This is a genomic window from Idiomarina sp. H2, assembly GCF_004364275.1.
Taxonomy (GTDB): domain Bacteria; phylum Pseudomonadota; class Gammaproteobacteria; order Enterobacterales; family Alteromonadaceae; genus Idiomarina; species Idiomarina loihiensis.
The window spans coordinates 1-105,068 of the sequence record NZ_SNZY01000010.1; the positions used below are offsets into that span (position 1 = coordinate 1).

Annotated in this window: 98 protein-coding genes and 1 other RNA gene; 41 read left to right on the top strand and 58 right to left on the bottom strand. The window is 47.3% G+C overall.

Annotated features, from left to right (window positions below; all coding sequences use genetic code 11):
• Window positions 1–272 (bottom strand): DUF4062 domain-containing protein (locus tag DET62_RS12380; protein ID WP_133566300.1); only part of this gene is annotated, 272 nt, incomplete at its 3' end.
• Window positions 273–608: 336 nt separating this feature from the next.
• Here DET62_RS12380 and DET62_RS12385 point away from each other — a divergent pair.
• Window positions 609–956, top strand: a complete 348-nt coding sequence (locus DET62_RS12385) for a VOC family protein (protein WP_011235302.1) — start codon at window positions 609–611, stop codon at window positions 954–956.
• Here DET62_RS12385 and DET62_RS12390 read toward each other — a convergent pair.
• Entirely contained in the window at window positions 922–2,502 is a 1,581-nt protein-coding gene (locus tag DET62_RS12390; RefSeq protein WP_011235303.1) for an ATP-binding cassette domain-containing protein, read from the bottom strand. The two genes, DET62_RS12385 and DET62_RS12390, sit on opposite strands and share 35 nt — an antisense overlap.
• Before the next feature lie 348 nt (window positions 2,503–2,850).
• On the opposite strand from DET62_RS12390, the gene DET62_RS12395 reads away from it, so the two are divergent.
• From DET62_RS12395 to DET62_RS12425, 7 genes are all read left to right on the top strand, one after another.
• Entirely contained in the window at window positions 2,851–3,489 is a 639-nt protein-coding gene (locus DET62_RS12395) for a cyclic nucleotide-binding domain-containing protein (protein WP_110014088.1), read from the top strand.
• Between the two features lie 93 nt (window positions 3,490–3,582).
• Entirely contained in the window at window positions 3,583–4,209 is a 627-nt protein-coding gene (locus DET62_RS12400) for a nitroreductase family protein (protein WP_110014089.1), read from the top strand.
• A complete protein-coding gene (locus DET62_RS12405; protein WP_110014090.1) occupies window positions 4,206–4,658 on the top strand; it encodes a DMT family transporter in 453 nt (150 codons plus the stop codon). Before DET62_RS12400 ends, DET62_RS12405 begins: the two co-directional genes overlap by 4 nt.
• Window positions 4,655–5,398 (top strand): GNAT family N-acetyltransferase, encoded by a 744-nt coding sequence (locus DET62_RS12410; protein ID WP_110014091.1) that lies wholly within the window; start codon window positions 4,655–4,657, stop codon window positions 5,396–5,398. The genes DET62_RS12405 and DET62_RS12410 overlap by 4 nt, the downstream gene beginning before the upstream one ends.
• A 47-nt stretch (window positions 5,399–5,445) precedes the next feature.
• Entirely contained in the window at window positions 5,446–5,661 is a 216-nt protein-coding gene (locus DET62_RS12415) for a DUF4177 domain-containing protein (RefSeq protein WP_011235308.1), read from the top strand.
• Window positions 5,662–5,669: 8 nt separating this feature from the next.
• Complete coding sequence (gene yidD / locus DET62_RS12420) at window positions 5,670–5,894, top strand: membrane protein insertion efficiency factor YidD (protein WP_110014092.1); 225 nt, start codon at window positions 5,670–5,672, stop codon at window positions 5,892–5,894.
• Window positions 5,895–5,920: 26 nt separating this feature from the next.
• Window positions 5,921–6,304, top strand: coding sequence for a hypothetical protein (locus DET62_RS12425; protein WP_110014150.1), 384 nt, complete (start codon window positions 5,921–5,923; stop codon window positions 6,302–6,304).
• 7 nt (window positions 6,305–6,311) lie between these two features.
• On the opposite strand, the gene DET62_RS12430 is transcribed toward DET62_RS12425, so the two are convergent.
• The 6 genes from DET62_RS12430 to DET62_RS12455 form a co-directional block, all read right to left on the bottom strand.
• Window positions 6,312–7,637 carry a type II toxin-antitoxin system HipA family toxin gene (locus DET62_RS12430; protein WP_110014093.1) on the bottom strand — a complete coding sequence of 442 codons (1,326 nt, stop codon included), beginning with the start codon at window positions 7,635–7,637 and terminating at the stop codon, window positions 6,312–6,314.
• Entirely contained in the window at window positions 7,634–7,954 is a 321-nt protein-coding gene (locus tag DET62_RS12435; RefSeq protein WP_110014094.1) for a helix-turn-helix domain-containing protein, read from the bottom strand. The genes DET62_RS12430 and DET62_RS12435 overlap by 4 nt, the downstream gene beginning before the upstream one ends.
• Before the next feature lie 279 nt (window positions 7,955–8,233).
• Window positions 8,234–10,402 (bottom strand): AAA family ATPase, encoded by a 2,169-nt coding sequence (locus tag DET62_RS12440; RefSeq protein ID WP_166635836.1) that lies wholly within the window; start codon window positions 10,400–10,402, stop codon window positions 8,234–8,236.
• Window positions 10,403–10,585: 183 nt separating this feature from the next.
• Window positions 10,586–10,987, bottom strand: a complete 402-nt coding sequence (locus tag DET62_RS12445) for a hypothetical protein (protein ID WP_133566298.1) — start codon at window positions 10,985–10,987, stop codon at window positions 10,586–10,588.
• Window positions 10,984–11,916 carry a zinc dependent phospholipase C family protein gene (locus DET62_RS12450; RefSeq protein ID WP_110014097.1) on the bottom strand — a complete coding sequence of 311 codons (933 nt, stop codon included), beginning with the start codon at window positions 11,914–11,916 and terminating at the stop codon, window positions 10,984–10,986. Before DET62_RS12450 ends, DET62_RS12445 begins: the two co-directional genes overlap by 4 nt.
• Before the next feature lie 112 nt (window positions 11,917–12,028).
• Window positions 12,029–12,460, bottom strand: a complete 432-nt coding sequence (locus DET62_RS12455; protein WP_233399210.1) for a nuclear transport factor 2 family protein — start codon at window positions 12,458–12,460, stop codon at window positions 12,029–12,031.
• Window positions 12,461–13,176: 716 nt separating this feature from the next.
• Here DET62_RS12455 and DET62_RS12460 point away from each other — a divergent pair.
• On the top strand, window positions 13,177–14,076 hold the full coding sequence (locus tag DET62_RS12460; RefSeq protein WP_110014098.1) for a hypothetical protein: 900 nt from the start codon (window positions 13,177–13,179) through the stop codon (window positions 14,074–14,076).
• 170 nt (window positions 14,077–14,246) lie between these two features.
• On the opposite strand, the gene DET62_RS12465 is transcribed toward DET62_RS12460, so the two are convergent.
• From DET62_RS12465 to gcvT, 4 genes are all read right to left on the bottom strand, one after another.
• Window positions 14,247–14,858, bottom strand: coding sequence for a tyrosine-type recombinase/integrase (locus tag DET62_RS12465; RefSeq protein WP_088767559.1), 612 nt, complete (start codon window positions 14,856–14,858; stop codon window positions 14,247–14,249).
• A gap of 134 nt (window positions 14,859–14,992) precedes the next feature.
• Complete coding sequence (gene gcvP / locus DET62_RS12470) at window positions 14,993–17,881, bottom strand: aminomethyl-transferring glycine dehydrogenase (RefSeq protein ID WP_110014099.1); 2,889 nt, start codon at window positions 17,879–17,881, stop codon at window positions 14,993–14,995.
• 125 nt (window positions 17,882–18,006) lie between these two features.
• Complete coding sequence (gene gcvH / locus DET62_RS12475) at window positions 18,007–18,396, bottom strand: glycine cleavage system protein GcvH (RefSeq protein ID WP_011235321.1); 390 nt, start codon at window positions 18,394–18,396, stop codon at window positions 18,007–18,009.
• Between the two features lie 50 nt (window positions 18,397–18,446).
• Window positions 18,447–19,526 (bottom strand): glycine cleavage system aminomethyltransferase GcvT, encoded by a 1,080-nt coding sequence (gcvT, locus tag DET62_RS12480; protein WP_110014100.1) that lies wholly within the window; start codon window positions 19,524–19,526, stop codon window positions 18,447–18,449.
• A gap of 141 nt (window positions 19,527–19,667) precedes the next feature.
• On the opposite strand from gcvT, the gene DET62_RS12485 reads away from it, so the two are divergent.
• Window positions 19,668–20,510: a LysR family transcriptional regulator gene (locus DET62_RS12485; protein ID WP_110014101.1), complete on the top strand. Its 843-nt coding sequence runs from the start codon at window positions 19,668–19,670 to the stop codon at window positions 20,508–20,510.
• 174 nt (window positions 20,511–20,684) lie between these two features.
• Here the strand turns inward: DET62_RS12485 and DET62_RS12490 are convergent, their stop codons facing one another.
• Genes DET62_RS12490 through DET62_RS12505 form a run of 4 tightly spaced genes read right to left on the bottom strand, consistent with a single transcriptional unit; the run spans window position 20,685 to window position 24,921 of the window.
• On the bottom strand, window positions 20,685–21,863 hold the full coding sequence (locus tag DET62_RS12490) for an FAD-dependent oxidoreductase (protein ID WP_110014102.1): 1,179 nt from the start codon (window positions 21,861–21,863) through the stop codon (window positions 20,685–20,687).
• Window positions 21,860–23,026 carry a 2-octaprenyl-6-methoxyphenyl hydroxylase gene (ubiH, locus tag DET62_RS12495; protein ID WP_110014103.1) on the bottom strand — a complete coding sequence of 389 codons (1,167 nt, stop codon included), beginning with the start codon at window positions 23,024–23,026 and terminating at the stop codon, window positions 21,860–21,862. The genes DET62_RS12490 and ubiH overlap by 4 nt, the downstream gene beginning before the upstream one ends.
• A complete protein-coding gene (pepP, locus tag DET62_RS12500; protein ID WP_110014104.1) occupies window positions 23,008–24,330 on the bottom strand; it encodes a Xaa-Pro aminopeptidase in 1,323 nt (440 codons plus the stop codon). Before pepP ends, ubiH begins: the two co-directional genes overlap by 19 nt.
• Before the next feature lie 24 nt (window positions 24,331–24,354).
• The gene (locus tag DET62_RS12505) at window positions 24,355–24,921 is read right to left on the bottom strand and encodes a UPF0149 family protein (RefSeq protein ID WP_011235327.1); all 567 of its coding nucleotides are present in this window, start codon (window positions 24,919–24,921) and stop codon (window positions 24,355–24,357) included.
• A gap of 133 nt (window positions 24,922–25,054) precedes the next feature.
• Between DET62_RS12505 and zapA the strand changes: the two genes are divergently transcribed.
• Together zapA and ssrS are read left to right on the top strand one after the other, a co-directional pair.
• On the top strand, window positions 25,055–25,366 hold the full coding sequence (gene zapA / locus DET62_RS12510; protein ID WP_011235328.1) for a cell division protein ZapA: 312 nt from the start codon (window positions 25,055–25,057) through the stop codon (window positions 25,364–25,366).
• A gap of 35 nt (window positions 25,367–25,401) precedes the next feature.
• Window positions 25,402–25,586, top strand: a non-coding RNA gene (ssrS, locus tag DET62_RS12515) — 6S RNA.
• A gap of 3 nt (window positions 25,587–25,589) precedes the next feature.
• Here ssrS and DET62_RS12520 read toward each other — a convergent pair.
• Window positions 25,590–27,161 carry an amidohydrolase family protein gene (locus tag DET62_RS12520; RefSeq protein ID WP_110014105.1) on the bottom strand — a complete coding sequence of 524 codons (1,572 nt, stop codon included), beginning with the start codon at window positions 27,159–27,161 and terminating at the stop codon, window positions 25,590–25,592.
• Between the two features lie 50 nt (window positions 27,162–27,211).
• Here DET62_RS12520 and DET62_RS12525 point away from each other — a divergent pair, with 50 nt between their 5' ends.
• From DET62_RS12525 to serA, 3 genes are all read left to right on the top strand, one after another.
• Window positions 27,212–27,799: a 5-formyltetrahydrofolate cyclo-ligase gene (locus DET62_RS12525; RefSeq protein WP_034822288.1), complete on the top strand. Its 588-nt coding sequence runs from the start codon at window positions 27,212–27,214 to the stop codon at window positions 27,797–27,799.
• A 74-nt stretch (window positions 27,800–27,873) separates the two neighbouring features.
• Complete coding sequence (rpiA, locus tag DET62_RS12530; protein ID WP_110014106.1) at window positions 27,874–28,545, top strand: ribose-5-phosphate isomerase RpiA; 672 nt, start codon at window positions 27,874–27,876, stop codon at window positions 28,543–28,545.
• Window positions 28,545–29,771: a phosphoglycerate dehydrogenase gene (gene serA / locus DET62_RS12535; RefSeq protein ID WP_110014107.1), complete on the top strand. Its 1,227-nt coding sequence runs from the start codon at window positions 28,545–28,547 to the stop codon at window positions 29,769–29,771. Before rpiA ends, serA begins: the two co-directional genes overlap by 1 nt.
• Here serA and phoU read toward each other — a convergent pair.
• From phoU to DET62_RS12610, 15 genes are all read right to left on the bottom strand, one after another.
• On the bottom strand, window positions 29,768–30,487 hold the full coding sequence (gene phoU, locus DET62_RS12540) for a phosphate signaling complex protein PhoU (protein ID WP_110014108.1): 720 nt from the start codon (window positions 30,485–30,487) through the stop codon (window positions 29,768–29,770). The two genes, serA and phoU, sit on opposite strands and share 4 nt — an antisense overlap.
• Before the next feature lie 10 nt (window positions 30,488–30,497).
• A complete protein-coding gene (gene pstB, locus DET62_RS12545; protein WP_034822279.1) occupies window positions 30,498–31,316 on the bottom strand; it encodes a phosphate ABC transporter ATP-binding protein PstB in 819 nt (272 codons plus the stop codon).
• A 46-nt stretch (window positions 31,317–31,362) separates the two neighbouring features.
• Window positions 31,363–33,018, bottom strand: a complete 1,656-nt coding sequence (pstA, locus tag DET62_RS12550) for a phosphate ABC transporter permease PstA (protein WP_011235335.1) — start codon at window positions 33,016–33,018, stop codon at window positions 31,363–31,365.
• 23 nt (window positions 33,019–33,041) lie between these two features.
• The gene (locus DET62_RS12555) at window positions 33,042–35,306 is read right to left on the bottom strand and encodes an ABC transporter permease subunit (protein WP_110014109.1); all 2,265 of its coding nucleotides are present in this window, start codon (window positions 35,304–35,306) and stop codon (window positions 33,042–33,044) included.
• Window positions 35,307–35,468: 162 nt separating this feature from the next.
• Window positions 35,469–36,446, bottom strand: coding sequence for a phosphate ABC transporter substrate-binding protein (locus DET62_RS12560; RefSeq protein ID WP_011235337.1), 978 nt, complete (start codon window positions 36,444–36,446; stop codon window positions 35,469–35,471).
• 97 nt (window positions 36,447–36,543) lie between these two features.
• Window positions 36,544–37,839: a phosphate regulon sensor histidine kinase PhoR gene (phoR, locus tag DET62_RS12565; protein ID WP_110014110.1), complete on the bottom strand. Its 1,296-nt coding sequence runs from the start codon at window positions 37,837–37,839 to the stop codon at window positions 36,544–36,546.
• Between the two features lie 17 nt (window positions 37,840–37,856).
• On the bottom strand, window positions 37,857–38,543 hold the full coding sequence (phoB, locus tag DET62_RS12570; RefSeq protein WP_011235339.1) for a phosphate regulon transcriptional regulator PhoB: 687 nt from the start codon (window positions 38,541–38,543) through the stop codon (window positions 37,857–37,859).
• A 94-nt stretch (window positions 38,544–38,637) separates the two neighbouring features.
• Window positions 38,638–39,555, bottom strand: coding sequence for an AEC family transporter (locus tag DET62_RS12575; RefSeq protein ID WP_110014111.1), 918 nt, complete (start codon window positions 39,553–39,555; stop codon window positions 38,638–38,640).
• Window positions 39,556–39,644: 89 nt separating this feature from the next.
• A complete protein-coding gene (locus DET62_RS12580; protein ID WP_243735024.1) occupies window positions 39,645–40,619 on the bottom strand; it encodes a porin in 975 nt (324 codons plus the stop codon).
• Window positions 40,620–40,752: 133 nt separating this feature from the next.
• Window positions 40,753–42,009 (bottom strand): tetratricopeptide repeat protein, encoded by a 1,257-nt coding sequence (locus DET62_RS12585; protein WP_110014113.1) that lies wholly within the window; start codon window positions 42,007–42,009, stop codon window positions 40,753–40,755.
• An 11-nt stretch (window positions 42,010–42,020) separates the two neighbouring features.
• Entirely contained in the window at window positions 42,021–42,626 is a 606-nt protein-coding gene (locus tag DET62_RS12590; protein WP_181396975.1) for an energy transducer TonB, read from the bottom strand.
• A gap of 3 nt (window positions 42,627–42,629) precedes the next feature.
• Window positions 42,630–43,037, bottom strand: a complete 408-nt coding sequence (locus DET62_RS12595) for a biopolymer transporter ExbD (protein WP_110014115.1) — start codon at window positions 43,035–43,037, stop codon at window positions 42,630–42,632.
• Between the two features lie 21 nt (window positions 43,038–43,058).
• Entirely contained in the window at window positions 43,059–43,589 is a 531-nt protein-coding gene (locus DET62_RS12600) for a MotA/TolQ/ExbB proton channel family protein (protein ID WP_110014116.1), read from the bottom strand.
• Between the two features lie 2 nt (window positions 43,590–43,591).
• On the bottom strand, window positions 43,592–44,971 hold the full coding sequence (locus tag DET62_RS12605) for a MotA/TolQ/ExbB proton channel family protein (protein ID WP_110014117.1): 1,380 nt from the start codon (window positions 44,969–44,971) through the stop codon (window positions 43,592–43,594).
• Window positions 44,972–44,983: 12 nt separating this feature from the next.
• Window positions 44,984–45,778: a DUF3450 domain-containing protein gene (locus tag DET62_RS12610; protein WP_110014118.1), complete on the bottom strand. Its 795-nt coding sequence runs from the start codon at window positions 45,776–45,778 to the stop codon at window positions 44,984–44,986.
• A gap of 176 nt (window positions 45,779–45,954) precedes the next feature.
• On the opposite strand from DET62_RS12610, the gene DET62_RS12615 reads away from it, so the two are divergent.
• Window positions 45,955–47,688 (top strand): ATP-binding protein, encoded by a 1,734-nt coding sequence (locus DET62_RS12615; protein WP_110014119.1) that lies wholly within the window; start codon window positions 45,955–45,957, stop codon window positions 47,686–47,688.
• A gap of 73 nt (window positions 47,689–47,761) precedes the next feature.
• Window positions 47,762–48,652: a recombination-associated protein RdgC gene (rdgC, locus tag DET62_RS12620; RefSeq protein ID WP_110014120.1), complete on the top strand. Its 891-nt coding sequence runs from the start codon at window positions 47,762–47,764 to the stop codon at window positions 48,650–48,652.
• On the opposite strand, the gene DET62_RS12625 is transcribed toward rdgC, so the two are convergent.
• The gene (locus DET62_RS12625) at window positions 48,649–49,497 is read right to left on the bottom strand and encodes an HDOD domain-containing protein (RefSeq protein ID WP_011235350.1); all 849 of its coding nucleotides are present in this window, start codon (window positions 49,495–49,497) and stop codon (window positions 48,649–48,651) included. The genes rdgC and DET62_RS12625 overlap by 4 nt on opposite strands.
• A gap of 97 nt (window positions 49,498–49,594) precedes the next feature.
• On the opposite strand from DET62_RS12625, the gene DET62_RS12630 reads away from it, so the two are divergent.
• The 7 genes from DET62_RS12630 to srmB all read left to right on the top strand — a co-directional run bounded on the left by DET62_RS12630 (window position 49,595) and on the right by srmB (window position 58,913).
• On the top strand, window positions 49,595–51,259 hold the full coding sequence (locus tag DET62_RS12630) for a Zn-dependent hydrolase (RefSeq protein WP_110014121.1): 1,665 nt from the start codon (window positions 49,595–49,597) through the stop codon (window positions 51,257–51,259).
• A gap of 417 nt (window positions 51,260–51,676) precedes the next feature.
• The gene (locus tag DET62_RS12635; protein WP_243735022.1) at window positions 51,677–52,408 is read left to right on the top strand and encodes a metalloregulator ArsR/SmtB family transcription factor; all 732 of its coding nucleotides are present in this window, start codon (window positions 51,677–51,679) and stop codon (window positions 52,406–52,408) included.
• A gap of 397 nt (window positions 52,409–52,805) precedes the next feature.
• A complete protein-coding gene (locus DET62_RS12640; RefSeq protein ID WP_110014122.1) occupies window positions 52,806–53,801 on the top strand; it encodes an ArsJ-associated glyceraldehyde-3-phosphate dehydrogenase in 996 nt (331 codons plus the stop codon).
• Window positions 53,801–55,012 carry an organoarsenical effux MFS transporter ArsJ gene (gene arsJ, locus DET62_RS12645; protein WP_110014123.1) on the top strand — a complete coding sequence of 404 codons (1,212 nt, stop codon included), beginning with the start codon at window positions 53,801–53,803 and terminating at the stop codon, window positions 55,010–55,012. Before DET62_RS12640 ends, arsJ begins: the two co-directional genes overlap by 1 nt.
• A gap of 280 nt (window positions 55,013–55,292) precedes the next feature.
• Window positions 55,293–56,783 carry a SulP family inorganic anion transporter gene (locus tag DET62_RS12650; RefSeq protein ID WP_110014124.1) on the top strand — a complete coding sequence of 497 codons (1,491 nt, stop codon included), beginning with the start codon at window positions 55,293–55,295 and terminating at the stop codon, window positions 56,781–56,783.
• Between the two features lie 17 nt (window positions 56,784–56,800).
• Entirely contained in the window at window positions 56,801–57,649 is an 849-nt protein-coding gene (locus DET62_RS12655; protein ID WP_110014125.1) for a universal stress protein, read from the top strand.
• Window positions 57,650–57,683: 34 nt separating this feature from the next.
• Entirely contained in the window at window positions 57,684–58,913 is a 1,230-nt protein-coding gene (gene srmB / locus DET62_RS12660; RefSeq protein WP_011235359.1) for an ATP-dependent RNA helicase SrmB, read from the top strand.
• Here the strand turns inward: srmB and DET62_RS12665 are convergent.
• The 4 genes from DET62_RS12665 to pomA form a co-directional block, all read right to left on the bottom strand.
• Window positions 58,910–59,242, bottom strand: coding sequence for a VanZ family protein (locus tag DET62_RS12665; RefSeq protein ID WP_011235360.1), 333 nt, complete (start codon window positions 59,240–59,242; stop codon window positions 58,910–58,912). The two genes, srmB and DET62_RS12665, sit on opposite strands and share 4 nt — an antisense overlap.
• An 18-nt stretch (window positions 59,243–59,260) precedes the next feature.
• Window positions 59,261–60,712, bottom strand: coding sequence for a tRNA uracil 4-sulfurtransferase ThiI (thiI, locus tag DET62_RS12670; RefSeq protein ID WP_110014126.1), 1,452 nt, complete (start codon window positions 60,710–60,712; stop codon window positions 59,261–59,263).
• Window positions 60,713–60,778: 66 nt separating this feature from the next.
• On the bottom strand, window positions 60,779–61,717 hold the full coding sequence (locus tag DET62_RS12675; RefSeq protein ID WP_110014127.1) for a flagellar motor protein MotB: 939 nt from the start codon (window positions 61,715–61,717) through the stop codon (window positions 60,779–60,781).
• A gap of 2 nt (window positions 61,718–61,719) precedes the next feature.
• Complete coding sequence (gene pomA / locus DET62_RS12680; protein WP_110014128.1) at window positions 61,720–62,487, bottom strand: flagellar motor protein PomA; 768 nt, start codon at window positions 62,485–62,487, stop codon at window positions 61,720–61,722.
• 202 nt (window positions 62,488–62,689) lie between these two features.
• On the opposite strand from pomA, the gene DET62_RS12685 reads away from it, so the two are divergent.
• Genes DET62_RS12685 through dxs form a run of 3 tightly spaced genes read left to right on the top strand, consistent with a single transcriptional unit; the run spans window position 62,690 to window position 65,671 of the window.
• Window positions 62,690–62,926, top strand: coding sequence for an exodeoxyribonuclease VII small subunit (locus tag DET62_RS12685; RefSeq protein WP_011235364.1), 237 nt, complete (start codon window positions 62,690–62,692; stop codon window positions 62,924–62,926).
• Complete coding sequence (locus DET62_RS12690; RefSeq protein WP_110014129.1) at window positions 62,923–63,810, top strand: farnesyl diphosphate synthase; 888 nt, start codon at window positions 62,923–62,925, stop codon at window positions 63,808–63,810. Before DET62_RS12685 ends, DET62_RS12690 begins: the two co-directional genes overlap by 4 nt.
• A gap of 4 nt (window positions 63,811–63,814) precedes the next feature.
• Window positions 63,815–65,671 (top strand): 1-deoxy-D-xylulose-5-phosphate synthase, encoded by a 1,857-nt coding sequence (gene dxs, locus DET62_RS12695; RefSeq protein ID WP_110014130.1) that lies wholly within the window; start codon window positions 63,815–63,817, stop codon window positions 65,669–65,671.
• Window positions 65,672–65,694: 23 nt separating this feature from the next.
• On the opposite strand, the gene DET62_RS12700 is transcribed toward dxs, so the two are convergent.
• The 12 genes from DET62_RS12700 to DET62_RS12755 form a co-directional block, all read right to left on the bottom strand.
• Window positions 65,695–66,177 (bottom strand): phosphatidylglycerophosphatase A, encoded by a 483-nt coding sequence (locus tag DET62_RS12700; protein ID WP_110014131.1) that lies wholly within the window; start codon window positions 66,175–66,177, stop codon window positions 65,695–65,697.
• Window positions 66,178–66,200: 23 nt separating this feature from the next.
• Window positions 66,201–67,196, bottom strand: a complete 996-nt coding sequence (thiL, locus tag DET62_RS12705; RefSeq protein ID WP_110014132.1) for a thiamine-phosphate kinase — start codon at window positions 67,194–67,196, stop codon at window positions 66,201–66,203.
• A gap of 3 nt (window positions 67,197–67,199) precedes the next feature.
• Entirely contained in the window at window positions 67,200–67,619 is a 420-nt protein-coding gene (nusB, locus tag DET62_RS12710; RefSeq protein ID WP_011235369.1) for a transcription antitermination factor NusB, read from the bottom strand.
• Window positions 67,620–67,629: 10 nt separating this feature from the next.
• A complete protein-coding gene (gene ribE / locus DET62_RS12715; protein WP_011235370.1) occupies window positions 67,630–68,094 on the bottom strand; it encodes a 6,7-dimethyl-8-ribityllumazine synthase in 465 nt (154 codons plus the stop codon).
• Between the two features lie 55 nt (window positions 68,095–68,149).
• The gene (locus tag DET62_RS12720) at window positions 68,150–68,800 is read right to left on the bottom strand and encodes a GNAT family N-acetyltransferase (RefSeq protein WP_243735013.1); all 651 of its coding nucleotides are present in this window, start codon (window positions 68,798–68,800) and stop codon (window positions 68,150–68,152) included.
• Window positions 68,794–69,396: a 1-acyl-sn-glycerol-3-phosphate acyltransferase gene (locus tag DET62_RS12725; RefSeq protein ID WP_011235372.1), complete on the bottom strand. Its 603-nt coding sequence runs from the start codon at window positions 69,394–69,396 to the stop codon at window positions 68,794–68,796. The genes DET62_RS12720 and DET62_RS12725 overlap by 7 nt, the downstream gene beginning before the upstream one ends.
• Before the next feature lie 4 nt (window positions 69,397–69,400).
• Window positions 69,401–70,285, bottom strand: a complete 885-nt coding sequence (locus DET62_RS12730) for a DUF3014 domain-containing protein (RefSeq protein ID WP_110014134.1) — start codon at window positions 70,283–70,285, stop codon at window positions 69,401–69,403.
• Between the two features lie 11 nt (window positions 70,286–70,296).
• Window positions 70,297–71,073 carry a peroxide stress protein YaaA gene (yaaA, locus tag DET62_RS12735; protein ID WP_110014135.1) on the bottom strand — a complete coding sequence of 259 codons (777 nt, stop codon included), beginning with the start codon at window positions 71,071–71,073 and terminating at the stop codon, window positions 70,297–70,299.
• Between the two features lie 33 nt (window positions 71,074–71,106).
• Window positions 71,107–72,054: a protein translocase subunit SecF gene (gene secF / locus DET62_RS12740; RefSeq protein ID WP_110014136.1), complete on the bottom strand. Its 948-nt coding sequence runs from the start codon at window positions 72,052–72,054 to the stop codon at window positions 71,107–71,109.
• A gap of 8 nt (window positions 72,055–72,062) precedes the next feature.
• Window positions 72,063–73,907, bottom strand: coding sequence for a protein translocase subunit SecD (secD, locus tag DET62_RS12745; protein ID WP_110014137.1), 1,845 nt, complete (start codon window positions 73,905–73,907; stop codon window positions 72,063–72,065).
• A 28-nt stretch (window positions 73,908–73,935) separates the two neighbouring features.
• Window positions 73,936–74,271 carry a preprotein translocase subunit YajC gene (gene yajC, locus DET62_RS12750; RefSeq protein ID WP_011235377.1) on the bottom strand — a complete coding sequence of 112 codons (336 nt, stop codon included), beginning with the start codon at window positions 74,269–74,271 and terminating at the stop codon, window positions 73,936–73,938.
• Between the two features lie 138 nt (window positions 74,272–74,409).
• On the bottom strand, window positions 74,410–75,921 hold the full coding sequence (locus DET62_RS12755; RefSeq protein ID WP_110014138.1) for a sigma 54-interacting transcriptional regulator: 1,512 nt from the start codon (window positions 75,919–75,921) through the stop codon (window positions 74,410–74,412).
• A gap of 143 nt (window positions 75,922–76,064) precedes the next feature.
• Here DET62_RS12755 and DET62_RS12760 point away from each other — a divergent pair, with 143 nt between their 5' ends.
• Window positions 76,065–76,679: a trimeric intracellular cation channel family protein gene (locus tag DET62_RS12760; RefSeq protein ID WP_011235379.1), complete on the top strand. Its 615-nt coding sequence runs from the start codon at window positions 76,065–76,067 to the stop codon at window positions 76,677–76,679.
• Window positions 76,680–76,722: 43 nt separating this feature from the next.
• Complete coding sequence (locus DET62_RS12765; RefSeq protein ID WP_034822225.1) at window positions 76,723–78,015, top strand: SLC13 family permease; 1,293 nt, start codon at window positions 76,723–76,725, stop codon at window positions 78,013–78,015.
• A gap of 9 nt (window positions 78,016–78,024) precedes the next feature.
• On the opposite strand, the gene DET62_RS12770 is transcribed toward DET62_RS12765, so the two are convergent.
• Together DET62_RS12770 and DET62_RS12775 are read right to left on the bottom strand one after the other, a co-directional pair.
• On the bottom strand, window positions 78,025–79,776 hold the full coding sequence (locus DET62_RS12770; RefSeq protein WP_110014139.1) for a TIGR03545 family protein: 1,752 nt from the start codon (window positions 79,774–79,776) through the stop codon (window positions 78,025–78,027).
• Between the two features lie 2 nt (window positions 79,777–79,778).
• Window positions 79,779–80,285, bottom strand: coding sequence for a DUF2062 domain-containing protein (locus DET62_RS12775; protein WP_110014140.1), 507 nt, complete (start codon window positions 80,283–80,285; stop codon window positions 79,779–79,781).
• 143 nt (window positions 80,286–80,428) lie between these two features.
• On the opposite strand from DET62_RS12775, the gene DET62_RS12780 reads away from it, so the two are divergent.
• Both DET62_RS12780 and DET62_RS12785 read left to right on the top strand, forming a co-directional pair.
• Complete coding sequence (locus DET62_RS12780; RefSeq protein ID WP_034822220.1) at window positions 80,429–81,889, top strand: RimK family protein; 1,461 nt, start codon at window positions 80,429–80,431, stop codon at window positions 81,887–81,889.
• Entirely contained in the window at window positions 81,879–82,346 is a 468-nt protein-coding gene (locus DET62_RS12785; protein ID WP_110014141.1) for an N-acetyltransferase, read from the top strand. The genes DET62_RS12780 and DET62_RS12785 overlap by 11 nt, the downstream gene beginning before the upstream one ends.
• Here DET62_RS12785 and glpQ read toward each other — a convergent pair.
• The gene (gene glpQ, locus DET62_RS12790) at window positions 82,321–83,340 is read right to left on the bottom strand and encodes a glycerophosphodiester phosphodiesterase (protein ID WP_011235390.1); all 1,020 of its coding nucleotides are present in this window, start codon (window positions 83,338–83,340) and stop codon (window positions 82,321–82,323) included. The two genes, DET62_RS12785 and glpQ, sit on opposite strands and share 26 nt — an antisense overlap.
• On the bottom strand, window positions 83,333–84,385 hold the full coding sequence (locus tag DET62_RS12795; protein ID WP_011235391.1) for a cysteine synthase A: 1,053 nt from the start codon (window positions 84,383–84,385) through the stop codon (window positions 83,333–83,335). Before DET62_RS12795 ends, glpQ begins: the two co-directional genes overlap by 8 nt.
• A 221-nt stretch (window positions 84,386–84,606) precedes the next feature.
• Here DET62_RS12795 and DET62_RS12800 point away from each other — a divergent pair, with 221 nt between their 5' ends.
• The 3 genes from DET62_RS12800 (at window position 84,607) to cfa (ending at window position 87,328) form a co-directional block, all read left to right on the top strand.
• Complete coding sequence (locus tag DET62_RS12800; RefSeq protein WP_011235392.1) at window positions 84,607–84,945, top strand: P-II family nitrogen regulator; 339 nt, start codon at window positions 84,607–84,609, stop codon at window positions 84,943–84,945.
• Between the two features lie 10 nt (window positions 84,946–84,955).
• Entirely contained in the window at window positions 84,956–86,137 is a 1,182-nt protein-coding gene (locus DET62_RS12805) for an ammonium transporter (protein WP_110014142.1), read from the top strand.
• Window positions 86,138–86,212: 75 nt separating this feature from the next.
• Window positions 86,213–87,328, top strand: coding sequence for a cyclopropane fatty acyl phospholipid synthase (cfa, locus tag DET62_RS12810; protein WP_110014143.1), 1,116 nt, complete (start codon window positions 86,213–86,215; stop codon window positions 87,326–87,328).
• Here the strand turns inward: cfa and DET62_RS12815 are convergent.
• A complete protein-coding gene (locus tag DET62_RS12815; protein WP_011235395.1) occupies window positions 87,325–88,371 on the bottom strand; it encodes an AI-2E family transporter in 1,047 nt (348 codons plus the stop codon). The genes cfa and DET62_RS12815 overlap by 4 nt on opposite strands.
• A gap of 111 nt (window positions 88,372–88,482) precedes the next feature.
• On the opposite strand from DET62_RS12815, the gene DET62_RS12820 reads away from it, so the two are divergent.
• Both DET62_RS12820 and DET62_RS12825 read left to right on the top strand, forming a co-directional pair.
• Complete coding sequence (locus DET62_RS12820) at window positions 88,483–90,171, top strand: EAL domain-containing protein (RefSeq protein WP_110014144.1); 1,689 nt, start codon at window positions 88,483–88,485, stop codon at window positions 90,169–90,171.
• Window positions 90,171–92,435: an EAL domain-containing protein gene (locus DET62_RS12825; RefSeq protein ID WP_034822209.1), complete on the top strand. Its 2,265-nt coding sequence runs from the start codon at window positions 90,171–90,173 to the stop codon at window positions 92,433–92,435. Before DET62_RS12820 ends, DET62_RS12825 begins: the two co-directional genes overlap by 1 nt.
• Here the strand turns inward: DET62_RS12825 and DET62_RS12830 are convergent.
• The 3 genes from DET62_RS12830 to DET62_RS12840 all read right to left on the bottom strand — a co-directional run bounded on the left by DET62_RS12830 (window position 92,428) and on the right by DET62_RS12840 (window position 96,702).
• A complete protein-coding gene (locus tag DET62_RS12830) occupies window positions 92,428–92,997 on the bottom strand; it encodes a gamma-glutamylcyclotransferase (protein ID WP_034822207.1) in 570 nt (189 codons plus the stop codon). The two genes, DET62_RS12825 and DET62_RS12830, sit on opposite strands and share 8 nt — an antisense overlap.
• A gap of 85 nt (window positions 92,998–93,082) precedes the next feature.
• Entirely contained in the window at window positions 93,083–94,636 is a 1,554-nt protein-coding gene (locus tag DET62_RS12835; protein WP_110014145.1) for a methyl-accepting chemotaxis protein, read from the bottom strand.
• A gap of 146 nt (window positions 94,637–94,782) precedes the next feature.
• A complete protein-coding gene (locus DET62_RS12840) occupies window positions 94,783–96,702 on the bottom strand; it encodes a hypothetical protein (RefSeq protein ID WP_110014146.1) in 1,920 nt (639 codons plus the stop codon).
• 166 nt (window positions 96,703–96,868) lie between these two features.
• Between DET62_RS12840 and DET62_RS12845 the strand changes: the two genes are divergently transcribed.
• The 3 genes from DET62_RS12845 (at window position 96,869) to DET62_RS12855 (ending at window position 100,411) form a co-directional block, all read left to right on the top strand.
• Window positions 96,869–97,357, top strand: a complete 489-nt coding sequence (locus DET62_RS12845; protein ID WP_034822170.1) for an Mpo1-like protein — start codon at window positions 96,869–96,871, stop codon at window positions 97,355–97,357.
• Window positions 97,354–98,625, top strand: coding sequence for a mechanosensitive ion channel family protein (locus DET62_RS12850; protein WP_011235402.1), 1,272 nt, complete (start codon window positions 97,354–97,356; stop codon window positions 98,623–98,625). The genes DET62_RS12845 and DET62_RS12850 overlap by 4 nt, the downstream gene beginning before the upstream one ends.
• A gap of 91 nt (window positions 98,626–98,716) precedes the next feature.
• A complete protein-coding gene (locus tag DET62_RS12855) occupies window positions 98,717–100,411 on the top strand; it encodes an alkaline phosphatase D family protein (protein ID WP_110014147.1) in 1,695 nt (564 codons plus the stop codon).
• Window positions 100,412–100,477: 66 nt separating this feature from the next.
• Here DET62_RS12855 and DET62_RS12860 read toward each other — a convergent pair whose 3' ends face one another.
• Window positions 100,478–102,835 carry a TonB-dependent receptor gene (locus tag DET62_RS12860; protein ID WP_110014148.1) on the bottom strand — a complete coding sequence of 786 codons (2,358 nt, stop codon included), beginning with the start codon at window positions 102,833–102,835 and terminating at the stop codon, window positions 100,478–100,480.
• Window positions 102,836–103,025: 190 nt separating this feature from the next.
• Here DET62_RS12860 and DET62_RS12865 point away from each other — a divergent pair, with 190 nt between their 5' ends.
• Together DET62_RS12865 and kynU are read left to right on the top strand one after the other, a co-directional pair.
• The gene (locus DET62_RS12865; RefSeq protein WP_110014149.1) at window positions 103,026–103,865 is read left to right on the top strand and encodes an alpha/beta hydrolase; all 840 of its coding nucleotides are present in this window, start codon (window positions 103,026–103,028) and stop codon (window positions 103,863–103,865) included.
• Window positions 103,862–105,068: kynureninase (kynU, locus tag DET62_RS12870; protein WP_133566295.1), on the top strand; the 1,207-nt coding region annotated here is incomplete at its 3' end. The genes DET62_RS12865 and kynU, both read left to right, overlap by 4 nt.

A 105,068-nucleotide genomic window follows, 5' to 3' on the forward strand; every position in this document is an offset into this window, starting at 1 on the left:
CCTAAAGAGGAAGCATAATCATATTCTTTTTCAGTATAGCTAATGCCATCTTCAGTCTCAGAACCGTATCTGTGCCCAACAATTATTACGTAATAATCTGTTTGTTCTATTTGTCTAGCGATAAGCTTCCATTGTTCTTCATCTCCAGCACTAAACATTTCCATTCCAACAGGAATATGCCCCATTTCGAGTACCGCTTTAATGACCTGCTCTCGTTCTTCTTTCAAATCATCGTAAGTTGAGCTAATAAATACTTGATATTTTTTATTCATTGTTCCCTCAGTTCGAACAGGAAGTTAACCTTTGTATATTGTGCATGCGCACTTTGTAACTCACTCAATTTCTAATTCTCAGTCTTTAAGCTACTGATACAGAAAATATTTTCATCAAGTAACCAACTAAAAAACGAAAGCAATTTAAGCATGCTCATTTCTACTCTAACGGGTGCACAATACCCAACGTTGAATTTCAATTATGTATCTGACATTAAACGAGTTAATTAGCCGATACAACAATAAATGAGCAATAATACTGATAAAAATGAGCGTTAGGTTAAACTAGAACTAAAGGTAAAATCGTTTCTCAAAAAGCCCTATGCGAGGCACACCATGAACTCAACTAAGATTAATTACATTGAACTTCCGGCGCGGAGCCTTGAAGCAACCAAGCGCTTCTTTCAACAAGCTTTTGGCTGGGAGTTTGTAGACTATGGTCCAGAATACGCGGCTATTCAAAATGCCGGAATTGACGGCGGCTTTTACCAATCAGACTTAGTTGCTCAAACGTCGAGCGGCAGTGCGCTGGTGGTGTTATACAGCAAAAACCTTGAGCAAAGCCTGAAAAGCGTTGAGGACGCAGGGGGTAAAATCATTAAGCCTATATTTGATTTTCCCGGTGGCCGGCGTTTTCAATTTACTTGCCCTAGCGGCAACGAGTATGCGGTATGGTCAGAGTAGTCAGTCCACACCTTTTTACAAAGCTCTCATCATGGCTCACCAGAATAAGTGCGCCATCGTAATTGAGCAGAGCGTCGGAAAGCATGTCTTTGGAATCGATATCAAGATGGTTGTCGGGCTCATCAAGCAGTAATAGCGGCTGTTGCGGCTGGTTACTCGCAATCAGCATCGCTAGCTTCATTTTCTCTCCCCCACTTAATCGGTTTACCAGTTGGTGAACTTTATCTTTCCTAAGGCCTATACCCGCCAATAGCGTTCTGGCCTTAGTTTCATTCATTCCCCGACATAAATTCAGTATATTATCGAGTACCGAAAAGTGAGCTTGCAGCACATTAAAGTGCTGGTCTAAATAAAACACGGCAGTGTTAATACGAACCTCACCGGCTTTAAGTGCCAGGTCGCCGCGAAGCACTTGCAGTAGCGTAGACTTACCACTGCCATTGGGTCCGACTAAATGCAGTTTGCTATTTCCCTTTACGGTTAAGTTAATGGACTTCATTGAACCATAAGGAAGTTCCGCATTAGTTAACGAAACCAGAGTCTGGTTACCCTTAGCTTCAGAACTTAATTTTAACTTTTGTGCTTTTAACTGCTCCTGCCTTGACTCAAGTTGCCGCGACTTTTGTTGTAATTGTTGCTGCCGATGCGCTTCATTCTTCGCTCGTCCCGAGGCTGAAGCGGAAGCACGGTTACTCATGGCATCCATTAAGATCTTTGCCTGACTTCCTTCTTTACGCAGCTTTTTGCCCGCCGCCGCTCGCTGCTCAGCTCGTTCTTTGTTCTTTTGCGTCTGCTTATCCAAATGCTTCTGCTGTTGCTTTACACTGCTTAATTGGCGTGCCACCGCATCTGACTCTTTGCGCTTTTCTTCTGTGTAAAAATCGTAGTTCCCTCCGTACTGCGTCAAACCTAAACTACTCAGCTCCCATATTTGCTCAACCTCCCGCAGCAATAAGCGGTCATGGCTAATAAGCAAAATATGACCTGAAAAGCTCTTAATCTGCTCTATAAGCCATTGTTTGCCATTGCTGTCCAAATGGTTAGAGGGTTCGTCCAGCACAAGTAAACCAGCGCCGCTGTTAAACAGTTTCCACAACTGAAGTCTCGAAAGCTGACCTCCGCTTAACTGTTTACACTCCAGGTTTATAGAGTCAGGCAACTGTAATTGCTGCAAAAGGTAGGATAGTTCGGCCCTCAAATCCCAGCGGTCACCAACAAACTCAAACCATTTAGGGTCGCAGTCACCCTGCTCTATTTGTTCAATAGCATAAAGCGTGTCTTTCACGTCCAGAAAGTCTGCTACGGTTTGCTGCAACATATGTTCTTGGTTGATTTGCTGATACATGGCTACAGAAGTATTTAATTGCACACTTCCACCCGTAGGTTCTAATTGTTTTGTAAGCAATGAAGCTAAAACAGACTTACCCACGCCATTGCGCCCGACAAGTCCAACACGCTTTTGCGTCATTGACACAGAAAGGTTTCTGAACAGCGTTTCGCCATTTTCAAATTGATAATGCAGATTAATTGCTTGTAAAACTGGCATGTATTGCCTCCCGAAAGCAGGGGCATTAAACGCAGTGAACCCGATAAACGGCTGGTGTTTTTACAAAACTGATATGAGACTTGAACAAGCCAATAGCACTACGCCTACTAACCCTGCGGATCCAAATTAAAGAAATGAAGATGGATGACAGGTATTAGTTGTTCATTTTGGCGTAGACTCCTTCGGGGGTAATGAGATTAATTTAGAGTAATTGAAAATGAACCAACTTTCCACTATTCGGCTCTCGAATGAAGTTGCCCCGGCTACTTCTATCTTTACACCTAAAGCGGCAAAAGTTACTTTAAACTTAAGTTGCCAAAAGGCCGCTAAACCAAAAGACTAAAAAGCATGACCATCCAGAACACCATAGTCGGCAATATAACTTCAGCCATACCAAACGATGCCCTCAAGCACCTGCGTGCCCGCATGGACAGCTATCATGTCATTACGGAAAGCTGTTGGCAGAAATTTCAGAGCCTTCTGAGTTATCGCGAATACGCTCGTGGTGACTTAATTTATTCTGTCGGTGAGCATCCCGACAGCTTTAGTTTTATCCATAAAGGCTTGGCGCGGGTGTTTCATTTGGATGAAAACGGTCAGGAGTACAATAAGCGGTTCTTTAGTGAGGCCGAGTTTCCCGCCTGCATGAGCTCGCTATTAACGACTACGCCTTCGGCATTAAGTGTTGAGTGCTTAGAAAACTCGGCTGTGCTGAAAATTGACTTTCGTGGTTATCGGCAGTTGCTGGAGCAAAGCCCTGACTTAATGCGTTATCACATCCTCTATTTAGAAAAAAACTGGCTGCTGGAAAAAGACGAGCGCGACAATGCCTTTGGTCAAACAACAGCTGGCCAGCGTTACCAAACTTTTGTAGAACAACTTCCACATCTTGTTAGCCGGGTGCCTCAATACCACATTGCCTCTCACCTGGGTATAACGCCGGTGCAACTGTCACGATTACGCAAGCAGTTACAAAACCCTAAGTAATTTTCCACTTATTAAACTATGTTAATGCGGCCCTGCCCGGGCATCTGAATAATAGAGCTCACTTGCAGCAATGGAAGCTAACAGGAGCTCTAAATGTACTTGGAAAAATTACAACAATGGCGTTACGCCACCGCTGACTTCTCTGGCGCCGACATCACTGACGACGTTCTCGATAAACTCTTAAACACCACCCGTTTAACGGCCTCGTCTTATGGTTTACAACCCTACTGCACACTAGTTATTCGCAACAAAGGCCTACGTGAGCAGCTAGTTAATCACTCTTTTGGGCAACAGAAAGTCGCGGACAGCTCAGCGCTGGTCATATTTGCGGCAAAAACAGGGGCGGTTGCAGACATTGTCGACCCTTATATTTCGGAATTAAGCCAGCAGCGCCAGCTCACCAACGAAGAGGCGGAGAATACCCGCAACTATTTCACGCAAAAGCTACAGGCAATGTCGGCCGCAACGCGTAAAGAGTGGGCAGTGCGTCAGGCCTATATTGGCTTGGGTACGTTTTTGCTGGCCGCCGCTGAACTCGAGGTCGACAGCTGTCCAATGGAAGGCATTGAGCATGACGCCTATGACAATATCCTCTCACTGAAAGAACTCGGCCTTAGCACCGTATTCGCTTGCCCTGTGGGCTATCGCAGCGAGGCAGATACCACCCAGTTTCAGAAAAAAGTCCGTCAGCCACTATCGAAATTTAAGGTTGTTTTATGACCCAGACAATACTTGTGGTATTGGCTATTGCGGCGGGCATGTCAATATCCATTCAGGCCAGTATTAACGCTATGATGGGACAATTGGCGCACAATACGTTCTTGTCGCTGACCATAGCCTTTACTATTAGCGCGCTGTTCTCGGCACTGGCTCTGTGGGGCTTTAGCGAACGCACCAGCATTACTTTTTTTAGCCTGCCCTGGTACTTCTGGTTAATTGCCGCAATTTTTACCTGCTTTGGCGTCGGCACCATGTACTTTCTAATACCAAAGCTGGGCGTGGGACAAGTCATGGCTTACGCCCTCGCAGGCCAGCTCATTGGTGCCATGATCATCAATCATTTTGGCTTTTTAGGGAACACCGCAATTGCACTTAACAGCTACCGCCTAATTGGCGCTTGTTTTCTTATCGCCGGGGTATTTTTAATTAATATGGGGGCACGGCAATGACAACCGAGCAACAACAAAACCTTTATAACTTACATCAGCTTTGGCACATGCAGCCTTATCAGGAATTTACCACCAACCCTAGCGCTACAATTTACAAGCTAGAGCAATGGCCGCGCAGAATATGGTGCGAACCGGGCAATTATTCAGAAGCGGAAAAAGAGCAACTGGTGGCAAAGCTAAGTGCAAAAGCCTCTGACTCTCATATCTTATCCATGCCCGAAATGCTGTTACCAAAGGCCGGAACGGGGTTACTCCTGCTGCCGTCGGAGTTAACACCCAGTTTTAGTCAGCAGATGATGGTGAAAACTCTGAGTGCGTCGGCACTTTCAGACCCCGCCCCCAGGCTAACGTTAGAGCCAATAGAACATAACCAGGCTCAACAATGGGCGAATACCACCGGCGCATGTTTTGGTTATGAGGTTGAGTCGTCATCCGTTCAAAACCTGTTACTTGGTGGCGCCTGCTTGTACTTTATAAAATATCAGGGGCAAGTAGCCGGCACCGCCATGACCTTCACCCAAGAGCAACAAATGGGCATTCATCAGGTGGGTGTACTGGACGACCACCGGGGCAAAGGATTAGCCAGAGACGCCATGCTGTTACTTGAGCAATACGCACTGGACGCTGGCATCAATACCCTACAACTGCAGGCATCGGCTATGGGAGAGCCACTTTATCAATCTCTGGGCTATCGCTCATTAGGTGCCATTCACAATTTCATAAAAATTGACGCTACATAGCTTTTTACGTAAGTTACTTACAACTTAATTGAAACAAGGAAGAAAGCATGTCTAAGTTTACGGAATACAAAGTCATTCATATTGCGGAAGGTGGCTGTGGCACTTTGCTTCTGGGCTCAAGTGGTCTGCCGTTAAAGAAAATTGAATCGACTTTGAACCAGGAAGCTGCCGACGGCTGGCAAATGGTGTTTCAGGTACTTGAGCAAAAACGCTTTTGGCTGTTCTGGACACGTGAAGCGGCCATTGTCACTCTGGGTCGATAAAACCGAGCATGATAAAGCGGCTCATTTTAGCTTCAATTCGTTGGTATCAGCGTCGTGGCGGTTCGCGCCACTTCTTTAATACCGAATGCAATTTTGAGCCGTCTTGTTCGCACTATACTTATCAGGCCATCAGCCAATACGGTACCTGGCACGGTATAAAGCTTGGTGTAGCGCGCATGAGGCGTTGTAACGACCCTGACTGCGTTCATAAAAAACATGACCCAGTTCCCTAAATAAGGTAGCCCTTATGTCTTACGAAATGTCTTCCGAGCAGTTACGTGATGAAGAAGAAGCCCTGCGTAACCAAATACGTGAGCTAACGCCTGAGCAGCGAAAAGAATACTACCGCCTTGAAGGTCAGAAAATTAAAGACCCGGACACCTACGCGGTACTGAACTGGTTCATTATGGCCGGTCTGCATCATTTTTATTTAGGTAACACACCACGTGGCCTTATCAACCTTTGCGTCATGCTGTTAGGTTTGGTTCTATTGCCTTTCTTTCCTATCGTCGGAATTATCGTTCTGCTCGGCATTGTTATTGTCGAGCTGCCGCAATTGTTTAAGTCACAACAAATTGTTCATGCTTACAACAATAACGTTATGCGCGAGCTCATTCATAAAGTTAAGTCAGATAACGCCTAAGCGTCTCTCAGGCAAAATCTTTAAGCCTGAGATGACCCTCTATTGAGTCGGCAAGCGCTTTGGGCACCTCATTTTCAGTGGCTAACTCCCGCCACTGAGACACCGCGTTTATCACCTCATCAATAATGGCATCAATTTCTTTGCGCTCTACCTTTGGTAACTGAACGTCCGCCAGTGCGTAAAAATCGGCGCGGGTATGGCCGCTGCGCTTGCCATTTAAAGACATCCAATGCTGCTCTACCCAGGGGTTTCCGGGTTTGTAGCTAAAGGCAACGTCGTAAGCCGGGCTCAACCGCCATTGCTTGTCCTCCAGCATAAAGCCAAAGTTCTTGGAGTGATCATCATGGTTGGTGGCTACGTGGTTAAAGACCGTACGGCGAAACAAGTCTATAGCGTCCGCCCGTGGCAGCCGTAGCTGGCGGGCAACCTGAAACAGCTCCTCATAAGAAAACGCGCCAATGTCGTGATAGTTCACGTGCTTAATAGCGGTAAGCGTTTGAATGTGCTTTTTCTCATTGCCTATTCTGTCAAAGCGTTTGGTCACAAAATGGCGTCTGTTGCCTTCATCCAGCAGGTGGCATGGCATCATATCAATGCCGGCTTGCGTGGCCATTAAGTAATACACATACTCCATGGCACCGTAACCGAGCGGATCGCCAAAAGTTTGCTGAGATGGGTCGCGCTCCTTTACCCCGTCAAACTTCAGCAGATAATGCTCAAACCCTTCGGGCACAAGCCCCTGCCCTGAACGCACCTGGCTGAAATCCTTATTAAACGCCAGAACCGCTTTTGGCCTTGCGCCACCGGCGCTGGTACCAACCGCTAATAAGGCCTGCATCATTTCTTTGTCCGCCGCGTCATCAAAGTGCGTGCGCTGACGAAAGCCCTTTCGTGCATCCAGCACTTCCTGCGCTAATTTCATTAAGCTCTCAAGCTCAATGTCTTTGTTTTTGGCATTGGTTTGGTTCTTACGCGCGGGGTGATACTCAAGAGCGCCCATACCCCTCTCACCGGTATACTGAAGCCGCTCAAGCGGGCTCAGAGGCTCGGTGCGATCAGGCTGTTGCGCAACCCATTGGTTCAGTACCGCATTACCAAAGTCGTCGGGCAAAGAGTCGGCCAGCATTCCCGGCAGACCTCTGAAGGTATCCCAATTTAACCCCGGAAAAGAGTAAATTCGTCCTTTCTCGGCAGGCATGGTTAAAGGCGCCAGCGGAATGTTTTTTTCGACAAATTCAGATAAGTACTCGAACCGTGCAGCTGTGTCGCCTTTGTTATAACTTAAGGCACCGACAGGCTCACCTTTGTAGCGAACTTCAATGGTATTAATCACCAGTCCAGCTCCTCTTTGTCAGCAGGTTTCACACGCGTTTTCCCGCTCGCTCGTTTCTTCTGTTTGGTGCTACTTTTGAGTAGTTGCACAGGAGAAACGCCCTCGTCCGGGAATGCAGCCAATAAATTGTCGATATGCCCTAACGCCTGAAGAATTGCGACATAGGTGGGTAAGGTGCTTTTACCATTCTCGGCGGATTTAACCGCATTAAGGGAGACATTCGCTAAGGTCGCTACGTCCTCCTGAGTTAAATCCTGGTTCAGCCGATACTGCCTGACTCGCTGACCAATGATGGTTGAAACGCGTTCTGAATTCATATAACGAACCTTAAATAGGCTTTAAACTGATAAATAGAGTGTAGCAGACTGTTTAAGGCACGCAATTATATTTACATAAAAGCCCTTATATGGACTATAAAGTGTTTAATTCAAACTAAAATACTTTATAAGGGCTATAAAAATTTCAAATAGGGTTGTTAATAACACTTGATTTGAGTATGAATTGATAGTCCGCTTCGTGCCAAGAGCGGACATTAACGTCCGCATTTGCCGCTTGTTTGGAGCGAAATGAAAAAACATTTCGACAAACTGCTCTCGTTACATGCGTTGTTCCAAGGTTGTAATGTATTGATCACACTCTTCGACAATATACTGAGGTACCGTTTGATACTTTGCAGGATTTAGCTGATAAATGTAGTCATTTTCAATATGAAAAGCTTGATTAATAAACTTTTGCACTACGTCCGCCTGATCGGCATCACTATTTTTCTCCGATAAAATTCTGTATAGATGTAATTTTTCATAATTATTTGTACAAGATTTATACAGTTTGACCATGGCAGAATTATCACAAATCAACTCAATAAAGTCCGAATAGTCAAAACCTTGAATTTTCAGCTGGATCTCGGCTTCGGCCTCTTGTATTTCTTCCACGGACATCTTGCGGGATGTTCCATCCTCAAATACTAGTGGAACCGATCTTCCATGGAGGGCATTTGATATGAGTTGGTACGCCACTTCTCTTGAGCTCAAAATCTCATATGTTCTACGCAGATAGACAAGCTTCGTTACCAAGCTAGTGTCGCTTGTAATATTTGAAGAATTAACGTCTACAAATGTCATAATATCGTCTTTATCAATTCCTATCTCGATTAGTTGACCACTGTCATTCTGTAGAAAAGAGGCACTGGGCTTTTCAAATCTGTCCGTATGGTGATAAAGCATATCGACAATTGGCTCGAAATCATGACTAAGCAACAAGACAGTCTTCCCTCGAAAGGAATTCTCCTTTCTAAAAAGCATTTCCACAATTGCATATTTTTTATTCTTGTCAAAAGAAGAAATTGGATCATCTAGCACGATTAGATCGGGAGAATTTTTGACTGCATCGTACATAAATAATACCAATGCAAACGCATTCCTTTCACCGTAACTGAGCACATCTCTAACACCAGACACCTCTCCTGACTTAAGGTCAGCGTGAAGAAGTTTCAGCTTGTGTTTCCCTGATTCGTCTTCAACTAGATCGACAGTATATCTATAGCCAGCATTATGAAGAAACGAATTCATAGCTTCCTTGTTTTCTTTCACTACCTTCTCAATATGTCGTTTCTGAACGGCAACTCTTCCCTGTAGCTGGCCGGCTTTTGCAATTAGCCCGTCAATTGAATCATTAACTTTTTCTATTTTTGAGAGAGTTTCGTCTGATTGTAGATGTGCATATAGACTTTGATCTATTTTGTATTTTTGTAGCTCTTCGATTACTTTATCGACGTCTTTAAAAGTAAAAAAGTCAATATTCTTTAGATGTTTAAACATACTGTTAAGCCGGTCTACTTGGGCTTTTACCTCAAGAAGATAACCAGTCTGTTCTTCTGTGTACCCATCAACACTTGAGATAAACTCACTTATTATTTCTTTTGTTTTTTCAGAAAAGTATTTATCAAGTCGCTGAAATATTTTTACGAGATTATTTAAATTTTGAATTGATTTTGGATCGTAAACATCTCCAACGCGTTTTATCGTGTCTTTTACGTCTTTCACATCACTGACACAGTAAGGGCAATCATCAGACTCTTCTAGAAACTGTGCTCCATCTAGTTGCCACTTGATCCATTTAACATTTTCTTGTCCTTGAATAAAATTCTGATATATTTCAAGACCTTCTGGGATATTAACTACTTTATTCCCTCCCTTGAGAGCTTTAGCTACTGTGCTCGATCCATGTACACCGCTCTTAGTGGGCTTGCCAAAGCTACTACTCAACTCGTCAAAGTCAGCTATTAGAGTTTCTATCTCATCATCTTCCTGAAAGTGGTTCTTTATTTCAGATACAAGCTCTTCTATCTCAGCCATAACTGAGTCGTACTGCTCATCTCTGATGAGGATATCAAAGCTGCCCTTAAGCAATTCGTCTGGTTGAAAAGCAAATTCGTTAATATAAGACTCGTCGAACACTTTGATGCTGTTGACTGCTTCGCACCCCACAACAGATGGACTGACCGAGTCATCTTCTAATGCTTTGAAAGGTGTGAGCTCTATGAGGTCATTGGTCCCATTGAGCCTTGATGAAACTGACTTTTGAATTGACTTCGAGACAGTGCTTTTACCTGTACCATTGATTGCGTATTTAATATTTAGTACGCCCTCTGCAATTGTTACTATCCCGCTTTCAATGTTATTGCAGTTACTAATTTCAATTTCCATATCACACTCCTTTGTTTTGGCTAGCATGGCATCTAACAGCATATTAATAAGATCATGCATGGTCATGTTCCTTACGAGCCACTCTAGCTTGCATGGTCAAAAAGTCCAATGTCTGCTCGTCGCTCAAAGCAGACTAAAATTTGACGCCAGACATACTTAACTAAAGTCTACATAATTAGAAAGAGTTGAGGGCAATAGTCATATCATTTTGATGACTTCAAAAGTGCTGTTAATGAGCTCATCTCAATTACAAACTTTAAAAGCATTGGTAGATAAAGCACATGCTGGACGTTCTCCGCACTCAAAAACTTTTTCAACTTTTGCTGTACACCCAGCGTCCTCAATAATCAGCGAATCCCCTTCGCACATCAACATCACCACATTGTCGTCTTCAAAGTATGATTTAACGTTAAAATTATTGAGAATAGCGCGGTAATCTTCGTCTGTACGTGCAACCTGTTCAATAATTTGTTCGTTGTTCAGACCTTCAATGTCCTCAAGTGCATATTTAAAATTCACTTTTTGCACAAAATCAGAAAAATGAGACGCTGCTTCATAACGGTCCTCCGTATCGCATAAAGCCTGATTTTCAGCTGCGCAAGCATTAGTCATTAATAAAGCTATGATAATCAGTAATAGTTTCATGGTATGTTCTCCCATAAAGTCTGCTTGCCCGAGTCTCTATCGACACCGTTATCTAAATTCCAGTGTTTGAACATACTGGTATCTCCATCATCAAATACCGCAGCGGCCAAAAACTCCCAATACGTCCGGACATTATCAACTGCCAGGTCAAAGATTTCGTCGTAATCTTTATTGCTAACTGGGGTTTCCAAATTGTGGATATAAGTAAAGTCGACTTCTTCGCGCAAGGGGTAGCCACTGCCGGAGTCCACTGCAACATGCCGAGCCCACTCAAAAAGTTTGTGCGTTTCTTCAGCTGTACCGGTAATATTTCTAAAGCCATCGTGCCAACTTTCAATATTCGGCGGCGATTGTTCGAACTCTTCTGGGTATACGTCTCTGAGTGCAGCCAACCAAACTTTTTGAATAGTGGGATTAAATTTTTCATCGACGTCGTACTTGGTTAAATTCTCAGAAATACGCTCACAGTAACCAGGTTCACCCAGCCCCGTTCTTTCAAACCATATGTAGGTATCTTGATTCATTTCGCAAATTCGATGTGCTTTTTCATTACCCTCGTAAGGGCCAACCCGACATTCAACGACTGGGTGAATCGTTACATCAGCAATAACATGCGAAATGTATCCGGCTAACCACGGAAAAACGAACAACTTATTCTCGTCACTTAGCGCCTTTGTTTTTTCAATAAGAGCTTTAACAATTCGTTTTGTCTCACCGAGATGCATGTAGTCAGCCCATTCAGTTTGCTTATTACGGCCAAACAGCTTTAATGTCAGATATGGATAATCCGGACTGACGGAGCCCAGTTCAATGAGTTCTAGATGACTTCCTAGTTGCGCTTTAACTTTTGAATCAATATTTAAATTTTTGAGCCCTTTAAGTTCTCTTGCAACATTAGCAACACTTAAGTGAGCGAATGCACCTGGCATAACTGCCTCCTGTTGTCGTTTTCTCTAACTCCGGCATTTTTCATCTCGCTCTGTAATGCAGATAAACTCTCACCTGAGATATTTTTCATTTGAGATGCCATTTAATTGCTCGTTAGAAGTAGTGCCTAATAAGTTTTATTTTGTCGTTTTCGAATTCGAATAAAGTAACCAGTTTTTGTTTACTATCTTCAGGTTCAGAGTTTCCGTTTTTATCAGTGCAAGGATGTAAATATTCGACGGTGACAGCATTAAGTCCTTCAATGACATTTTTTACCTGGATATTGCATTCACCATATTTTCCTAAATAGGCAAGCAGGCCTTTTCTGTATTCGTCTTTTGATTGCACGGCATTAAACTTGGGATGCTCAAATGTTGCATCTTCGGTGAGCAGTGCCAGTAAGTTACTAACATCGTTTTTTGTTGAGTTTTTATGCTCCACTGCTTCTTGCGCTTCGAAATACTGGCTTACTTTAGCGGTCAAGTCACTTGCGAACGCAACGTTAGAGAGCAGTAGCAAAGCAAACATTACACGACAATATTTCATTTTTCTTCCTTGAAGACTTGTTAATTATCAACCAACTAAACTACTCCTATGCAACAATAAAGCAACCCTAGAATAAAACATCTATCTTTGGCGGGAGCGTCTACAGTCGGCCAGGCTTAAATAAAATAATATACAAGTATCAGATAACGCGGTGCCCTAGTATGTAAGCGCATTTAGTAACGAAAAAATTACATTTACCGATTGAACTTATGGCTCTCAGATATCGGTCCGCTTTGAGCGACGAGCGGACATCCATCTAGACCTCCCAGCTTTCACTAGAACAGTTGGTAGATTCTCAAGGTACGCCTTTTCAAAGTTCGCAGAGGATACTTCGCCTGTATAAGAATGACGCTTTTTGGGGGTGTAAAGCGTCTCGATAGAGGTAAATATCTCTGTCTTAGCTTCGTTCCGGCTCGGACTGAATATATACTAAGTCTAGAGGTGTAGCTTTGTAGTATCTCGGATACCCGTTTTGGAAGTCATAAGATAAGTTCTATTCGAAACCCTTAACCATTTAGTGATTCCGAGTAATGTTTCATTCCTATAACTAGCGCTTATTAGAGTAAGAGCCATGGGGTAAAGAGGCTTTTGTCGAGGAATGATATGGTAATAGTGGTTATATTAAAAAGTTGAATGACAATAATTCTGGTAATACTTAGAATTCAAAGAAAATTACAATTAATTATTTTATATTAACCTAACAGGGACTTAAGATTATGAAAAGGCTTTCATTTATTTTACTCATTCTAGCTACTGGAGTAGCCTCAGCTCAAGACATGCCAAAAAACGCGCACTCCAATCAATTCGCGCCACAAGGTTGGTCATGTAATAGTGGCTATAAGCAACAAGGCAACCAATGTAACAAAGTAAAAGTACCTCAAAATGCGAAAATTAATGACTACTCTCCACAAGGCTGGTCATGTAATAGCGGCTATAAGCGACAAGGCAACCAATGTAACAAAGTAAAAGTACCTCAAAATGCGAAGATTAATGACTACTCTCCACAAGGCTGGTCATGTAATAGCGGCTATAAGCGACAAGGCAACCAATGTAACGAAGTAAAAGTACCTCAAAATGCGAGGATTAATGAGTACTCCCCACAAGGCTGGACATGCAATAGCGGCTTCAAAGCATCGGGTAGTAATTGCATTAAAATGACAGATGGTGAGCTACAAAAAGAAGCTGAATTGAAAAGAAAGCTTGTTGAGTACCAACAACGCCAAAAGGAGAAAGGGCACTGCGAGATCGAATACAAGACCGGTGCCGAAGTTTGTGTAGCCGTATTAGATGGAGAGCTTGACTGCGATGAAAATTACTCTGGGAATTACTATAACAGCTGTGAAGTAAACTTAACTTATAAAGTTGAAACTAACTACTCTGGCAATGCTTATATTGATGCATCCGTAAAGTGTGAAGTTGAAATAGAGTACGAAGGAAAAAATAATTATTACACCGACGATGACTCAGAGACCGAAAGTCGTTCACATTCTCTGTATGCAAATGAGAGCAGTAGACGAACATTTGAATTCGACTTTGACTTTAGCTCTTACGAGGAAATTAATAGTGTAAAAATATCTGGTGCTGGATGCAAAATAAAAGATGTCTATATGTATTAGTTTGAGCCTTAATATTTGTTTTTTAAATTTAAATCCTTGTGGATGAGAAATGTGAAAAAAGAAAATTACCCCTGTAATGAATGAAAGCTATGTAAAATAATCTGCCTCAGACTAACAATTATATCTACTTCGGCTTTTGGCACGGGGCTGCCGTAGCAGCCCACTAACAGTTAGACCTCAATTGACTCAGAAATATCAAGCGCGTCATCCACTTCAATTCCGAGGTAGCGTACAGTGCTTTCCAACTTTTTGTGGCCTAATAAAAGTTGGATAACTCTGAGGTTCTTAGTTTTCTTATAGATAAGATATGGCTTGGTCCTTCGCATTGAATGAGTGCTGTACAGCGAACTGTCCAATCCTAGTTTCTCGATCCAGCCATGAAATATCCGGTTGTACTGGCGGGTCGAGATATGTTCTGCATCAGTAACTCTCGATCTAAATAAATAATCTGATTCTGATAGATTCGCTTGCCTGATCCAAGCGGATAGCGAATCTCTAGTTCCTTGAGTTATCTCGAACTGTACTGGACAACCTGTCTTCTGCTGCACAACGTGAGTTCTGGTAAGCAGCGAACGGCCACACGAAACATCCGATACTTTCAGTTTTACTAAATCACAACCCCTAAGCTTGCTATCTAACCCTAGATTGAAAAGAGCCAAATCTCTTGCTTTCCCTTCAAGTTCAAGGCGTATGCGAATGCCCCAGATATGGGATATCTGGAGTGGCTTTTTCTGTCCTATAATTCGATTTTTATTCCACGGATATGCTTGTTGAACTGCCATGATTAATCTCCAGTTAGTACTGAGACTTAAGTATGGCCGTTAAAAAGAGTAAAAAGCCCGCTAAAAAGCGGGCTCCATATTCACCTCGGTGAGACATCCCACCTGACGTGGAACGTCAGGCTACATCACAAAGCTTACCGATACTCTTCAATGCTCGGGCATGAGCACATCAGGTTACGGTCACCAAATACGTCGTCAATACGGTTTACGGTTGGCCAGAACTTATCGTAACCAACGGCTTCAACCGGGTAGGTTGCCGTTTTGCGATCGTATGGGCGGTCCCATTCTGCATCGGTAATGTCGGCCAGTGTATGCGGTGCATTTACCAGTGGGTTGTTGTCTTTTGGCCATTCACCGGCGGCTACTTTCTCGGCTTCGGCTTTAATGCTGACCAAAGCTTCAATAAAGCGGTCCAGCTCGGCTTTAGACTCAGACTCTGTCGGCTCAACCATAATAGTACCCGCAACCGGGAAGCTCATAGTGGGCGAGTGGAAGCCGTAGTCTTGCAAACGCTTAGCCACATCAATTTCAGCAATGCCGGCGACGTCTTTCATTGGGCGCAGGTCGATAATGCACTCGTGCGCGACACGGTTGTTGCGGCCACGATACAGAATTTTGAAGTGCTTGCTTAGCTTCTCAGCCAGGTAGTTGGCGTTCAAAATAGCGGTTTCTGAGGCTTCACGTAAGCCGCGTCCGCCCATCATGGCAATGTACATCCATGAAATGGTCAGAATGCTGGCACTGCCAAACTGAGCAGCAGACACTGCGCCGTTACCGGCTTTAGGCCCGTCGATATTCACAATGGAGTGATTTGGCAGGAATTCAGCCAGGTGCTGCTTCACGCCAATAGGACCCATGCCAGGGCCACCGCCACCGTGAGGAATACAGAAGGTTTTGTGCAGGTTCAGGTGCGATACGTCAGAGCCAATGTAACCCGGTGAGGTTACGCCAACCTGTGCGTTCATGTTGGCACCATCCATGTAAACCTGACCACCGTAGCTGTGAACCAGGTCACAAATGTCTTTAATGCCTTCTTCGTAAACACCGTGCGTAGACGGATAAGTCACCATAATGCACGACAGGTTCTCGCCCGCTTCTTCAGCTTTGGCTTTTAAGTCGTCCATATCCACGTTGCCGTGCTTGTCACAGTCAACCACTACCACTTTCATGTTGATCATTTGCGCTGAAGCCGGGTTGGTGCCGTGAGCAGAACTTGGAATAAGGCAAATGTCGCGGTGTCCGTCGCCGCGACTTTCATGATACTTCTGAATAGCCAGCAGACCAGCGTACTCGCCCTGCGCACCAGAGTTTGGCTGCATCGACATGTTGTCGTAACCGGTTACGTCAATTAACCATTCAGACAAGGTTTCAACCAGCTCGTAATAGCCTTGCGCCTGCTCTGCCGGGCAGAACGGATGCAACTGACCAAACTCAGGCCAGGTCACCGGAATCATCTCGGCGGTGGCGTTCAGCTTCATGGTGCACGAGCCCAGAGAAATCATGGAATGGTTCAGGGCTAAATCTTTATTTTCCAGCTTTTTAATGTAACGCAGCATTTCGGTTTCTGAGTGATACTCATTAAATACCGGGTGCTGCAAGTACTGAGAAGTACGCACTAAGTCAGTTGGAATAGATTCAACGTCACCGCCAGCAACACGGCTGTCCAGTACGTCGATGTCTAAACCGTGGTTGTCGCCAAACAGAGCGGCAAATAAGTTTTCAACGTCGTCACGCGTTTTGGCTTCGTCCAGGCTGATACCAAACACGCCTTCGCCGTCAACGCGTAGGTTAAGACCCAGCGCTTTACTGCGCGCTAACACGTCTGCAGCGTTTTCTTTCATTTCAAAGGTTAAGGTGTCAAACCAGTGGCTGTTCACCAGCTTCACGCCTTTGTCCTGCATGCCTAAGGCAACAATGTCGGTTAAGCGGTGAATGCGGTTGGCAATACGACGCAAGCCTTCAGGGCCATGATACACAGCGTAAAACGACGCCATGTTCGCCAGCAGAACCTGCGCGGTACAAATGTTCGAGTTCGCTTTTTCGCGGCGTATATGCTGCTCACGGGTCTGCATGGCCATACGCAATGCAGGGCGCCCGCGCGAGTCTTTAGAAACCCCGATAATACGACCCGGCAATGAACGCTTAAACTTGTCACGGGTAGCGAAGAACGCGGCGTGAGGACCGCCGTAGCCCATTGGTACACCAAAACGCTGAGCGTTACCGAACACCATGTCGGCACCCATTTCGCCCGGTGACTTCACCATTAACAGGCTCATTAAGTCAGAAGCAACGGCGACAATGGCCTTTTTCTCCTGCAACTCACCAATTAACTGTTCAATGTTGTGCAGCTGGCCTTGCTTGTCCGGGTACTGCAACAACGCACCAAACACGTCATGATCAGAGGCTTCACGCGCCGGTCCGACAATAATGTCAAAGCCAAAGTATTCGGCACGGGTTTTAACCACGTCAATCGTTTGTGTGTAAACATTGTCAGCAATGAAAAACGCGTTGGATTTTTTGTTTTTAGAAACACGCTTCGCCATAGCCATAGCTTCGGCAGCAGCTGTGGCTTCGTCCAGCAACGAGGCGCTGGCTAAATCCAGGCCGGTTAAATCCATGGTCATTTGCTGGAAGTTAAGCAGAGCTTCTAAACGGCCCTGCGCAATTTCCGGCTGATACGGCGTGTACGCTGTATACCAACCCGGGTTTTCCAGCACGTTACGCAAAATAACGTTAGGCACTACGGTGTCGTAGTAACCCATACCAATGTACGAGGTACAAATTTGGTTCTTTTTCGCGATGTTTTTAAGACGAGCCAGAGCTTCGCGTTCAGTTTGCGGCTCCCCTGTTTGCAGGAACGGTTCACGCAGAATCGCACCAGGCACAGTGTCTTTGGTTAATGCTTCTAAAGAATCTACACCCAGCTCAGCCAGCATGGCTTTTTGCTCATCAGCACTTGGGCCAATATGGCGGCTAATGAATTCATCGTGGTGCTCTAATTGCGTCAGGGTAGTACTGCTCATTTGACTCAGCCTCGTACATTTATCGGAAATTTATCGAACAATTATCGAAAACAAAAAACAATGAACCCCGGCTAATTTCCGGGGCTCAGGACGCTCTGTGTCATTGGTGCTATGCGCCAATGGCCTCAGTCTTCGTCGATTGAAGCCTCGTAAGTATTTGCGTCCAGCAAGTTGTCCAGCTCGCTGCTGTCATCTGCTTTTATACGGAATAACCAGCCGTCACCGTAAGGGTCGTTGTTAACGGTTTCAGGGGCATCTTCCAGGTCTTCGTTAATCGCAACCACTTCACCGGTCATTGGTGCGTAGATGTCTGACGCTGCTTTTACAGATTCAGCGACAGCAATGTCGTCGCCTGTTGCCACTTTGTCACCTACGTCAGGTAACTCAACAAACACCATATCGCCAAGAAGTTCCTGCGCGTGCTCAGAGATACCTACTGTAAAGGTACCGTCGCCCTCGTCACGAACCCACTCGTGAGTTGATGCGTATTTCAAATCTGCTGGAATATTGCTCATTTTACTTTCCTTCTAACCGGCGTACCCGGAATGTATTGAATCTTGTTCGATTATAAAACAGATTGACCGTTTCTGACGAAACCTGGCTTAACTACCTTCACCGGCATTTGTTTTTTACGCATTTCCACTTCCGCTGTATCACCAACACTTGATGGAACGCGAGCCATTGCAACTGAGAAACCAAGTGTAGGCGAGAATGTACCAGAAGTGATGATACCTTCGCCACCCTCAACGGTTACTTTTTGACCGTGACGCAGTACGCCTTTCTCTTCCATCACAAGGCCGACTAACTTGTCGTGGCCTTCAGCTTTTTTCTGCTCTAGTGCTTTACGACCAATGAAGTCGCGGTCAGCCGGTTCAAACGCTACGCTCCAGCCCATGTTGGCTTCCAGCGGCGTGATGTTTTCATCCATGTCCTGACCATACAGGTTCATGCCAGCTTCTAAACGCAGTGTATCACGAGCACCCAGTCCACATGGAGCAACATCAGCTTTTAGTAAGTCATTCCATAAGGCTTCAAGCTGCTCGGCCGGAACCACAATTTCGTAGCCCTTTTCGCCGGTGTAACCTGTGGTCGCAATAAAGTAATCGCCAACGTCTTTGCCGACAAAAGGCTTCATGCCGTCAATGTCTGCGTACTGCTCTGCGGTTAATACGTTTTGGATTTTGTCAGCGGCTTTAGGGCCCTGCAAAGCCAGCATACCCATGTCGTCACGCTCTTTGGTGGTGACATCAAAATCGGCAGCAACTTTTTCAATCCATGCCAGGTCGCGGTCACGGGTGGCTGAGTTAACAACCATGCGATAAGCAGTTTCTGAGAAGAAATACACAATAAGGTCGTCAATAACACCGCCGTTTTCATTCAACATGCTGGTGTATTGTGCTTTGCCTTCGGTTTTCAGCTTGGCAACGTCGTTCGCCAGCAGGTAACGCAAAAACGCCTGAGCCTGTGGGCCTTCTACGTCAACAATGGTCATGTGCGACACATCGAAAACACCGCAGTCACGGCGTACAGCATGGTGCTCTTCAATTTGTGAGCCATAGTTCAGCGGCATGTCCCAGCCGTGAAAATCAACCATCTTTGCACCCGCTTTTACGTGTGCTTCGTACAGTGGCGTTCTGCTACCCATACCGTGTTCCTTTTCTGTTCACTTTATGTGCGTGTGTATGGGCGCAAATTATAGGCGTGATTCGTTTAAACTTAAAATCAATAATGCTTATAATGGTATTAATTTTTCAAATACACAGTAATGACTTTATAAAGCGAACCAATGAAACATTTATCCTTAGAAGCCTTACGCAGTTTTAGTGCGGTGATTGAGCTGGGCAGTATGACACTCGCCGGCGAACGCATGGGGCGTTCTCAGCCTGCTATTAGTCTGCAGCTTAAAAAGCTGGAGCAGCAACTGGGCGTTGCACTGCTAACCCGGCAGGGCAGCGGCTTTGCCCTTACCGCCGATGGGGACGTTCTGTTTGACTACGCCCAGCGAATGTTGGCGCTGAATGACCAGGCCTGGGCGCAGTTCGAACCGCAACAGGTTAGCGGTAAAGTGCGGCTGGGTATTACCAGTGAATTCGCGTCCAGTCTGCTGCCTAAAGTGCTGGGTCAGTTTGCTCAGGTTTACCCGCAGGTGACACTGCAGGTGACTTCAGCGTTGAGTAAAGACTTACTGTCCGGACTAGGACAACAGTTCGATATTATTCTGGCACTGCGCGAACAGACCAATAAAAGCGATGTTTTGATTCAGCGCGAAGAGCTGGTTTGGGTGGGCTTACCCGGCTTATTAGAGCAACCCGGCTGGCCTATGGTGGTTGCTCCTGAAGGCTGTATTTATCGGCGCAGGGCAGAACAAAGTTTACAAAGAGCGCATCAGCCTTATCGTATCACTTATACCAATACAGACTTCTCGGGACTGACTGCAGCATTGAACAGCGGACTAGGCATTACCGTTCTGGCTAAAAGTACGGTACCGAAGGATATTCCCATATTGGAAAGTTTTTCTGATAACAAACCCTTACCCAACCCCGGTTCAGTCAACGTGATTATGCGCCTGGCCGGCGGTGCCTCAAGCGCTGCCTCTCAATTAGCCGACTACCTGAAAGCGCGGATTTGAACATCTCACCTGACGTGAACGTCAGGCTACGAGAGCTGAGCTACGGAATAGGTGGCGCCTATGGTTGGTACGTACTGGTCAGGGAGTGTGCGGCGCCATGGATGGCGACGCCCAAGCCCTACAGGGACGTATTTACGGGCGTCTCCCGGACCAGTACGTAGCAACCACCGCCACCTAGCCCAGAGCCACTTCGGCTAGCTTGCGTTTTAAAAAGGTGAGTTTGTTTGGCAGTGCGAAGGCCAGGGCTCGTAGGCCTTTTACTACTGGGTTTGCTGTGCCGAAACCGCGTTTGAACGTTTCCATTGCCGCTATCATGAGCTGAGCGTCGGCTTTGCGCTCGCGTTGGTATGCACTCAATGAACGCTGCAGTTGCGATAGCGAGGATAAATCCGCACCCTCAAGTTTCTCGGTTAAGGCTTTCACGTCACCAAAGCCTAAGTTTGCGCCCTGCCCGGCCAGCGGATGAATAGTGTGTGCCGCGTCACCAGCCAAACCAATACGATGCTGATACCATTGGCGGGCATACTGCATTCTAAGCGGAAAGGCTTTTATATCAGACACACACTCGCAGCCGCCTAATACTCGCCCTGACTCTGTTTCCACCTGTTTTGCAAAGCGTTCAGCGGGCTCATTAAGCATATTTCTGGCAAGCTCCTCATCGGCAGACCAAACAATAGAAACGGTATGAGGGTCAGGCGTTGGCAAAAGCGCCAGCGGCCCTGTGGGTAAAAACACCTGACGAGCCACGCCATTATGCGGCTGCTCCGTGCGAATGTTCGCCACAATGCCTTGCTGTCCGTAGTCCCAGAAAGAAATTGGTAATTCAGCATACTGACGCACTTTCGAACGGCCACCGTCGGCACCAATTATAAGATCAGCTGACAGTAACCACTCACCAACCTCTATTTCCGCAGGATGAGACTCATCGCCAGCGTGAACCATTGTCCACTGCTGCGTCTGTAAAATCTCAACACCGGCCTGTTCAGCACATTGCCACAAGAAGTGCTCCACCACGTTGTTTTCAACTATAGCGCCTAAATCTGCGGCGTTAATTTCCTTTGCGGAAAACTCAATGTGCGCCGGGCTGTCTTTGTCCCACACTTGCATGCTCTGGTAGGGGCCGCTTCGGTGTTCCTGCACTAAAGGCCAGGCTCCGCAGTCTTTTAATACGCTGCGACTGCGATCATTCAACGCGCTCACCCGTAAAGCCAGCTCGTCAGAAAGTTCAGGCTGCGAATGTCTTTCCAGCACCATCACTCGCCGGTTCTGCTGAGCCAGACGTATCGCCAGGCTCAGGCCAATCATGCCGCCACCAACAATCACAACATCTAACTTTTTGCGTTTCATGGTCATGGTTTCATCCCCATGGTTAAGCGTGCAAAGGCGGATTTCAGCGGCGAACAATGCTGCAGTAACATCAGCGCACTGTTGCGACCCACAACGGTGGGTAAATAATGGTTGGAGAAACCACGCACAAGGCCGTCGGTCAGCTTAATAATGGCCTGATAGTCGCGTTCGCGGTTCTGCTCGTAGCCTTGTAAAACGCGGAAATGACCGGGGTCATCGGTTGTTGCCAGTACTTCACATAAAACTTCGGTATCCCGCAAGCCCAGATTAAACCCCTGCCCGGCTATGGGGTGTAACGCATGCGAGGCGTTACCAATAATAACACTGCGGTGATGGGTTGAGCGTTTAGCCCGGCGTAAAATGAGCGGATAAAAAACCCGCTTCGAGACCCCGGTAAATAAGCCTGCACGGTAGCCAAAGGCCTGCTGACAACGGTGTAGAAACTCGGTATCTGACCATTGTTCGGCGGCTTCACGCTGCTTTTCGGTAAAGCTCCACACCAATGAGGCCTGCGAATTCTGCATGGGCAACAAAGCAATGGGTCCGGCTTCGGTAAAACGCTCAAAAGCCCAGCCATCTAAGGGCTGCTTCATGTCCAAGGTAGCAATGCAGCCAAACTGACCGTAGTCGTAGGTATCGGATTTTAATTCCAGCTGTTCGCGCACCAGCGAGTTCTGGCCATCGGCGCCAATCAGCAACTTAGTCTGTAATTTCTGGGTGTTATCCAGAGTGAGTTCAACCTGATCCTGCTGCTGTTCCAGTAACTCCAGTCGCACACCGGACAACCAGTTTAAATTAGGCTGTTTCTGGCAACTCAGGTATAGGTTATTCACCAGCTCTGAGGCCGAAACCACGCGCCCCAGCGCTTCAACTTTTTCATGTTCCGCGTGTAATTCGGCTGCGCCGGCAAAACCACGATCAGAAATATGAATGTGTTTTATTGGGGTAGTGTCAATGCCATCGAGCGCGCCAAGGCTTTGTAACCGCTTTGCTGAGGCAGCTGCCAGCGCAATAATGCGTTTGTCGGCGGGCGGGCCTTCGGCTCGTGGTTCACACACCACAATACGCCAGTCCGGCCGCTGCTGTGCCAACATTAAGCCGGTCAAGGCACCCACTAAGCTGCCTCCGGCTATAACCACATCAGCCTGAGTTACTGGCTTTTCATCCATTCTTCAATCTCTTCAATGGTTTTTGGTACGCCGGCGGTCATGTTGTCAAAGCCATCGGCTGTTACTACCAGGTCATCTTCAATGCGAATGCCGATGCCGCGCCACTTTTCATCAACCTCGGCGTCTTCCGGAATATAAATGCCCGGCTCCACCGTCAGCACCATGCCGGGTTTAAAGGAAATCGGCTCGCCTTCACTGTTGCGATAACGACCCACATCGTGAACGTCCAGACCCAGCCAGTGGCCTAATCCGTGAATAAAATAGGTTTTCCAGCGCTGCTCTTTGAAATTCTCTTCTGCGTCACCGGTTAAAATACCAAGCTCCGTCAGACCGTCGCTAATGACCCGCGCTGCGGCTTCGCTCGCATTAACCAGGTTACTGCCGGGTTTTATTTCAGCAAAGCCGGCCTGCTGGGCTTCCAGCACTAAATTGTAAAGTATGCTCTGTGGCTCATTAAACTTGCCATTCACCGGGAAGGTGCGGGTAATATCGGCGGCATAGCCCTGATATTCAGCGCCGGCATCCACCAGCAGTAAATCGCCGTTGCGCAGAACGTCTCGGTTGTCGGTGTAATGCAAAATGCAGGCGTTTGCTCCGCCGCCGCTAATAATGCCATACGCCGGATGCAAAGCGCCGTTCATAGCAAACTCATGATGCAACTCCGCCGCTACCTGATACTCGTGCTTACCGTCTTCAACAAAACGCATAATGCGACGAAACGCTCCCGAACTTATACGTGCCGCTTCTTTCATTACCGCTATTTCTGCGGCTGACTTAATTAAACGCATGGCGTCCAGGTCAGGCCGTAAATCAGACAAGCTTTGAGGTGCCAGTTTGCCGCTTCGTCTGGCTTTAACACTTACTTCGTCACGAGCTTCGCTGACGAGCTCCGCCAATATTGAATCTTCGCCCATGGGGTAAAAAACCGATTCAATGCCCTGCAACAATTCAGGTAAGCGCTCGGGCAAGGTATCTAGGTCTTCTGCGCTATCAACAGCTAAGGCTTCAACGGCATTTTCATAACCCAGACGCAACCCGTGCCAAACTTCGTGCTTTGGATCTTTGTCCTGACAGAATAAAACACTGCGTGGGTTGCTGTCGTTGATCAGCAGCAACACAGCGTCCGGTTCGTTAAAACCGGTTAAATAGAAAAAGTCGCTGTTTTGCCGAAACGGAAACTCGGTATCGTTGCTACGGGTAACTTCACTGCTGGCTGCAACCAGTGCCAGTGAATTTGGCGGCAACAATTGCAGTAACTGCTGCCGGCGCTGGTTAAATTCGTCCTGCGGAATAACGTCTTTCATCAACGACCTCAACTCCGTCAGTAATTAATGTAAAGTTTTAGGCGGCTGGTTCGCGGGTTGTTCTTTTCGGCCTAACTCGGTGTAGCACATCATGGCTGAAATACGCAGATACTCGACAATTTCGGTGTAGGCTCGTTCTTCTTCCTCATCACCGTCGTCGGTAAATTCTATTTTTGCCAGCTCGACCATGTCTTCAATGGCTTCTTTTAAGTCACCACTTAAGTTGGTCATATTTTCCTGATTCACACCATAGCCCACTAAAAAGGCGTTAACCCAGCCAGCCAGTGCGCTTAAGCGGTCAGACAACGGCGTGGTGTCTTCAGGTAACAACAAGCGGTAGCCTAAATCTTCATCGCCCAGCGAGTGTTCAATTTCTTCGGCCTGCTGTTGCAGCAAGTTCTCCAGCTCGACGGGCAAGCCCTGGCCGTCGTATGCCAGGTCTGACATTAATATCATTAATTCATTGCTTTTGGCGTCACTACCGGTGGCTATTAGCCCGGTTAACATGCCCTGCACTTCCGACGCACTTGGCGTCATATCGTATTGTGCGTAAAGCTCAACTAAACGGTCATAATTAAAACGAGTCGACATTCACATTCTGCCTTTGGTTAATCTTGCCCTAATCCTAACACTGGCTTTACGTAATCGCTAGCTGACAAACACCGGTAGCTCATGCCATAATGCCGTTATCAACGCTGTTGAGTCAGTTGCAAGGAGTCTTTGAATGACCGCAAAAACCATGGATATAAAATTGCTGGAACGTAATTACAAGGTCGCTTGTCCCATTGGGCAGGAGAGTGCGTTACAGCAAGCGGCGGATGCGCTTAATGAAAGGCTTGAAGAAACCAAGGAACGGACCCAACTGACCAATGTGGAACAGATAGCAGTAATGACAGCCCTGAATTTGTGTCATGAATGGATTCAGGATCAAAATGAACAGTCTGCAAAAACTGCTAAACTGGAAGAGAAAATTCAGTTGCTTCAGGCAACCATTGAACAGGCTATGAGTGAGCAACGCTCACAACGTAATCGTTAACGGTTAACCTAAAGCAACGTTGTAAACCCTTTTGCGGTTTCCTGGGGTGTTTGCCAGCAGGCTTATGTCCCTGAGCCGATGCTTGTATTAAAAGGGGATCACTGGCCTGCCATGAGCAAGCCCGGCTTGAACCGGGAAGCCTACGGCAGATACCATTTGCTCCCCGCCTTGAACCAATGGGTTCAAGGGCTACAGCCAGCAGCGGCACCTTGGGAAGCCACCCTTATTTTTGGCGATCCGCCTTTTCCTCAGCAACAATGGCTTTAACGTCCTGCAACAGTTGCTGAGCATCGAAAATAATACCGTCTTTAATGGTGTACTGAATGCCTTCAGTGCGCATTGGCTGGTTATTATCATCTAGTTTGAAATGCCCGGTGCCATACAGTACTTTAAAGTTATCCATCGGGTTTTCGTTCACAATGACCATATCGGCTTTTTTACCAATGGCCACTGAGCCAATGTCGTCTTCCATATTCAGCGCTTCGGCACCTGCCAGGCTGGCAGCATGAATAACCTCCAACGCGTTTAGACCCGCTTCACGCAATAACTCCAGCTCGCGAATATAACCAAAGCCGTAAATTTTGTAGATGTAGCCTGAATCCGAGCCAGTGGTAATACGGCCACCGTTTTCATGGAAGTCCTTCAAAAACGCCATCCATTTCTGATAGTTCTTTTTCCAGGCAATTTCGTTGTCCGTGGTCCAGTCAAACCAATACGAACCATGCGCATAGCGGCTGGGTTCAAAAAAGTCCCACAACCGTGGCAGAGTATATTCGTCATGCCAAATAGCCTGACGCTCACGCATTAAGTCACGCGAGGCTTCGTAAATGGTTAAGGTGGGGTTAATGGTGAAGTCCAGTTCAATGAGTTCGTCACGCACCGCATTCCATTTTTCAGAGCCCGGCTCTGCCGCCTGCTTCCATAAACGCCCGGCTTCTTCAAAACGGTTTTGCTCGTTGTTGTAGTTATAATCTGCCGGGTAGTCCTGCACGCGCTGCTCTTCAAACAAAGCCTCCGGCAAACCATACCAATGCTCCATTGAGGTTAAGCCTGAACGTGCTGAATCTAATGCGTTCATTGACATCACATTAAGTTGCGCGTGGTGCATCATAGTGCCTAAGCCCTGCTTGTTGGCTTCGTCCAGCGCCGCTTCCATTACTTTACGCGAGGCACCAAAGAACTTAATACCTTTTGCTCCCTCGCCTTTAATATAACGAACCCACTCGCGTGCCTGTTCCGCGTTGTAAATAGGCTCATCTCGGCCCTGACCAAAGCCTACGTAAGGAACAATTCGGGGTGACGTAATGCGGTTGTCCGCAGCGCGTTTCTCATGCCACTGAACCCAGTCCAGGCCATTAAAACTGCCCGGCTCTCGAATGGTGGTAATACCATGTCCTAACCATAGCTTCAGCACGTATTCCGCCGGAATGCCTTTTGCCGAGCCGCCAATGTGCCCGTGCATATCAACAAAGCCGGGCAGAACGTATTTGCCGCTCACATCCAGTTCTTTGTCGTTAGCGCCCGCTTCAGGCCGCCCTTCCGGCTTAATTGGCACGCCGGGGTTGCCCACACTGACAATATCGACAATGCGGTCATTCTCAATAACGATGTCTACCGGCCCAAAGGGCGGCGCGCCTTCACCGTTAACCAAGGTTCCGCCACGTAAAATAAGGCGTTCGTAAGGGCCTTCGCCACGGTCACGTTCCGGGGCTTTAGGTGGCGCTTGCACAGCATAAGCTGCAACCGTAAAGGCCATGGCGACCATGGCTAAAGCTATCGTTTTTATTGTTTTCATCGGTTATCCTCAGGATATTCTTCAGCGTTTTTCTAAAAGCAGACTCTAGCATGACCCGACAGAACCTTAGACGCAAGTTACAGCAGATTCGCCGCAATTTACCTGCCGAACAACAACAGGCAGCAGCGCGCGAGGTTGCCAATAAACTGCAGCTTCGTTTAAGTCATCTGCAACCAGAGCAAACCACAGTGGCCGTATATAAGAGTTTTGACGGTGAACTGCCAACCGCTCCGGTTATTGAAAAGCTATGGCAACTGGGTTTTAACACCGTTTTGCCGGTACTTCACCCGTTTGCTAAAGGTCATTTGCTGTTTTTACGCTATACTCCTGATACCCCAATGACGCTCAACAAGTACGGTATTCAGGAACCCGAATTAAACGTACAGAATGTGGTGCCGCTATCGGACATTCAGATACTGCTTATGCCTCTTGTCGGATTCGATCAAAACGGTAACCGGCTGGGTATGGGCGGCGGCTATTATGATCGCACTTTGGCTCAATGGCATAGCGGTTATCAACCCAACTTATCACCCATAGGGTTAAGCTATAACGAACAACAGCTTGAAAGCATTCCCGTCGAAAGCTGGGACATTCCATTACCGGAAGTGATAACACCGGCAAAGCACTGGCGTTTCTGAAGTAAAGAAACGTCGATAAAAACCAACAAATTCCTTATACTCGCGTATAGAAGATCAAACGGAGAAAAACGCTCATGTCAGGCAACGCTGATGCACTCAAAAAAGCGGCAGCAGAAGCTGCTATGCAATACATTGAAGACGGCACTGTGGTCGGAGTCGGAACGGGCTCAACGGTAAACTTTTTTATTGATGCTCTGGCCGAACGAAAGCATGACATAGAAGGCGCAGTATCCAGTTCTGAAGCCTCAACCGAGCGTCTGAAATCGCACGGCATTGAAGTGTTTGAGCTTAACTCTGTTGTGGATGTGCCCGTTTACGTCGACGGTGCTGACGAAATTACTGAGCACGGTCAAATGATTAAAGGCGGCGGTGGCGCATTAACCCGCGAGAAAATTATTGCCGCAGTAGCGAAAAAGTTTGTTTGCGTTGCAGATGAAAGCAAAATGGTTGGCCGCCTGGGGCAATTCCCGGTGCCGGTTGAAGTTATTCCTATGGCGCGTTCGTACGTGGCCCGTGAAATTGTGAAATTGGGCGGCGACCCGGTCTGGCGTCAGGGTTTTACCACCGACAACGGCAACTGGATCCTCGACGTGCATAACTTCGATATTATGGAGCCAATGAAGCTTGAAGCTGAGCTGAATAATATTGTCGGCGTGGTCACTAACGGACTGTTTGCCCAGCGTGGCGCTGATATCGCTTTAATTGCTCGTGAAGACGGAGTCCAAACCCTGAAGGTAAGTGGCTAATGCAGATATCCCTGGCAAAAGACAAAATCAAAGTTTTACTGCTGGAAGGCGTTCATGAAAGCGCCATTCAGCTGTTTCGGCATCATGGCTACCATAATCTGGAAATACTGCAGACTTCGCTGAGCGAAGACGAGCTGTGCGACAAAATTAAAGACGCTCATATTCTGGGTATACGCTCACGCAGCCAGCTGAACGACCGTGTGTTTGCCGCTGCCGAAAAGCTCATTGCCGTAGGTTGTTTCTGTATTGGCACCAACCAGGTTGATTTAGATGCAGCGAAGAAGCACGGTGTTATCGTTTTTAACGCGCCATTTTCAAATACCCGCAGTGTTGCTGAACTGGTTTTAGCCGAAATAATTATGTTGTTGCGTGGCATTCCGGAAAAAAATGCCGTAGCCCACGAAGGCGGTTGGCTGAAGTCAGCTAAGCAGTCTTATGAGGCACGCGGAAAGATACTGGGCATAGTCGGCTATGGCCACATAGGCAGTCAGCTCAGCGTATTGGCCGAGCAGCTGGGCATGCACATTCGTTACTTTGACGTGGAAGACAAACTCCCCATGGGCAACGCTCAGTCCGTTCCCACGTTGGACGACTTACTGGCACAGGCCGACATCATCACTCTGCATGTGCCGGAAACCGAGCAAACTCAGTGGATGATAGGTCGTCGCCAAATTGAGCGGATGAAGGCAGGCAGCCTGCTGATTAATGCTTCGCGCGGAACGGTTGTGGATATCGACGCTCTTGCCGAAGCCTTGTCGTCACGGCACCTGGCCGGCGCTGCTATTGATGTGTTTCCGGTTGAGCCCAAAGGCAACAGCGATGAGTTTCTGTCGCCTTTACGCGGCCTGAAAAACTGCCTGTTAACGCCACACATTGGCGGCTCAACCTTAGAAGCTCAGGAAAACATTGGCGTTGAAGTAGCCGGAAAACTGGTGCGTTATTCCGATAACGGCTCTACCCTGTCTGCGGTGAACTTCCCCGAGGTTAGCCTGCCGACGCACGCAACAGCGCAGCGCCTGCTGCATATTCATAAAAACCAACCGGGTATGCTAAACGCCATTAACCGCATTATCAGTGACAACGAGATTAACGTGGTAGGTCAGTACTTACAAACGGATGAGAACGTTGGTTACGTAGTGATGGATATCGACAGTGATAACGGTGCCGATGTACTACAACAACTGAAAGACATTCCGGGCACGATTCGCGCCCGGCGCTTATTCTAGTCTTTTCTACCCATAACCGTGCGTTCCATGCTCTCTGGTGAGACATGGCGCACGTCTTTGCCTTTCACAAAGAAGATAATGTACTCGGCAATGTTCTGACAACGGTCGCCAATACGCTCTAAAGAACGAGCAGACCACAGAACATTCATGATTTTTGGAATAGAACGAGAGTCTTCCATCATGTACGTCATAAGCTGACGTGTCAGCGCTTCATATTGACGATCAGCCTGTTCGTCCTGCTGATGCACGTCGTAAGCCGATTCAAGATCCATGCGCGCGAAAGCATCCAGAACTTTATGCAACATGCTTAATACTTGCTGCCCAAGGTTTTCCAGACTCACCAACAGCTGCTGCTGGTCGTTATTGAAGCTTTCCTTCGCTACTTTGGCAATACGCTCGGCTTCATCACCAATACGCTCTAAATCGGCAATGGTTTTGATAATAGCGATAACCAGACGCAAGTCACTGGCAGCGGGCTGACGTTTAGCAATAATATGTACGCACTCTTCGTCAATCTGCACTTCCAGCTTATTGACTTTATGGTCACTGGTCAGAACTTTTTCGGCCAGTTCAGCATCGCCTTTTTGAATAGCCTGAAGTGCATCCTGCAGTTGTTTCTCAACTAAGCCACCCATGCTCAATACACGGTTACGCACAGCCTCAAGTTCTTCGTTGAACTTGCCGGAAATGTGCTTGTTCATATTCATCTTATCCATGACACTCTCCTTAACCGTAACGACCGGTAATATAATCTTCTGTTTGCTTCTCAGACGGGGTCGTAAACAGAGTATCAGTATCGGCATACTCAATCAGTTTACCCATATACAAAAATGCGGTCTGGTCTGAGACGCGCGCGGCCTGCTGCATGTTGTGCGTGACAATAACCACGGTATATTTGTCTTTCAAATCGGTGATCAGCTCTTCAATGGTCAAAGTCGAAATAGGATCCAAAGCAGACGTTGGTTCGTCCAGCAACAGAATTTCCGGCTCAATGGCAATAGAACGCGCAATAACCAGACGTTGCTGCTGACCACCCGACAAACTGAACGCACTGGCGTTTAGGCGGTCTTTTACTTCATCCCATAAGGCTGCGCCACGCAATGACGTTTCTACCGCTTCGTCCAGCACACGTTTGTCTTTTACACCCTGTAAGCGTAGACCATAAACCACGTTCTCATAAATAGACTTAGGAAACGGGTTCGGGCGCTGAAACACCATACCAACACGACGACGCAGCGCCGCTACATCAACGTTCTTGTCGTAAATATTGTGGCCGTGCATATCAATCTGGCCTTCAATACGACAAATTTCAACCAAGTCGTTCATGCGGTTAATGCAGCGCAGAAGCGTTGACTTACCACAGCCCGATGGTCCGATAAACGCCGTTACGCGGTTGTTCGGAATGCGCATAGAAATATCATACAACGCCTGATCTTCACCGTAATAAAGATCCAGGTTTTTAATATCTAAAGCAGTCTGTTCTGCTGGCAAGTTGTGTAAGTCCAGCTTTTCTAAGTTGCTTGTACTCGGATTTACCGAAATCATAAGTTCAGACCTTTTCGCTAATTCATCAAAACTTTCGTGCTCAACTTTAATGCTCAAGTGAGCGGTATTTTTCACGTAAGTGGTTACGTACGCCAATGGCTGTTAAGTTCAAACCGACAATAACGGTTATCAACAAGAAAGACGTAGCGTAAACCAGCGGCCGGGCAGCCTCGACGTTCGGGCTCTGGAAGCCTACGTCGTAAATATGAAAGCCCAGATGCATAAATTTTCTGTCCAGATGGAAGTAAGGAAAGTTTCCGTCCAGCGGCAACATAGGCGCCGACTTAACCACACCCACCAGCATCAATGGTGCAACTTCACCTGCAGCACGGGCAACGGCCAGGATCAAACCGGTCATAATAGCCGGTGACGCCATAGGCAGAACAATGCGCCAAATGGTTTCCCACTTAGTGGCACCTAAAGACAAACTGCCTTCGCGCAACGAGGGTGGAATACGAGACAAACCTTCTTCGGTCGATACAATCACCACCGGTAGAGTCAGAATAGCCAGAGTTACCGCAGACCACAGAACGCCTGGCGTACCAAAGGTCGGGCTGGGCAAGGCTTCCGGATAAAACACCTGGTCGAGACTACCGCCTACCATGTAGACAAAGAAACCTAAACCAAACACACCATAAACAATAGATGGCACACCCGCGAGGTTGATAACCGCTATACGAATCAGCTTGGTCACGGCGTTTTTACCCGCGTACTCGTGCAAGTAAACAGCCGCAATAACACCAAAGGGCGTCACAATAATCGACATTAACAGCACCATAAAAACGGTACCGAAAATTGCCGGGAATACACCGCCCTCGGTATTGGCTTCACGCGGAGGTTCAGATACAAACTTACCAATTTGCTGGAAGAAATGCCCTATTTTTGAGAAAAAACCCATGTCGTTAGGGAAGTTCACATCCAGCACCTGATACATAGGTACTTTTATTTCCTCACCACGCATGTCGCGCATAATCAGTGAATCGCGACCCGCTTTATCGCGCAGTGCAAACAGCTCTTTTTCATATTCAAGATACTCGTTATGCAGTTCTTCGCGACGACGTTCAATGTCGTCCATGGCTTCCTGAGTTAAGTTCCCCTCAAGCTCAAGACTGCGGCTCTCAAGATTGAGCTGGTTTAGTTTGTAATTAACCGCACCTATTTCGCCTTCCTGCAGCGCCATGGCTTCTTCATTAAGCTCTACCGCTCGTTCCATGCGTTGAAACAGCTCTTCACGCAAGTTGCCTTGTGTCGCAACTCGCTCCCCCTGCTGCTCAATCGCAACTGGATAACCATAAAAGTTACCATCTTTGGTTCGTTCAATAACGGCCAGATCAGCTGGCGTTTCGTCCGCACGAATCGCAGGCCCTAACACCCAGGCAAAATCGAGAGGCACATACTCACGGTTACCAATTTTCATTAGGTAACGAGTCACTTCCTCTTCTTCATAGCCGTCCATGATAGTGCCTGCGTCACTCACTCGTGACGTTGGCACCGACTCGCTTTCATAAATTTCGCCAATTAACGTGCGCGTTGAACCGTCAGCCTGTTCAATAGACATCTCGTGAATAGCTGAAGGCCAGAAAAAAGACAGCCCGCGCCAGCCAATCATAAGCACCAGTCCAATAACGGCTATCAAGCTGATACTGACCGAACCGGCGGTTAACCAGATCCAGGGCTTTCCGGATTTAAACCATGTATTCATTGCTATAAACCTCTGTTCCGGAATTACATCGAGCTGTATTTGTCGCGCAAGCGTTGACGGACAAATTCAGCAATGGTGTTAAAGAAGAAGGTAAATATGAACAGCACAAAAGCCGCCAGGAACAAGATTCGGTAGTGCGAGCTACCAACTTCAGATTCCGGCATCTCGACCGCTATATTCGCAGACAAGGTGCGCATACCTTCGAAGATGTTCCAGTCCATAATTGGCGTATTACCGGTAGCCATCAGAACAATCATAGTTTCACCTACAGCGCGTCCCAGCCCCATCATAACCGCCGAGAATATTCCCGGGCTGGCGGTTAGCAGAACCACTTTGGTTAATGTCTGCCATGGAGTAGCGCCCAATGCCAGAGAGCCATTAGATAAATGCTTAGGCACACTGAATACCGCATCTTCGGCAATAGAAAAGATGGTTGGAATAACCGCAAAGCCCATCGCGATACCAACAACCAATGAGTTACGCTGATCAAAGGTTATGCCCAGTTCATTGGTTAAGTAGCCACGCACATTACCGTCAAACAGGACTTCCTCAACCCACGGACTCAGACCAAACGAGAACCAGCCAACCAGCAAAATAATGGGTATAAGCAACAACGCAGCGCGCCCGTCGGTTATGGTGTTACGAATATGGGAAGGTAACTTCGACCATAAGAATGCCGTCAATATTATCGCTGCCGGTACCAGCAGCAAAACGGCTATCAGGCCCGGAAGATACCTCTCGATTATCGGTGCCAGCCAAAGACCGGCTAGGAAACCCAGGATAACGGTTGGTAAGGCTTCCATAATTTCAACAGTCGGCTTGACGTATTTACGCACCGACGGAGACATAAAGTACGCCGTATAAACCGCGGCTGCCAAACCAATAGGCACCGCAAACAGCATTGCATACGCTGCTGCCTTGATGGTACCAAAAGCAATGGGTACCAAACTGTATTTAGCTTCGAAGTCATCGGAACCAGAGGTCGATTGCCAGGTGTAGTCAGGCTCAGGGTATCCCTCATACCAGACTTCCTGCCACATAGCGCTCCAGGTAACCTCAGGATGTTCGTTCTTAATATCAAACACACTGAAGCGATCACCACTCTGCATGATGAGGTAGTTGGCTCGTGGGTCGACCATGACATGTTCTAAACTGGACTCCAGAGGGTTCCCCCGGTACAGATCCGCCTCTGATGTCGTATAGAATATGCCCAGCTGTCCGTTTTCTGAAACGGTGTAAAAAGTACGTCGATAGTATTCAACTTCAATATCTTTAACCGGCGAGCCAGCATCAAATGAGCGAATATATTGATATTGCCGACCTTCATCTGTCGATACCTGGAACCACTGTGTTACCAACCCGGTATCGTGAGTCACCAATATAGAGCTTGCCCCGGCCATTAAATAGAGGCCCGTGGCGTTGCCCTGCTCACGCGCATTAACCAGCATTAATTCACGCTCAGTCACCTGCCCTGAAATTCCGACATCGAATACGTGAATTCGGTTACCGCGACGTGCCATAACCTGACGTAAGTCCGGAGTGACAATTAAGTCATCGATAGTACCGTTTAGTGTCACTTTATGAAAAACCGGCTTTAATGTCGTTTCGCCAGTCATAAAGTTTTCTTCTGCTGCGTATTTGGTAATAAGCAGGTTATTACCACCCTGCACAGCAGCAAACATCATGGTGTCACCATCGCTCTCGTAAGCCAGCTTTTCTAAAGCTTGACCACTTTCATCGACAACTAATGGTTCGGCATTATTCAATACCTCAACACGCGGCATTATCGTACGCTCAAGTGCGCCTGTCTGAGGGTCTTCAGCAAAAGACACTTTAAATTTAGGCTGAACCACCATCGCCGTACCATCGTTCAGGCCGTATGCGTACTGCTTGTTGACCGGCAGAGTGCTGGCAAAGCTTGTTATTCTGTCCTCGGAAACCACTTCTTTTGAATCAATGATGTCGCCGGCCTGGCGCTTAACGATAGATTTGTCGGCCAACGCAAAGAACTCAAATTTTCCCGATTTCATTAGACGGTAGCCAATTTCGGCCTGCTCTTCCATGCCAAGTGCTTCTACATCATCACTGTTTGGCAATGAAAAGCTCTGTTCCTCTTTTAAGGAAACCGACTCAAAAATAGGCTGGACAACATAAAGTAGGTAGAAAAAGATAAGCAACAGCGCTACCAGAACCATAATACCACCTAAGGTGACACCATAGCGTGCGGCGCGATCTTTAAATAATCGGCCCCGATTAGCGGCTAGTTGTTGAGCTGACAGTGATGCCATCAGAAACCTCAAGTTTGAATACGCGTTACTAAAAGTCTGCAGACAGTTTAGTTGAACAATATGACAGTATTGTTACACCGCTGTCATAATTTCTTAATAATGCCGTAATAGTTATAAAAAAAGCCGGCAGCAAGCTACCGGCTATTCCTTTAGAAGGTTAAATTAATCTAAACCAAGCTTCTTCAGTTCAGCTTCAACTACCGCTTTTGGTAAGCCGATATAACCGTCTTTATTGACGATATCCTGGCCTGTTTTTGACAAAATCATGCGCAGGAATTCACCTTCCGCTTTGCCCAAAGGTTTAGTCGGGTGCTTGTTCACGTAAATGTACAGGAAGCGCGCTAATGGATACTGACCTGCCAACGCATTCTCAGCTGTCGCGCCAATAAATTCCTGGCCTTCGGCTTTGGCGATAGGTACCGCTTTAACGCCTGACGTTACATAACCAATACCGGAATAACCAATCGCATTAATTGAGGTAGAGACTGACTGCACAACAGACGCTGAACCTGGCTGCTCATTCACGTTCGAACGGAAATCGCCATCACATAACGCCACTTCTTTAAAATAACCGTAAGTGCCGGATACCGAGTTACGGCCATAAAGCTGTAAGTCGCGGTTGCTCCATTCACCATCCATATCCAGGTCGCCCCAGCGATTCACTTGCTCATTCAGGCCACATTTACGAGTTGATGAAAATATTGCATCAACTTCAGGAATTGTCAGACCTTCAATTGGATTATCTTTGTGTACGAATACCGCCAATGCATCAATGGCAACGCGAACCGGAGTCGGCTTGTAACCGTGACGCTTTTCAAAAGATTCAATTTCTTTTGATTTCATTGCGCGACTCATAGGACCAAAGTTTGAGGTACCTTCGGTTAAAGCCGGAGGCGCGGTTGAAGAACCTGCCGCCTGCACCTGAATGTTCACACTTGGATAGTTGCGCTTAAACTCTTCACTCCAGAAGGTCACCATATTAGCTAAGGTATCAGAACCAACTGAAGATAAATTGCCTGATAAACCGCTGACTTTTTCGTATTCTGGTAAATCGTCAGTTGCCGCAGCTAACGAACTAAACGCCAGCGAACCTGCAACAACCAAACCGGTTAATGTTTTGTTCAAAGTTGATTGAAACATAGTGTATTCACCTCTAAGGGTTATTGAACTGTTCTCGAATTGCCGTCAGTTTAAGACGGTTATGTGACAACTTTATGACAATATGAAAATTTTATGACTAACTGACTAATAGCCCACTCGGTATGCGAAATGAGAAACGACTGCCTTTTTTCAGCGAGCTATTAATGTCTAATTGCGAGTTGTGATGTTCTATGGCGTGCTTAACTATCGACAGCCCTAAGCCGGTGCCACCACTGGCACTGTTGCGATCATCCTCAACCCGGTAGAAACGCTCGGTAAGACGCGGCAAGTGTTCTGCAGCAATACCTTTACCGTTATCTTTAACACTGAACTCAACACCACCGGCTACGGTTTTCCAGGTGACTTTTATTTCACCGCCGTCGGGTGTGTAATTAATGGCATTGGTTATTAAGTTTTGCATCGCACTGCGCAGCAGGTTTTCTTTGCCGTAAATCCGCACGGGTGCAACCTCAAACTCAATCTTATGCTGTTTCGCTTCATTTAAACGCTTCGCTTCAGACTCTAACTGTTCCAGCAAAGCTGGCATATCCACTTCGTGATCAAAGACATCGTTACTTGGCGTTTCCATACGCGATAAGGTGAGTAGCTGATCCACCAGGTTGGCCATACGAGTGCTTTGCGCATTCATGTTCTCGACGGCTTTTTTCAGCATGGCCGGTGGCGTCTGCTGCGGCTCATCCATCATTTCCAGATAACCCTGCAACACTGTCAGCGGCGTTTTCAGTTCGTGAGACACGTTTGCCACAAATTCACGACGTAAGTTCTCCAGACGTTTTACCTGAGTTACGTCACGGGCAACCAGAAGAAACTGATCTTCGCTGTAAGGCATAATACGAATTTCAATATCCAGACTTTCACGAATGGGTGAAGGAATAGTTAGTTCTTCGTCAAAATTACCAGCGTTCAGGTAGGCATAGAATTCAGGGTGTCGAATCAGGTTCGACAACCGCTGTCCGGCATCGTCCGGCCAGCGCAAGCCGAAATAAAACTGCGCCAGCTTGTTACTCCACAGCAACGCGCCGTCGGCACGGAACACAATAGCAGCGTCAGGCAAAGCTTCAGCAGCTTCACGAAAACGTCGTAATAAGCGCGCTAAAGCTTTACGTCTTTTTTGGCTTCGGCGCTGCGAGCGATAAATACCATCGTAAATATACGACCAACTACCCGGCGCAGACGGCGGCATGAGAGTGCGGCTTTGCCACAACCATTTAATGAGTTTTTGCTGATAATAATAATGCCAGCAGACCAGCCCTAATAACGCCAGAGCCATGACCGGCCAGAACAGGTCAAACAGCCAGCCAATAAACAAAAACGGCAGCAGAAATAGGCCAAGACTGGTCAGTGACTGCCAGTTGGAATAGTTCCTGTCCATACTAAATCAGCCTGCGCTTAGCGACTTGAAAAACGATAGCCAACTCCCCGAACCGTTTGAATCAAACGGTCGTAACCATGTTCGGTCAGGGCTTTACGCAAACGGCGAATATGAACATCAACAGTCCGGTCTTCCACATACACGTTGGTGCCCCAAACGTGGTCCAGCAGCTGTTCACGACTGTATACCCGCTCCGGGTGTGTCATAAAAAAGTGCAGTAGTTTGAACTCTGTCGGGCCCATATCGATGCCTTTGTCATCGACCGAAATACGGTGCGATACCGGATCAAGTTTTAAGCCTTCAACTTCCAGCGGTTCATCAAGCACGGTTGGTGCAACACGGCGAAAAACGGCGCGCATGCGGGCCATAAGCTCTTTTGGAGAAAAAGGTTTGGTAATATAGTCATCAGCGCCGACTTCCAGGCCTTTAACTTTATCTTCTTCTTCGCCTCTTGCGGTGAGCATGATGATAGGAATATTACGGGTAAAATCATCGCCTTTAATTTTTTTAGCCAGCTGCAGACCTGAGCCGCCCGGAAGCATCCAGTCCAGTAACACCATATCCGGATAGGGTTCGGCAATTTTATCGACAGCAGCGTCAAAGTCGTTGGCTTCCACAGCTTGATAACCGTGTTGTTCCATAACAAAGCTCAACATCTCACGAATAGGCGCTTCATCTTCAACAATTAGAATTCTACGTGACATGCATTGTTTCCCTAATATGAACTGATGGTTCAATTATTACTAAAGAATATGACACTTTTATGAATCTAGACACATCTCTGTCAAATTTCTTATATCAATGCGCAGAGAGCAACTGCAATAATTGGTAAACAATGGGTAAGGAAACAAAGGCAAACAAGATACCGTAACCGACCATAGCCGCCGACAAACGCGGCGCCAGCCCAGCCATAATAGCCACTGCGCCTGCTGTGATCATAGGCGGCATGGCACTTTCAAAAATAGTCACCTGTACCAGGGTGCTGTCAAAACCGAAGCCATACAATAAGCCAACGGTAATCAGGGGCATTAGAACCAGTTTCGTCAATAAACCTACCGTTAATGGTGTTTTACTGCCCTTAGGCAGGCGGAATTTCAACTGAAAACCCACGGCTATCATAATAACCGGCACTAAAGTCACCGCCAACGAGTCAATAAGCCGCTGAAAAACTTCCGGATAAACCAGAGATTTCGTTAACAACGCAATAATGAGCGCGATAAAAGGCGGAAATGTCACAATTTGACGGGTAACACTGGCCACTGTGGGTTTATTGTCCTGCTCGCGGTATAGGGCGATAACAATGGTCGAGTAAATTGCCAGACCAAAAAAGGAACCGAACTGATCGTATAACAGGCCATAAACAATAGCGTCACTGCCATAAAAGGCTTCTATCATCGGAAAGCCAAAAAACGAGGTATTGCCCAGTGGCACACAAATAAGTAACGCGCCGACCACTTCCCTGGGCCATTTAAAGGCTCGCCCTAACAACCATATAAAAACAGCACTAAAGGCTAAAAGAATCCAGGGAATAACAACCGGAATCAGCAGATCAGTAGAAAACTCCAGAGCCGGAACTTTACTGAATATAACGCCGGGTAAGGCAGCGTAAATAACGTAGAGATTGAGAACTTGCGCTGTGTTGTCCGGGCATTTGCCGGTACGCTTCAGGATAAAACCAATAAGTAAGTAGAGCCCCAATACGGCGAGGTTGATCATAGCGTACAGATAGGTTGAGAGTGACCGCTATAGTGTAGCCTGACAAAGAGTGTCAGGCTACTTTTGTGTTTTTCTGCAGGAGAAAGCGCTTACCAGGAAAAATCGTGGCGAATACCTACAGCAAAGAAGTCTTGCTCGATACCCGGTGTTGCGCCGCAACCCTTAGTAGAATAGAGGCTGATGTCGCACTCACGGCCGGTGTACCAGGCATAAACGCGAGTGTCGCCGCTGAAGAAGTAATCGGCACCCACAGATAATGAAGCGTCATTATCTGTGTCATCATCTATGGCCTGATACTGCGCTTTAAAAACCCAGTTATCATATGGGTGAGCAGCACTTATCAGGTAACCGTCAGAGTCGTATGACCCATTGATGGTTTCAAATTGCTGCAGTACAACACCAACCCGAGTTTTTCCAAATTTAGTGGCACCTGTTAACTGAGTAACATCATAACCATTCACGTCGCGATCAAAGGCTAGCGCAGCGTAGTACTTGGTTTTCTTTAGCTTGCTGTCACCGTACAACAGACCGAACGAAAAGCCGTCATCAACATTGTCATCTTCTGACGCTATGTAAGTAACACCAAAACTAAACCCCTGATAAGAAGGAGAATAATAAGTCAAAGTATTGTCCGGGCGATTCTCACCCTTGAACAAACTTTTTAAGTCAGCTTCAAAATCTTTAAACTCATCTACAGAACCCTGAGAGTCCTTCAGAAAGGTATCGTAACGGCCTATCATTACTTTACCAAAGTTACCGCGCAAGCCGACAACCTGTTCACGGTTAGTCACTGCGTCTTCGTCATCATCTGAGTCGGCTAAGTCAACGCCAAACTCAATTTGATAAAAGACTTCTAAATCAGACTCCAGTTCGCTGGCACCTTTAAAACCAAAGCGTGATGAATTACTCACCACCTCGGTTTCAGAACCAAAACCATAGTCATTACTTTGAAACGAAACATTTGCCCGGCCATAAACCGTTAAACTGTCATCATTATTAGCGAAAGCCGAAAAGCTGGCTGCGGTGGCAGCAATCAATAACGGAACCGAGTACTTATTCATCATTATCCTCACCCAAAACAATAAAACTGTATAAATTTCGCGCACATTATAATGAATGGAAAATTTCTTACAGTTTTTTTTCGTTTTTTAGTCAATCAAATGACAGTATTGTTGGGATAAGGTTATAAATACTCGTTTATTGTAAGTTTGCCATTTGCTGTTGCTGCTCATGCTGGCTTTTCGCGTACTTAAGCCATTGTTTTGCCGAGCGCTCCACGCCTTCAATTTCAGCTGCCTGCTTAAAAGATTCAATAGCCTGGTCGTAACGCTTTAAATTCAGTAAGGCCATGCCTTCAGCCAGATACAGATTCCCTTCGTTATCCAGATCACCTCTATTAAAGGCCTGTTCTGCATATTCCACAGCGGCTTCATTGTTATCCAAAGTTAAATACAGCTGAGCTATTTGCGCCGCAAAGTTTCCGTGTTCAACTTTTTCCGAAGCTTTCTTATAGGCACTAATGGCTTTTTCATTCTCTTTAGCCTGAGTATAGGCCTGACCCACAAATTTCAGGTTATCGACAGAGGCATCAACTTTGCCTTTAGACATAGCTTCCTGCATGGTTTCTGCCGCTTTGTACGGCAATTCATTAAAGTAATAAGCCTGAGCTAACTGCCGCCACTCACTGCCTGTTTCGATATACCCCTGTTGATGCGCGGCTTCCAGTACCGCCAGCTGTTTCTCGTCCTGTTCCAACTGCGCGTAAACACCTGCCAGTTGCACCCAATACTCCGGCTTGCTGTAACTGGTCACTAAACGCTCCATAACCTTAGCTACCTGCTGCGGCTGCTCCAGTTCATAGTGCAATGCGCGTTTTAAAATCAACCAGTTTTCATCTGGTATTTTGTTTTCTGCATCGACAGCTGCAATGGCTTTATCAATTAGAGACAAAGCTTCCCGGTGTTTATCAGCCTGGTAATAAGCTTGTGCTTTTAACACCCAGGCTTTACCCATCTCACCTTCTTCCGCAAGGCCTTCCCATTGGTCTAAAAAGCTAATTGCGCGCTGGAACTGGCCATCACTTAAGGCAAGTTGAGCCAGGCTGTACAGCGTGCTTTTTTCCAAAGATTCAGGAATAGGCGACTCTTTCACAACTTTTTCAAAGTAGTTAATAGCTTCCTTGGTATTGCCCTGTTCGTAATACATGAAACCGTAAAAGTTCCACATCATGGCGCGTTCGTAGCTGTTCATACTATCGGCTTTTTCGGCCACTTCGCCCAGTATCGAAATACCTTCGGCGAGGTTGCCGTTATCCGCCTGCTCCTGAGCGCGGGCCAATTGTCCGTATACTTTTTCCCGTAACGCCGGAACCCGTTCAGTCTGTTGTGCCAGCACCGGGTGGGCAAAAGCCAGCCAGCAACTGCAAGCCGCAAAAGCAATGAGTTTAAATTTCATAAGTCACCCAATCAGTTCATTTCAAAGGTCATGCGGTTGCGAACACCGTCCACTTCCACCGCCTCGCCATCAATCACCCGAGGTTTGTATTTAAACTTCAGTACGGCATCCATCGCGGCCTGATCGAAAATTCCTTCGGGTTCGGCTTCTACCACGACCGGGTCTCGCACCGATCCCTGTTTGGTTACGGTAAACTCCACCACCACATAACCTTCTATACCACGTTGCAAGGCTCTGCGAGGGTACGCCGCCTGAACCTTAACAATAGGCAGATACTCGCCGTCGCTTGCCTGCAACGACATTCCACTGCCAATGTCGGCACCGCTGTCCATATTCGCGGAAAAGTCATAACCCGCCCCACCATCAGTTTCCGCAATATCATTGTTCATCTGCGGCTGAGGTAAGTCCTCCGGTGGCTGCTCGGGTTCCGGAGGGCGTTCAGGTTTGCGCTCCTTTTCCTGCACTTCTTCAGGTTCAGGCGTGCGCACAAAGTCCAGCACGCTGCCTCGCGGCGGTTCGCTCATTGCCCCTTCGCCACCACTGATCAAGGACTGCATCAGGTAAAACAAACCAATGGTGACAAAAGCTGCAACCAGTAATGCTGCCAGGAATCTCATCATTTACTCTTCATCCGTTGCTACAGAAACGTCGTAAACCCCCGCTGAGCGGGCTGCATCCATTACCTTAATTAACACCCGGGTGTTTGATTCCTGATCCGCCTGAATCACCACAGACCCCTGCGGGTTCTCCGCGTACAAACGCTCTATGTTAGCCTGCACTGCCCGTACATCCACCTGGCGCTTATCAATCCAAATTTCGTTGTTTTCACTTATCGCGATTAAGATATTGGCGCGGTCTTTCTGCACTGCGGTGGCCGCATCAGGGCGGTTCACATCAATACCCGCTTCTTTGACGAAAGAAGCCGTGACAATGAAGAAAATCAACATAATGAACACCACGTCCAGCATCGGTGTCATATCGATAGCACTTTCTTCTTCTTCAACTAAATTGGCAAAATGCTGCTTCATAATCCTGTCCTCGACATCACCTTAGTGACGTTCCAATAAAATTTTATCTTCCAGCTTCATGCGTTCACGACGTGTGGTGCGTTGTAGCCAGGTTGCGGCAAACACTCCCGACAAGGCACCAACCATACCCGCCATAGTCGGAATGGTGGCTTTAGAAACACCCGACGCCATGGAGCGGGCACTGCCAGTTCCGGTCACAGCCATCACATCAAACACTTCGATCATGCCGGTTACGGTACCCATCAGACCCAGCAGAGGGCACAGTGCAACTAACGCTTTTATCACCGGTAGGTTTCCACCTAATGCCAGACTCACGCGGGAAATCATTGCCTGCCGAATTTGCTCGGCATTCCAGGACGACTTGTCTTCACGCTGCTTCCAACGTTGCCGCGTTTCTTTCACATTTTTACGGTGCCCGTTGAGATAATAAAAAATACGTTCAAGAATCATCAGCCACATAGTAAAAATGAGGATTCCGATGACCAGCAGAACTTGTCCGCCGGCCTCGATGAAATCTCTAATTGCATTACTGAATTCAATGAGGAATAACACGGTTACTCTCCTCGCTCAGACCGCTCCGCGATAATGCCGGATGCTTGTTCCTGCAGTATATGAATCAGGTTTTTGCTACGCGTATGCAAAGTCGCGAACAGTAACGTCATTGGAATCGCAACCACCAGACCCAGCACCGTTGTTACCAATGCCTGCGAAATACCGCCAGCCATTAGTTTCGGGTCGCCCGTACCAAATAAGGTAATAGCCTGGAAGGTATTGATCATACCGGTTACGGTTCCCAGCAGACCCATCAGCGGTGCGACTACTGAAATAATCTTAATAAACGTCAGGTTGCGGGTGATTTTAGGCACTTCGCGTAAAATACCTTCGCTAAGCTTCAATTCCAGGGTTTCAGTGTCAGCCTGCGGATACTTGTCTTTCAGCAGCATCACCCGGCCCAGCGGGTTATCATCGCTCGGCTTATCTTTTTTCAGCTGACGCTTCACTTTATTACCCAGCAGCATTAGCGAGACAAAGCGTTCCAGTGCAAACAGCAGACCAATAGCACCCAGAGCTAAAATGATGTAACCAACGGTTCCACCCTGATCAATACGTTCACCCAAACTTGGCGCCTGAACTAACAGACTCAGAATTGAACCACCGGTGGGGTCGAGGCCAAAAGTCACAACGCCGCTGTCAGTTTGCTGAATTTCTTCTGCGGTACTGAGGTAACGCCCTGATGGCTGACGAACCAGCTCAGCAACAGAGCCGGTAGAACTCATGCGCTCCAGGTATTTGCCGTCTGACACTAAGTTAAACGAACCAACACGAACCACTTGTTGCTCTTCTTTGTCACCATCGGCCTCAGTTACCTGAGTGGCAAATTCCGCGATTTTACCTGACTCGGTCATTTCCTGTTGTAACGCAAACCAGACACTTTCAATGTCTTCAATAGAGGCCAGCTTAGACGAAGACCCCATACGTTCAGCAAGTTCGGATAACCGCTCGGCACGGTTAGGGAACTGAGCAGAAATAACTGAGTTTTCAAAGTTACTGGAGGCATCGTTAGCTACCTGCTGCAGCACACCGAATAGCTCTTTTAGTGAGCCCATACGCTGCGTTAAAGTATCGCTCAGGTTGCCCAAATCAACTTCGTTCTGCTCGAACTGAGTTTCCAGTTGTTCCGCTCGTTGTTCCAGACGATTGCGCTCGGCAATAGCGGCCTCAAGCATGGCCTTTTGTTCTTGCTCTCTTTCACGAAAACGCTGTTCACGTTCTTTATTGTTCTGCGACTGAGAAAACTTTCCCTGTTGCAGTTGCTGCAAAAGCTCATCCAGGTTAATTGGGTCTTGCGGAGCTGGTGCTGCTAAGGCGGTAACAGAAGTGACTGCCAATACCGTCGCTGAAAACCATTTTGCAATATGCTTACTTAATCTCATGGCTACCACCCCTTATTGCCCGGCGCTGTTGTTAGTGGAACTGGTCGATTTATTTGCGAACAAAGGCATCATCAGTAAATCTGGTGCCAGTTGTTTTCTGGCAATACGAATAGCTTCTTCAACTGCAGGTAAGTGCTTACTATCAAGCTCTTCCCAACTGCGCGTTTCCTGATTCCACAATCCAAGATGTTCACCGTCGCGGGTTTTATAAATTAACGCGACACGACCCACACGCAGGAAGGTGACGTCTTGTTGCTGACCATCAATTTCGTGCTCGGCGGTATAAGCTTCAATGTTGCGACCGTAGTCAGCCTCTATCTGGTAAGCTTCCATAACCCGACGAAACTTCTCAGAAACGTCAACGTTAGCTCTTTCCATCAGGTCGTTCAGCTGCTGTAAGCGTTCACTTCGCTCTATTTGCAAAAACGGCACATCCAATTCAACAAAAGACTCAAGCGAGTCAATCATACGTAACATCAAGGGAGTAATTTGACGCTCAACATAACTGACCTGATCAATAGAGTTATTGATATCGCTTTTTTCGCTTTCCTGACTATCGATTTGCTGCTCGACTTGTGCGGTATAAACCTTTAACCCATCAATTTCTTTCATGATGCGTTTATACTGTTGCAGTCGTTCCTGCATATCATCGGAAATTTGGTCTATAGTCAGCTGCGACTGACGAGCAGATTCATTGATAGAGGAAGCCTGCTCAACCACAGGTTCCAGTGTGTCCTGTTGCGAATAAGCCGGAGCCGCGACTAAGGCTGCAACAGCTAAAGCGCCAGCAGAAGTAATTAACTTCATAAGTTATGACCTTTGTGAATTAATTTGTGGCGACTTTAGTGACTTTTCGTGACAGCTTAATGACTTTAATATGTCATTTTTGTGTCAGTGCTTTTTATTGGCCGGATTGCTTTATTGCGTTATTTCAGTCAATGAATTAGTTTATCCCTATCTGTACAACTCGTTGACCTCAGTCTATGGCAATCAAAAGTATTTCATCCTCCTTATTAACTCGCGTGCTTTCCGTCTACTTTTTGTTGACGTTAATTGTGACCGCGATACAAATTGGAGCCGAATACTTTGATACTAAACGAGTACTGATTGCCGAACTGCAAAACCAGCAAAGCACCTTTAATGGCTCTCTTACTCGTTCGCTTTGGGAGTTTAACAGCAATCAAATTGATACCATTGCCGACGGCCTTATTAGTATTCCCGCTATTGCCGGGGTTCTTATCCGCGACGATGCCGGTAATATTTTGGTGCAGCTGGGCGAAACCACAACTATGAGTGACTTGCCTGACGACAATAGCGAAGGTGCTCTTCTGCCGGAACGTAACGGTATTTTTGGCTACTACGATTCACTCATATTTGAATTTTCGGGCCACTCCACCAAAGTGGGTGATGTCAGCCTGTTTTCGACCCGCGACATTGCTATTGACCGTATTAAAGTGAGCCTTGGCTTTATTATCGGTAATGCCATTATTAAAAGTATCTTCCTTATTGTACTTTTCACTATTGCCTTTAATCGCATGCTGAACCGGCCACTAAGTGACTTAACTCAGCAAATTAAAGGGTTCCGGCTGGATAACTTAGAGCGCTCCAGAATTCGTTTAGCCGATCAGCACAACAACGAGCTGGTGCTGGTCGAGCAGGCCTATAACCAGCTGCTGGATAATATTGAAGAATATCAGTCGGATCTGGACCGTACCCAAAAGAAACTTAAAGCCGCTAACCGCCAGCTGGACGAACAAAATGCCATACTTGAACAGGAAGTCGCGCGCAAAACCTCCAGTTTAAGTCAGGTTATGCTTGACCTTGAGCAACGCAAGAACGAGCTGGAAATGCGCCAGGAAAAACTGGAGCGCGAAGTTGGCCAGCGCCGTGCAATTGAAAACACATTGCGCCAGTCTAACCAGCGGTTGGAGTCCTCCCTTAATAACCTGCGGGAAACCCAGCAACAGCTTATTGAGTCGGAAAAAATGGCGTCGTTGGGTGGGCTGGTTGCCGGTATTACGCACGACGTGAATACGCCCATAGGAATTAGCGTTACGGCGTCTTCTTACTTACGCGAAAAACTCGACACTCTGGATCAGTCGCTGCTTAATAAAGAACTGACGCAAACGCAACTGAAGAAGTTTATAGAAGAAGGCCGCGAAAGCCTTAACTTACTGGACAGCAACCTGCACCGCGCGTCCGATCTTATTAGCAGCTTTAAACAAGTGGCTGTCGACCAGGCGTCGGACGCTATCCGCGACATTAACCTGAAAAGCTATATCGAAGACTTAGTTCAGTCTTTGCAGCCTCATCTTAAAAAGACCAACCATCAGGTGCGTCTTGAATGTGCCGATGACATTTTCATACGCTGCCCGGCCGGCGCTTTATCGCAAATTTTCACGAATCTGATTCTTAACTCGCTACGCCACGCCTTTGACGGGATTAGTGAAGGTCTTATGATCATTTCTATCCGGCTTGATGGCGAAACTCTTCAGGTTCACTATTCTGACAATGGTAATGGCTTATCCGAAGCTCAACTTAAGCGGTTATTCGACCCCTTCTTTACCACGAAAAGAGACCAGGGTGGCAGCGGCCTGGGTACGCATATTGTCAGAAACCTGGTCACTCAGACACTGTCTGGTGAAATCAGCGCTGAGAGCGAACCCGGTAAAGGTTTAAGCTATTTCTTTTCATTTTCTGTACAGGTTTTAAACTGACAGCTCAGCCCTAACGGGCTACAATCTCTGCCCTTATTTTTGTTTTATTTGTTGCGACAGGAACAGCTTACCTATGTGGTTTAAAAATCTTCGTTTTTATCAATTCAGCGAAACCTTTTCCCTGCCTGATGATTTCTCTGAGCAATTATCTGAGCACAGATTTCACCCCTGTTCGCGCTCGGACCAAAGCTCATTTGGCTGGTCTTCGCCTTTTGGCGCAGATAATGAAGTACTGACTCACAGCCTGGGTAATTGCTGGTTGCTATGTGCCAAACGAGAAGAAAAAGTACTTCCCAGCACGGTTGTTAACGCCCAGCTAGATGAAAAGGTACGCCAGATCAGTGAAGCTGAAGGCCGTTCGGTGCCGCGCAAAGAAAAACAAAACTTAAAAGAAGATTTAATACACCAGCTTCTGCCACAGGCATTCAGCCGTTTTCGCCAAAGCTGGGGTTACATCGACCTCGACCGCCAAATTATTGCTATTGATGAGTCAGCAGCCAATAAAGCCGAAGACTTTTTAGGTTTGTTGCGTGGTTCTGTCGGTTCGTTACCTGTGCGCCCGGTAAGCCCTAGTGACGCAGTTGAAACTTACCTTACGGCCTGGTTACAAAGTGCTGAATTACCAAACCCATTCGAGTTTGGCGATGAAGCCGAACTGCGTTCGCCACAAGCTGACGGTGGCATTATTCGTTGCAAGCAGGAAGACTTAACCCGTGAGGACATTCAGGCACACTTAGCCGGTGGCAAGCAAGTCACTCGTTTAGGTCTGGTATGGCAGGAAAATTTAGAATTCATTATTGAGTCGGATATGGCGTTGAAACGAGTTAAGCCGACGGACCGTCTGCTCGACGCCAAAGATGATTTGGTTGACCCTAGTCCGGAAGAAAAAATCGACGCCGACTTTGCACTGGTTAGTGCCGAAGTCGGGCTTCTATTTGACGATTTAAAGAGAGCTTTTGGCTAAGAGAGCAAGTCCAGCATTTGGCGGTAGGATTTCTGCACAGACTCCTGCTGCCAAAAATCGTCGGTCTTAATTACCCCCAGCATTTGATACTCAACCAAAGTCACACTGTCCTTATTAGGTTTCACGTTTCCGGTTAACAAGCCAGCCAAATGCACAATGTCACAATAGTTCACGGTTATCGCATCGTTTAAGGTCATTCTGCCGTTGTAATAGCACAGCGGTACCTGCACCAGATTTGGCGTAAATTGCCAGTAGCTGAGAATATTACTGCCTAAAGTCGAGCTAAACTGGGTAATACACTCTTTAATAAAAGAAGGGTTGGCGAAACTATCTTCAAATTCATTCGCCATATGCAAAATTGGGGCAACGCCAATGCGCGACACCATACCAGCTAACAATGCAACGTCCTGATGCAGCCGGTGCCCAATTCCTCTGTGTTGTAAGTCTTCGGTTATAACAACGGCTGCCGCCGCAATTTCTCTGCTTTCAACAATAAACTGCTGAGAAAACATCTGTACTATGTCATTGTCCGGCTTAAACACCTGCTCCATTGCCATTGCCAATGCCAGTGTCCGAATGCGCCGCATACCAATACGAGTTAACGCCTGCATTAAGCTCTCGGCTTTGTTTCTGCCGCCAAGGTACGCACTATTCGCCAGGCGAATAAGCCGTGCTGTCAACGCGGTATCTTGCTGAATAATATGACAGAGATCGTGCAGGTTGCAGTCCGGGTCCATGGCTGCGTTGCGCACTTGCTCTGCCGTTTCAGGTAAGCCGGGAAGTTTTAATTCATCACGTCTGAGTCGCTCGTCAATTAGCATGTATAGTGCATTTTGCGATGACATTTTATTTCCTTATTATTATGGTTTTCTTGCTTCTGAAAAAGCTTGGAAGTAGATTAACAGAACTTTACAACAACTCAATTTCTAGAAACGTCATATTATGAAAAAAACACTTTTTAGCTTAGCACCACTAGCGCTGGTTTTAATGGGTTGCAGCGAGCCACAAACCACCACACAAAACCCTGATAGCGGACAACAAAATAACTACGAATTAGTTGAGGGGGCAGAACAAAGACTTGATATCTACACACCCTACCAACTAAAAACGGACCTGTCGCATTTATCAAACGAGCAGAAAAAAATGGTCGGTTTACTCATAGACGCGTCAAAAATTATGGACAACCTATTTTGGCAGCAAGCGTTTCCGGGTGATAAACAAAAACTTTTAAACCAGGTTGAAGAAAAAGCCCGGGAGTTTACTGTTATTAACTACGGACCATGGGATAGGCTAAACAATAACCAGCCCTTCTTAACCGGTTTTGAAGACAAACCTGCAGGCGCCAACTTTTACCCTGCCGACATGACCAAAACGGAATTTGAAAACGCCGAGCTTGCGAACAAAGACAGTTTATATACGTTGTTGCGTCGCAACGATGAAGGCGAATTGAAAACAGTAGCCTACTCAGAGGCTTATAAAGAGTCTTTAACTAAAGCCGCTGATTTACTCCGCCAGGCTGCCGATTTAGCAGAAAACAAAGATTTTTCAGAGTACCTGCGTTTGCGCGCCGATGCTTTTTTAAGCAATGAATACCAACCTTCCGATATGGCCTGGATGGACATGACAGGTAACGATATTGATGTGGTTATCGGTCCTATTGAAAATTATGAGGACCATTTATTTGGTTACAAAACCGCTTTTGAGTCTTACGTGTTAATAAAAGATAAGGCCTGGAGCCAGCGTCTGGAAAAGTATGCTGAGTATCTGCCGCAGTTACAGGAAGGTTTACCGGTTGAGCCCGCTTACAAAGCAGAAAAACCCGGCGCTAACGCTCAGCTAAACGCATACGATGTTGTGTACTACGCAGGCCATTCAAATGCTGGCAGCAAAACCATTGCCATTAACCTGCCTAATGACGAAGAAGTTCAGTTAGAAAAAGGCACACGTCGTTTGCAGCTTAAAAATGCCATGCAAGCTAAGTTCGATAAAATACTAGTACCAATTGCCGAGCAGCTCATTGTGCCAGAGCAACGTAAAGACATTACCTTTAACGCCTTTTTCGCTAACACCATGTTCCACGAAGTGGCTCACGGCTTAGGCATTAAAAATACCCTGAATGACAAAGGCACCGTACGTTCAGCATTAAAAGAGCACGCTTCTGCTTTAGAAGAAGGCAAAGCGGATATTCTGGGTCTGTACATGGTGACTCAGTTATTTGAGCAAGGCGTTTTAACCGAAGGCGAACTGAAAGACTACTACACCACCTTTATGGCCAGTATTTTCCGCTCAGTTCGTTTTGGTGCCTCAAGTGCACACGGCAAAGCCAACATGATTCGCTTTAACTACTTCGCCGACGCAGGCGCTTTCGATCGTAACGCCAGCGGTCAATACGCCATTAATATGGACAAAATGCGCGAAGCCATGAACAGCCTGTCAGAAAAAATACTGACACTGCAGGGCGACGGCGACTACAACGGCGTAGCTGAACTGGTTGCAACGCTAGGCGTTGTCAGCCCGCAACTAAAAGCCGACCTGGACAAACTAACCGACGCCGGCATACCGGTAGACGTCACCTTTGACCAAGGCAAAGAGGTGCTTGGGCTGTAGGGCAGGTTGTCACTTGCTTCGCTTGAACATTGACCCCCCTGTGGCGGAGACGCTACGAGTTCATCCATGAACGCTTGACGAAGGCCATCCTTGGCCTTCGACACTCCGCCACAGGGGACTCAACATTCATAACGCTTGCAAGTGAGCAACCTACCCTATCTACACCTGCGAGATCCAGCCTGGCATTGATATTAGGATAGGGACTGAAACAGGAGCGCGTACGACGGTTACAGCGGACCACTGTGGAGGTGTGCAGCGCCACGGATGGCGCTGCACACCTCCACAGGGATGTATTCACGGGCGTCCTCCACAATGGTTCCTGTAACCTCAGCGCTCTTGGTTCAGTCCCTATCCTGTTGCACCTTCTACATATTCGAACTACCATATATATGAAATATCGAATATATGGTGATACCCATGACCACGAAGGTTCTGTTTCTCTGTACCGCCAACTCGGCTCGCTCTTTAATAGCCGAAGCCATTTTGCGACAGTTTGGTAATGATGAGCTGGAAGTTTACAGTGCCGGCACTGAGCCAACCCAGCCTGAACCTAAAGCTCTTGAAGCACTGCAAGCCCTCGGGGTTAGTACCGAAGGGTTAAGTTCAAAGGCCGTTTCAGATTTAAGCATCGATGAATTTGATTACGTTATCAGCTTATGCGACCGCGCCCGCTCTGAATGCCAGCTACAATACAAAGAGAACCACTTTATAGCCTGGGACTTTCCCGACCCGGTAAGCAGCAAAAAAACCAATGCCTTTAAGAAGACCGCTCATGAGTTAAGTGAACGCATTAAGATGTTTTTGCTCATTTTGCGCAAGAACAGTGACAAGCCACATTTATTTAATGCACCGGAAGACTTCTTCAAGATCATGGCAGACCCGCTACGCTTAACCATGATAAGCCTGTTAGCCAAGCACAAAGAGCTGTGTGTGTGCGAGTTTGTTGATGCTACCGCCATGTCGCAGCCTAAAGTGTCGCGCCACCTGGCTCAGCTGCGCGAATATGGGCTGCTGATTGACCGCAAAGACCAGCGCTGGGTTTACTACCAGCTGAATCCGGCACTACCTGACTGGATGCGTAAAATCATTATTACCACCGCCGACTATAACCCCCAACTGATAAAGGATATCGATAATGGGTGTGTTTGAACGTTTTCTCTCTGCGTGGGTAGCACTAGCTATTATTGGTACAGACGTACGGCACTTTTGCTATTACCTTTATTATTGAGTTATTAATTAAGCTGCCGGACGGGTTTACCTGTAATGACGTAGCCTGACATTTATGTCAGGTGAGACGTTAGATACTACTACTGACGTAATAACGGCAAGCTGAGTGCCGGAGGGGATATTGAACATTGAGCGCGCCGACGGTTACGGGAGCTACAGTGGAGGTGTGCAGCGCCATGGATGGCGCTGCCCAAGCCCTACAGGGATGTATTCACGGGCGTCCTCCGCAGTAGCTCCCGTAACCTCAGCGCTCTTGGTTCAATATCTCACCTGACGCAATAGCGTCAGGCTACGTCAGAAATACAAAAAGGAGTCTTTTATGACGATTAAGGTTGGAATTAACGGTTTGGGTCGTATTGGTCGTTTGGCGCTTCGCGTGGCATGGGAAAACCCTGACCTGGAAATTGTTCAGGTGAATGACCCCGGCGCTGATGCGGCTACTTTTGCACACTTGCTGAATTTTGACTCGGTGCATGGTCGCTGGGGCTATGAAGCCGAAGGTCAGGACAACGCCATTCAAATTGGTGATGAACGCATAGCTTTCACTCAACACAAAACCATTGCCGAGAACGACTGGAGTAGTTGTGATGTGGTTCTGGAAGCCTCCGGCAAAATGAAAACCGTGAAGGTGCTCAACGACTACCTGTCGCAAGGCGTTAAGCGTGTGGTGGTATCAGCTCCGGTCAAAGAGTCCGGCGCGCTGAACATTGTTTTGGGCGTTAACGACCACCTTTACGATCCGGAAAAGCATCAGATACTCACCGCCGCGTCCTGCACCACCAACTGTCTGGCACCTGTGGTCAAAGTACTGCAGGACAAAATTGGTATTAAGCACGCGTCAATTACCACCATTCACGATTTAACCAACACCCAGACCATTCTGGATGCACCACACAAAGACTTACGCCGTGCCCGTGCCTGCGGCATGAGCTTAATTCCTACATCTACCGGTTCAGCAACGGCCATTGTGGAAATTTTCCCGGAGCTGAAGGATAAAATCGACGGCCACGCAGTACGTGTACCTTTAGCAAACGCGTCATTAACCGACTGCGTGTTCGAAGTGAAGAAATCCACCAGCGTGGAGGAAATTAATGGCTGGATGAAAGAGGCCGCCGAAGGCGAACTCAAAGGCATTCTGGGATATGAAGAGCGTCCGTTAGTATCAATAGATTACAAAACCGACCCTCGCTCAAGCATAGTCGATGCTCTGTCGACTAAGGTTATTAACGGCACGCACGTGAAAATTTATGCCTGGTACGACAATGAATGGGGTTATGCCAACCGCGCAGTTGAACTGGTGGAAAAAGTCGGCTAATGCTCAGTCAGCTGTCGCCGGCTATACGCCAATACTTAATTGTTACGGGTAACTACTGGGCTTTTACGCTGACTGACGGCGCGCTGCGCATGCTGGTGGTGCTGCACTTCCACCAGTTGGGTTACAGTGCGCTGGAAGTGGCTATGCTGTTTCTGTTCTACGAGTTTTTCGGCATAGTCACTAACTTATTTGGTGGCTGGCTGGGGGCTCGTTGGGGGCTCAATCGCACCATGAACATTGGGCTCGGTATACAGATTGTGGCGCTTGCCATGCTGCTGGTACCGGGTTCTATGCTCACCGTCATTTGGGTGATGGCCGCACAGGCGTTGTCTGGCATTGCCAAAGATCTCAATAAAATGAGCGCCAAAAGCACCATTAAACTGCTGGTGCCGGATGACAAACAAGGCCAGCTGTATAAGTGGGTCGCCATACTCACTGGCTCAAAAAACACCTTAAAAGGCGTTGGCTTTTTCCTTGGTGGTTTACTGCTCACGTTAATTGGCTTCCAGGGTGCGGTGCTGGCCATGGCGGTTATGCTTAGCCTGGTCTGGGTAGTCAGTTTAATTTTCCTGAAAAAAGAGTCAGGCAAAGCAAAGTTCAAGCCTAAGTTTAAGGACATTTTATCCAAAAGCCGGCCTATCAATATTTTATCGGGGGCTCGTTTCTTACTCTTTGGCGCACGCGACGTCTGGTTTGTGGTGGCCTTACCGGTGTTCTTAGCCAGCCAGCTGGACTGGAACCACTGGCAAGTCGGCAGCTTTTTAGCCTTGTGGGTTATTGGCTATGGCTTTGTACAAAGTGTTGCGCCTAAATTCACAAAAACGGGCAATGACGTACCTAAAACTCAGGCCGTGGTATGGAATGCGTTACTGACTCTGAGTCCACTCGCGCTTGCTCTGGCCCTGTGGCAGGGCTTACCTGTTACCCAGAGCATTATTATTGGTTTAGGCTTGTTCGGCATTCTGTTTGCCATTAACTCGTCGCTGCACAGTTACCTTATTGTCTCTTATTCTCGCGCCGACGGGGTGTCTTTGGACGTAGGCTTTTACTACATGGCCAACGCAGCCGGGCGTCTAATGGGTACCGTTTTATCCGGCTGGGTGTATCAGCAATGGGGGCTGGTTGCTTGCCTAATGATATCAACACTGTTATTGCTATTATCCACGGCAGCAATTAGCTTTTTGCCCGAGCGGGAGCAGCATCGCGTCTGATATGTCGTAGCCTGACATTTATGTCAGGTGCGATATCTGACCTGACGTAAATGTCAGGCTACGCCGATGTGGAAATCACTTGTAGTTGGCACATTTTATGCTAAAATTCGCGCTCTTTTTTTGACCAGCCTCAAACCATAAGGAGCCACCTACGTGCTGACGCGTATTACGCCACCCTAGCCGTCACTTTCCTGTCACAGGTGCGCAGTAGGCTGTTCTCTGCTTTTCTGGCCATTCCGGCCGCTTTATAATTACGATTAAAATTTGGTGTTATCTATCTATGTTGAAGTCTATCCAGCAGAACTGGTTTTCTAATATACGTGGTGATTTGTTGTCAGGTATTGTGGTCGCTTTAGCGCTTATTCCTGAAGCCATCGCATTCTCTATCATCGCCGGCGTTGACCCTAAAGTGGGCCTGTATGCCTCTTTCTGTATTGCCGTTGTTATTGCTTTTACCGGCGGTCGTCCGGGGATGATATCTGCCGCAACCGCCGCCATGGCCTTGCTTATGGCGTCGCTGGTCAAAGAGCATGGGCTTGAGTACTTGTTAGCGGCCACCTTACTGACCGGGTTGCTGCAAATTGCTGCCGGCTACCTTAAACTGGACGAGCTGATGCGCTTCGTCTCGCGCTCGGTGGTCACCGGTTTCGTAAATGCTCTGGCCATTCTGATTTTTATGGCGCAGTTGCCCGAGCTAACTGACGTAACCTGGCATGTATACGCAATGACAGCTGCTGGCCTAGCCATTATTTACGGCTTCCCTTACATACCTTTCATTGGGAAAATACTGCCCTCTCCGCTGATTTGTATTGTATCCCTAACTATCGTCGCCGTATTCTTAGGTTTGGATATTCGTACCGTTGGTGATATGGGTAAATTGCCGGACACCCTGCCTATTTTCTTATGGCCTGACGTTCCGTTAAACTTCGAAACCTTAGCTATTATCTTCCCTTACTCGGCGGCGCTTGCGGTAGTAGGCTTACTTGAGTCCATGATGACAGCAACTATTGTCGACGACTTAACCGATACCCCCAGCGACAAGAACCGCGAATGTAAAGGTCAGGGCATTGCTAATATAGGGTCAGGTTTGCTCGGCGGTATGGCCGGTTGCGCCATGATTGGTCAGTCCATTATTAATGTGAAATCAGGCGGTCGTACACGGTTGTCTACACTAGTTGCCGGTATCTTCCTGCTGATTATGGTTCTGGTTCTGGACAAACTGCTAGTGCAAATCCCCATGGCGGCGTTGGTTGCCGTAATGATCATGGTCTCTATAGGTACCTTTAGCTGGAGTTCCATTAAGAACTTAAAGAAACATCCGCTGTCCACCAATATTGTCATGGTTACGACAGTTGCAGTCGTTGTTGCAACGCATAACCTGGCTTATGGTGTATTGGTTGGTGTGCTGCTGGCTGCTATGTTCTTTGCTAACAAAATTGGACACTACCTGTACATTAAGTCAGAGATTGACTCTGACGGCATAAAACGCACTTATCGGGTCATTGGTCAGGTGTTTTTCAGCTCATCTGAAAAGTTTCTTGGCGCATTTGATTTCAAAGAAGGGGTTGAGCAGGTTGTCATCGACCTCAGTCAGGCCCATTTCTGGGATATCACCGCCGTCGATGCACTTGACCGTGCTGTAGTAAAATTCCGCCGTGAAGGTGCTGAAGTGGAAGTTATAGGGCTTAATGAAGCCAGCGCGACCATCGTTGATCGCTTTGGCGTACATGACAAACCCGACGCTGTCGATAAGCTGATGGGCGGGCACTAATGGAAAAGGATTTAATAATGAAACATGTTGTTGCTTGTATTGATGGTTCTGCGTCAACTCAATCTGTCTGTGATTACGCCAGTTGGGCAGCATTACGCTTACAAACGCCATTAACGCTTTTTCATGTTCTGGACGAAGCGCGTTACCCCACCGAGACTAATATGACAGGTAACATCGGCTTAGGTAGCAAAGAGGCTCTGCTCGAGCAATTAGCTGAGCTTGATCAGCAGCGCAGCAAGTTAGCCTTAGAGCAAGGCCACCACATGCTGGAAAGTGCCAAATTGCGCGCGATACAAAGTGGCGTCGAACATATCAACTTACGCCAACGACACGGCGACCTGGCCGAATCCTTATTAGAAGTTGAGGATTCAATGAGACTGCTTGTTATGGGTCTCCACGGCGAAGAGACGACCCGTACAAATCGCGTTGGAAGCCAACTTGAAACCGTTGTAAGAACCATGCATAAACCTATTCTGGTCGCACCTGAAGAATTTACTCAACCTAAAAATGTGATGTTAGCATTCGACGGCAGTGATTCTTCCCGTAAAGGTATTCGCATGCTTGCGGAAAGCCCTATTTTCAGAGGCCTTCCGTTACATTTGGTTATGGTCGGAGCTGATACCAACGACAGTCGCGCGTCCATCGAAGCAGCATCTAACCACTTGCGGGAGCTGGGACATAATGCGCGATTTGAAATACGCTCAGGCGAAGTTGAGCCTGCACTTCATGCGTACCAGGAAGAGCACAATATTGACCTTCTGGTGATGGGAGCTTATGGTCACTCGCGTATTCGTCAGTTTTTAGTAGGCAGCACCACAACTAGCCTGCTACAGACAACTAACTCCGCTTTATTGCTGCTACGTTAATTGCAGCAGACAAGATGATTTCAAGGAAAATAACATGACGCCAGACTGGGAAGAGTTTGATCTCGATGACCGCTTAATTGCGGTTCTTCGCGATGCTGAACTGAACAAACCAGCAAAAGTACAACAACAGAGTATTCCTGCCGCCCTGGATGGTCGCGACTTACTTATTAGTGCACCGACCGGAACAGGTAAAACTTTGGCTTTCCTGCTGCCAGCACTGCAACATTTGCTGGATTTTCCGCGTCAACAACCAGGACCAGCTCGTATACTGGTATTGGCTCCAACCCGCGAATTAGCTGAACAAATCCATGAACAGGCTAAACAGTTTGAGGCCAAAACCGGGTTAACCTCTGTGGTTGTCACCGGAGGCATCAACTATGGTTCTCAGTTGTCGGTATTAGAGAAGACACACGACATACTGGTTGCGACACCGGGTCGACTAATGGACTTACTTGAAGCCGAACAGTACAACCTGGAAGGCATTGAGTGGCTGATTATTGATGAAGCCGACCGTATGCTGGATATGGGTTTTGCCGCAACGGTCAAAGAAATGGCTCTGCAGGCACGTCATCGTCAGCAGTCATTGCTACTGTCAGCAACGCTGAATAGCTCCGGCGTGATTAAATTTTCCCGCGAGTTATTAACCGAACCCGAGTACATTGATGTGCAGCCTCCCAAACGTGAGCGCGGTAAAATTCTTCAGTGGGTTCATTTAGCGGATACCGACGAACATAAGCGAAAACTGTTAATGAGCGTGCTTCAAGCGCACCCCGGGCGGCAGTTTGTCTTTGTCAGAACACGTGAACGCGTAGAGCTTATTGCAAACTTTCTGCGCAGCCAGTTTGGTACCGGCCGTAAAATTGTGACACTGCGGGGCGATATGCCGCAAAGTGATCGTCAGCGCATTATGAACGAGCTTAAACAAACGACGGAAATTACCTTAGTTGCTACTGATATTGCAGCGCGAGGGCTGGATGTAGACGACATCACTTTGGTGGTTAATTATGACCTTCCTAAGCAAGCTGATGTTTATCTGCACCGAATTGGGCGCACAGCCCGCGGCGGACAAAAAGGAACGGCCGTATCGCTGGTAGAAGCACATGATGCTTTATTACTGGGGCGTGTCGAGCGTTACCTGGACGCCAAACTAGACAGACGAACTATTGAAGGGTTAAAACCTCAATATAAGTTTCCGTCGACAGAAAAGTCCCGCTCGAAGAAAAAAGTGAAGAAGAAAACGGATAAAAAGAAGAAGTCGCGTTAACGCGACTTCTTGCTTAGTAAATGGTGCAAAATAAAATAAGCTACAACGCCACTGGCATCCGCTAACCAATCGTAAACATCGGCACTACGGCCAGGCGCATAAGACTGGGCTATTTCTATTAAAAAGCCGTAGCAAACTAAAATCAGTAACGACAGTTTAGCCGACAACGCAAAAGCTCTGTGAAACGTCAGTGCTAAGACAAAAAAGATTCCAAAGTGAACCAACTTATCCAGGTGCGGAATGCTCTGAGCTCCGGTACTTGGAAACTGCCACAAAAACAGAAAGGTGGCTGTCGATAACACAACAAAAAATAGGGCTCTTGCCAGCATAGTTTACTTCTCTCTAAATTAGGGCTTATAAACCGATACGTTGTTATAACCATTTTCGTGCAATAACAAAGCCTGCATCCGGCTCATAATTCCTTGATCACAGTACAGCAAGTATTCCCGGCTTTGATCCAGTTCAGCAAACTGAGAGGCTAACTTGAAAAATGGAATTTCAATAACCTCAACTTCTACTGACAAGGGTGCTGCTTCAATTTCTTCATCGTTTCGAATATCTATGATGGTTGTGTCGGTACTGAGTTCCGTTGTGGTATCCGGCAGCGCCAGTTCTGCATCTGTTTGCGTCGCTATATCCTGCATGCTCAGTACGTTTGACGCCCGTACCACCTGATCGAGTAAATCTTTGTTAAGCTTCGCTTCTTCGGCTTCGATAACCGCCGGAATGGCTTTAACCGTGGGCTTATTAGAAATAACGCCACAATATTCAGGAATGGATTTAGCCAATGGTTCGGTGCCAATGCGCTTTGCCTCGTCCACAATTTCCTGTTTGTCTTTGGTTATTAGCGGGCGTAAAACCAGCGCCGATGTCGCCTGATCAATCACTTTTAAATTGGACAGGGTCTGACTGGATACCTGCCCCATAGCTTCACCCGTTACCAGCGCCTGCGCTTTGACATAACGAGCGACTTTATCCGCAGCCCGCAGCATTTGCCGTTTTAGCACAACACCCATCTGGCCGTTATCGACGTTTGTCAGAATGTCATCAACAATAGGGGCAAAATCAACACTAATAAACTTAATGGGGTGCGAGGAGCTGTAGCGCTTCCACAGGTAATAGGCTATTTGACGCACAGCCACTTCATGGGCGTCGCCGCCTAAATTAAAAAAGCAAAAGTGAGTCCGCGCGCCGCGCCGGATAAAATCATAGGTTGCAACGCCAGAATCAAAACCACCACTTAACAATGACAGTACGGTTTCCTGAGTAGGAATAGGAAAACCACCTAAGCCATTCACTCGCTCCCCAACCAAATGAACAATCTGATTAGTAATTTGCAGTGCAATATCCAGGTCCGGATTAGAAAGGTTTACAGAAGTATCCGGAACACGCTCCAGCAAATAACCACCAACATAGCGTTCTAACTGCTGTGAATTAAATTCGTGGTTACCTTTACGTTTAACCCGCATAGCAAAACTTTTTCCCGGTAAACGCTTTAACCAGTGCTCACCAACTAACTCGGCAATAGCATCAAAATCGGTTAGCGGCCGCTCTATAACTTCGGCAAACCAGGAAATACCGGGGGTGTTTTGCAGAATCTCTTTGATTTCACTACGCACCTGAGAGTCGTCGCCATCAGCAGAAACTTCGATGCGATCCCACAGCCATTTGACGTATATCGAGTCATCGACCGGAGCCAGAATTTTACGCAGGTTATTGGTCAGTACTTTACCGTAACGCTTACGAACAGAACGGCTTTTAATGGTAATTTCAGCGTGCAGGCGAACAACAAACTTCATAGCTAAATCGTCAAGTCTTTAGGAAAGTGGGCAATTATACGTGTCCTGCCCGGCAGAAACCAGCGCTCAGTCTATTACATCAACCGGGTCAGATTCTGCCGCTTTACCCTGCATGACCGATATTTCAACACGACGGTTTCGCTTACGGTTCTCTTCCGAGTTATTCGGCACCAACGGTTTCGTGTCGGAGTAACCCATCACCACCAGCCGATCTTCGCTAAAGCCATCCACTTTCAGCATTTCTTCCGCAACAGCAACGGCACGCTTACTGGAGAGATCCCAGTCTGATGAGTAGATTTCCGATACCAGCTTTTCATTATCACTATGGCCAGAAATAGTGACCTCACCCGGAATATCTTTCAGCGCCCCGGCGACCTGCTGAATAATAGGCCGGAACTGTGGCTGCAAAAATGCAGACCCCTCTGGGAATGAACCTTGTTCACGTATGCGAATAATAATTTGCTGACCGTGTTGCTCAAGCTCAATCGTACCGGCTTTAATCTCATTCTCAAGCTGCTGTTCGATACGACGCATAAGCTCCTTAGATACTTGCGTCATAGCTTCCGTATTTTCTGCCTTCGCCTCTTTTGCGTCTTCTGCGCTGTCGGATTCCTGACCGCCACGCTCGGTTTGCTGACCACCGGCAAAATCGGACTCACCTTCCTGGAACTCCAGCATCTGCTGAGTCATTTCCACGGTCTGCTGCTGAATAGTTTCAATTGGCGTTGGTTCAGGCCGCCCGGGGCGGAATTCCTGGGCAATAACACTGGTACCCTTAGGAATGTCTTTCACTTCAATTTTATTCTGCACGCCCAAAGCGTACTTCATTGAACCGGCTATTTGCTTAAACTTCAGCACGTCCATTTCGGAGAAAGCCAACAACAGCACGAAGAAGCACATGAGCAAGGTCATGAGATCGGCAAAGGTTGCCATCCACATAGGCAATCCCGCTGGCGGACAGTTGCAGTCCTCTTCTTCTTCGTCTCTGACTTTCTCTGAGGCCATAACTACTCGTCCTCATCCTCGTTACCAATACGCTTAGATTCAGCTAAGTAATTACGTAAAATACCTTCAATGACACGAGGGTTCTGACCGTCCTGAATACCTAAAATGGCGTCCAGTATCAATTGCCGGTTCAGCTTTTCCTGTTCGGCCCGTAGCACTAACTTATTAGCAATAGGAATGGCAATAACGTTGGCTAAAAAGGCACCATAAAGGGTTGTTAACAAAGCAACGGCCATGGCAGGGCCTATAGCTTTGGGGTCATCCATATTAGATAGCATAGCAACCAGGCCAATCAGGGTACCAATCATACCCATAGCCGGGGCGACATCGCTCAGTATTTTAAATACACGGGCACCCTCTTCGTGGCGGGCAAAACTCATCTTTATGTCTTTTGACAAGGTTTGGCGGACAACTTCGGCATCGTGGCCATCAACCAGCATGTCTACGCCTTTACGAAAAAACTTATTCGGAATTTCCGCTTCTTCTAGTGCCAGAAAGCCACCTTTACGCGCCGAATCAGCCATTTCCACAGCCGTGTCGATAAGCTCTTGCGGGTGTTCAATTTTAAAGAAAAACGCCTTAACGACCACTTTCCCCGTGCCCAGAAACTGGCCCAGAGAAAAGTTCGCTAAGGTTATAAATAATGAACCGCCGAATACGATAAAGAATGAGCGAGTATCCAGAAACAGACCAATATCCCCACCCAGAACCATAGCAACAATGACAAAGCCAACGGCACCGATAATTCCTACGAGCGTTGCTATATCCACTCAGCCTTCCTCCCCGATTTGAGTTTTCATTTATGCTGCTGTGCTCATTCTTAAACAATCGCGCCGCGCTTACAAGCGACATCTGTTCATCTTACACAGGAATAATGAGATCATCGGCTGACATTCCGGATTCTTTATCGGATAATTAGCTTTCATTCTATTAGCAATGCGGCTCATCAAAGATATTAAGGCAGACTCAGCTATGGCAGACGAACAGAAACAGCAATCCTTTGAACAGGCTCTGGAGCAGCTAGAACAGCTGGTTAATGAACTGGAGCAAGGCGATTTACCGCTTGAGCAATCGCTGAAAAAATTTGAGCAAGCCATTGCCTTGTCACGCTCCAGCCAGCAACAACTGCAACAAGCCGAACAAAAAGTAACAACTTTGTTGGCTGAGCAGCAATCTGGAAATGATGAAAGCAATGGAGAACTGATGTGACGATTAACTCGTTAACAGCAGCAACACGAGAACAAGTCGATACCTTCCTACAGCAAACGCTTGCGCAGTTAACCCTGAACCCGCGGCTGAGCCAGGCCATGCAGCACGGAGTGTTAATGGGCGGAAAACGTATTCGCCCCTATCTGCTGATGACCGTTGCCAACATTTGTGGCGCCAATAAGAATGACGCTCTGCAAGCCGCTGCCGCTGTTGAGTTGATACATGCTTATTCTTTAATTCATGACGACTTGCCAGCAATGGATGATGACGATTTACGCCGTGGTCAGCCAACTTGCCACATTGCTTACGACGAGGCGACAGCGATTTTAGCCGGAGATGCGCTACAGACACTGGCTTTCGAAGTCTTAACCGAAAACCGTATGGAGCGGTTGCCCAGTGAACGGCAGTTGCAATTGGTTCAGGTACTGGCTAAAGCCAGCGGTGCACGCGGAATGTGTGCGGGTCAGGCAATAGATTTACAGGCGACAGCTAAAATCGTCACTGAAGACGCACTAGAACAAATGCATTTAAGTAAAACCGGCGCGCTGATAACCGCCGCCGCCACTATGGGTGTATTGTGCGGTAATGACAATGCACAACAATGGCGGGAAAAATTTGAGCAGTTCGCTCATTATCTGGGGCTGGCATTTCAGGTACAGGATGATATCCTCGACGTAACAGGTAATACTGAAGCTCTGGGCAAACCTCAGGGGTCAGATACCGCGTCTGAAAAATCAACTTACGTGCGTTTGCTCGGTATTGAAGGTGCTCAGCAACGCCTGCAAAACTTACACCATAAAGCACTACAGTCGTTAAGCGATATCCCTTACAATACAGACAGACTTGAACAATTTTCCGACTTGCTGTTAAAGCGGGACCACTAACTGAATGACTCAACAATATCCGTTACTTGATAAAATTAATTCCCCCGCTGACCTGCGCCGTTTACCACGGACGCAATTGCCGGAACTGTGCGCAGAAATTAGACAGTTTTTATTGACCTCAGTGAGCCAAAGCAGCGGCCATCTGGCGTCAGGTTTAGGCACCGTAGAGCTGACGGTTGCCCTGCATTATGTGTATCACACACCAGAGGACAAGCTGGTTTGGGACGTTGGCCATCAGGCTTACCCGCATAAAATACTGACCGGGCGTAAACAACGGTTGCACTCTATTCGTCAAAAAGACGGGCTTCACCCTTTCCCCTGGCGTGAAGAAAGTGAATACGACGTGCTCTCAGTCGGGCATTCAAGTACGTCTATATCAGCAGCTTTAGGAATGGCGGTCGCAGCGCAAAGACAAAGCCTTCGACAGAAAGTTGTCTCTATTATCGGTGACGGTGCAATGACCGCAGGTATGGCATTTGAAGCCATGAATCATGCCGGTGATATAAAACCAGATATGCTGGTCGTGCTGAACGACAATGACATGTCTATTTCAGAAAACGTTGGTGCTTTGAACCATCATTTTGCCCGCTTATTGTCAGGTCGCTTTTATACCTCGCTGCGCGAAGGCAGCAAAAAATTACTTAGCCCGCTGCCTCATATTCGCCATTTTGCCAGCCGTGCCGAAGAGCACATGAAGGGCATGATGGCACCGGGCACCATTTTCGAAGAGCTGGGGTTCAATTATATAGGCCCGATAGACGGCCATGATGTCGATACGCTGGTTGATACGTTATCGAACATGCGCGGTTTAGGTGGCCCACAATTGCTGCACATTGTGACGCAAAAAGGCAAAGGTTACCGGCCTGCAGAAAAAGATCCTATTGGCTACCATGGTGTACCAAAGTTTGATCCTACAGAGTCCAGCCTGCCTGAAAAAGCACCAGGTATTCCCAGCTATTCTGAAATTTTTGGTCAATGGCTGTGCGATACCGCAGGTAACGACAAGTCACTTATGGCCATAACACCGGCTATGCGTGAAGGCTCCGGTATGGTGAAGTTTTCACAGCAATTTCCGCAACAGTACTTTGATGTAGCTATTGCTGAGCAGCACAGTGTGACTTACGCAGCGGGTCTGGCTATTTCAGGACTGAAGCCTGTTGTCGCCATTTACTCCACCTTTTTACAGCGCGGTTATGATCAGCTCATTCACGATGTCGCTCTGCAAAACCTTGATGTGCTCTTCGCCATTGACCGTGCCGGTATTGTCGGTGCCGATGGCCCCACTCACCAGGGCGCATTTGACTTAAGTTACCTTCGTTGCATACCGAATATGGTGGTAATGGCTCCCAGCAATGAGCAAGAATGTCTGGACATGCTAACCACGGGTTATCAACACAAAGGCCCGGCTGCGGTTCGTTACCCCCGTGGAGCCGGCGTTGGTCTGGAGCTTCGTCAGGGTAAAGTTATTGATATAGGGAAAGCTCAAACCCTTACTGAAGGGCAGAATATTGCTTTCCTTAATTTTGGTACCCTGCTGCCTGAAGTAGAAGCGGCGGCAGCCAAATTTAATGCCACCGTTGTCGATATGCGTTTCGTAAAACCTCTGGACACAGCTTGTCTGGACCAGTTAATGACAACCCATTCAGTGCTGGTAACTGTAGAGGAAAATGTTATAGCAGGCGGCGCAGGCAGTGCCGTGAGCGAATACGTAGCCCAACACAAAACAAGCCCGCAAGTACTAACAATAGGCTTACCGGACGAATTTATTAAACATGGTTCGCAAGGTGAAGTTCGTGCCGAACTGGGTCTGGATGCCGCAGGTATTGAGCGGCAGGTGAATGACTTTATTAAGAAAAACTGAAGTATGACAAGGTCAGGTTTGCTTTAGCCCAGCAGGCCTGACAGCCACCAGCCTAAATGCAGTAATACCGCCGAGAAAATACCCGCCAGCACGTCATCCATCATAATACCGTTGCCGCCACTTAGCTTTTTATCTGCCCAGCCAATTGGGCCGGGTTTCCAGATATCAAAAATACGAAACAACACAAACGCCGACAGCAACCAAAAAGGCTCTACAGGCAATGCGAACATGGCAACGGCATAGCCAACTATTTCATCCCAGACAATTGAAGGGTGGTCGTGCTCACCCATCGCCTTCGCGGTATACTGACATATCCAAATACCGGCCAGCGTCATGACCACCAGAGCCAGCAAATATTCCCACCAGTTAAGTGGAGCTAATAAAAAAACGGCCGGAATACCAATAAGTGTTCCAAAGGTACCCGGCGCTTTAGGAGCAAGACCGGAGCCAAAACCCAACGCAAGCCAATGTATGGGGTTAAACCATGAAAGTTTCGCATGAGACATGGACTTGTGGCTCCTTAAATCTCTTATTTAGTGGCTTCGTTCTGCGGAAAGTGATTAAAGCTACTATAACCCTCAGCCAGCAACCAGTCTTCGCCATTATAGCGCAACTGAGTGTCACCGGATTCACCGTTCGCTACGCGACCAATACATACCGGTCGGGTCTTAAGGTGCGTGGTTAAGGTTTCCATACGCCCCCGATGTTCCTCGGGCAAGGTAAAGCAAAGCTCGTAGTCGTCTCCGGCGGTCAAAGCCAAAGCAAGTGCGTCATCCACCTGAAGTGTTTCGGTTAACGCCAGTGACAGCGGCAGCTTTTCCAGCTGCAGTTGCGCCTGAGTGCCGGCTTCTGTCATTAAATGCCTTAAATCGGCCAGCAGACCGTCAGAAATATCAATGCAGGAACTTGCTACGCCTCGCAGACTTTGCCCTAAAGCGACTCTGGGGGTGGGGTAATGCAGGCGCTCTATCACCTGCTGCAAATGTCGTCCGGTTGTGCTCACTTTATTTTGCGTAACCTGCAAGCCTAGGCCAGCATCACCTAAAGAGCCGCTGACATAAATCCAGTCGCCCGCCTTTGCCCCGGAACGCGGTATCGCGCTGCCCGAAGGCAGTTGTCCATGAGCTGTAATAGTTATTGTCAGCGGGCCTTTGGTTGTGTCGCCGCCAATTAACTGGCAATCGTAATAACTGCAAATTTCATCCAGGCCACCACTAAATTCCTGTAGCCAGTCTTCGTCCATACGAGGAAGCGTCAAAGCCAGACTGATCCAGCACGGCTGAGCGCCCATAGCCGCTAAGTCGCTTAAATTGACGGCAACACTTTTATGACCAATAGCACGGGGTGGCGTGGTCATATCAAAATGCACACCTTCAACCAGAGTATCGGTAACAATGACCAGGTCATGCTCAGGCATTGGCCGGACAACAGCGCCGTCATCTCCAATGCCCATAGCAACATCGCCCCGTTTTGCGGAGCGATGAGTGAAGTATTCATTAATTAGCGAAAATTCATCGCGAGGCATAAGTTACTGCCTGGTTGGGCGGAAAGTGTCTACTGCTTTATCGAGTACGCCGTTGACAAAACGATGGCTTTCATCGGCACCAAAAGATTTAGCCAGCTCTATTGCTTCGTTGATAGCAACTTTATAAGGTACATCAACGCGTTCACGCAACTCATAAGCCGCCAGTCGAAGAACAGCCAGTTCAATAGGGTCAAGCTCTTTAATCGGTCTGTCTAAAAACGGTTCCAGCGCTTCATCCAGTGTCCGGTAATGCCCGCCAACACCACGGACTAACTCTAAAAAGTAGTCAACGTCCACTTTGCTGGTGTCATTTTCCGTTAAAAATTGAGCCTCAATATCGCTAAAGCTGTTTTGCGATAGCTGCCATGAGTAAATTGCTTGCACGGCCAACTTGCGGGCCTTTCTTCTTGCTGCGGGTTTCATTTGAAGTATCTCAGAGTTGTTTCAGTACATTGACCATTTCAAGCGCGCTTAATGCGGCTTCCGAGCCTTTATTTCCGGCTTTAGAACCACTGCGCTCAATGGCTTGTTCCAGCGTATCGGTAGTGATAACACCAAATGCGACAGGTAAATCAAACTCGGTCGCAACCCGGCCTAAACCACTATTACATTCACCGGCAACAAACTCGAAGTGTGGTGTTCCACCGCGAATAACCGCACCGACCGCAATAATTGCGTCATACTTACCAGAGCTGGCCAGACGTTTCGCCGTTACCGGCATTTCATAAGCACCGGGAACACGCACAACGGTTATATCGTCGTCCGCTACTTCGCCATAATGCTTTAATGTCTGCACAGCACCGTCTAATAAGCTTTCAACCATAAAATGGTTAAAGCGAGAAACGATAATGGCAAACTTTTTACCAGCCGCGTTTATTCCACCTTCAATTACCTGCATGAGTTTTCCTTATTAACCGTTCGTTAATTGCGCGCGATCATAGCACAATGTGGGGCTATTTGCGTGAAATTGAGTAGGAGAAATACCTTTCCTGGGCATCTAAGTCACGACCCAGCGAGCGGGCACTACTGCTTTCCAGTAGCTGCAACGCTGTTTCGTTATTTTCTGATACCGGAAACAGCACTTGCCGCCAGGGCCAACTTGCTTCCAGCCAGTCTTTTAAAAGCACAAAAAAATCGTTATGCAAGTTATCGTCAATGGCCGATTCTAAAAGCCACCAACTGACCTCAGCATTATAAGCACTGCGTGAAATGCCGTTTTTTTCTTGTCTACTGGCAGCCACCGGTACCATATAAACGGCTCCAATAATGGACTTATCTGCCTTATCAATCACCAAATAAGTAAAAGCTGTTTGCGCTTTTGCCTGCTCCAAGTGGTAATTCACCATGGTTTCGTTTTGCTGAAGAGTGCTTTTTTCAGATGGCCAGGACCATCCCAGTCGCTTATAAAGCCACTTCTGCGACGTCATATAGCTGTGAAAGAAACGCTCGGCATCGGAGCTTTTAAGAGGACGAATAATTAAGCTATTACCTTCGGCATATTCGGGGACAACCCATTCTTTTTGCCAGAAGTCTGCTGCTACTGCCACATTAAATAGCGGCAGTATTAACAGGAGCAGAAAACTACGAAAAAGCGTTCTCAACACGCTTCTCCATGCTTACCGTGCGCATGCTCAAAATAAGATTTAACCCGGGCGAGCTCTTTTTCCAGTTCATCGCCAATCATCAGCGCGGGGCCTATATCGATAGCTTTACGTGCATAATCAAACGCAATAGGAACAACAGGGACACGAGCTTGCTGTGCCATATGTAAAAAGCCTTTTTTCCACTCTTTTACACGCTTTCTTGTGCCTTCAGGAGTTATCACTAGAATCAGTTCATTTTTCTCCCGAAACTCCCTCACCATATTTCCAACAACACCATTTGCGCTGCTTCTGTCTATGGGGAGACCGCCCAATTTGGTTAACAAACCTTTCAGCGGAAAACGGAACAGACTGCTCTTAGCTAAATAATTCAGCTTTAACCCCATAGCTAGCATGACGCAGGCTCCAACCGGGAAGTCCCAGTTAGATGTGTGCGGCGCAACCGGAAGAATCGCTTTTCTCACGTGGGGCATTTCGCCATTAATTTTCCAGCCGCCCAGTACACGTAAGCCCAAACGACCTACCCAGCGCAAAAACCGGTTATGGCTAACAGGGAATTCGCCCTTAACAAATTCCGGAATTACTTGTTTATCGGTCATAAAATTACTGTAGTACCCGTCTTATCTCGCGTAATTTTTCTTTCACTCGCTTAATGTTTTCAGGGCCCATGCGAATCAGTTGTTTCTGCGCTGCAGGCAATGACTCATAAGACTCGTTAGCAAAAGTATACATAACGCTGTCGTCTTTTACCTGAACCAATCCCTCCGGAACCGGAGTATCAAGCATAACATTAATGGCTTCTATCAAGGTGTCATCAAAGTCTGACTCCGGATAGCCAATTTCTGCGTAGGCTTCTTGCACTAAAGGCTTAAATAACTCATAGTTTTCTGCCAGTGCGTCAGGTTGCAAACTTACAAACCAGTCAACTAAAGTGTCGTATCGGCGATAGCTGCTTTCATCAATATAGAGTTCACCATCTACCTCCAGCACACTAAAACGACCGTCGGGACGCTGAACAATAGTCCGTTCACGAACAATGCTGCCGTTGCTGATATTGTCCATCAGCACCACTGCGTCACGAATAATCTGAGAGCTTTTTAATGGACGAATGTTAACGTCGGTTGAGTCAAGATTCTGAAGCACCGTTGGTGTGCTATTGTCCAACTCTGGCAAAGCAATAGGTTCGGGCTCAGGTTCAGCCGGCTCTTGTTCCGGTTCAGATTCTGGTTCGGTTGGAATCGGTTCTGGCTCAATTTCAGGCTCAGGTTCTTCAGACTCTTGTTCATACCCCTCAACCTGAACTTCTGTTGATTGCTGCTGATCAACCTCTACCGTTTCGGTTTGTTGCTTCTTGTCTTCAGAAGCCGGCAGCCACCACCATACTATGGCAGCGATAACCGCCAGCACAATAAGCGTAACAACAATCCAAGTCGTTTTGCGACTTGCTTCTTCTGTTGCCGTTGATGTTTCAACCTGGTCGTCACTCATTGTGCGCTCCTTTATTTTTGCTCAGCACGACAAAAAACCAATTGTTTATCGCTGGACATAGCCTCATTGAAACTATAGCCGTTTGCATCAAATTCTTTTAGATCAGACACGGATTTTGGCTTTTGGTTCAGGATAAATCGCGCCATTAGTCCTCGTGCCTTCTTGGCATAAAAGCTGATGACTTTATAATGACCATTTTTTTCATCTTTAAAAACGGGTGTAATAATATCCGCATTTAATGCTTTTGGCTTAACCGCCGAGAAATACTCATTAGAAGCTAAGTTCACTAAAGTTGAACTTCCCAGCTCAGCCAAATCATCATTTAGCATCTGGGTAATGGTATCGCCCCAGTATTCATAAAGGTTTTTGCCTTTAGGGTTATCAAGCTTACTACCCATTTCCAGTCGGTACGGCTGCATCAAATCTAAGGGACGTAAAACACCATAAAGACCAGACAAAATCCGCAAATGCTTTTGTGCCGTATCAATGGCCTCTGAATTCAGACTGGCAGCATCTAAGCCAGTATAGACATCACCATTAAATGCATACATAGCCGGGCGCGCATTGTCTTCATTAAAAGGCCGTTGCCACTGCTCAAATCGAGCAGCATTCAGACCCGCCAACTTATCGCTAATTTTCATTAACGACCCCAGTTGTTGCGGACTTAATTGCCGACAAACCTCAACCAGTTCTTCAGCGTTATCCAGCAACCGTGGCTGAGTAACATTAAGTTCCGGCAAGTCACTTTCGTAATCCAGGTTTTTAGCAGGTGAAACAACGGCCAACATGTCTATGCACTCCAATCAAATTATACCGTAAGGCTAGTTCAGCGGATCTTGGTCCGCACCTTCTTTTTCCACTTCCGGCGGCATTAAGTCTTCACGGCTAACACCAAATTTCAGTGCGACGGTACTGGCAATATAAATGGATGAATAGGTACCAATAACCACACCAAATAATAACGCCGTAGCAAAACCATGAATTAATGGCCCACCCAGGAAGAACAAGGTCAATAACACCAGTATCGTTGTCAACGAGGTCACTAATGTCCGACTTAATGTGTCGGTTAGTGCCCGATTAACGGCTTGAACTGGCGTTAACTTAGCAAACTTACGGAAGGTTTCCCGAATACGGTCACAAACCACCACCGTATCGTTAATTGAGTAACCAATAACCGCCAGCAGGGCCGCCAGAACCGTTAAGTCGAACTCTAGCTGTAATACAGAGAATAGTCCTAAGGTTAAAATGACGTCGTGCGCTAACGCAGCCACTGCGCCCACGGCTAAGCGCCACTCAAAACGCATTGCAATGTAAAGTAGAATACAGATTAAAGCGGTTAGCATAGCCAACCCGCCCTGCTCTATAAATTCGTCGCCCACATTTGGGCCAACAAATTCTATACGACGCATTTCAACGGTTTGGTCAAACTCGGTGCGCAGAGATTCAAGTATTGTGGTACCCAGCTGCTCCGCTTTTACTCCTTCCCGAGGCTCCAGACGAATCAGTATCTCTTCCTGCGAGCCGTAGTTTTGAACTACTGCGTCACTGAACCCTTCTTCATCTAATGCGCCACGAACACGACTTAAATCTGCCGCGCTATCAAAGCCAACTTCAAGTAAGGTTCCGCCAGTAAAGTCCAACCCAAAGTTGAGCTTATTGACTGACAACGAAACTATGGAAGCCACTACCAGTACTGCACTGATAATGCCCATAATTCCGCGGAAGCGCATGAAGGGAAGTCGTTCATCGGTTTTAATTATCTCTTGCATGGCTCCCCCTAAATAGACAGTTTAGACAGCTTTTTGCCGCCCCAAACTGAGTTAACAATGGCACGGGTTCCGACTATCGCAGTAAACATGGACGTTATAATCCCGATAGCAAGAGTGATAGCAAAGCCTTTAATAGGGCCGTTACCAATAGCGAACAAGATAAGCGCTGCAATCAGCGTTGTTACGTTCGCGTCGGCAATGGTCGACAAGGCGCTGTCATAACCGTGATGAATTGCCTGTTGAGGGCTTCGTTTCGCTTTTATTTCTTCACGTATGCGCTCAAAAATAAGTACGTTGGCATCTACTGCCATACCAACCGTCAGTACAATACCTGCCATACCCGGCAAAGTCAGTGTGGCTCCCGGAATCATCGACATAACACCGATAATAAGAACCAGGTTTGCTGCCAGAGCACAGTTGGCAACCAGACCAAACTTTTTGTAGTACAACAACATGAAGGCAAGAACTAAAACAAAGCCCCAAAAAATTGCCTGAGTACCAGAATCAATGTTCTGCTGACCTAAGCTTGGACCTACAGTACGCTCTTCGACAATTTGAATCGGCGCGATAAGTGCACCGGCGCGTAATAACAACGCTAAATTCTGAGCTTCGTTTGCGCCTACCCCGGTAATACGGAAATTGCTGCCTAAGCGAGACTGAATTGTTGCAACGTTAATAACTTCCGCGTTCTTAGTGAACTGTAAGTTACCTTCTTCGTCGCGCTCGTCTGTGGCTTTATATTCAATAAAGACGGTAGCCATAGGCTGACCAACATTGTCTTTAGTCGATAAAGACATCTTGTTACCGCCAGCGCCATCCAGAGTAATATTAACCTGCGGGCGGTTGTACTCATCATAACCAACCCCAGCATTAACAATATGGTCACCTGTCAGAATAACGTCTTCTTTCAGCAATTGATCCGGGCCGTCGCGCATTGGCATTAACTCGCTGCCAAAAGGTACACGACCGTTCTGTGCGTCACGCACGTCGTTCTCGGAATCAACCATACGGAACTCCAGCGTTGCTGTAGCTCCTAAAATCTCTTTCGCGCGAGCCGTGTCCTGTACGCCCGGTAGTTCCACCACAATGCGGTTTGAACCCTGCCGCTGAATAACCGGCTCGGCAACACCTAACTCGTTAACCCGGTTACGCATAATGGTGATATTTTGAGATACTGCGTAATCTTGAGTTTCGGCAAGCTTCTGCTCGCTCATTTGCAATTGCAGCAGTTGGTTTTCGTCATCTTCTAATAAGGTGTAACCCTGATAACGACCATCCAGATAGTTGGCAGCTTCTGCATAAGCTTCTTCATTACGAAGCTCAATTTCAACCGTCGTGTCATTAACACGAACAGCGCTGTAACGAATACGTTCTTCACGCAGTTCGGCACGAATCGTGTCCTTCATACCATCGACAATTTTACGAACGGCTTCGTCCATGTCGATTTCCATCAAGAAGTGTACACCGCCACGTAAATCCAGCCCCAGTTTCATTGGCTGAGCACCAACACTCTTCAACCACTCAGGAGTTGCAGGAGCAAGGTTCAAAGCGACTATGTAGTTATCACCTAAACTCTCCAGGATACTCTCCCGGGCTTTTAACTGCTCATCATCGGAATTCAGTCGAACTAAAAGCTGCTCTTCTTCTAAAGCTATACTTTTAGCTTGTATGCCAACGTTTTCCAGACTGCTCTTTACGCGATCCATGGTGCTGGTATCGATGGTCGCATTTCGGTTTGCGGAAATTTGAACTGCTGGATCTTCACCGTAAATGTTTGGCAGCGCATAGAGCGCTGCCACCAATACGACAAAAATAACCAGCAGATTTTTCCACAACGGGTATTTATTTAACACGTCGTGCCCCTGTTTCTAATGTCAGAGATTAGAGAGACTTCATTGTTCCTTTCGGAAGAACGGAAGTCACAGAACCTTTCTGAATGGTTACTTCAAGCTCGTCAGTCAAAGCAATAACGAGAAAGTCTTTATCTTCGCTTACTTTAGTGATTTTACCGACCAAACCACCTTGAGTCAGCACTTCATCACCCTTGCTCAAAGCACCCATCAGCTCTTTATGCTGCTTGACACGTTTTGCTTGTGGACGATAAATCATGAAGTAAAAAATTAACGCAAACATGACCAGCATGAAAATCAGTTCCATACCACCACTGCCTTGGCCGCCAGCGTCTTGCGCGTATGCTGAGCTAATAAAAAAGTCCATAAAATTCCCTCAGTTAATTTAAATTTATTATTAAATTTCGGATAACCATCTCACGATATGGGGACAGTTACTCCAGAATGCAATTCAATTTTTCTAAGGCGGCTATACTATCAGAAAGTTTAACGCCGCTCAGTATTATCAAATATCATATCCCAAACTTTTAAGCCGACGCCGTAAACCTATTTGAGACACTTGCAAATCCCACATCATTTTTTCAGTATCGGAACGGTTCTGTTCATAACTCTTTTTAATCTCTTCTTCGGATAAATCCTGCGCTGTACGAACCCCTTCAAAGCGCTGAATAAGCTGATATACCGATGCCCGTGAGATGCCCAGAGCTTTTGCTGTAGCCTGTAGCTCAAACCGGCAGCTACGCAAGGTTTCCAGTAACTCATCTCGACTAACACTGTTGGGCTTACGATGAACGCTGGTTTCATCTTCCCAATGCCCGGGGTTGCTCGGCTTAAGCATAGATAAAAGTTGCGGGTCAAGGTGCAGTTGCTCTTGCTCACGGCTATCAATAACGACCTGCCGCGCTACGTTGCGCAACTGTCGTACATTACCCGGCCAATGAAAAGTCAGCAGCTGGCTCATCAATTCACCAGAAATTTTGACATCATGAGAGCGATCAGCGTAAAGCTTACGCCACTGCTCACGTACAAAATAGTCGAATAACAAACCAATATCTTCGCGACGTTCGGTTAATGGCGGGATGAACAACTGATAAGCTGAAAGCTTTTCAATTAGCATGGACAGCGTTGAATTCTCTTCAAAGCCACGAGAGTCCTGATGACTGGTCAGCATAATACGGCAAGTAATTGGCAGCGTTTCCTCTGTACCAACAGGTACTACGGATTTACTTTGTAGAACGGTATAAAGCAAACGATGTAAGCCCGGCGAGGCATCCTCGATGTCTTCCAGCACAATAGTACCGCTACCGGCTTGCTCAAAATAGCCAGGTTGCCGGCTACCGCCTCGATAGCTACCAAATAATTCAGCTTCTGCGACTGCATCATGTATGGCAGCCAGATTAACACTAATAAAAGGTTGTTCCCGACGTTCGCTGGCCTGATGAATTGCGTAGGCCGCCTGTTGTTTACCCACTCCGACAGCACCTCTAATCATAACAGGCAAGTCCATCCCGGCCAGTTGAGCAACGCGATTCCGAATGGCACGAATATCCGAGCTAATACCAAACAGCACATCGTTGTCATCTACCGAGGAGTCTTGCAGCGGCAATAACTTTAAAAGTAAAACGATGCGGTGGTTTAAGCCAATAACGACACCGTTATCCAGGTCACTTTCTTTCAGAATATATTCGTCCTGAACACCACGCCCGGCAATAGTAACTGTTGTTTTGGTGCTATGCGCCTTTAGCTTAATACGGCCACCTGATTCGCGCTGAAAAATGATTGGAGAGCGGCTGATAAATTCATCAAGCAATGCTCTGCCAGCATTACCATTTTTGGCAAACTCAGGCTTTATCCTGCTTAGGTAGTCACTTCCTTCATTGTACAAATCCATTAACGCTGCGCGTTCACCAATCCGCGACCGATCAGGATGCGCTGCGATCACTAACATTGGAACTCGCTGATAGCTACTAACGAGATCGTCAACTACATGTTTTGTCGTGTACTCGGTTGCACTCATTTTGCTGTTCCTTAGCCCAACAGCAGCTTTTAAATTGGTGCCATCATAAAATTATGACGTCTAAATAGCCAATCAATTTGTGCTGGGAATCCATAAAGGTTAATGACAAACTAAGCCATACCATTGCTACTTTTTGATGACTCATGGAATTAATATTTTACTGGACAGACCATGCCGGTGTCGCGGTTTTTGCGGTAGCCGGTACGTTATTAGCGTTTCGCAAAAAGATGGATGGTTTTGGTGTACTCGTTTTAGCCTCAGCAACAGCAATTGGCGGCGGTACAACGCGCGACCTCATTCTTGGGTTACCGGTTTTCTGGACACATGACCCTGTCTATCTGTACACCATAATTGTCGCCGCTCTGCTCACTATTATATGGCTGCGGTTCAGAGCCTATATTCCTATGAACACACTAATGGTTGCAGATGCTATTGGTCTGTCGTTTTTTGCGACTATGGGCGCGGAGAAAACGCTATCAGCGGGGTTTCCGCCCTTTATCGCTATCATCATGGGCACTATATCGGCCTGTTTTGGCGGCATGCTGCGTGATGTTCTGGCGCGCGATATTCCAATGGTCTTAAAAAGCGAACTGTACGCCACCACCTGTATTATCGGCGCTACCGTTTATGTCCTGATTGTGCCCTATCAACCTTTAATAGCATTAGCTGCGGGCATGACCTCAACTTTGCTCATTAGACTTGGAGCAATCAAGTTTAACTGGTCACTGCCCGTGTTCCGGGATCATCAGGATCATTAGCTATGTTGAGCATGTTTTGTTTCTTTAATCCGCGGGGTAACTCATGTTAAGTATGATTGGTCTGGTTGGCGGCCTTGTGTTGCTTATCGTACTCACTTTAAAAGGAGTAAACCTGTTTATCAGTGCCCCTCTGTGCGCTGTTATAGTCGCGTTGTGTAGTGGAGTGCCGCTACTGACCGGCGAGGTCAATTTCGTTAGTGCTTATATGGATGGTTTTGCCAGCTTTGTTGCCGCCTGGTTCTTTATGTTTCTACTCGGTTCTCTATTTGGTAAGTTCATGGAGGATACCGGAGCAGCCGACAGTGTCGCGAGTTGGATCATCAATAAACTCGGTCGCAAGCAGGCAGTTCTGGCGGTGGTACTGGCCTGTGCCATTTTAACCTATGGCGGTGTCAGCGTTTTTGTTGTCGCTTTTTCGGTTTACCCAATGGCGCTCAGTTTATTTAAAGATGCCAACCTGCCTCGACGTTTTATTCCGGCAGCACTGGCTTTTGGCTCCGTCACTTTTACCATGACCTCAGCCGGCTCACCGGAAATCCAGAACTGGATACCCGTAAAATACCTCGGCACTTCGCCTTATGCTGCCTGGGAAGTCAGTTTGGTAGTCGCAGTATTAATGGCAACCTTTGGCTACTGGTGGTTAAGAAAGATTATTAACCGCGCCATAGCTAATGGTGAGAAGTTTGAAGCACGTGAAGGCGACCCGATATTGCTGGAGCGGAAACTGCCCTCACCCATTAGTGGCTTAATTCCACTGTTAGTTGTTCTGGGGCTATCTTTTACCTTTCACGACACCTTGCAGCAAAACGCCCTGATAGTAGCTTTGCTGGGCGGTGTAATTGCTATTGCCGTTATTAACTTTAAGCATTTTCACAAACCCCAGACCGCCATTCATGAAGCTACCACAGGGGCTTTAGTGGCTATTGGTAATACTGCGGCAGTGGTTGGCTTTGGCAGCATCGCCAAAATAACTCCGGCCTTTGATGCCGCCGTTACTGCCATGACTAGCTTGCCAGGCAATGAGTTGGTGGGCGCAGCGGTTGCAGTAAGTGTTATTGCTGGGTTAACCGGTTCAGCATCCGGTGGGCAGGCTATCGCCTTACCTGAAGTAGGCCCGCACTACATGGCGGCGGGCGTTAACCCCGAGCAATTGCACCGTATTGTTTCGATCTCCTCAGGAGCGCTCGACTCGCTGCCCCACAATGGCTACGTAGTTACCACTATTCGCGCTATTTGTAACGAGAAACACAGCGCCGCTTATTGGGCGGTTGCCGCAGTAACTGTTGTGGTGCCATTAATGGGTTTAGCCGTGGCTATTGGATTGTTTATGCTATAAAAATGGAACTCAAGAGCCGCCCAAAAGGCGGCCCTTGAGCTTATCCTTAAGACTGTCTCCAACTTTGGCTTTTAACAGCTCTTCCAGTTGTTTGCTCTGTTCACCAGATTCATTGTCCCATTGAGTCAGATTTTCCAGCAAGCCTTGCTGACCACCTAATTGCTCTGAAACTTTGGCAGTAAGGTCAGCTTTTATTTCGGCCAGTTTTTCGTCGGCCTCGCCCATCGCGGATTGAGCCAACGCATCGCCTAATTGGTCATCTAAATCGGATTCAAAACTCAGCGATGGCCGTTGAATATCACCGCCAATGTTGGTGGTAATATCTAACCGCTGTAGTTGCTTTAAAGCACCTGCAACCGCAGAAGTCAGTTTGCTGCTGCCCTCGGCTTCTAAGTCAAGATTCAGCATGCGTACCATGGCTTTCCCGTCCAGTTTATTCTCACGAACTAGCACGGTTCCATCACTGTCCATCATGGACGATAAAATATTGGCACTGAGTTCGCTGCTATTACTAAGCTTTAGGTTATTCAGTTTTGCGCCTTTTAACTGCCATTGCTGCTTCGCATCAATGCCCAGGTCAGTCAGCGATAATTCGCCATTCAGGTTAAACGCATTCCACAAGTCGCTGTTATCGGCCCGAGCCTGATACGTCGTCGGCTGACCCAGTAAATTATGCTGGTGGGTAATATTTTGCCAGTCGACATCAATAACCGTACCGCCAACCATAAATTCGGTGCGCGCCTTTTTAATTAAAAACTCCGGTGGTGCGTTGTCATCGGCAAAGGAAATTCTCTGCCCCTCGCCGCGCACCGGCTCTACCGTTGCAGAGTTGTCCGAACGCGCCAGCATAGGCCCCAGCTGTTCATAGGCAAGAAGTACGTACTTACTCCACTCCCGCGCTTTTTCGCCTAATAACAAACCAGTCACGTTCTCTAAACCACTTCCGTCCAGACTGAAAAACGACTTAATTCGGTCAATATCGTTACCCGGCGCGTTCTTAAGGTCGGCTATTTGCTGTTGCACCACCTCTTTCGCCTGCTTCACTTCATCACGAAAGTTGCTGACCGCCTTTTTATCTGCCCGAATCGAGTCTTTTAACTCATCTAAAGCCTCTTTTCTCGCCGCAATATCAGCCAGGCCTTCTACTTTGCCTTCGGTAATTTGCTTAATTTTCTCTTCGTATTCTTTTATTTTGTCTTTACTCGGCAAAGCTTCTCTAGCTGCTTTAACCTCTTGTTCTTGCTGCTCGTAGGCAGCTTTGGCTTCATCAATCACCGTTTCTGTACGCAAATCAACCTGGCTGACAATATCGTCCACAGAAGGTAAAGACATGGTCAGTTTATCCCAGGACTGACTGGCCCAATTCTGCACGTCTTCCTGATCCGGCATGACATAAACGTCACCCTCGCTTTCCCGTGGCTGATTAACACGAACGCCGGTCATAGTCAGCTGTTCAATTAAGGTTCGGCCAAGCACAATTTCTGTAGGGCTGATGTCCGCTGAAGCTTCACCAACCTGTACCCGGTTATTTTTCGGTGCATTAGGGTCGGTGACCTGGATACCGGCCAAAGTCAGAGATAAAGGTACCCAGCTATGCTCCACTCGCTCAATATTAACTTCAGCGCCGTTCAGTCTTCCCAGCGTGTGCTCTAATGTAACTTTTATAATAGCGTCCAGAAACAACCAGGAAATAGCGACCAACAACAATACGAACCCGGCGAAAACGGCCAGTCCCGGCCAGCGAATGATACTGCGCTTCATACTCACCCCCTCAAGTCCGTATAGATCTGCCAGAAACGGCTACCGCGAATAACCTGCACCACGCGCATTTTCATTATTTGAGCCTGAATTCTTTTACGGTAATTGGCAATAATCCAGTAACTCAACGCAGCTACAACCGGCGCGGCAATCAAAGCGATAACAAAGCTACCCATAGTTATGGTGTGATTAAACATGGACAGACGTCCTAAGGCAGTTGCATACAGTGCTTCATAAATGCCCTGCCAGCCTGACGCTTCTAATAAGCTCAAACCGACACTGTGGAACCAAGGGTCCAGCAGGTAAGCAATACCCGAGAAAATACCAAAAGACACAATGAATAGACTGAGGTTTACGCGGAATATTAATGCCGCCAATAAAATTATTAAGTTATGAATTCGCCATAGCGGGGTTATCCCCATAAACATTCCTAGTACTACAGCTAACGCCAGTGCCCAGGCGCTGGTTTCAGAATTCAAAGCTTTTAACAGCTTTGCCAGAATTGTCAGCATTCACCTGACTCCTTTGAAAAAGATAAAACAGCAAATCTGCTTGTTATCCGTCGTCTTTCTAATATAGTGTGAGTTGCATTTATTACGCAAATAATAAGCAAATAACTTACATTATTTTTAACGACTTCTGAGTACTTTACGACATGCAGCAACACGTTCACCTTATCATAGATAACGCCGCCGACTGGCAGCCTTATTACCCTAGTCAAAGCCTACTCACCGCAAGTGAATACTTACAATCGGCACACTTGCAGAGTCGTTATCATGTTCTAAATTTGTGTAACGACTTATCTTACCTGTCAACCGGCTACTACGTTAGTCTGCTGGCAGAGGCTCGCGGACAAAGAGTTATGCCGTCGGTTGCGACTATTAATGACCTGACCAACTTTTCCCATTATCAGTTACTGATTAATACCGCCGACCGATCACTCACTAAATATTTGCAGAATCGTGACGAAAAGTCGCTGTCGCTACTGATTTGTTTTGGCTTATGCGAACAGCCTGAACTGGCTTCTTTTGCACGCCAAATATTTGAGCGCTACCCATGCCCTATTTTAAAAGTTGAACTGGAATTTAACGGTCGCTGGCATATTAACAAGCTGACATCAGGTGCGTTGAATCAGTTAACTGATGAGCAACAAAGCTTTTTTGGTAACTCACTGGATCATTTCAGTAAACGAGTGTGGCGCAAAGCGCGCACCCGCAAAGAGTACCGTTTTGATTTGGCCATTTTGTATAACCCGGACGAAGCCATTCCGACCAGTGACAAAAAAGCACTGTCATTGTTTATAAAAGCCGCCAAAGAGGCCGATATTGAAGCTGAGCTGATTACCGCAAACGATTTCAATCGTCTGTTGGAGTTCGATGCGCTTTTCATTCGCGAAACCACCCGTATTAATCATTATACCTACCACTTTGCGAAAAAAGCCGAAGCCAACGGTATGGTCGTCATTGACCACCCGGACTCCATTGTTAAATGTGCCAATAAAGTGTTCTTAAAAGAGTTACTGGATAAACATAAGGTAGCGACACCAAAAACAGAACTCTTGTTGAGCCAATCAGATATCGACTACGAAGCAATAGGCGAACGTTTGGGTTACCCGGTTGTGCTGAAAATTCCTGACGGTTCATTTTCTATTGGCGTGGAAAAAGCAGAAGACTTAGCCCAGTTTAAACAAGTGGCAACGGAGCTTTTCGAGCAGTCCACTATACTGCTGGCACAAGAGTATATGAGAACCGACTACGACTGGCGTATTGGTGTACTGAATAACCGACCCATATACGCTTGCCAGTACTTTATGGCGCGTAACCACTGGCAAATTTATAACCACAGCGAGTCGTCCTCACGAGGTAAAAGCGGTTCTTTTGCCACTTTAGGCGTGCATCAGGCTCCTAAAGATGTGGTGCGGCTGGCATTACAGGCAACCCGCTTAATAGGTGACGGCCTGTACGGTGTAGATATTAAACAAACACCGCAAGGCCCTGTTGTTATTGAAATTAATGACAACCCGTCAATTGAATCTGGTGTGGAAGACAAACACTTAGGTTATGAGCTGTACCGGCTGATTATGGCTGATTTTGGACGACGCCTGGATGAATACTGAGTTTCGCATTGAGCGGGCAGACAAGAACGACCTTGAACAATTAGTTTCTTTAGAACGTGCAACTTTTAATTACAGTTGCATTAGTCGTCGCAGTTTTAAACGAGTAATTGAATCCAGCCATAACTATTGCTGGGTAGCACGTTCAGGTAACGATTTAGCCGGGTATGCTATTGCCTTTACCCGGCGTAACAGCAAAGTATGGCGCCTGTACTCAATAGCCGTAGCTCAGAGCTTTCGCGGTTTAGGGGTAGGTAATCTGCTTATGAATGAAGTGCTGAATTCGGCGAAAACCGCCGGCGCTAATGCCATGTCGCTGGAAGTGAAAAGCGACAACAAGGCCGCTATTCACTGGTATCAAAGCTGTGGTTTCGAAACCATCGATATTCTGCCGGAATACTACGATGACGGCAGCGACGGTTTCAAAATGCGCTTTACTTTTTATCCGGAAAGTCAGTAAACACGCCCTCTACGCCAGCTTGTTTTAACCACTGGCGTAATTGCGCATGAGACTCCACGCCTTCGGGTAAGTCATCGGCCCGCAAGGTATAAACATGAACATCCAGACCTTTCTCTTCCGCTGACTTTAAAACACTGTCCCATTCAGGCTCACCGTTTTCATTCACTCCGGTCAATACGTGGTTTACCCACAAGCCGACACCTTCAGCGTAGCTTTTTACTGACTCCAGCCCGGCGCCCGTGCGCATGGCGCTGTAATCAATATCGGTCTCTCCCCACTCATTGTCACCCACCAGCTGAATTAACGGAAAGTCCCAGTTAAATTCACGCTTTAAGCGACGTAACACTTCCGGGTCAAAAGACTGCAGATAAACCGGTGTTGGCCGTTTGTCGTGGTATCCGTTGTGAGCCAGGACAGACATCACGGCCGCCGTCGCGTCGTACCCTTGCTGCTGATACCAGCGCGGAGATTTGATCTCGATATAAATGCCTGTCGACATATCCCGAACGCGATTCAGCTCCTGAATCAGTTTGATTTCCTCATCCAGCGTTTGTATAGGAAAGTGAACATCGGGGTGAGAAAATCGCTTAGGGTAAACCAGCTCATAATCTTTATGCCGGGCGACCATAGTTAACTGTTTAAGCTCTTCCAGCGAAAAATCGACCACATAGTATTTACCATCGGGACGATGCTTTTCCGGAAACACTTCGGAGACATTGGTGACATGGTCCAGAATTTCATCATGCAGAACGACCGGAACGCTGTCACGGCTCAGTTGCACGTCTTGCTCTATGAAGTCCGCTCCCAGCCCATGAGCCATAACGGTGCTGGCCTGAGTGTGCTCGGGTAAATAACCGGAAGCACCGCGGTGCGCAATGTCCAGAAACTGCGGAACTTGAAGGTCATGGAACGGCGCATCCGGCGTCTCGTCCTGCGCCTGAACTGCGGTTGCTGATACCAATAAAAACAAACACCCAAAAATACGTTTAGTCATTGTTCCAGTTAACCTCTAGTACCTTATCGCCAAGCTCGCGATAACGCGTCATTAATACGTCAATGGGTTCCGGGTCAGGGTTTAACCCGCGTCCGCGCAAATATTCCGGGTTGTACAGCTTACTCACCGAACGTTCACCCAAGTCACAGGAAAAGGTCACAATGCGGTGTCCCGGACCTTTTCGTAAAGCTGCGGCCAACGCACCAGCCACGTTTAGCGCCGAGCTACTCCCCAGAACAATACCATCTTCGTCTCGGATATAACGTGACAAAGTCACTAAATCTTGATCGGGCAAATTAACCGCGTGATCAATACGTGCCTGGCGGAAATTATCCACTAGCCGCATAATACCAATGCCCTCCGTCATAGAGCCGCCATTCGACACATATTCGCCGCTGCGTAAAAACTCATAGATACCGGAACCATCCGGGTCAACCACCCAAACATCCAGTTCCGGGTTCTGCTCTTTTAAGAAGCGAGAGTTACCACCAATGGTGCCACCGGTTCCAGCCACAGACACCAGAGCGTCAATTCTCCCTTCGGTTTGTTCCCATATTTCCGGGCCAGTATGAAGGTAATGCGCACGAGCATTACTGGTGTTTTCAAATTGGTTAGCCCACCAGCAATCATCGCGTTCTTCCGCTAAACGGCGCGCCGTATGGTAGAAGTGGTTTTCGTTCTTAAAAGGAACCGGATCAACCGCCATCAGTTCACCGCCATGCAAGCGGATCATGCGCTCTTTCTCCGGTGTCTGGTCATTGGGCATGACCGCTAACATACGCAAGCCGTAAGACTTTGCCACAACAGCCAGGCCAATACCGGTATTACCGGCGGTACCTTCAACCACCGTCATACCCGGCTTTAACTCGCCGCGTTCCATAGCGTCATCAATCAGTTGCTTAGCCGCGCGATCCTTAATGGAGCCGCCCGGATTCTGGAACTCGCATTTAATAAAGATATCGCATCCGGTTAAATCAGACAGCGACGGTATACGAAGTAAATCCGTCTGCCCGATAAGATCGCTCTGCCGCGCGCCAACTCTCATGCCACTGCACCCTTAATCATTCGCTACTGTAGGTAAATAGTATCTCCCCTGTACCCTTTTGGTTCAATAGCACTTTTGGTGCAATGCACAGAAGGGGCGCACGTTTTTTGTGCAGAAAAATTACGTAAATATTATTTATTCATAAATATCAGCTAGTTAAATTCTGGCACGCTTCGTGAAGTTAAAGGGTTGCTTAACAATATTTTAATAAGGAAAGCACCATGAAAATGCTCGTTGCGTTAATCAAACCCTTCAAGCTGGAGGATGTGAAGCAAGCGCTGTTTGAAATTGGCTGTAAAGGCCTGACAGTAACCGAAGTCCGGGGAGTAGGACGTCAAAAGGGGCATACCGAACTGTACCGGGGCGCCGAATATCAAGTCGACTTCCTGCCCAAAATGAAAATTGAACTGGCGGTTCCCGACGAAACCGTCGAACGAGCTCTGGAAGTAGTCATTGCCGCGGCTCATACCGGCAATATCGGCGACGGAAAAATATTCGTTATGCCGCTGGAGCAATGCGTTCGCATACGCACTGGCGAAACCGACCAAGACGCCCTTTAAGGAGCCCATCATGGAAGCACAAAACATACAACAACTCACTTTCGCGGTAGACACCTTTTACTTACTCATATCCGGGGCGCTGGTTATGTGGATGGCGGCTGGTTTTTCCATGCTGGAGGCGGGTCTGGTCAGAAGCAAAAACACCACCGAAATTCTGACCAAAAACATCGTGCTCTACGCCATCGCCTGTATTGTTTACCTGGTTATCGGCTACAAAGTCATGTACCCCGATCCTTCAACCTCAGCTTACGCGGCTGACGCTAATTTCTTTTTTCAGATGGTGTTCGTTGCTACTGCTATGTCGATAGTCTCAGGTGCCGTTGCCGAGCGTATGAAGCTAATGAGCTTTCTGCTGTTCTGTGTCGTGCTTAGTGCGGTCATTTATCCGGTACAGGGCTTATGGACCTGGGGCGGTGGAATGCTGACAGAATGGGGCTTTGTCGATTTTGCCGGCTCCAGCATTGTGCATTTAACCGGTGCATCAGCGGCACTTGCTGCGGTTCTTTTACTTGGCCCGCGCTCCGGTAAATACCTGAGTGATGGCAGTATCAACGCTTTACCCGGCTCTAATATGCCACTGGCCGCGCTGGGTACCTTCATTCTCTGGTTTGGCTGGTTTGGTTTTAACGGCGGTTCACAGTTAGCGCTAAGCACCGTTGACGATGCCAATGCCATAGCCCGCGCCATGGTAAACACTAATACCTCGGCCGCAGCTGGCACTATCGCCACGCTGCTATTTACTAAGCTGTTGTGGAAAAAAGCCGATTTAACCATGATTTTAAACGGTGCCTTAGCCGGTCTGGTTGCCATTACCGCACAACCTGTTACCCCAGAACCCTGGCTTGCCGGCGTTATCGGCTTTATTGCGGGGCTTATTGTCGTGCTCTCCATTATTGGGCTGGATAAGCTCCACATTGACGATCCGGTCGGTGCTATTTCGGTACACGGTGTGGTCGGTATTTTCGGTACCCTTGTGGTGCCGCTCAGCGATGACGGTGCCAGCTTTGTTATTCAGTTAGCCGGTGTCGGTACCATTTTCTGCTGGGTGTTTTTCAGTAGTCTTATTGTCTGGGCTATACTGAAGCTAATATTGGGCATTCGTGTAACTAAAGAGCAGGAATATATCGGCTTAGATCAAGTCGATTGCGGCGTTGAAGCTTACCCTGAGTTTACGTCGAAAAAAGACGGGTAAAAGGCTTTTTATTGCCAGTTTCGCCCATTCTTGATAACGTTTTTAACCATCATTTTCCGGAATGGGCGAACAAATATGTCGACATCACGAGAGTATGTTGAAGAGCTTTTAGCAAAAGCAGATATCCGCATTAACGGTGACAGAGCCTGGGATATGCAGGTTCACGATGAAACCGTATTTGATCAGGCACTGTCGCGCGGTAATCTTGGCTTGGGTGAATCTTATATGGCTCGTTTGTGGGACGCCGAATCGCTTGACCAGTTTTTCTTCCAGCTACTGCGCTCCGGCATTCAGGATGAAGTTAACCCCGCCCGCCTTATTTTCCATTCCTTAAAAAGCCGAGTCTTCAACTTACAAAGTAAATCCAAAGCCTGGGAGGTTGGTCAGCATCATTACGACATGGGCAATGACCTTTATCAGTCTATGCTCGATGAGCGTATGGTTTACACCTGTGGTTACTGGGAAAAAGCCAAAGACGTTGACGAAGCACAACGGCATAAACTTGAACTGTGCTGTAAAAAGCTGGGATTGAAGCCAGGCATGCGCGTTCTTGATATTGGTTGTGGCTGGGGCAGCTTCATGCAGTATGCCGCTGAAAACTACGGTGTCGAATGTGTTGGTGTCACTATATCCAAAGAGCAGGTAGCCCTTGGCAAAGAGCGCTGCAAAGGTCTTCCGGTAGAATTCCGGCTACAGGACTACCGCGAGCTGGACGAACAGTTTGACCGCGTTATCAGCTTAGGAATGTTTGAGCATGTCGGTCAGAAGAACTACGACGACTATATAGATGTCGCTCTGCGCTGCACCAAAGAAGACGGCCTGTTCCTGCTGCACACTATTGGTAAAAACGTCAGTGATACCGCAGCCGACCCGTGGATCAGCAAGTACATTTTCCCGAATGGCGAAATTCCGTCTATTTCACAAATAGGAACGGCACTGGAAGAAAAGTTTGTCTGCGAAGACCTGCACAACTTTGGTGCCGATTACGATAAAACCTTAATGGCCTGGTTTGAAAACTTCGATAAAGCCTGGCCATCTATTAAGTCACAGTTTGATGACGAATTTTATCGTATGTGGAAATACTATTTGCTGTCCTGTGCTGGTGCATTCCGTGCGCGCGACATCCAGTTGTGGCAATGGGTGTTATCCCCCAACGGCAGTGTTGGGGGATACTCGCGCCCACAACTTTAAGAAACGCTATTAAACTCGTTCATAAAGATATCCCAGAACACCAAAAACAGGGCCGCAACCAGCGGCCCTAAAACAAACCCGGTAATACCAAACAGCGATAAACCGCCTAAGGTAGAAAACAGCACCAGATAATCCGGTAATTTCGTATCACGCCCTACCAAAACCGGGCGCAGTACGTTGTCGGCCAAACCAATAACTATTGCCCCGTAAGCCACCAGAATGGTGCCGGCTATCCAGTTACCTGTCGCATACAAATAAATAGATACAGGTAGCCATACCAGACTCGCGCCAACCGCCGGGATTAACGACAAAAAGGCCATGACGACACCCCACAGCAGGGCTCCGGGAATACCCAGTAACGCGAAAATTATGCCACCCAATGTGCCCTGAACTATTGCCACAACAATGTTTCCTTTCACTGTTGCCCGAGTTACCTCTGCAAATTTAGTAAACAGCTTACGTTCTCGTTCATCGCCCAAAGGCAGCGCTTTTACTAAAAGGTCAATCAGCAAGTGACCGTCCCGCAAAAGGAAAAAGGTCAAATAAATCATTAGCGAAAGGCTAATGATAAAAGAGAATGTATTTTGACCGATGCTTAACGCTTCTTCTGCCAAAAATTTACTACCACTAACGGCTCCTGATGATATTTTCTCCCGTACATCGCTGGCTTTAATATCAAACTGAGCAAGCAAGTCACTAATAACCGGAAACGCCTTTTGAATATCATCAAAGAGCTTACCGGGGTTAATTTTGCCTTCGTCCAGCCGCTGATAAAAACTAACCCCCTCCTGCACAAAGGAATATGAAATACCCAGCGCCGGAATCACCACAATAACCAATGCAATCAGCAAGGTTACAAGAGCTGCCCGGTTGGGCTTGTCTCCAAACGTCTTTTTCAGTTTTTGTTGTAGCGGGTAAAAAATAACAGTCACCACACAAGCCCAAAAAATAGCTCCCCAAAACGGTATAAGTACCCAGGCGAAGGCGATACTGACTAAAATCAATGTCAGTAAAAATGACCGCCGTTCTAAAGATTCCCGCATAGCTGGTTCCTTGATGTTAATGATTCTCGGCTTAAATACTTGACAGAAGTTAAGATTGATAACAACCTCAAGATAGCTAACTGCCTAATTTATCACAACTGATAAGAATAAATGCCTAAATTGGAAGACCCAAACAGCTTTACCAGCTGGCTCAAAGAAAGTGTCGTCAACTTCACCGAGATGAACGCCGAAAAACAGGTGTTCATGGGCTTCGTGTTGGCGATACTGATTGCGGCTATTATCAGGGTCATTGAGATAACGGGCGGGCTTCCGAGCCTTTACGAGCACCTACTTTACTTTCCATTAATTTTTGCCGGTTTACTGCTGGGGTCACGCATTGGTGCCCTGGCTGGTTTCATGTGTGGCCTATTACTCAGCCCCTTTTCTTTTTCCGAGTCGCTGATAAGCGGCAACGAAATTGTCGGCGGCTGGATGCTCCGTATGGTCGCCTATACTCTTGTGGCCACTATGGCGGGAATGGTTGCCAAAGTCATAAAAGAATTAAGTGGTGCCGAACAAACGGCCAATTTCAAATACCAGGGAACCGACCTTCCCAATATCAACGCGCTACTAAAACAGTTAGAAAGCATTGGCCATAGAAAAGACAGTTCACCCGATGACCTGGTCGATATTTTTAACTTCCGCTTACAGAATATGGACAAAATTCAGCAGCAAGTAGGAACTGAAAAAGCCAACGAACTTGTTAAGCAAATGGCTGTTCAACTGAAAAAACTCCTTGGAGACCAGGTACAAGTTGGTCAGACATCAAGAAACGAATTGGTTGGGGTTCGCTCTGAAGCTGAAGAAAACTCAAAAGAACTTCAACAAAAAATAGAAAGCTTTTTGGAGCAACCCATAGTCATTGACGGTGTTTCTTATCAAATGGACAGCACCGCTGGTGTGCTTAGGGTGAAAAAAGAACAACTTAAAGAAGACCACCAGAAAGTTTTCGACGAAGCTCAGTCACACGCCTTTAACGCTTTCCAAAAGAAACAACAGTTCTCGTTTCTGGAACAAGACGAGGCCATCGACCAGATTGAAGAAGTCACTTTTTCGCGTCAGTTTAACGAAGCAATGAAGAATAACGACATTCAGCTTTACTACCAGCCTCGGCTCAATACTAATTCCGGCTACTTCTCTGTACTGGAAGTGTCTGCGAAATGGGTACACCCTAAACGCGGTAGCATGAGTGTGGAAGAGTTTAAGCCAATGATAGAAGAAGCATCTTTAACTCAGCAGTTTACGTCATGGATTATTCAACGCACATTTAAAGACCTGCGGGTATGGCAAAAACAAAAAGTGACTGTACGCGTCGCTATTAACGTGACCATTAATGACATTGTCGACCCGCTTGTACTCAATGTGTTAGCGCACGAGCTGCAGGAAACCAAATTTCCGGCACAAAATATTAATATAGAGGTCAGTGAACGAGCCTTAATGTCACTGTCAGACAAATCGAAACGCTATCTGGAACGTCTACGCAGCATTGGCTGTAATGTTATTGCCTCGCATTTTGGGGAAGGCCGCTCCACTATACAGTCGCTGTTTGTGCTGCCTGTAGATGCGGTAAAACTGTCTGAGGAATTAGTGCAAAAAGCCACGTCTCACAGCGATCAAAAAAGAGAGTTAGCCTCTATGGTCAAAATGGCCAGAGCGCGAGGTTTAACAACCATAGCTACGGGCATCAATGATCGCGCTAAGCTACTACTGTTAAAGCAAATAGGGTGTGAAGAATTACAAGGCTCTATTCTCAGTAAGTCATTGAAGAAATCAGAAATACCCTGGGCACGGATACGATAATGAGAAATGAAAGAGAGTTAACACTGCATAGAGCATCGCGTAAACGATTTTTCAAACGACCGGAAGTTATTCTGGCGCTCAGCTATATAATAGCCGCTATCATCTGGGAAATAGGCGCTAACGCCTTAATTCCTAAGTTACCGGTGGAAGCCGACACGAAAAGCACCTTAATTCAATGGGAGCCCTGGGCGTTTGTCGCACTATCCATCATTTTTCTGTTTTTCTTTATTCGCCGCATTTGGTTTTTACGGTTTAAAAAGTCTCGTGAGTTACTGCATAGCTATCTCGGTAACAGCCCAACCGTACACTACGAGCTTAGGGCTCTCGATTCCGGCTTCTGCGTCGACTGGGTAAGCACAAACTGCGAACGCATTCTGGGATACTCAACAGAAGAGGTAATGGCACCGGGCTGGTGGCTGAACAACATTCATCCTAACGACGTAAAAACAGTAAAGAAAACAGCTCTACGCGGCTTTGAAGAAGAACAATTTGTTTGTGAATATCGCTTTCGTCACCAACAGGGGCATTACGTTTGGGTTAGAGACGAGGTTCGCCGTAGCAGTCAGAAACCGCTGCGCTTTCAGGGATCCTGGACGAATATTTCTGCCGACTACTATGATACCACCAGCATTAATTCCGGGAAGAACTCAGAGCATGACGTGTTGTCAGGCATTGCGCTTTTGGACGGGCGCCGTCGGGTAATAGCGATTGATACACCATTTACCGACATTTCCGGCTTGAACGAATCAGCCTGTCTGAATTCAAGACTCGAGGAACTCCTATCAGCAACGGAAATTGATGATATTGACGGAGGCTTCCCCTGTAACCAGAGTATTTTGATAGTGGGTCGCGATATAGATAATCAGCGTTACTCTGCCATTTTAACCGTTCGTGAAGCCCCGGCTAGTTTCCCCGGGGAAGCGGCCTACATTGCGACCTTAAGCGATGTCACCCGAATGAAATTGCAGCAGCGGCAATTGCAGAAGCTGGCCTTTTTTAACGACTTAACTGGCTTACCTAACAGCAACTCGCTGGCACTGGATTTAACCCGGTTATTAGATGAATTGCCCAGCGACAGATTGGCTGCCGTCATTGTAATGAACGTTAATCATTTCCATCAGGTGAATGACCAGTATGGCCATCATATTGGCGATAAAATTTTACAGCGCCTGGCGCTTAGACTGAAAAAAGCCGTTCCCTTCGGTACCAAACTTTATAACCTCGGTGGTGATGAATTTGCCGTCGTTTTGAATCATATTGTTGAATACATCGATATTCAGAACATTATTCTGGAAATTCAGGCCGCGTACGAACCGCCATTCATATTGTCGGACAGCCAGCGGCAGGTGCAACTGGCAGCCAGCATTGGCGCCAGCGTTTACCCACTCGACGGCTACGATGCCGAAAAGCTTCTGGCTCAGGCCAATTTGGCAATGAACTCTGCTAAAGACGAGCACAATGAGAGCAGCACTTACTTTAAACAAGAGCTGGAAACCCGCTCTTACGATGAAATTCAATTAGAAGAAGACGTCCGCAGTGTGTTGCAAACCGGGCAAATGCAGTTGGTGTATCAACCCGTTCTTAATATGCAGCATCAGGTGGTCGGCGTTGAGGCTCTGCTGCGCTGGGAGCACCCCGACCTTGGCTCATTAAAACCCGACCAGTTCCTGCCACAATTTGATGCCAATGGCATGCTGGACACCCTGGGAGTATGGGTGGTTGAACAGGTTATCGAGCAAATTGATCTCTGGCAGGAGCAAAACACCGTTCCGGGAAAAATCGGTATTAATTTGGCAACCGAGCAAATTTCACAGAAGCTTTATCAGACAGTCAGCCAGTTTGTTAAAAAGACCCCAAAGCTAGCGGCAAAACTGGAATTTGATTTAAGTGAAAGCAGCTTACAAGAACCCCTGCCGCACACTCTGGAAATTATTGAGAAGTTACATCAGCTTGGTATAACTCTGGTTATTGACCGGTTCGGTAAAGGCGTTGCCAGCATGCTGCATTTGAAAACCATGCCGGTGAGCAAAATTAAAATAGAAAGAGAGTTTATTCGCGATCTTGATACTAACGAACGCTCGCGCAATTTGGTGCGTGCGGTTATTCGCATGACCTCAGAGCTGGGGTTGGAAGTACAAGCGGTAGGCGTAGAAAACCAAGCACAGTTAGATACACTCGCCGAATTTGGTTGCCACTACTGGCAGGGTAAGCTTTACATGTTACCGCAAACCGCCGACACCGTATTTACTCAGGACACTAACTAGCCCGGTCTGCCATTAAGGCCTCATAAACCTCAGTAATATGAGGGTCGTTGACGCCCAGTTGCTGTAGCGCCAACTGCAACTTGACCAGGTATTCGGCATTGGGCCCGCTGGGGCCGGACGAACGAGCGATATGGCTGGCAATTTCCGACGCCGTAGCCTCGCCAAGAAACGCTTCATTGTCTTCTGTCGCAATATAAACAAGGCCTTCTTGTTGGCTGCCGTCACGAAAACTCATCGGCGTAGTAAATCTTAAATAACCGTTTTTTTCACGATGATCTAAATGCTCGAACACATCGGGTGAGACTTTGTAGGCCATTCCCGTGCATTCTTCACCCGGAGTTTCTGTTAAAGTCAGTACCCTGCCCGGAGCTTCTGGTGTGCCTCTATGGTCGTGCGACCCTTGCCAGAAACGTCGTGACCAACCTTGTATTGAGGCAGCCGCCCGTTCCAGATACGGAAAGTCGACTTTATAAATCAGTGAGCCATAACCAAATAACCAGACAGCCTCCAGGCCACTTAAGTCCTGCCGCTCTTTATTCATTGCAATGGTATCGTGTGACATACTGCTCAGTTGCCTATTCTCGCTTGGTGCTTTGTAGCCTGACGTTTACGTCAGGAACTATATCTCACCTGACATGAATGTCAGGCTACAGCGGCTTGTAGCCGATACGGAAGCCGCCCCAATGTTTTCCATTTACATAAACGGGTACCGATAAGTCGTGCATAACCTCGCCGGTATCGCGTTTGTAGGTCTGTAACAATAACGTTTGCGTGTGAGCTCCGCAACGTGCCCCGGTTTTGTCATTAAATAGCCGACGCGAGCGGTTGCCGACCAGGTCTTTCTTCGGATCACCTGTTAACGGCTTATTAAACGCATCGTTGTGCCGCGCTACATAGCCTTTCGGGTCAGTGGCTATAGCGTAAATAATGTGTTCATGTCGTTTCAGAGTAGGCTCCTGAATAGCGGGTAATATACTCTCGAAAAACTCCGTGTATGGTGTCTTGTATTTTACCGGCTCGGTTCCGGGAACCGCTTGATAATCCCGGGAGAACAGTTGAGAGGACGTCAGCTCGCCTTGCTCAATAGCCTGATCTAAACGTTGCCCAATTTGTTTAGCGGCGTCGGTTGCGGCCTGGTAAATCACTTTATGTTCAGCATCGGCATCATTTTCAACCAAGTGCGCGAACAATTGCTCCGACTGCAATTCCAGTTGCTCGGCCTGCCCGCTTACGTCATCCAGTTGCTGGTATTGTTCAGATAAGTCTGAGTTTACAGAATGCAGAAGCTCACCATTACGGGAAAGATCCTCTGCGTTCTCACCCATTAACCCGGTAATTTTTTGCAGTTGCTGCTCCACGGTTTCGGCTTGTTCTACAATGCTGGCCAGTTGTTCAACAATGCCCTCGGTTGTTTCCGACTGCTGTTCAATGTGCTTTGACAGTTGCTCAATATTATTGACCGCAACCGTGGTTTCATTATGAATCGCTTCCACCAAATTACTCACTTCTACGGTTGCATCCGAAGTTCGTCCGGCCAGCGTTCTGACTTCATCGGCTACAACCGCAAAGCCACGACCATGTTCACCGGCACGCGCCGACTCTATCGATGCATTCAGCGCCAGCAAGTTGGTTTGCTCTGCAATACTGTCAATAACCTGGGTCACTTTACGAATATCATCGGCTTTAGCCTGCAGACCTCTGACCGCTTCCGCACTTTCTCGGCTGTCCGCCACTACCAGAGCTATCTTCTGAGTGAGTTGCTTTATTCTCTCGCGGCCTTCGTGGCTTATCTGCTTGGTTTGCTCTGCAGCAACAGCCACTTCCGATGAAAAGCTTTCTATTCCCTTCGCCCGTTCGCTCACTCGTGACGAGTTATCCACACTTTCTTTCAAACGCTCGACAATATCTGCCAAAACGGATTTAAAACGGCTTATCGCAAAACTAAGCTCTGCCGTTGCTATTGCATTTTTACCGGAGTTTTCGGCCAGCTGATCCGTGCCGTCTCCCTCAGAGGGCTCTTCATCATCCGCTATTCCGGCGGCGCTAAAATAACGGGCATAAAACCAGCTCAGGGCAATAAATAATAAGCTTTGCAGACATAACTGCAGCCACAACCAGGGCACAAAAGCAAGGACAAGGACACCGGCGGCTATTGCCAAAGCCGTTATCAATAAAGGAGGTTTCACATCAACTGTGGACATTTATCTGCTTCCGTAAGGCGTAAAAAACGCAACGTACCATGTATAATTATCGAACAGTTTCCATGAAACTTTATGCTGCTGCACTACGACCTTGGTAGCAGGTGCAGACGGGCAACGCACCCGCCTGCGGTTTTTAAGGTTGGAAATTAACGATTTTTGTCGGTATCAGAGTCGTTGTCTGAGCCCAATTCTTCCTGCTGACGAAGGTAACCAGCGGCCTCTTCATCAGAAGTCTTCGACTGCGATTGCTGCAATCTGTCCTGGTCTGTTGGAATGGCGCGGGTCTGCTCATTTAACTGATGTATCTGTGAGGCATTGCCCAAATCGCGATTACTGGTTATAGAAGCAATAGACTCGCGGTCTTTCAGGAAGTCGATAACATCCTTACGGATAGACGCCATTTCGTCATCCGATTTATGCATTTCCAGAATATGTCGCGGATGCTCCAGATTTTTCATTCCGGTTGCAGCAAAAGTTGTCGACACAATACGTGACACGATAACCCAGGGAGTAATACTACTGCGAACCAGCGTATTCTCTGAGCGAGTACTGTCGTGAATACCGGTACCGGTTGAAATTTTAGACTCAGTAAAGGTTCCTTCGCACTTAAAGTAAATAAGCATGGATTCAAACTGAATTTCCGCATAAAACAGATGCGCGATATTAGCGGCTAAACCCGCAAATGCCCGCAGGACATAGCCAATAAGATAAAAATGAACGGCAGTCATGACTACGCCTGCTAAGGTCATTAAGTCGCTATAGGGAGTCTCTTCAGTCAACCTATAGTTCATGCTATCAAGAAGTTTGACCACATCGACTGTTGCATAGGCTAAGAAAAACGTAAAAACCACACCGATAATGAACAAGCTATTACCCAGCAACAAACTGACCAAGCGCGACTTCTCAAATAACGCGCCCAACCCCATAGGTTTTACCCGAGGTTGAATTTCCTGAATCATCTCACCACTAAAGGCACCTTTGCCGTCAACCTGTTCCTGTAAGTTAGGATCCAGTTCACGATACACCCGGTTTGGCACTTCGCGATAACGACGATTTGCCATGACCAGATTATCGAGGTTAATAAAAATCTCTTTAGGGTGTACCGACTCCTGCCAGTTTTCCCGTAATTCAGAGACTTCAGAAACTGGATTCGCATCGGCTAAACGCTTTTTCAGCAAGACAACGGTAACCGCAGTACAAATCAAAGCGCCGACAAAAATACCAAACAAATACCATCCAGCATGAAAGTCTGGTAGAGCCGCAAAATATTGTTCAACGGTGGCCGCTGTAACGTTCGTTGCCGCCATCCACCAGCTAACGACAAGGCCAACGGCAACAGGCAACAACAAAGCAAAGGCAATAGTTTTGACTAAATCGCCGCTGCCCATAGATTCAATAGAAAGCTCAGCAGCGCGGGATATCGCTTTGCCAGCCGCCTTCCACACATGCATGATGTAAAGCGTCAGTAACACCGTATAGACAGGGAACGCCAGTTCACCGGCGTCTCCGGCAAAACCCGCCAGAGAAACAAAAGCAACAAAACCAAAAGCAATCATTGCCGTTAACGTACGTACCCAGGCACCTAACAGGCGTTGTGCCATATTACGTACCGGGTAAGGCATAAAGAGCAGTTTAGGAAAAACCGTATGCGCAAGGCGAGCCAGTAACCCTTCAGGCTCTTTAAAGGTCGAGTTCTTCCGACCCATCAGCATTTCTTCCAGTGCCTGATCATTATAGGCAACGTAGCGGGATTCCTCCTGCGCGGTACTGGCTTCAGACTTACTAAAGTTGCGGGCAAGTGACGTAGGATGGTTACGACCGACAAAGTAACGCAACATAGCCATAATACCGCCGCTCAGTACCTTAATGCCGACACCAAGAAGCAAAATACCAAAAATGGCTAAGACCCAACCCATAATCTGATCCTGCTTTACCGAACCTGCGCCCTCTACTAGCAAATAAACGCCCACCAGCGATTGTATAAGCCCACGAAGGCTGGTTACTAAGCCTTCGGTTTTAAACGGGTTTTTTAACCCTAAATCAATCGAACCGTAATCAAACGCCACCGGATTTCCCCTACTCAATGACCGCCAAAAAATAAAGGCTTTAGGTTAGCGGTAAGTGAACGGCCGGGCAATAGAAAAATAGAAGCTTAAAACATTGAGCTCCATTGACATCAAGCCATGTGCGTAGCAATCTAAGCCTCTATTTTGCTATCAAGCGGCACAGACTATGAAAACCATCGTTGATCACCTGGCACAGTATGCGGCTTATCATCGGAACCGTAAGAATGTCATGACTCATCTTGTCGGTATTCCACTGATTGTTGTCGGCATCATTAGTTTATTATCACGGCCTGCGCTACCCTTGGACTACTTTTTGATTACCCCCGCCAACTTAGTTGTTCTGGCGGCGGTTATTTTTTATATCCGTCTGGATATCAAGTTAGGTTTGCTCATGACCATTTTGCTATGGCTGTCGCTGTCAGTTGGCCGCGACATAGCCGCATTACCAACCAGCTTATGGCTTAGCTGGAGCATTGGTCTGTTTGTTGTCGGCTGGGTATTTCAATTTATCGGCCATTATTTTGAAGGCCGCAAACCGGCTTTTGTTGATGATATTATGGGCTTAGCCATTGGCCCCTTATTCGTCGTAGCAGAAGTCGTATTTATGTTGGGCTTTAGAAAGGACTTAAAAGCAGCGGTGGAACAAAAATTATGATGGAACTGGATTACCCGCAGTGGTTTCATGATTGGGCGGCAACCCAACCCTGGGCCTACACAATTGGAGCCTGCTTTTTCCTTGTTATAGCGGTTTGGTTGTCTCAGCTTGTGACCAAACACGTTTTACTGCGTGGTATTTCCCGTCTGCTGTCTCAAACCCAGTTGGGCAGTGACCCGGGTATAGGCATTCGCGTTATTGTCAGCCGCCTGGCTCAGGTTGTTCCTGCGTTAGTGCTGTCCGGTGGTATTTATCTGGTGCCGGACTTACCGGAAACCGCCACCACAATCATACGCAACATCAGTATTGCGTACCTCATCCTGACTCTGGCGCGTTCGTTTAGCGCGGCCATGACTAGCGTTAACGAAATATACAGTCGTCAGCCTGACGCGCATACAAAGCCAATAAAGGGTTATCTGCAAATTGCGAAAATAGTGGTCTATGTGGTGGCGACTATTCTCATTATTGCCTCATTGCTGGACCGCTCTCCGGTTATTCTGCTATCAGGAATTGGTGCCATGGGTGCGGTTGCCATGCTGGTATTTCAGGACACCATTCTGTCACTGGTTGCCAGTATTCAGCTCTCATCTAATGACATGCTTCGTGTCGGCGACTGGATTGAAATGCCCCAGTTAAACGCTGACGGCGATGTCATTGATGTGGCACTGCATACGGTTAGGGTTCAAAACTGGGATAAAACCATTACGAACATTCCCACCAAACGTCTTATTTCCGAGTCGTTTAAAAACTGGCGGGGCATGCAGGAAAGCGGTGGACGCCGTATAAAACGAGCGTTATACATTGACCAGAACAGTATTCACTTTTTGTCCGCTGAGCAGAAGAAAAAGCTGAAACGTTTCTCGCTACTTAGCGATTATCTGGAACAAAAAGAAAAAGATATATCTGAATGGAACGCGGGTCTGGAAAAGAAAGGCTTCGACCCTATAAACGGACGTCAGGTAACCAATATTGGTACCTTTCGCGCCTACGTGAAACAGTACCTCAAGCAGCGACCCGACATACACGAAGGAATGACACTGATGGTTCGTCAGTTAAACCCGGGGCCTCAGGGTTTGCCCATTGAAGTGTACTGCTTTAGTAACGATACCGCGTGGGAAATCTACGAAGGTATTCAGTCCGACATTTTTGATCACTTGTTTGCCATACTGCCACAATTTGACTTACAGGTTTTTCAGGAAACCTCAGGGCAGGACGTTCGTTCGGCGGTACAAGCGCTGGAGCTTAAACCCAAAAGTGATGATGAATAAGTTAAGACTGAACTAACACTTTACTGTCATTAAGTCTTCATGTTTACGGAGTAATTTCTTTTACTCTGGGAAAAATGCATGGAGTAAAACAGTGAAGCAATTTAACCGACGTGACTTTTTAAAGCTATTTGCAGCAACGGGCGCAGCAGTCACCGTATCAACCGCATTACAGGGCTGTGCAAGTGTTGGCAAAACCAGTGAGCGCAGCTCCGTCAAGTTTGACCATGGCGTAGCCAGTGGCGATCCAACTTCAAACGCCATTTTGTTGTGGACGCGCGCCGTGCCGGAAAATAGTACAGAAAAACAAGTAGCGCTGGGCTGGGAACTGGCCGCCGATGAAAACTTTTCAAGTATCATTCGTTCTGGAACAGCCACAACAAGCGCCAGCAGAGACTACACAGTTAAAGTCGACGTTACTCAATTATCGCCAAACCAGCGTTACTACTATCGTTTTTTAGGTAAGAACACCAAAAGCCCCTCTGGCAAAACGCAAACGCTTCCTGAATCTGGCTTAAAACCGCTGAAGTTTGCGGTTTTCTCCTGCTCTAACTACCCCGCCGGTTACTTTAACCCATACTCCGAAGCAGCAAAGGACGATTCTATTGATGCGGTCATTCATTTAGGTGACTACATTTACGAGTATGGCGCAGGCGGTTACGCCACCCAAGGTTCACAAGAAATTGGCCGCGGCTTACCCGACAACAATAATACAGAACTTTTTACCCTGACTGATTATCGTCGCCGCTACGCGCTTTACCGCACCGACGAAGGGTTACAGGCACTGCACGCACATGCCCCTTTTATTGCCGTGTGGGATGACCATGAAATTAGCAATGACACCTGGAAAAACGGTGCAGAAAACCACCAGGAAGATGAAGGCAGCTTTATTGAAAGACGCGCAGCCGCGGTTCAGGCGTACTATGAGTGGCTGCCTATTCGTCCGCCACAGGGCGAAGCCAACCTCACTATTTATCGTGATTTCAAATTCGGTGACTTAGTTGATTTGATCATGCTGGATACCCGCGTTATCGGACGTGATAAACAGCTGAATTATGACGACTACCGCGATGCAGAAAGCGGTCAGTTCAATACCCAAAAATTCCAGCAGGACATGTCTTCTGACCGCAGCATCATGGGCAAAAAGCAGTTACAGTGGCTGGTTAATAAACTGAATAACAGCTCAGCGCGCTGGCAAGTTTTAGGTCAACAATTGCTTATGGGGAAAATGAACTTTCCTTCGGCCGCATTCGCGGCAGATGACCGCAGTAAAGTCACACCACTGCTGTTACAAATAGCAGAGCTTAAAAAGCGCCTGCAGAACGGCGAAGAGTTAACAGCCCAGCAAAAGGCAATGGTCACTCAGGTTACTCCCTATAACCTTGATGCATGGGACGGTTACCCCATTGAACGAGAAATGCTCTACCGGGCGGCGCAAAAAGCCAATAAACAGCTGGTGGTTATTGCCGGTGACACTCATAACGCGTGGCACAGCGAGCTGCGCAGTTCAGATGGAGCTCACATTGGGGTGGAGTTTGCCACGTCTTCGGTATCATCTCCCGGAATGGAAACTTACCTAAGTCTGGACACAAAAACTGCAGAACAGCTGGCAAAAGCACTCCCTACGCTTATAGAAGACTTAAAATATACCAACCTGCATCAGCGTGGTTATATGAATCTCTTTGCATCCGAGGACGCGGTAGAAGCAGAATGGGTATTCGTGGACACGATTCGCAGCAAAGACTATCGGGTAGTGAATAAGCACAAAGCGCGCTACACGGGAAGTTAGTTTCTAGCTCGTAAAATAAAAAAGGGAACCATGACACAGGTTCCCTTTTCTCGTTTTAGCACAGTTTTACATACCAAACTTCTTGGTAAACTCTAAATAAAACAAACGCGGTGGACCAGCAATAAAGGTTGGGTTACCAAAGCTTCCGCCCGTATTCCCGGCATCAACCAGGTATTCTTTGTCGAATAAGTTGGTTGCTTTCAACGCCAGACTCCAGTCGGCAGAGTCATTATAAAGACCCAGCGACGCATTCACTAAAGAGACTGAATCCTGGCTAATATCGAGACCCGCTACCGGCGCATTTTCTGGCTCAAAGAACACTTCAGACCGATAGGTGCCGACTACAGAGCCACGCAATGCGTATTGGCTGGAAAGCGCCGCCTCGTATATAACCCCAAGGCTTGAAGTCCATTCAGGCTGAAGACGGAAGCGGTTGCCGGCTAAACTGCCGTTGGTGCTGTCGTCATCAATTTTCGCATCCAGATACGCCAGGTGTCCAAACAGCTCAATGCCTGCGCCTAAATTCGCATTAATTTCAGTTTCAACACCAAAGTTCGTCGCAGAGCCTGCATTTGCGGTGTAAAAGTTGCCCGAATCGTCCTGCAGCGTTACCTGAAAGTCTGAATAGTCCTGATAAAACACTGACGCAGAATAACGTACGCGGTTTTCCGTTAAGCTTCCTTTAAGGCCGGTTTCGTAGTTCCAGATAACTTCCGCCGGAATTAACCCAAAATCCCCTACGGCTTCACCGTCGGCATCAAGAGTCGAGCTCACATCAACAACTTCCGAACGACGACCTTTTGAAACCGTTGCAAACCAGTTGTTATCGTCATTCAGCTTGTAAATAATATTAAAGCGAGGCAACCATGCGTCTGAACTGTTACTAGCAGTGAACACTTCTCCATCCGTTGAAACAGTCGGCAACAAGGTTTGTGTTGGCAGACCCAACAGAGGTAACAACTGGCTGTTCGGCATGGTCGCAGCAAAGCCACTTTCCCGATCTTCTGAAACGTAACGAATACCCGCAGCAACTTCGGTTTTATCGTTTAACTGATAAGTGAAGTCAACAAAGGCAGACCAGGACTCATTGTCACCAAAGTTGGTAAACTCGCCGGCGTATGGAATTTCCTCTAAGGCTCCCCCGGTTAATACCGGTGTCAGTTGGTTGACTGAACCATCGGCATTAATACAGGGCAAACCACTGGGTAAAGCCCCGGCGCAGTTCAGGAAAATAGATTCTTCGGTGCTAAAGGGGACACGCTGGCTGCCGTCTTCTGTAAAGTAATTGATACCCCACAGCATTAATAGGTTATCGCCAGCATAGTTAAAACGAAATTCCTGACTGAACTGGTCGCCCTCGGCATCTTCACCAAACTCCAGGAACCATGCCTGAGTGCCGTCTGCGTCAAACACTTCCAGTGAATCGAAGCTGCGGTAACCACTCACCGAGGTAAAGCTTAAGCGCGGGCTAATGGTCCAGTCCAGGGTTAAATTAATATCATCGACGGTTCTGTCCAGACCCAGTTTTTCGCGACCTAGTACCGAGGCCGAGTAAGGACTGCCGGTCATTTCAACAAAACTGTAGGGGCTGGTGTCGCCGCCGGTTGGTGCGAAAATACCATTTTTAAATGAGGTTCCGGTATCTTCGTTTTTCTCGTAACTGTAAATTAAGTCAGCGGTCACCACATCGCTGGGCTGAAAGCGAAGAGAACCACGCAAGGCTTGCCTGTCAATACCGTTCATGTCGTCCTGACCCGGCGCAATGTTCTCAATAAACCCGTCGCGTTCGCGGTAACTGAACGCCAGCCGTCCACTGACTAACTCGCTACCACCATTAATGAAACCACCCAGTCGTTTCTGAGATTCATTTCCTGCACCAGCGCTTAGCTCGGCGGAGAAGCCAGGCTCTGGCTTACGAGTTATGACACTAATGGCGCCAACCGATGCAGCCGTACCAAATAACGTTGCCTGCGGGCCTTTAACCACCTCAACACGCTCTATATCAAACAGTTCAAAGTAGGAGCCACGTGAGCGTGAGACATCCACTCCGTTGTAATAAACCGACACCCGCGGAGATGCCTGAGCCGAACCGCTGTCTGAGGTAATGCCACGAATAACAAAACCAGGGTTGTTCGGGCTTTGTTCCTGAATAACCAAACCCGGCGTCAGATCGGAAATCATATCCAGTTCGTTTAAGCCCAGCTCGTCCAGACGGCTTCCTTCAAACGCACTGATACTGGCAGGCACATCATTAATAGACTGCACACGCTTTTGTGCAGTCACTTCAATTCGCTCAAGTTCGTCTGAAGTGTCCTGTTGCGCAAAAGCAACCGGCGCACTTAACGCACAAAGCGCAGCAACAACAGAGTTTAATACTTTATTTGTTGGGAACGGTAATGCCGATGTTTTCTTATAAATAGTCATAACCCTTAAAACCTTAATGTGAGTGGTTAACGCGTTAACGCCGGGCTAATGTACTGAGGTCAGTTGACGATACGATGACGAATAAATGACGCATTTGTTGCTGATCTGTCAATTTTGTTGAGCCGCCTTTTAAATGCTTGTATGGTCTCTAGTCCTTTATATTTAAAAACATTAAAGCGGGTGGTATTACTTGATAAAGCTTCCTCCAAAACTGGCAGTCTGCGGGCTTGTTATTTTCAGCCTGGCTTATTCTCATGCCTCTGCTGGTGACAATTCTTTGCAGCAAGTGTCTTTCCAGTCAGTGCTCGAACTGCCTTCCGGCAGCCCCGATAACAGCTACAGTTACGGGTCTCACCCCTCCCAGTTTATTCAGTACTGGAATGCACCAAAGCAGTCAGATACGGCCGCTAATGTGATTTTTATTCACGGTGGTTGCTGGCTAAAAGAATACGATATTACTCACACCAACCCGGCAAGCAGTGCAATGAGAACAGCGGGTTTTAATGTCTGGTCTGTTGAATATCGCCGTTTGGGCGAGCAAGGCGGAGAGTGGCCAGCGAGTCTCAATGACGTGAAAACCGCAATTCGCTTTATACAGCAAAAGCTCAATAACCAGCCGGTAGCGGTTATGGGCCACTCTGCCGGTGGACACCTCGCACTTCTGGCTACCACCCGGAATACGCCCTCGGCTGAAAGTATAAACGCAGTTATTGGTCTGGCCGCCATTACTAATATGGTCAGTTACACTCAGGCGCAAGGCAGTTGTAACCGCGCCGCCAGCAACTTAATGAAAACAGCTTACACCAGCGAAGAGGACTACCGTGATGCCAGCCCCAAAGCACAAAAGCTCCACGCCAACACCTGGCTGATGCAGGGTACCAAAGACAAAATTGTCCCCATGAGCCAAACCGCCGATCTCGACGTAAAAACAGAACAACTTGAAGGCGCAGGTCATTTTGACTTGATACACCCGAATTCCTCCGCGTGGGAAGCCATTATTCAGCGACTGAACAAAGAGCTAAAACCATGAACCTCAATGACATAAGAGAACTCGACAACATTGACCCCTTTGCCCGGCACCGTGAACAATTTCAGTTGCCGGTTAATAAGGTTTATCTGGATGGTAACTCGTTGGGTGCCATGACCAAAGCAACGGCAACCCGCTTACAGCAGGTTATCCAGCAGCAGTGGTCGCAGGATCTTATCAGTAGTTGGAACGAGCATAACTGGATTAATTTGCCGCAACATGTCGGCGAAAAAATTGCCCGCCTGATAGGCGCAGCACCAGAGCAGACTATTTGCTGTGACTCAATATCGGTGAATTTATTTAAGGCGCTGGCAGCGGCACTGTCACTGGCTCAAAGCCATGACTCTGAGCGCAACATAGTGCTATCCACCAAAGACAACTTCCCGACAGACTTATACATGGTGCAGGGAATTTCACAGTTTGTTGGTGAACACCGTTGTCAGCTAAAGCTGGTTGATGAAAACGAGCTGGAGCAACAGATTGACGATAAAACCGCAATAGTTTTAGCAACTGAAGTGAATTTCAGAACCGGAAGACGGCTTGACGCTAAACAACTTATTACCAGCGCACACAGCCACGGAGCCCTGGTTATTCTGGATTTAGCCCACAGTGCAGGGGCAATGCCCGTGCACCTGGATGACTGGGAAGCAGACTTTGCGGTTGGCTGTACTTATAAATACCTAAATGCCGGCCCCGGCGCGCCAGCCTTTATTTATGCCGCAAAACGCCATCATCAGAATATGAGTCAGCCTTTAAGCGGCTGGTTCGGACATGCCCGCCCGTTTGATTTCACACCAGACTACGAGCCCGCTACCGGCATTCAACAAATGCTAACCGGCACTCCTTCCATTCTCGCTATGGCCGCAATCGACTCGGCGCTCGAAGCTTTTGAGAATGTGGACATGGAAAAGTTAAGAGAAAAGTCTTTACAGCTGGCTGAGGTTTTTCATCAATTATTAGAAGACGCGGCACTGGGTAGCAGCCTACAGCTTATTTCTCCACAGCAACGTGAACAGCGAGGCAGTCAGTTGTCGTATCGTTACGAGCACGCTTATGGGTTATGTCAGGCACTTATTCAAAGAGGCGTAATAGCTGACTTTCGTGCCCCAAATTATATCCGCTTTGGGTTTACCCCTCTTTATAACAGCTTTGAAGATATCTGGAAGGCCATTGAGCAGTTGCGGCAAGTTATTGAAGCCAAAGAAC

Excerpts from the sequence above, each read along its gene's own strand:
- DET62_RS12385 (WP_011235302.1), top strand. The coding sequence starts at position 609 with ATGAACTCAACTAAGATTAATTACATTGAACTTCCGGCGCGGAGCCTT.
- DET62_RS12390 (WP_011235303.1), bottom strand. The coding sequence starts at position 2,502 with ATGCCAGTTTTACAAGCAATTAATCTGCATTATCAATTTGAAAATGGC.
- DET62_RS12395 (WP_110014088.1), top strand. The coding sequence starts at position 2,851 with ATGACCATCCAGAACACCATAGTCGGCAATATAACTTCAGCCATACCA.
- DET62_RS12400 (WP_110014089.1), top strand. The coding sequence starts at position 3,583 with ATGTACTTGGAAAAATTACAACAATGGCGTTACGCCACCGCTGACTTC.
- DET62_RS12405 (WP_110014090.1), top strand. The coding sequence starts at position 4,206 with ATGACCCAGACAATACTTGTGGTATTGGCTATTGCGGCGGGCATGTCA.
- DET62_RS12410 (WP_110014091.1), top strand. The coding sequence starts at position 4,655 with ATGACAACCGAGCAACAACAAAACCTTTATAACTTACATCAGCTTTGG.
- DET62_RS12415 (WP_011235308.1), top strand. The coding sequence starts at position 5,446 with ATGTCTAAGTTTACGGAATACAAAGTCATTCATATTGCGGAAGGTGGC.
- yidD (WP_110014092.1), top strand. The coding sequence starts at position 5,670 with ATGATAAAGCGGCTCATTTTAGCTTCAATTCGTTGGTATCAGCGTCGT.
- DET62_RS12425 (WP_110014150.1), top strand. The coding sequence starts at position 5,921 with ATGTCTTCCGAGCAGTTACGTGATGAAGAAGAAGCCCTGCGTAACCAA.
- DET62_RS12435 (WP_110014094.1), bottom strand. The coding sequence starts at position 7,954 with ATGAATTCAGAACGCGTTTCAACCATCATTGGTCAGCGAGTCAGGCAG.
- DET62_RS12440 (WP_166635836.1), bottom strand. The coding sequence starts at position 10,402 with ATGCATGATCTTATTAATATGCTGTTAGATGCCATGCTAGCCAAAACA.
- DET62_RS12445 (WP_133566298.1), bottom strand. The coding sequence starts at position 10,987 with ATGAAACTATTACTGATTATCATAGCTTTATTAATGACTAATGCTTGC.
- DET62_RS12450 (WP_110014097.1), bottom strand. The coding sequence starts at position 11,916 with ATGCCAGGTGCATTCGCTCACTTAAGTGTTGCTAATGTTGCAAGAGAA.
- DET62_RS12455 (WP_233399210.1), bottom strand. The coding sequence starts at position 12,460 with ATGAAATATTGTCGTGTAATGTTTGCTTTGCTACTGCTCTCTAACGTT.
- DET62_RS12460 (WP_110014098.1), top strand. The coding sequence starts at position 13,177 with ATGAAAAGGCTTTCATTTATTTTACTCATTCTAGCTACTGGAGTAGCC.
- DET62_RS12465 (WP_088767559.1), bottom strand. The coding sequence starts at position 14,858 with ATGGCAGTTCAACAAGCATATCCGTGGAATAAAAATCGAATTATAGGA.
- gcvP (WP_110014099.1), bottom strand. The coding sequence starts at position 17,881 with ATGAGCAGTACTACCCTGACGCAATTAGAGCACCACGATGAATTCATT.
- gcvH (WP_011235321.1), bottom strand. The coding sequence starts at position 18,396 with ATGAGCAATATTCCAGCAGATTTGAAATACGCATCAACTCACGAGTGG.
- gcvT (WP_110014100.1), bottom strand. The coding sequence starts at position 19,526 with ATGGGTAGCAGAACGCCACTGTACGAAGCACACGTAAAAGCGGGTGCA.
- DET62_RS12485 (WP_110014101.1), top strand. The coding sequence starts at position 19,668 with ATGAAACATTTATCCTTAGAAGCCTTACGCAGTTTTAGTGCGGTGATT.
- DET62_RS12490 (WP_110014102.1), bottom strand. The coding sequence starts at position 21,863 with ATGACCATGAAACGCAAAAAGTTAGATGTTGTGATTGTTGGTGGCGGC.
- ubiH (WP_110014103.1), bottom strand. The coding sequence starts at position 23,026 with ATGGATGAAAAGCCAGTAACTCAGGCTGATGTGGTTATAGCCGGAGGC.
- pepP (WP_110014104.1), bottom strand. The coding sequence starts at position 24,330 with ATGAAAGACGTTATTCCGCAGGACGAATTTAACCAGCGCCGGCAGCAG.
- DET62_RS12505 (WP_011235327.1), bottom strand. The coding sequence starts at position 24,921 with ATGTCGACTCGTTTTAATTATGACCGTTTAGTTGAGCTTTACGCACAA.
- zapA (WP_011235328.1), top strand. The coding sequence starts at position 25,055 with ATGACCGCAAAAACCATGGATATAAAATTGCTGGAACGTAATTACAAG.
- DET62_RS12520 (WP_110014105.1), bottom strand. The coding sequence starts at position 27,161 with ATGAAAACAATAAAAACGATAGCTTTAGCCATGGTCGCCATGGCCTTT.
- DET62_RS12525 (WP_034822288.1), top strand. The coding sequence starts at position 27,212 with ATGACCCGACAGAACCTTAGACGCAAGTTACAGCAGATTCGCCGCAAT.
- rpiA (WP_110014106.1), top strand. The coding sequence starts at position 27,874 with ATGTCAGGCAACGCTGATGCACTCAAAAAAGCGGCAGCAGAAGCTGCT.
- serA (WP_110014107.1), top strand. The coding sequence starts at position 28,545 with ATGCAGATATCCCTGGCAAAAGACAAAATCAAAGTTTTACTGCTGGAA.
- phoU (WP_110014108.1), bottom strand. The coding sequence starts at position 30,487 with ATGGATAAGATGAATATGAACAAGCACATTTCCGGCAAGTTCAACGAA.
- pstB (WP_034822279.1), bottom strand. The coding sequence starts at position 31,316 with ATGATTTCGGTAAATCCGAGTACAAGCAACTTAGAAAAGCTGGACTTA.
- pstA (WP_011235335.1), bottom strand. The coding sequence starts at position 33,018 with ATGAATACATGGTTTAAATCCGGAAAGCCCTGGATCTGGTTAACCGCC.
- DET62_RS12555 (WP_110014109.1), bottom strand. The coding sequence starts at position 35,306 with ATGGCATCACTGTCAGCTCAACAACTAGCCGCTAATCGGGGCCGATTA.
- DET62_RS12560 (WP_011235337.1), bottom strand. The coding sequence starts at position 36,446 with ATGTTTCAATCAACTTTGAACAAAACATTAACCGGTTTGGTTGTTGCA.
- phoR (WP_110014110.1), bottom strand. The coding sequence starts at position 37,839 with ATGGACAGGAACTATTCCAACTGGCAGTCACTGACCAGTCTTGGCCTA.
- phoB (WP_011235339.1), bottom strand. The coding sequence starts at position 38,543 with ATGTCACGTAGAATTCTAATTGTTGAAGATGAAGCGCCTATTCGTGAG.
- DET62_RS12575 (WP_110014111.1), bottom strand. The coding sequence starts at position 39,555 with ATGATCAACCTCGCCGTATTGGGGCTCTACTTACTTATTGGTTTTATC.
- DET62_RS12580 (WP_243735024.1), bottom strand. The coding sequence starts at position 40,619 with ATGATGAATAAGTACTCGGTTCCGTTATTGATTGCTGCCACCGCAGCC.
- DET62_RS12585 (WP_110014113.1), bottom strand. The coding sequence starts at position 42,009 with ATGAAATTTAAACTCATTGCTTTTGCGGCTTGCAGTTGCTGGCTGGCT.
- DET62_RS12590 (WP_181396975.1), bottom strand. The coding sequence starts at position 42,626 with ATGAGATTCCTGGCAGCATTACTGGTTGCAGCTTTTGTCACCATTGGT.
- DET62_RS12595 (WP_110014115.1), bottom strand. The coding sequence starts at position 43,037 with ATGAAGCAGCATTTTGCCAATTTAGTTGAAGAAGAAGAAAGTGCTATC.
- DET62_RS12605 (WP_110014117.1), bottom strand. The coding sequence starts at position 44,971 with ATGAGATTAAGTAAGCATATTGCAAAATGGTTTTCAGCGACGGTATTG.
- DET62_RS12610 (WP_110014118.1), bottom strand. The coding sequence starts at position 45,778 with ATGAAGTTAATTACTTCTGCTGGCGCTTTAGCTGTTGCAGCCTTAGTC.
- DET62_RS12615 (WP_110014119.1), top strand. The coding sequence starts at position 45,955 with ATGGCAATCAAAAGTATTTCATCCTCCTTATTAACTCGCGTGCTTTCC.
- rdgC (WP_110014120.1), top strand. The coding sequence starts at position 47,762 with ATGTGGTTTAAAAATCTTCGTTTTTATCAATTCAGCGAAACCTTTTCC.
- DET62_RS12625 (WP_011235350.1), bottom strand. The coding sequence starts at position 49,497 with ATGTCATCGCAAAATGCACTATACATGCTAATTGACGAGCGACTCAGA.
- DET62_RS12630 (WP_110014121.1), top strand. The coding sequence starts at position 49,595 with ATGAAAAAAACACTTTTTAGCTTAGCACCACTAGCGCTGGTTTTAATG.
- DET62_RS12635 (WP_243735022.1), top strand. The coding sequence starts at position 51,677 with ATGACCACGAAGGTTCTGTTTCTCTGTACCGCCAACTCGGCTCGCTCT.
- DET62_RS12640 (WP_110014122.1), top strand. The coding sequence starts at position 52,806 with ATGACGATTAAGGTTGGAATTAACGGTTTGGGTCGTATTGGTCGTTTG.
- arsJ (WP_110014123.1), top strand. The coding sequence starts at position 53,801 with ATGCTCAGTCAGCTGTCGCCGGCTATACGCCAATACTTAATTGTTACG.
- DET62_RS12650 (WP_110014124.1), top strand. The coding sequence starts at position 55,293 with ATGTTGAAGTCTATCCAGCAGAACTGGTTTTCTAATATACGTGGTGAT.
- DET62_RS12655 (WP_110014125.1), top strand. The coding sequence starts at position 56,801 with ATGAAACATGTTGTTGCTTGTATTGATGGTTCTGCGTCAACTCAATCT.
- srmB (WP_011235359.1), top strand. The coding sequence starts at position 57,684 with ATGACGCCAGACTGGGAAGAGTTTGATCTCGATGACCGCTTAATTGCG.
- DET62_RS12665 (WP_011235360.1), bottom strand. The coding sequence starts at position 59,242 with ATGCTGGCAAGAGCCCTATTTTTTGTTGTGTTATCGACAGCCACCTTT.
- thiI (WP_110014126.1), bottom strand. The coding sequence starts at position 60,712 with ATGAAGTTTGTTGTTCGCCTGCACGCTGAAATTACCATTAAAAGCCGT.
- DET62_RS12675 (WP_110014127.1), bottom strand. The coding sequence starts at position 61,717 with ATGGCCTCAGAGAAAGTCAGAGACGAAGAAGAAGAGGACTGCAACTGT.
- DET62_RS12685 (WP_011235364.1), top strand. The coding sequence starts at position 62,690 with ATGGCAGACGAACAGAAACAGCAATCCTTTGAACAGGCTCTGGAGCAG.
- dxs (WP_110014130.1), top strand. The coding sequence starts at position 63,815 with ATGACTCAACAATATCCGTTACTTGATAAAATTAATTCCCCCGCTGAC.
- DET62_RS12700 (WP_110014131.1), bottom strand. The coding sequence starts at position 66,177 with ATGTCTCATGCGAAACTTTCATGGTTTAACCCCATACATTGGCTTGCG.
- thiL (WP_110014132.1), bottom strand. The coding sequence starts at position 67,196 with ATGCCTCGCGATGAATTTTCGCTAATTAATGAATACTTCACTCATCGC.
- nusB (WP_011235369.1), bottom strand. The coding sequence starts at position 67,619 with ATGAAACCCGCAGCAAGAAGAAAGGCCCGCAAGTTGGCCGTGCAAGCA.
- ribE (WP_011235370.1), bottom strand. The coding sequence starts at position 68,094 with ATGCAGGTAATTGAAGGTGGAATAAACGCGGCTGGTAAAAAGTTTGCC.
- DET62_RS12725 (WP_011235372.1), bottom strand. The coding sequence starts at position 69,396 with ATGACCGATAAACAAGTAATTCCGGAATTTGTTAAGGGCGAATTCCCT.
- DET62_RS12730 (WP_110014134.1), bottom strand. The coding sequence starts at position 70,285 with ATGAGTGACGACCAGGTTGAAACATCAACGGCAACAGAAGAAGCAAGT.
- yaaA (WP_110014135.1), bottom strand. The coding sequence starts at position 71,073 with ATGTTGGCCGTTGTTTCACCTGCTAAAAACCTGGATTACGAAAGTGAC.
- secF (WP_110014136.1), bottom strand. The coding sequence starts at position 72,054 with ATGCAAGAGATAATTAAAACCGATGAACGACTTCCCTTCATGCGCTTC.
- yajC (WP_011235377.1), bottom strand. The coding sequence starts at position 74,271 with ATGGACTTTTTTATTAGCTCAGCATACGCGCAAGACGCTGGCGGCCAA.
- DET62_RS12755 (WP_110014138.1), bottom strand. The coding sequence starts at position 75,921 with ATGAGTGCAACCGAGTACACGACAAAACATGTAGTTGACGATCTCGTT.
- DET62_RS12760 (WP_011235379.1), top strand. The coding sequence starts at position 76,065 with ATGGAATTAATATTTTACTGGACAGACCATGCCGGTGTCGCGGTTTTT.
- DET62_RS12765 (WP_034822225.1), top strand. The coding sequence starts at position 76,723 with ATGTTAAGTATGATTGGTCTGGTTGGCGGCCTTGTGTTGCTTATCGTA.
- DET62_RS12770 (WP_110014139.1), bottom strand. The coding sequence starts at position 79,776 with ATGAAGCGCAGTATCATTCGCTGGCCGGGACTGGCCGTTTTCGCCGGG.
- DET62_RS12775 (WP_110014140.1), bottom strand. The coding sequence starts at position 80,285 with ATGCTGACAATTCTGGCAAAGCTGTTAAAAGCTTTGAATTCTGAAACC.
- DET62_RS12780 (WP_034822220.1), top strand. The coding sequence starts at position 80,429 with ATGCAGCAACACGTTCACCTTATCATAGATAACGCCGCCGACTGGCAG.
- DET62_RS12785 (WP_110014141.1), top strand. The coding sequence starts at position 81,879 with ATGAATACTGAGTTTCGCATTGAGCGGGCAGACAAGAACGACCTTGAA.
- glpQ (WP_011235390.1), bottom strand. The coding sequence starts at position 83,340 with ATGACTAAACGTATTTTTGGGTGTTTGTTTTTATTGGTATCAGCAACC.
- DET62_RS12795 (WP_011235391.1), bottom strand. The coding sequence starts at position 84,385 with ATGAGAGTTGGCGCGCGGCAGAGCGATCTTATCGGGCAGACGGATTTA.
- DET62_RS12800 (WP_011235392.1), top strand. The coding sequence starts at position 84,607 with ATGAAAATGCTCGTTGCGTTAATCAAACCCTTCAAGCTGGAGGATGTG.
- DET62_RS12805 (WP_110014142.1), top strand. The coding sequence starts at position 84,956 with ATGGAAGCACAAAACATACAACAACTCACTTTCGCGGTAGACACCTTT.
- cfa (WP_110014143.1), top strand. The coding sequence starts at position 86,213 with ATGTCGACATCACGAGAGTATGTTGAAGAGCTTTTAGCAAAAGCAGAT.
- DET62_RS12815 (WP_011235395.1), bottom strand. The coding sequence starts at position 88,371 with ATGCGGGAATCTTTAGAACGGCGGTCATTTTTACTGACATTGATTTTA.
- DET62_RS12820 (WP_110014144.1), top strand. The coding sequence starts at position 88,483 with ATGCCTAAATTGGAAGACCCAAACAGCTTTACCAGCTGGCTCAAAGAA.
- DET62_RS12825 (WP_034822209.1), top strand. The coding sequence starts at position 90,171 with ATGAGAAATGAAAGAGAGTTAACACTGCATAGAGCATCGCGTAAACGA.
- DET62_RS12830 (WP_034822207.1), bottom strand. The coding sequence starts at position 92,997 with ATGTCACACGATACCATTGCAATGAATAAAGAGCGGCAGGACTTAAGT.
- DET62_RS12835 (WP_110014145.1), bottom strand. The coding sequence starts at position 94,636 with ATGTCCACAGTTGATGTGAAACCTCCTTTATTGATAACGGCTTTGGCA.
- DET62_RS12845 (WP_034822170.1), top strand. The coding sequence starts at position 96,869 with ATGAAAACCATCGTTGATCACCTGGCACAGTATGCGGCTTATCATCGG.
- DET62_RS12850 (WP_011235402.1), top strand. The coding sequence starts at position 97,354 with ATGATGGAACTGGATTACCCGCAGTGGTTTCATGATTGGGCGGCAACC.
- DET62_RS12860 (WP_110014148.1), bottom strand. The coding sequence starts at position 102,835 with ATGACTATTTATAAGAAAACATCGGCATTACCGTTCCCAACAAATAAA.